The sequence below is a fragment of the Treponema sp. Marseille-Q4132 genome, assembly GCF_014334835.1.
Taxonomy (GTDB): domain Bacteria; phylum Spirochaetota; class Spirochaetia; order Treponematales; family Treponemataceae; genus Treponema_D; species Treponema_D paredis.
In genome coordinates, this window is the sequence record NZ_CP060591.1 from 2,304,376 (window position 1) to 2,419,718 (window position 115,343).

The 115,343-nt window shown below is 48.4% G+C and carries 100 protein-coding genes and 2 tRNA genes (2 of these 102 only partly in view); 71 read left to right on the forward strand and 31 right to left on the reverse strand.

The genetic code is table 11. The annotated features are described in order from the left end of the window. A protein-coding gene (locus H9I35_RS10510) for an FAD-dependent oxidoreductase (protein ID WP_187419331.1) crosses the window boundary here: on the reverse strand, positions 1–1,007 show its 5' portion. The gene continues 340 nt to the left of window position 1, outside the view; only the first 1,007 of its 1,347 coding nucleotides appear in the window; its start codon is at positions 1,005–1,007; its stop codon lies off the left edge, out of view. Positions 1,008–1,183: 176 nt separating this feature from the next. Further along, positions 1,184–1,834 carry a DUF2715 domain-containing protein gene (locus tag H9I35_RS10515; RefSeq protein ID WP_187419332.1) on the reverse strand — a complete coding sequence of 217 codons (651 nt, stop codon included), beginning with the start codon at positions 1,832–1,834 and terminating at the stop codon, positions 1,184–1,186. 358 nt (positions 1,835–2,192) lie between these two features. Here H9I35_RS10515 and H9I35_RS10520 point away from each other — a divergent pair, with 358 nt between their 5' ends. Both H9I35_RS10520 and mnmE read left to right on the forward strand, forming a co-directional pair. Further along, the gene (locus tag H9I35_RS10520) at positions 2,193–4,520 is read left to right on the forward strand and encodes a putative glycoside hydrolase (RefSeq protein WP_187419333.1); all 2,328 of its coding nucleotides are present in this window, start codon (positions 2,193–2,195) and stop codon (positions 4,518–4,520) included. A gap of 9 nt (positions 4,521–4,529) precedes the next feature. Next, a complete protein-coding gene (gene mnmE, locus H9I35_RS10525; protein ID WP_187419334.1) occupies positions 4,530–5,915 on the forward strand; it encodes a tRNA uridine-5-carboxymethylaminomethyl(34) synthesis GTPase MnmE in 1,386 nt (461 codons plus the stop codon). A 127-nt stretch (positions 5,916–6,042) separates the two neighbouring features. Here mnmE and prmC read toward each other — a convergent pair whose 3' ends face one another. Next, positions 6,043–7,032, reverse strand: coding sequence for a peptide chain release factor N(5)-glutamine methyltransferase (gene prmC, locus H9I35_RS10530; RefSeq protein ID WP_187419335.1), 990 nt, complete (start codon positions 7,030–7,032; stop codon positions 6,043–6,045). Positions 7,033–7,063: 31 nt separating this feature from the next. Then, positions 7,064–8,155, reverse strand: a complete 1,092-nt coding sequence (gene prfA, locus H9I35_RS10535) for a peptide chain release factor 1 (protein WP_187419336.1) — start codon at positions 8,153–8,155, stop codon at positions 7,064–7,066. Between the two features lie 169 nt (positions 8,156–8,324). Between prfA and H9I35_RS10540 the strand changes: the two genes are divergently transcribed. Beyond that, a complete protein-coding gene (locus H9I35_RS10540; protein ID WP_187419337.1) occupies positions 8,325–9,755 on the forward strand; it encodes a prolyl oligopeptidase family serine peptidase in 1,431 nt (476 codons plus the stop codon). Positions 9,756–9,929: 174 nt separating this feature from the next. Here the strand turns inward: H9I35_RS10540 and H9I35_RS10545 are convergent, their stop codons facing one another. Together H9I35_RS10545 and hisG are read right to left on the reverse strand one after the other, a co-directional pair. Continuing rightward, positions 9,930–10,553 carry an imidazoleglycerol-phosphate dehydratase gene (locus tag H9I35_RS10545; RefSeq protein ID WP_187419338.1) on the reverse strand — a complete coding sequence of 208 codons (624 nt, stop codon included), beginning with the start codon at positions 10,551–10,553 and terminating at the stop codon, positions 9,930–9,932. A 58-nt stretch (positions 10,554–10,611) separates the two neighbouring features. Further along, positions 10,612–11,466: an ATP phosphoribosyltransferase gene (gene hisG / locus H9I35_RS10550; protein ID WP_040770046.1), complete on the reverse strand. Its 855-nt coding sequence runs from the start codon at positions 11,464–11,466 to the stop codon at positions 10,612–10,614. A gap of 161 nt (positions 11,467–11,627) precedes the next feature. Between hisG and H9I35_RS10555 the strand changes: the two genes are divergently transcribed. Then, positions 11,628–12,281: a DUF4230 domain-containing protein gene (locus H9I35_RS10555; RefSeq protein ID WP_187419339.1), complete on the forward strand. Its 654-nt coding sequence runs from the start codon at positions 11,628–11,630 to the stop codon at positions 12,279–12,281. Positions 12,282–12,439: 158 nt separating this feature from the next. Continuing rightward, entirely contained in the window at positions 12,440–13,753 is a 1,314-nt protein-coding gene (locus tag H9I35_RS10560; RefSeq protein WP_187419340.1) for a solute carrier family 23 protein, read from the forward strand. Positions 13,754–13,887: 134 nt separating this feature from the next. On the opposite strand, the gene H9I35_RS10565 is transcribed toward H9I35_RS10560, so the two are convergent. Beyond that, positions 13,888–14,586 carry a Bax inhibitor-1/YccA family protein gene (locus H9I35_RS10565; RefSeq protein WP_187419341.1) on the reverse strand — a complete coding sequence of 233 codons (699 nt, stop codon included), beginning with the start codon at positions 14,584–14,586 and terminating at the stop codon, positions 13,888–13,890. Between the two features lie 117 nt (positions 14,587–14,703). Here H9I35_RS10565 and H9I35_RS10570 point away from each other — a divergent pair, with 117 nt between their 5' ends. The 18 genes from H9I35_RS10570 to H9I35_RS10655 all read left to right on the forward strand — a co-directional run bounded on the left by H9I35_RS10570 (position 14,704) and on the right by H9I35_RS10655 (position 29,659). Continuing rightward, positions 14,704–15,840, forward strand: a complete 1,137-nt coding sequence (locus H9I35_RS10570; RefSeq protein WP_187419342.1) for an Mbeg1-like protein — start codon at positions 14,704–14,706, stop codon at positions 15,838–15,840. Positions 15,841–15,886: 46 nt separating this feature from the next. Continuing rightward, on the forward strand, positions 15,887–18,976 hold the full coding sequence (gene lon / locus H9I35_RS10575) for an endopeptidase La (protein ID WP_187419343.1): 3,090 nt from the start codon (positions 15,887–15,889) through the stop codon (positions 18,974–18,976). Between the two features lie 94 nt (positions 18,977–19,070). After that, positions 19,071–19,676 (forward strand): hypothetical protein, encoded by a 606-nt coding sequence (locus H9I35_RS10580; protein WP_187419344.1) that lies wholly within the window; start codon positions 19,071–19,073, stop codon positions 19,674–19,676. Between the two features lie 183 nt (positions 19,677–19,859). Further along, entirely contained in the window at positions 19,860–20,126 is a 267-nt protein-coding gene (locus H9I35_RS10585) for a DUF7336 domain-containing protein (RefSeq protein ID WP_187419345.1), read from the forward strand. A gap of 113 nt (positions 20,127–20,239) precedes the next feature. Continuing rightward, positions 20,240–20,566: a hypothetical protein gene (locus H9I35_RS10590; protein WP_252722652.1), complete on the forward strand. Its 327-nt coding sequence runs from the start codon at positions 20,240–20,242 to the stop codon at positions 20,564–20,566. 439 nt (positions 20,567–21,005) lie between these two features. After that, positions 21,006–21,287, forward strand: coding sequence for a type II toxin-antitoxin system RelE/ParE family toxin (locus tag H9I35_RS10595; protein WP_187419346.1), 282 nt, complete (start codon positions 21,006–21,008; stop codon positions 21,285–21,287). Between the two features lie 12 nt (positions 21,288–21,299). Continuing rightward, positions 21,300–21,599, forward strand: a complete 300-nt coding sequence (locus H9I35_RS10600; RefSeq protein WP_187419347.1) for a HigA family addiction module antitoxin — start codon at positions 21,300–21,302, stop codon at positions 21,597–21,599. Positions 21,600–21,694: 95 nt separating this feature from the next. Continuing rightward, entirely contained in the window at positions 21,695–22,729 is a 1,035-nt protein-coding gene (locus H9I35_RS10605) for a S66 family peptidase (RefSeq protein WP_187419348.1), read from the forward strand. A gap of 40 nt (positions 22,730–22,769) precedes the next feature. Continuing rightward, the gene (locus H9I35_RS10610) at positions 22,770–23,282 is read left to right on the forward strand and encodes an HD domain-containing protein (RefSeq protein WP_187419349.1); all 513 of its coding nucleotides are present in this window, start codon (positions 22,770–22,772) and stop codon (positions 23,280–23,282) included. A 43-nt stretch (positions 23,283–23,325) separates the two neighbouring features. Beyond that, the gene (locus H9I35_RS10615; RefSeq protein ID WP_187419350.1) at positions 23,326–24,153 is read left to right on the forward strand and encodes a hypothetical protein; all 828 of its coding nucleotides are present in this window, start codon (positions 23,326–23,328) and stop codon (positions 24,151–24,153) included. Between the two features lie 230 nt (positions 24,154–24,383). After that, positions 24,384–24,740: a type II toxin-antitoxin system RelE/ParE family toxin gene (locus tag H9I35_RS10620; RefSeq protein WP_187419351.1), complete on the forward strand. Its 357-nt coding sequence runs from the start codon at positions 24,384–24,386 to the stop codon at positions 24,738–24,740. Further along, entirely contained in the window at positions 24,737–25,018 is a 282-nt protein-coding gene (locus H9I35_RS10625) for a helix-turn-helix domain-containing protein (RefSeq protein ID WP_187419352.1), read from the forward strand. The genes H9I35_RS10620 and H9I35_RS10625 overlap by 4 nt, the downstream gene beginning before the upstream one ends. A gap of 117 nt (positions 25,019–25,135) precedes the next feature. Next, positions 25,136–25,555: a WapI family immunity protein gene (locus tag H9I35_RS10630; protein WP_187419353.1), complete on the forward strand. Its 420-nt coding sequence runs from the start codon at positions 25,136–25,138 to the stop codon at positions 25,553–25,555. Between the two features lie 120 nt (positions 25,556–25,675). Further along, positions 25,676–26,209 carry a hypothetical protein gene (locus H9I35_RS10635; protein ID WP_187419354.1) on the forward strand — a complete coding sequence of 178 codons (534 nt, stop codon included), beginning with the start codon at positions 25,676–25,678 and terminating at the stop codon, positions 26,207–26,209. 97 nt (positions 26,210–26,306) lie between these two features. Continuing rightward, entirely contained in the window at positions 26,307–27,290 is a 984-nt protein-coding gene (locus tag H9I35_RS10640; protein WP_187419355.1) for an SH3 domain-containing protein, read from the forward strand. Positions 27,291–27,489: 199 nt separating this feature from the next. Then, positions 27,490–28,014, forward strand: a complete 525-nt coding sequence (locus H9I35_RS10645) for a DUF1697 domain-containing protein (protein ID WP_187419356.1) — start codon at positions 27,490–27,492, stop codon at positions 28,012–28,014. A 102-nt stretch (positions 28,015–28,116) separates the two neighbouring features. Next, a complete protein-coding gene (locus tag H9I35_RS10650; RefSeq protein ID WP_187419357.1) occupies positions 28,117–28,758 on the forward strand; it encodes a transglycosylase domain-containing protein in 642 nt (213 codons plus the stop codon). Between the two features lie 31 nt (positions 28,759–28,789). Continuing rightward, complete coding sequence (locus tag H9I35_RS10655) at positions 28,790–29,659, forward strand: hypothetical protein (RefSeq protein WP_187419358.1); 870 nt, start codon at positions 28,790–28,792, stop codon at positions 29,657–29,659. A 103-nt stretch (positions 29,660–29,762) separates the two neighbouring features. Here H9I35_RS10655 and H9I35_RS10660 read toward each other — a convergent pair whose 3' ends face one another. Then, the gene (locus H9I35_RS10660) at positions 29,763–30,668 is read right to left on the reverse strand and encodes an alpha/beta hydrolase (protein ID WP_187419359.1); all 906 of its coding nucleotides are present in this window, start codon (positions 30,666–30,668) and stop codon (positions 29,763–29,765) included. Positions 30,669–30,796: 128 nt separating this feature from the next. Between H9I35_RS10660 and H9I35_RS10665 the strand changes: the two genes are divergently transcribed. The 8 genes from H9I35_RS10665 to gpmA all read left to right on the forward strand — a co-directional run bounded on the left by H9I35_RS10665 (position 30,797) and on the right by gpmA (position 40,246). Continuing rightward, positions 30,797–31,171, forward strand: a complete 375-nt coding sequence (locus H9I35_RS10665; protein ID WP_187419360.1) for a desulfoferrodoxin family protein — start codon at positions 30,797–30,799, stop codon at positions 31,169–31,171. A gap of 24 nt (positions 31,172–31,195) precedes the next feature. Then, complete coding sequence (locus H9I35_RS10670) at positions 31,196–31,846, forward strand: HAD family hydrolase (RefSeq protein ID WP_187419361.1); 651 nt, start codon at positions 31,196–31,198, stop codon at positions 31,844–31,846. Positions 31,847–31,975: 129 nt separating this feature from the next. Continuing rightward, positions 31,976–32,380, forward strand: a complete 405-nt coding sequence (locus H9I35_RS10675; RefSeq protein WP_187419362.1) for a rhodanese-like domain-containing protein — start codon at positions 31,976–31,978, stop codon at positions 32,378–32,380. A gap of 90 nt (positions 32,381–32,470) precedes the next feature. After that, entirely contained in the window at positions 32,471–34,522 is a 2,052-nt protein-coding gene (fusA, locus tag H9I35_RS10680) for an elongation factor G (protein ID WP_187419363.1), read from the forward strand. 30 nt (positions 34,523–34,552) lie between these two features. Then, positions 34,553–35,779, forward strand: a complete 1,227-nt coding sequence (gene purA, locus H9I35_RS10685; protein WP_187419364.1) for an adenylosuccinate synthase — start codon at positions 34,553–34,555, stop codon at positions 35,777–35,779. Between the two features lie 221 nt (positions 35,780–36,000). Then, entirely contained in the window at positions 36,001–36,333 is a 333-nt protein-coding gene (locus tag H9I35_RS10690) for a metal-sensing transcriptional repressor (protein WP_187419365.1), read from the forward strand. A 13-nt stretch (positions 36,334–36,346) separates the two neighbouring features. Beyond that, positions 36,347–38,938, forward strand: a complete 2,592-nt coding sequence (locus H9I35_RS10695; RefSeq protein WP_187419366.1) for a heavy metal translocating P-type ATPase — start codon at positions 36,347–36,349, stop codon at positions 38,936–38,938. Between the two features lie 561 nt (positions 38,939–39,499). Beyond that, positions 39,500–40,246: a 2,3-diphosphoglycerate-dependent phosphoglycerate mutase gene (gene gpmA, locus H9I35_RS10700; protein ID WP_187419367.1), complete on the forward strand. Its 747-nt coding sequence runs from the start codon at positions 39,500–39,502 to the stop codon at positions 40,244–40,246. Positions 40,247–40,415: 169 nt separating this feature from the next. Here the strand turns inward: gpmA and H9I35_RS10705 are convergent, their stop codons facing one another. The 4 genes from H9I35_RS10705 to H9I35_RS10720 form a co-directional block, all read right to left on the reverse strand. Beyond that, positions 40,416–43,025: a hypothetical protein gene (locus H9I35_RS10705; RefSeq protein WP_187419368.1), complete on the reverse strand. Its 2,610-nt coding sequence runs from the start codon at positions 43,023–43,025 to the stop codon at positions 40,416–40,418. A 17-nt stretch (positions 43,026–43,042) separates the two neighbouring features. Further along, positions 43,043–43,861, reverse strand: a complete 819-nt coding sequence (locus H9I35_RS10710) for a hypothetical protein (RefSeq protein WP_187419369.1) — start codon at positions 43,859–43,861, stop codon at positions 43,043–43,045. Positions 43,862–44,005: 144 nt separating this feature from the next. Then, a tRNA-Gly gene (locus H9I35_RS10715) sits at positions 44,006–44,076 on the reverse strand. A gap of 169 nt (positions 44,077–44,245) precedes the next feature. Next, positions 44,246–45,445 (reverse strand): integrase catalytic domain-containing protein, encoded by a 1,200-nt coding sequence (locus H9I35_RS10720; protein WP_187418950.1) that lies wholly within the window; start codon positions 45,443–45,445, stop codon positions 44,246–44,248. Positions 45,446–45,586: 141 nt separating this feature from the next. Here H9I35_RS10720 and H9I35_RS10725 point away from each other — a divergent pair, with 141 nt between their 5' ends. After that, a complete protein-coding gene (locus H9I35_RS10725; RefSeq protein ID WP_187419370.1) occupies positions 45,587–46,336 on the forward strand; it encodes an RluA family pseudouridine synthase in 750 nt (249 codons plus the stop codon). A gap of 88 nt (positions 46,337–46,424) precedes the next feature. Next, complete coding sequence (locus tag H9I35_RS10730; RefSeq protein WP_187419371.1) at positions 46,425–47,273, forward strand: omptin family outer membrane protease; 849 nt, start codon at positions 46,425–46,427, stop codon at positions 47,271–47,273. On the opposite strand, the gene H9I35_RS10735 is transcribed toward H9I35_RS10730, so the two are convergent. The 7 genes from H9I35_RS10735 to hisD form a co-directional block, all read right to left on the reverse strand. Further along, positions 47,255–48,541, reverse strand: coding sequence for a hemolysin family protein (locus H9I35_RS10735; protein WP_187419372.1), 1,287 nt, complete (start codon positions 48,539–48,541; stop codon positions 47,255–47,257). The two genes, H9I35_RS10730 and H9I35_RS10735, sit on opposite strands and share 19 nt — an antisense overlap. A 1-nt stretch (position 48,542) precedes the next feature. Beyond that, positions 48,543–49,838 (reverse strand): hemolysin family protein, encoded by a 1,296-nt coding sequence (locus tag H9I35_RS10740; RefSeq protein WP_187419373.1) that lies wholly within the window; start codon positions 49,836–49,838, stop codon positions 48,543–48,545. Positions 49,839–49,841: 3 nt separating this feature from the next. After that, on the reverse strand, positions 49,842–50,843 hold the full coding sequence (locus H9I35_RS10745) for a thioredoxin family protein (RefSeq protein ID WP_187419374.1): 1,002 nt from the start codon (positions 50,841–50,843) through the stop codon (positions 49,842–49,844). Positions 50,844–50,862: 19 nt separating this feature from the next. Beyond that, the gene (locus tag H9I35_RS10750; protein WP_187419375.1) at positions 50,863–54,861 is read right to left on the reverse strand and encodes a phosphoribosylformylglycinamidine synthase; all 3,999 of its coding nucleotides are present in this window, start codon (positions 54,859–54,861) and stop codon (positions 50,863–50,865) included. Between the two features lie 59 nt (positions 54,862–54,920). After that, positions 54,921–55,889: a methionyl-tRNA formyltransferase gene (fmt, locus tag H9I35_RS10755; protein ID WP_187419376.1), complete on the reverse strand. Its 969-nt coding sequence runs from the start codon at positions 55,887–55,889 to the stop codon at positions 54,921–54,923. Positions 55,890–55,987: 98 nt separating this feature from the next. Further along, on the reverse strand, positions 55,988–56,563 hold the full coding sequence (gene def, locus H9I35_RS10760; RefSeq protein WP_187420777.1) for a peptide deformylase: 576 nt from the start codon (positions 56,561–56,563) through the stop codon (positions 55,988–55,990). 159 nt (positions 56,564–56,722) lie between these two features. Continuing rightward, positions 56,723–58,090, reverse strand: coding sequence for a histidinol dehydrogenase (gene hisD, locus H9I35_RS10765; protein WP_187419377.1), 1,368 nt, complete (start codon positions 58,088–58,090; stop codon positions 56,723–56,725). Positions 58,091–58,414: 324 nt separating this feature from the next. On the opposite strand from hisD, the gene H9I35_RS12475 reads away from it, so the two are divergent. Next, a complete protein-coding gene (locus tag H9I35_RS12475; protein WP_252722653.1) occupies positions 58,415–59,551 on the forward strand; it encodes a hypothetical protein in 1,137 nt (378 codons plus the stop codon). Between the two features lie 143 nt (positions 59,552–59,694). Then, entirely contained in the window at positions 59,695–60,522 is an 828-nt protein-coding gene (locus H9I35_RS12480) for a formylglycine-generating enzyme family protein (protein ID WP_252722654.1), read from the forward strand. 131 nt (positions 60,523–60,653) lie between these two features. Here the strand turns inward: H9I35_RS12480 and H9I35_RS10775 are convergent, their stop codons facing one another. The 3 genes from H9I35_RS10775 to H9I35_RS10785 all read right to left on the reverse strand — a co-directional run bounded on the left by H9I35_RS10775 (position 60,654) and on the right by H9I35_RS10785 (position 64,954). Next, positions 60,654–63,125 (reverse strand): AAA family ATPase, encoded by a 2,472-nt coding sequence (locus H9I35_RS10775; RefSeq protein ID WP_187419378.1) that lies wholly within the window; start codon positions 63,123–63,125, stop codon positions 60,654–60,656. 116 nt (positions 63,126–63,241) lie between these two features. Further along, positions 63,242–64,357, reverse strand: a complete 1,116-nt coding sequence (locus H9I35_RS10780; protein WP_187419379.1) for a hypothetical protein — start codon at positions 64,355–64,357, stop codon at positions 63,242–63,244. A 9-nt stretch (positions 64,358–64,366) separates the two neighbouring features. Further along, positions 64,367–64,954 (reverse strand): TP0733 family outer membrane beta-barrel protein, encoded by a 588-nt coding sequence (locus tag H9I35_RS10785; RefSeq protein ID WP_187419380.1) that lies wholly within the window; start codon positions 64,952–64,954, stop codon positions 64,367–64,369. Positions 64,955–65,066: 112 nt separating this feature from the next. Here H9I35_RS10785 and folD point away from each other — a divergent pair, with 112 nt between their 5' ends. The 3 genes from folD (at position 65,067) to miaB (ending at position 68,251) form a co-directional block, all read left to right on the forward strand. Next, positions 65,067–65,945 carry a bifunctional methylenetetrahydrofolate dehydrogenase/methenyltetrahydrofolate cyclohydrolase FolD gene (gene folD / locus H9I35_RS10790; protein WP_187419381.1) on the forward strand — a complete coding sequence of 293 codons (879 nt, stop codon included), beginning with the start codon at positions 65,067–65,069 and terminating at the stop codon, positions 65,943–65,945. Positions 65,946–65,967: 22 nt separating this feature from the next. After that, complete coding sequence (gene folE2 / locus H9I35_RS10795; protein ID WP_187420778.1) at positions 65,968–66,756, forward strand: GTP cyclohydrolase FolE2; 789 nt, start codon at positions 65,968–65,970, stop codon at positions 66,754–66,756. A gap of 118 nt (positions 66,757–66,874) precedes the next feature. Beyond that, positions 66,875–68,251 (forward strand): tRNA (N6-isopentenyl adenosine(37)-C2)-methylthiotransferase MiaB, encoded by a 1,377-nt coding sequence (gene miaB / locus H9I35_RS10800; RefSeq protein WP_187419382.1) that lies wholly within the window; start codon positions 66,875–66,877, stop codon positions 68,249–68,251. Between the two features lie 111 nt (positions 68,252–68,362). Here miaB and H9I35_RS10805 read toward each other — a convergent pair whose 3' ends face one another. Genes H9I35_RS10805 through radC form a run of 3 tightly spaced genes read right to left on the reverse strand, consistent with a single transcriptional unit; the run spans position 68,363 to position 71,949 of the window. Further along, a complete protein-coding gene (locus H9I35_RS10805) occupies positions 68,363–69,613 on the reverse strand; it encodes a S1C family serine protease (RefSeq protein ID WP_187419383.1) in 1,251 nt (416 codons plus the stop codon). An 18-nt stretch (positions 69,614–69,631) separates the two neighbouring features. Beyond that, on the reverse strand, positions 69,632–71,266 hold the full coding sequence (locus H9I35_RS10810; protein WP_187419384.1) for a PEGA domain-containing protein: 1,635 nt from the start codon (positions 71,264–71,266) through the stop codon (positions 69,632–69,634). A 14-nt stretch (positions 71,267–71,280) separates the two neighbouring features. Further along, positions 71,281–71,949 carry a RadC family protein gene (radC, locus tag H9I35_RS10815; protein WP_187419385.1) on the reverse strand — a complete coding sequence of 223 codons (669 nt, stop codon included), beginning with the start codon at positions 71,947–71,949 and terminating at the stop codon, positions 71,281–71,283. A gap of 74 nt (positions 71,950–72,023) precedes the next feature. On the opposite strand from radC, the gene H9I35_RS10820 reads away from it, so the two are divergent. The 7 genes from H9I35_RS10820 (at position 72,024) to H9I35_RS10850 (ending at position 80,313) form a co-directional block, all read left to right on the forward strand. Next, the gene (locus H9I35_RS10820) at positions 72,024–72,806 is read left to right on the forward strand and encodes a glucosaminidase domain-containing protein (protein ID WP_252722655.1); all 783 of its coding nucleotides are present in this window, start codon (positions 72,024–72,026) and stop codon (positions 72,804–72,806) included. 103 nt (positions 72,807–72,909) lie between these two features. Further along, on the forward strand, positions 72,910–75,675 hold the full coding sequence (locus tag H9I35_RS10825; RefSeq protein ID WP_187419386.1) for a valine--tRNA ligase: 2,766 nt from the start codon (positions 72,910–72,912) through the stop codon (positions 75,673–75,675). Positions 75,676–75,708: 33 nt separating this feature from the next. After that, complete coding sequence (locus tag H9I35_RS10830; protein WP_187420780.1) at positions 75,709–76,323, forward strand: hypothetical protein; 615 nt, start codon at positions 75,709–75,711, stop codon at positions 76,321–76,323. An 83-nt stretch (positions 76,324–76,406) separates the two neighbouring features. Further along, positions 76,407–76,478 (forward strand) — tRNA-Glu (locus H9I35_RS10835). Positions 76,479–76,482: 4 nt separating this feature from the next. After that, entirely contained in the window at positions 76,483–77,067 is a 585-nt protein-coding gene (locus H9I35_RS10840) for an HAD family hydrolase (protein WP_187419387.1), read from the forward strand. A 6-nt stretch (positions 77,068–77,073) separates the two neighbouring features. After that, positions 77,074–79,530 carry an ATP-dependent DNA helicase gene (locus H9I35_RS10845; RefSeq protein ID WP_187419388.1) on the forward strand — a complete coding sequence of 819 codons (2,457 nt, stop codon included), beginning with the start codon at positions 77,074–77,076 and terminating at the stop codon, positions 79,528–79,530. Positions 79,531–79,554: 24 nt separating this feature from the next. After that, the gene (locus tag H9I35_RS10850) at positions 79,555–80,313 is read left to right on the forward strand and encodes a lysophospholipid acyltransferase family protein (RefSeq protein WP_187419389.1); all 759 of its coding nucleotides are present in this window, start codon (positions 79,555–79,557) and stop codon (positions 80,311–80,313) included. 112 nt (positions 80,314–80,425) lie between these two features. Here the strand turns inward: H9I35_RS10850 and H9I35_RS10855 are convergent, their stop codons facing one another. Together H9I35_RS10855 and H9I35_RS10860 are read right to left on the reverse strand one after the other, a co-directional pair. Further along, entirely contained in the window at positions 80,426–81,058 is a 633-nt protein-coding gene (locus H9I35_RS10855; protein ID WP_187419390.1) for a DMP19 family protein, read from the reverse strand. Between the two features lie 79 nt (positions 81,059–81,137). Then, positions 81,138–81,311: a hypothetical protein gene (locus tag H9I35_RS10860; RefSeq protein WP_187419391.1), complete on the reverse strand. Its 174-nt coding sequence runs from the start codon at positions 81,309–81,311 to the stop codon at positions 81,138–81,140. 133 nt (positions 81,312–81,444) lie between these two features. On the opposite strand from H9I35_RS10860, the gene rpsT reads away from it, so the two are divergent. From rpsT to H9I35_RS10880, 4 genes are all read left to right on the forward strand, one after another. Continuing rightward, the gene (gene rpsT, locus H9I35_RS10865) at positions 81,445–81,738 is read left to right on the forward strand and encodes a 30S ribosomal protein S20 (protein WP_016520541.1); all 294 of its coding nucleotides are present in this window, start codon (positions 81,445–81,447) and stop codon (positions 81,736–81,738) included. A gap of 81 nt (positions 81,739–81,819) precedes the next feature. Beyond that, entirely contained in the window at positions 81,820–82,137 is a 318-nt protein-coding gene (locus H9I35_RS10870; protein ID WP_187419392.1) for an HU family DNA-binding protein, read from the forward strand. Next, complete coding sequence (gene lnt / locus H9I35_RS10875; protein ID WP_187419393.1) at positions 82,104–83,744, forward strand: apolipoprotein N-acyltransferase; 1,641 nt, start codon at positions 82,104–82,106, stop codon at positions 83,742–83,744. The genes H9I35_RS10870 and lnt overlap by 34 nt, the downstream gene beginning before the upstream one ends. A 6-nt stretch (positions 83,745–83,750) precedes the next feature. Then, positions 83,751–84,176, forward strand: a complete 426-nt coding sequence (locus tag H9I35_RS10880; protein ID WP_180486729.1) for a bactofilin family protein — start codon at positions 83,751–83,753, stop codon at positions 84,174–84,176. 35 nt (positions 84,177–84,211) lie between these two features. On the opposite strand, the gene H9I35_RS10885 is transcribed toward H9I35_RS10880, so the two are convergent. Then, a complete protein-coding gene (locus H9I35_RS10885; RefSeq protein ID WP_187419394.1) occupies positions 84,212–85,225 on the reverse strand; it encodes a LacI family DNA-binding transcriptional regulator in 1,014 nt (337 codons plus the stop codon). A gap of 566 nt (positions 85,226–85,791) precedes the next feature. On the opposite strand from H9I35_RS10885, the gene H9I35_RS10890 reads away from it, so the two are divergent. From H9I35_RS10890 to rpmE, 9 genes are all read left to right on the forward strand, one after another. Further along, a complete protein-coding gene (locus H9I35_RS10890; RefSeq protein ID WP_187419395.1) occupies positions 85,792–86,733 on the forward strand; it encodes an ABC transporter substrate-binding protein in 942 nt (313 codons plus the stop codon). A 101-nt stretch (positions 86,734–86,834) separates the two neighbouring features. Continuing rightward, the gene (locus H9I35_RS10895; RefSeq protein ID WP_187419396.1) at positions 86,835–88,337 is read left to right on the forward strand and encodes a sugar ABC transporter ATP-binding protein; all 1,503 of its coding nucleotides are present in this window, start codon (positions 86,835–86,837) and stop codon (positions 88,335–88,337) included. Further along, complete coding sequence (locus H9I35_RS10900) at positions 88,334–89,374, forward strand: ABC transporter permease (RefSeq protein WP_187419397.1); 1,041 nt, start codon at positions 88,334–88,336, stop codon at positions 89,372–89,374. The genes H9I35_RS10895 and H9I35_RS10900 overlap by 4 nt, the downstream gene beginning before the upstream one ends. 118 nt (positions 89,375–89,492) lie before the next feature. Then, positions 89,493–90,542 carry a Gfo/Idh/MocA family protein gene (locus H9I35_RS10905; protein WP_187419398.1) on the forward strand — a complete coding sequence of 350 codons (1,050 nt, stop codon included), beginning with the start codon at positions 89,493–89,495 and terminating at the stop codon, positions 90,540–90,542. A gap of 94 nt (positions 90,543–90,636) precedes the next feature. Then, on the forward strand, positions 90,637–91,551 hold the full coding sequence (locus H9I35_RS10910; RefSeq protein ID WP_187419399.1) for a sugar phosphate isomerase/epimerase family protein: 915 nt from the start codon (positions 90,637–90,639) through the stop codon (positions 91,549–91,551). Positions 91,552–91,553: 2 nt separating this feature from the next. Continuing rightward, positions 91,554–92,369: a sugar phosphate isomerase/epimerase family protein gene (locus tag H9I35_RS10915; RefSeq protein WP_187419400.1), complete on the forward strand. Its 816-nt coding sequence runs from the start codon at positions 91,554–91,556 to the stop codon at positions 92,367–92,369. Beyond that, positions 92,366–93,340 carry a Gfo/Idh/MocA family protein gene (locus H9I35_RS10920; protein ID WP_187419401.1) on the forward strand — a complete coding sequence of 325 codons (975 nt, stop codon included), beginning with the start codon at positions 92,366–92,368 and terminating at the stop codon, positions 93,338–93,340. Before H9I35_RS10915 ends, H9I35_RS10920 begins: the two co-directional genes overlap by 4 nt. Before the next feature lie 229 nt (positions 93,341–93,569). Further along, positions 93,570–95,327 carry a transcription termination factor Rho gene (gene rho / locus H9I35_RS10925; protein ID WP_187419402.1) on the forward strand — a complete coding sequence of 586 codons (1,758 nt, stop codon included), beginning with the start codon at positions 93,570–93,572 and terminating at the stop codon, positions 95,325–95,327. A gap of 104 nt (positions 95,328–95,431) precedes the next feature. Next, positions 95,432–95,650 (forward strand): 50S ribosomal protein L31, encoded by a 219-nt coding sequence (rpmE, locus tag H9I35_RS10930; protein WP_187419403.1) that lies wholly within the window; start codon positions 95,432–95,434, stop codon positions 95,648–95,650. A 110-nt stretch (positions 95,651–95,760) separates the two neighbouring features. Here rpmE and H9I35_RS10935 read toward each other — a convergent pair whose 3' ends face one another. Further along, entirely contained in the window at positions 95,761–96,969 is a 1,209-nt protein-coding gene (locus H9I35_RS10935; RefSeq protein ID WP_187419404.1) for a class I SAM-dependent methyltransferase, read from the reverse strand. A gap of 30 nt (positions 96,970–96,999) precedes the next feature. Between H9I35_RS10935 and H9I35_RS10940 the strand changes: the two genes are divergently transcribed. From H9I35_RS10940 to H9I35_RS10950, 3 genes are all read left to right on the forward strand, one after another. Next, on the forward strand, positions 97,000–98,694 hold the full coding sequence (locus H9I35_RS10940; protein WP_187419405.1) for a DEAD/DEAH box helicase: 1,695 nt from the start codon (positions 97,000–97,002) through the stop codon (positions 98,692–98,694). A gap of 61 nt (positions 98,695–98,755) precedes the next feature. Continuing rightward, entirely contained in the window at positions 98,756–100,399 is a 1,644-nt protein-coding gene (locus H9I35_RS10945) for an ABC-F family ATP-binding cassette domain-containing protein (RefSeq protein ID WP_187419406.1), read from the forward strand. 11 nt (positions 100,400–100,410) lie between these two features. Beyond that, positions 100,411–101,457, forward strand: a complete 1,047-nt coding sequence (locus tag H9I35_RS10950; protein WP_187419407.1) for a YncE family protein — start codon at positions 100,411–100,413, stop codon at positions 101,455–101,457. Between the two features lie 212 nt (positions 101,458–101,669). On the opposite strand, the gene H9I35_RS10955 is transcribed toward H9I35_RS10950, so the two are convergent. Further along, positions 101,670–103,685 carry an ATP-dependent helicase gene (locus tag H9I35_RS10955; RefSeq protein ID WP_187419408.1) on the reverse strand — a complete coding sequence of 672 codons (2,016 nt, stop codon included), beginning with the start codon at positions 103,683–103,685 and terminating at the stop codon, positions 101,670–101,672. 143 nt (positions 103,686–103,828) lie between these two features. On the opposite strand from H9I35_RS10955, the gene H9I35_RS10960 reads away from it, so the two are divergent. From H9I35_RS10960 to flgE, 7 genes are all read left to right on the forward strand, one after another. Continuing rightward, entirely contained in the window at positions 103,829–104,860 is a 1,032-nt protein-coding gene (locus tag H9I35_RS10960) for a uroporphyrinogen decarboxylase family protein (RefSeq protein WP_187419409.1), read from the forward strand. 18 nt (positions 104,861–104,878) lie between these two features. Then, positions 104,879–106,120: an SLC13 family permease gene (locus H9I35_RS10965; protein WP_187419410.1), complete on the forward strand. Its 1,242-nt coding sequence runs from the start codon at positions 104,879–104,881 to the stop codon at positions 106,118–106,120. 136 nt (positions 106,121–106,256) lie between these two features. After that, a complete protein-coding gene (locus tag H9I35_RS10970) occupies positions 106,257–107,552 on the forward strand; it encodes a hexokinase family protein (protein ID WP_187419411.1) in 1,296 nt (431 codons plus the stop codon). Positions 107,553–107,850: 298 nt separating this feature from the next. Continuing rightward, a complete protein-coding gene (locus H9I35_RS10975) occupies positions 107,851–108,474 on the forward strand; it encodes a periplasmic-type flagellar collar protein FlbB (protein WP_016520518.1) in 624 nt (207 codons plus the stop codon). Between the two features lie 44 nt (positions 108,475–108,518). Beyond that, positions 108,519–110,075 carry a flagellar hook-length control protein FliK gene (locus H9I35_RS10980; RefSeq protein WP_187419412.1) on the forward strand — a complete coding sequence of 519 codons (1,557 nt, stop codon included), beginning with the start codon at positions 108,519–108,521 and terminating at the stop codon, positions 110,073–110,075. Between the two features lie 51 nt (positions 110,076–110,126). Continuing rightward, positions 110,127–110,573 carry a flagellar hook assembly protein FlgD gene (gene flgD / locus H9I35_RS10985; protein WP_016520516.1) on the forward strand — a complete coding sequence of 149 codons (447 nt, stop codon included), beginning with the start codon at positions 110,127–110,129 and terminating at the stop codon, positions 110,571–110,573. Positions 110,574–110,587: 14 nt separating this feature from the next. After that, positions 110,588–111,979 (forward strand): flagellar hook protein FlgE, encoded by a 1,392-nt coding sequence (gene flgE, locus H9I35_RS10990; protein WP_187419413.1) that lies wholly within the window; start codon positions 110,588–110,590, stop codon positions 111,977–111,979. Between the two features lie 131 nt (positions 111,980–112,110). Here the strand turns inward: flgE and H9I35_RS10995 are convergent, their stop codons facing one another. After that, positions 112,111–113,142, reverse strand: coding sequence for a DUF6588 family protein (locus tag H9I35_RS10995; RefSeq protein ID WP_187419414.1), 1,032 nt, complete (start codon positions 113,140–113,142; stop codon positions 112,111–112,113). A 381-nt stretch (positions 113,143–113,523) separates the two neighbouring features. Between H9I35_RS10995 and H9I35_RS11000 the strand changes: the two genes are divergently transcribed. From H9I35_RS11000 to H9I35_RS11010, 3 genes are all read left to right on the forward strand, one after another. After that, entirely contained in the window at positions 113,524–113,718 is a 195-nt protein-coding gene (locus tag H9I35_RS11000; RefSeq protein ID WP_016520513.1) for a DUF2281 domain-containing protein, read from the forward strand. After that, a complete protein-coding gene (locus tag H9I35_RS11005) occupies positions 113,715–114,014 on the forward strand; it encodes a type II toxin-antitoxin system YafQ family toxin (protein WP_187419415.1) in 300 nt (99 codons plus the stop codon). Before H9I35_RS11000 ends, H9I35_RS11005 begins: the two co-directional genes overlap by 4 nt. Positions 114,015–114,223: 209 nt before the next feature. Next, on the forward strand, positions 114,224–115,343 hold the 5' portion of the coding sequence (locus tag H9I35_RS11010) for a hypothetical protein (RefSeq protein WP_187419416.1). Its footprint extends 1,436 nt past the window's final position; 1,120 of the gene's 2,556 nt are visible here — the first part of the coding sequence; its start codon is at positions 114,224–114,226; its stop codon lies off the right edge, out of view.

The following is a 115,343-nucleotide window of genomic DNA, read 5'->3' on the forward strand; positions in this document are numbered from 1 at the left end:
GCACCTCTGTTTTCAGTCGTGCGCTCCTTCGTTTCATTCATATCGGACAAAATAATCCTCGAATCGTCGAGCGAAATATACGTAAACTGCAAATTGCCGCATACGTCTCCGGCCGCCCATATATTCGGTACGGAAGTCCGCAAATGCTCATCCGTCGCGATCGCACCTCTTTCGGTAAGCGCAATACCCGCCTTTTCGACGTGCAGTGCGGCAAGGTTCGGCCGGCGTCCGAGCGCCAAAAGCACGGCGTCTCCAGCAAGGGTAAGATCTTGCGCATTTTTCGTATATGAAAGATTCGCGCCCTCGATGCTTTTTATATGCGCACCCGTTATAAGCGAAATCCCTTTGCTTGCCAGTACGCCTTTAATCGCTTCGGCAATGTCTCGGTCTTCTTTGGGAAGAAATTCTTCTTCACGCTGGACGATCGTAACGTTCGATCCGAAGTTCGCGTACATCGAAGAAAATTCCAGTCCGATGTACCCGCCGCCGACGACGGTCAGCCGTTCCGGAAGCTCGGTTAAGTTCATAATCGTTTCGGAAACGAAAACGCGCGTATTGTTTTCCGTTATTAAATTTTCCGGAATAAACGGAAGCGAGCCCGTGTTGATGACGATTTTTTTCGCTTCGAGCGTTTGGGTGTTTCCGTTTGCATCCTTTACTTCGACGGATGAAGAATTCAAAAACGAAGCCGTACCGTTTATCACGTCGACGCCCGCTTCAATCAATTTATTGTAATTGGCGGCTCGGAGCGCTGCCGTCAGCGCGTTTTTATTTTCGATTGCCGCTTTATAATGGATCTTTTGCAGCTCGAAGTCGTCTTCGGGAGCAAAAGCCGCTTCCGTTATGAGACGTTTTGACGGAATACAGCCGACGTTGATGCAGGTGCCTCCGTACATTGCCGGATCTTTTTCGATAAGCGCGACCTTTTCGCCCTTTTTTGCCGACTTTGCCGCAAGCGTTTTTCCCGCTTTGCCGAATCCGATAAGGATCATGTCGTATGTTTTCATAATAACCTTCCTATGTTTATAAAAAAATACCGGTAAATCGAACGATTTGAACCGGTATCGTTCTGCGGCGAATAAAATCGATCAACAAACTCCGACGCAGTTCAATCGGGGTATTGAACCCTCCGGACGGATAAAATAATTAAATGCTGCAATATCCGGAGAGCGTTTTCAAATTATTAAAATTTGAATACCGGTCCCAATTTTACGTAGTACAAGTTGGTAAAATTGAGAAAAAATATAGCCAAACGCATATTCTCATCGAAAGCAAAAGATAAATCAAAAGAAGGTATTTCGTTCATCGTCAGATTTATGCCGATGTTTTTTGTGAAAAAGAATTGTACTCCTGCCTGCAAAGGAATTCCTGTATTTGTTGTCCACAGCGGAAGTAATTTATCGAAAACATTGACATTGTCTGTTTTTCCCGATCCGCTCGCGAAGCCCACGCCGAGGTTGATAAAAAGTCTGTCGTTTGCAAGTTTGAACGAGTGTCCGAAAATAAAGCTCTGTTCGAAAAAGAAGCCGTTTTTAAGCGTTATGGAAAACGTTTTGTTCGTTGACTGATCAGCGTAGTGCATTTTGCCTTCGCCGAAAAGCGACAAATCGTTGTTTACCATAAAAGTAAAACCGTTGTCGGCGACAAGTCCGAGTGCAACACCGATCGACATAGAGTTCATATACGAATTTTCGGATCCCCCAAATGCTTTCCTGTTGAGGTCTGTTGATGTCGTATTCGAAAACCCTACCGTAGGCGCCAAAATAAATTCCGTCGCAAAACAATGTACGGAAACCAAGGCCGCCGCCAAAAATACCGTAATCTTCTTTTTCATAGCAATCTCCTGTGAAAATGTATATGCGGATTATAAATGTCCGGTTGTCTGCTGTCAAGGTACGGCGTATCGTCTGCACGGAAATCAAGTTTTGAATCATATCTGTCTATTATCTGTTTATTGAACTCAATTTTAATCACTTTACAGGTTTTAAAATCGAGAATATCCATAAAACACTCAAAAAAAATTGTTCTTTTTTCTAAAAATACCATAACTCATTCAATGACAACAGCAATTTCCCAAAATTGATTTCCGTGTATCGTCTGTCGGTTTGCGTGCCGTATCGTCCGCTTTTGCACGGGAATCGCTCCGTCCGCGCTATTTAAACATTTGCGAAGGGCTTGCCGATAATCGATATATGGTTCTCTTACTTTTTTTTATCGCATCGATTTTTTTTATCGCTCCGACAAAAGGTTTTGCCCAGGATGCAAAGCCGCTTTACGAATTGCCGTCTTCCGCAGACTCCGGGCGGGAAGGGGTCTTTCTTGCAGGTTCGGATAAGGGTTTATATAGAATTGCGCCGTCGAATACCGCTATCCCTTTATGGACGGACGGAAAGATCGAGCAGATCGTGCGCATTGAAGCGGGAGAAAATTTGGGCGAACGCTGGTATTTCCGCACGTCAAAGGGAATCGTGTACAGCGAAAATCTTGCCGATTTCGAATTGCGCAACAAGGGCATCGCTCCGCTTATTATTAAAAAATACGACGGACAAACCGTGACGCTTACGGAGCAGGTTCCGATTCTCAAGGATTTGGCTTTCGATCCGTTAAATCCGCTGAACATGGCGACGGCTACCGAAAACGAAGTGTACATAACGAGCGACGGCGGAAAGGAATGGAAATCGATCGGCTCGACGAGCAGGATAACGCCGGGCGTCAAAGCGGTAGCGATTGCGACGATGGAAGGAGGGGCGCTCGCCGTTTTCGAATCGCACCCGATATTCGGACTTTCGTATATATTTCCGTATGCGAAAAACGCCGCGTGGCAGGATGTTCCCAAGGGTATAAAAATGCCGGCGTCGCTCACGTCGCCCGACGAAATTTCGGATATCTATCCGCTGGTCAGAACGAAAGATGACGGAACGAAGTACGCCGAAATTTATTTTGCGCAGTCGTATTTGCCGAACCTCTATCGATTCGATTGGAGCACAAAAACGTCCGCGTGCATCTATCAAGGGACTGAACCCGCCGACAGCATCGAAAGCATTGCGAGCGTCGGAAGCGTCCTCGTTTTTACGCGCATAGAATCGCTCGGTTCGATCGATGTCGCATCTTTGCAAAGTCCCGGCATCCCTGCAAACTTTGAAAGCTGGAAGCGAAATTTTTCATGCGTTCCGGGCATCGTCAACGCGGCGTGGGTGCCGAAAACCAAAAGCGGTCTCGCCGAAGGTCTTTTGCTCGGTGAATTGTGGATGCTCTACCCCGGTACGATCAATACGCCGTATGCGGAAAAAGCGAACCGGAAAAAAGGCGTATACATGCCGCCGAACCGCGGCAGCGAACAGACGGGAATCGACAATTTCAGAAAATTAATAAATAATAATAATTTGAACGCGCTCGTCATCGATATGAAAGACGATTACGGTCTTTTGCGCTATAAGCCGCGCGATCCGTTCGTGGCGGAAAAGGGACGCGTATCGCAGTACGCCGTCGACGTCGATCATTTCGTCTCCGAGTTTAAAAAGGATAAGGTATACCTCATCGCGCGTATCGTCGTATTTAAAGACCGGAACCTCGCCAAATATTCGGGCGGCAAGTACGCCGTATGGGATGCCGCGTCGAAAAGTCCGTGGGTCGGCATAAAGTCCTATGATACCGGATCCGATTCGGCCGGGAAAAAGACGGTATCGTATTACGATGAAAATTGGGTCGATCCGTATTCCGAAGAAGTGTGGGAATACAACGTCGCCGTCGCAAAAGAGCTTATCGCGCGTGGCTTCGATGAAATCCAATTCGATTACATCCGCTTTCCGACGGACGGCTTGAATTTGAAGAGCGCGTCGTACCGCTGGCAAAGCAAGGGCATGACGAAAGAGAGCGCGCTCATTTCATTTCTTTCGTATGCGCGCGAAAACATCGATGCGCCGATCGGGATCGATATTTACGGTGCCAACGGATGGTACCGCAGCGGTACGCGCACGGGGCAGGATGCGGAAATGCTCGGAGAATATGTCGATGTCATTTCTCCGATGTTTTATCCCAATCACTTCGAACACGAGTTTATGAACCGCGCGCCCTATGCGGACAGGACATATCGAATTTATTATTACGGAACGTTCCGCGCGTCGGTGATGACGCGAAACAGAACGATTATCCGCCCGTGGGTGCAGGCGTTCCGATTGAACGTCAGCTATGACCGGCAATATTACGGTACCGAATACGTTCAAAAGCAGATTTTCGGCGTACGCGATTCCGTCGACCGCGGTTATCTGTATTGGAACAATCTCGGCGCCTACGATTATATTCTTCCCGACGTAACGGCCGAATCGAAGTATATCGGTACGGCACCCGAAGCGGATGAAAAATTCAGAAAGCCCGCGTTCGGAAGCGCGGTAAAGCCGCCCTTTGCCGATGAAACGGTTTCCGTACTCGACAGCGTACTCCATCAGGAGAAAACTCGCAAAAATCCCGAAGCGTCAGGTTATACGCCGTTTCTCTATATTCCGTTTATGCGCTTGCGCTGAGGAGCATGCATGTCGGGAACCTATACGCCTGATGAACCTATAGCCGCTATAGCGACGGCTCTCGCTCCGAGTGCGCTCGGCATCGTGCGCACTTCGGGAAAAGGCTGCATCGAACTCGTTGCAAAACTGTTTTCGCGTCCCGCCTCATTGTTAAATGCCGGCGGCAACACGATCGTGTACGGCTGGATTCGGGACGGAGATAAAAAAATAGACGAAGTGCTCGTGTCGGTTTTTCGCGCTCCGAAAAGTTTTACCGGCGAAGATATGGCGGAAATATCGTGCCACGGCGGGCCTGCGGTCGTGAGCGCAATTAATAAATTGCTGCTTGCAAACGGATTTCGCGAAGCCGAACGCGGAGAGTTTACGTTCCGCGCTTACGTTAACGGAAAAACCGATTTGACAAAGGCGGAAGCGGTGAGGGAAATCATCGAAAGCCGCACCGACGCATCGAGAGGCCGAGCTGCCGGAAGGCTTTCGGGTTCTCTCTTCGGCGAAATCGATTCGATAAAAAAGCTGCTCGTCGATACGCTTGCGTCTATCGAAGTCGCCGTCGAATATCCCGAAGACGAAGAGACGATAGCGGATTCTTTCGACCGCACGGACATCGAGCGGGCGGCGTTTTTTTTGCAGTCTCTCGTCGATTCATGGAAAAGCGAAAAGCTCTATCAGGACGGAGCACGCGTCGTTTTGTGCGGAAGGACGAATGCCGGCAAATCGAGTTTATTCAATACGCTTTTAAAAGAAGAACGCGCGATCGTTTCCGACATCGAAGGCACGACGCGCGACTGGCTTGAAAGCTGGGCGGATTTCGGCGGTATACCGGTGCGCCTCTTCGACACGGCGGGCTTACGCGCGACGGCGGACATCGTCGAAAAGCAGGGCGTCGAATCCGCTCGGTCTCTTACAAAAGATGCGGACATCGTACTCTACCTTGTCGACGGTACGGCGGGTTTTACCTCCGACGATGAAGCGTTTTTACGAGACTGTACCGAACCTGTCGTGTTCGTATGGAACAAAAGCGATGCCGATGGCACAAGGCGGCTTTCCGATGAGCAGAAAAAAATAATTGCGGATCTCCGCGCGGAAATCGCCGTGAGTGCAAAAAAGGGCGACGGGATCGGAAAGCTCGTCGAAGAAGTAAAGCGCTCTCTCGTTTCGGGGACGGATACGGATCGGAAGCAGGCGGGACTCGGTTCGGCCAGACAAAAAAAATCGGTCGAAGAAGCGCTTTCAAGCGTGCGCCATGCGCTTACGAGTGCTGACGAAGACTACGCGCTCGATGCCGTCGTGCAGGATTTGGAAGACGCGCTCGCTTTTCTCGGTGAAGTGACCGGAGAAGTTACGCCCGAAGACATACTCGAAAGCGTATTCGCCAATTTTTGCGTCGGAAAATAGATGCATTCCGCTGTACGGCAAATCATCCTCCGTACGCGCTTTTGCATATATGTCCGATTCGGACGGAGCTGGGCTGTGCCGATTAATAATTTTTAATAACAGGAAAAAGTTGCCTTTTATTAATTTTTTATCGCACTCCCGTTGTGACGCGCGGTCTGCCCGACAGATCGCAGTGTGTTTCGACACGGATAAAGCCGGTCTTTTTCATTAATAGGGCGGCTCCCTTTGCATTGTATTCGCCGCTTTCGAGAAACAACATGCCGCCTTGTGCGAGGTGCTCATACGCTTGCGCTGCGAGGCGCCTCGTGATTGCAAGTCCGTCCGAGCTTTCACGCGTGCCGAGCGCGCTGTCTGCATCTCCGTCGAGAGCGAGAGCCGGTTCGCCTCTTCCGTCTTTTAATAATTCCGTCACTTCATCGGACGGCACGTACGGCGGATTTGCGAGTATTGCGTCGAAGAGGGCGCATGGCGAAAGCGCATTCAGCAGATCTCCCGATATGAATGCCGTGCGTTCGAACTGCGCTTTTGTTAAAAGCCGAGATGCGTTTTGCTTTGCGACTTCAAGAGCGCGGGAAGAAATGTCGGTAAGCGTAAGATCGCAAAAAATTCCGCACTCGTTCAACTCACGAGCTGCCGCGATACCGACACAGCCGCTTCCCGTGCATATATCGGCTATGCGGAGCGTATCGTCGGTTTGCATACCTTCGTTTTGTTCCGTTGTTTGGGCGTTCTTTTTCGCCGCTTCGGCAGTCCGTTCCGCTTTAGCGGTACTCGACGTTTTGTTTCGTACAATCTCTTTGATGCTTTCGACCGCTTTTTCAACGAGCGTTTCGGTGTCCGGCTTCGGAACGAGTACGTCTTGTGTGACGATAAAATCGAGTTTATAGAATTCTTTGTGTCCCGTGATATAGGCGACTGCGAGCCCCGTTTTGCGCTTCTCAATCGCGGACATAAATGCGCCGTACTGAGCGGCGGTCAAATCATCGTTCCGGTGTGCGAGCAAAAAAGATTTCGAACACTTGATCGTGTGCGATAAAAGAAGGTCCGCATCGAGCGGAGCCGTCGGAGAATTTGTTAATTTTTTTATCGCTTCGTCTCTTGCGCTTTTGATGGTCACGTTTTGTTCCGCCGCTGTGCGCTCTTATCCGCTAATCGTGTTCTAATTCGCTTACGTCCGCTTTCAGCTGTTCTTCTTTTGCGTACACGTTGAGCGCGTCGAGCATTTCGTCCATATAGCCGAGCATAAACTGGTCGAGTTTGTACAGCGTCAAATTGATGCGGTGATCGGTCACTCTGTTTTGCGGAAAATTGTAAGTGCGGATACGTTCGCTTCTGTCGCCGCTCCCGACCATCGATTTACGCGCCGCATCCCGTTCCGCCCGTTTTTTGCTCTCTTCCAAATCGAACAGGCGCGCGCGCAAAACGCGGAACGCTTTCGCTTTGTTTTTGATTTGGCTTTTTTCGTCCTGCTGGATGACGACGAGCCCCGTCGGAATATGCGTGAGGCGTACTGCGGAATCCGTCGTATTGACGCACTGTCCGCCGGGGCCGCCTGCCCGCATCACGTCGATGCGCACGTCTTCGGGCTTTATGACGATATCGGTTTCGCTCGCTTCGGGGAGAACTGCGACCGTCACCGTACTCGTGTGGATTCTCCCTTGAGCTTCCGTTGCGGGAACGCGCTGTACGCGGTGTACGCCTCCTTCCCACCTCAGCGTGCCGTATACGAATTTTCCGGAAAGCGAAAACGAAATCTCTTTATAGCCGCCTACTTCCGTATGAGTCGCATTCATGATTTCGTATTTCCATCCTTTCATCTCCGCAAAGCGAGCGTACATTTCGTAGAGGTCGGCGACGAACAGCGACGCTTCGTCGCCGCCGACGCCGTTTCGTATTTCGACGATGATGTTTTTTTCGTCGAGAGGATCGGGCGGAATGAGTTTTAATTTTATTTTTTCTTCGAGCAGCGGCTTTTGTTCTTCAAGCGATTTCAGCTCTTCCCTCGCCATCTCTTTCAGATCGTGATCGTCTTCATTCGTAATCAGTTCGGTATCGCTTTCGATGCCGTCGAGCATTTTTTTATATTCAGCGTATAATTCCATGAGCTCGGAGAGATGACCGTGTTCGCGCATGACGTCTTTGTATTTTTCGACGTCTTTAACAAGATCGCCGTCCATAACGAGCGCGCTTAATTCGTCGAAGCGTTTTTTGCAGTCTTCGAGTTTTTTCAGTAAATCCATAGCGTTTTATTCTATAGTTTCCGAGCGATTTTTGCAATGAAACGGAAAAGGAAAAACTGTTGATTGACTAAAGATGTTCTCCGCCCCTTTATTGTTTTGCGAATACATCTTCATCTCCGTCGCGGCGTTCACTGTAGCGATACACATAACAATAGTATATACTTGTTGTATGAGCAAAACGAATAAGATTTTTTTTGCGATATGTTTATTGCATTTTTGTCTCTTGCCGTTTGCTGCGGAAGAAGCGGACACGGTTACGGTTCTTGTAGAAGCTGCGGAGCCTGCAAAAAATCGATATGTGCTTGTCGTCGGCGCCTACGATTGGGGGCCCGTCGCCGATACGGTGATAATGAATACCGGCAAAACTTTTTCCGCCGATGCCGTCAAAGCAAAAGATTTTGAAGTTACGAGAATTTTCGCGCCGGAAGAGCAGGCGCGGCTCGGATTCGGTTTTTCGAAAGGTGAGCGCGATGTTGTCGACGCGTACCTTTCAGATTCGCGAGGCAATAAAATTGACGGAAAAGGAAATCATATAACGCTGAAACTTTCGGTTGAACCGGAGGAACCTTCCGGAAATCCTTTTATAAAAGCCGTCTTTTATACGGGTACGCTCTACGGTTTAAAGATCGAAAACGATAAACTCGGTTTTACGATAAAAAAGCGAAGTGCCGCCGTTTGTCCTGAGGCTGCGCGCTTTACGATATCGGGTTTTACATCGGGCGATACGGATCTCCGTTATGCGTTTTGGACTCCGGCAAGTTCCGATCAAAGCGATAAAAAAATTCCGCTGATCGTTTGGTTTCACGGTATAGCCGAAGGCGGCAATAATCCGTATATGCCGATTTTGGGCACGAAGGCGGTAAACCTCGCGGGACAAAAAATACAGTCGTATTTCGAAAACGGCGCGGCAGTCCTCGTTCCGCAAGCACCGACGGCGTGGCTCGAATCGACGAGTGCGGGTGCGGGAGGAACGCGGCTTTGGGTTCCCGTCGACATTGAAGGAACGGCAAAAAATATATTGAAGCCCTTTCTCAAAACAGCCAATGCTCTTTTTAAAACCGATTTGAATGTCAAATCCGATAAAGAAAATCCCGCAGCAAGCGTTTCGTATTACAGTACGGCGGTAAAAGAATTGATCGACGAATGTATCGCAAAGCATCCGTACATCGACACGGATCGCATATATGTCGGCGGCTGTTCGGCCGGCGGCTATATGACGCTCAATATGCTTTTGCAATATCCCGATTTTTTTGCGGCGGCTTTTCCCGTGTGCGAAGCGTATCCCGATAGAAAAATTACGGACAGTCAGCTCGGCGAACTTGCGAAAGTTCCGCTGTGGTTTACGCGCGCAAAAGACGACGAAACGATTAAGATGGAAAAACACGACGGTGCAACCGTATCGCGTCTTCGAAAGCTGCATCATAAAGATTTGCATTACGTCGTTTACGACGACGTCCGCGATCTAAGCGGCGTCTATAAAGACAAAGAAGGCAATCCTTATCGATTTGACGGACATGCGTCGTGGATATACGTTTTGAACGACGATGTCGAAGATGGGGGCATAAAGCTGTTCGCGTGGCTCGCTTCACAGCGCCGTTGATACGGACCTGCGCGGTGCATACTTACGCACTTGGCGCGGAACGATACTTTCCCCTTATATGCCGAGCATCGATTCGGTAATGCCGAACATCGACTCGGCAGTCTGAAATAATATGGAAGCTTTTCGATATCGACGATCGATGCGCCAGTTTTTTATCGCAAGGCAAACAAATCGTCAGACGATGACGCCTTTCGTCGAAGGGATTTCCCCGCACCTTCGAACGTCGAGTTCGACGGCGTTCCGTATGGCGCGGGAAGCGGCTTTAAACATCGCTTCGATTTTGTGGTGATCGCTTCTGCCGCGGAGCGTGTCCAAATGCAGATTGCATTTTGCGCCTCCGACAAAGCCTTGCCAAAAATCTTCAACGCAGTCCGTTTGAAAGCTCGCTTCTTTTCCGTCGTCGCCGAGCGACACGAGGGGAATGCCCGAAATTTTTCCGTCGAAGACGAGGTATGAACGTCCGCCGAAATCGACTGCGGCGCGCGAAAGCGTTTCGTCCATCGGGTAGATAAAAAATCCCGAACGGGAAATACCCGCACAATCGCCGAGCGCTTTCGCAAAGCAGCTTCCGAGTACGATACCCGTATCTTCGATGAGGTGATGCTGGTCGACGTTCAAATCGCCTGAAAGCGTGCCGCTCAAATCGAAGAGACCGTGTTTGCAAAAAGAGCGCAGCATGTGATCGAAAAATCCTATCGGATTTTCTACCGTATATTTTCCGCTTCCGTCGAGATCGAGGGTAAGCGATATCCGCGTTTCGCCCGTGTTCCGTTCTATCGATGCGATTCGTCCCGCCATAACACGCTCCGTGATTTATTAATTATTATTTTCAGAACCCGCCGTTCGGACTGTTGATTTATGCCAATACCTTTCGAAGTTCGTATTCGAGGATATCGGCCGCTCCGAGTTTTTTCAGCTTCGGCAAAAGGAGCGGTACTTCGGATTTATCGACTGCAATTTTGACCGCATAGCCGTCGTCTCCGTACAGCGGAGAAACGGTCGGACTTTTCATCGCGGGGATCTCTTTGATAAGCGTGTCGAATATGTCTTTCGGACAGTTCATTTCGAGCATCACTTTATTGCGCGCATTGAGTACCGCTTCGAAGAGCATTTTCAGTTCGGCGATCTTTTGTTTTTTTTGCGGATCTGCGAGCGCCGCCTTCGATGCGAAAAAACACGTCGAACTTTTCAAAATCGTGTCGACGATGCGGAGCCCGTTTTCCTGCAGCGTGCGTCCCGTCGCCGTATTGTCGATGATCATGTCGGCATCGTCGGGCGGGAACACTTCGGTTGCACCGTAAGTCCGCACGATGATGCTGTCGATTTTTTTGCTTTCAAGCCACTTGCGCGCTATCTGCTCGTATTCGGTTGCGACGACGACGCGCTTCGTTTGAAGCGTGTGATCGTCGAGCGCATTCGGTACTGCCGCGACGATGCGCACTTTGTCGAAACCCAAATCCATGATTTCTTCGACATCGGCTTTCGTCTCTTCGATCCAGTCGCGGCCGGTAAAGCCCGCGTCGTGAGAACCCAGTTCGAGCAGTTTGCCGATATTCTGCGGTTTCATCACTTTCGCTTCCAAATCGCTTTGATTGACGATGGGGCGGTACGCGCGTTCAGGCAAATCCACTTTGATACCCGCGCCGTTTAAGAGGCCGACAACGCTTTCGTAAATTCTTCCTTTGGGAAGGAGCAGTTTTAATTTTTCCATATATTTAAAACTATAGCCGAAAGGCCGGGATAAATCAATCGTGTGCAGGTTCACAATCGGAATAAGAGCACCGAAAAATATATTTTCCAAAACAATAACCGATGGTATAATCGAAGATACGGTGAGGCGAGTTCGTGTAGACGTTTTTATGGGAGATTGTTATGGAAAAAAAGAACTTATCGGTCGAAGCGGAAAAGACGAATGCGGACGAAGCGGGTAAAAAAAATATTAACGCGGCTCGTTTTCCCCTACGTTGCCTTTTGCTGAAAATCGTCCTTGCCGCGCTTTTTTTGTGCGCACTCGGAGCGGGCGTGTATTTCGGCAGGAAAAAGATCACTGAGATAAAACTTGCAAAAAAATATATGAGGATCGAACGGCAGCTCGTGCTGTGCCGCGAACTGGTTACGGTAAAACTGCGCTACAGCGAAATCGTGAGCATAAAAAAAAGCGGTGCGCTCGGTGTTGCAAAAAGCTACAGCATCGTCAAATATTCGGGTATAGCGCGGGCGGGTATTGCCGACGTTTCAAAGATCGCTTCGACCGTTTCGAAAGACGGAAAATCCGTTTCGCTCACGCTTCCGAAATCGGAGCTGCTCGGAAACGAAATCGCGTCGCAGGAGATCTTCGATGAAAAGCGCAGCATTTTCGTGCCGATCACGATGAAAGAAATCTTCGACGGGATCGAAGAGAGCAGAGCATCTGCCGCGGAACGTCTTGTCGCCGAAGGCCTTTTGGACGACGCGGATGCGCAGGCACAGGCCGTCCTTCGCGCATCGATGACCGCGCTCGGCTTTGAAAACGTTGCGATACGCTGACGGAAGGGACAGCCACGAAGGGAAGGCTTCTTCCTTTTAATTAATAAAGAACATCTGCGAAAATATCACATGTCCTCGATAAAGATCATCCGCGTTCTTTTCAAAAAAAAACGCTTATGCTATACTGTGCCGATTCGTATCATTATGGGAGCTTTTTTATGAATTCATCGAAAATTTTAGGACCTCACGACAAACCGCCGCTCGCGCAGTGGATCCCGTTGAGTTTTCAGCACGTGTTCGCCATGTTCGGCGCGACCATACTCGTGCCGCTTTTGACGGGCTTGAGTCCGTCGACTGCGCTTTTTACCGCGGGTACCGGAACGCTCATCTATATCCTCATTACGGGAGCGAAAGTGCCGGCGTTTTTGGGTTCGTCGTTCGCTTTTATTCCGGCGCTCATCGGAATCGGCGAGCAGTACGGCGCGGCCTATGCGATGGGAGGTGCGATCTGCGCGGGTGTCTTTTACTGCGTCGTCGCATTGATTATTAAATTTACGGGCAAAGGCTGGATCGATAAAGCGCTTCCTCCGGTCGTTATCGGCTCGGTTATCGTCGTCATCGGTATGAACCTTGCACCGACGGCGATCAAAGAAGCGATGTACGTCGGATCGAGCGGTGCGATGCAGGATTATTCGCTTGCGTATTTGAGTATCGCCGTCGTAACGCTCGGCATCGCGATCGTTGCGACGATTTTTTTGAAGGGCTTTTTCAATACGATTTCTATATTGATCGGTCTTGTCGGCGGATATCTCTTTGCTCTCGTTATGGGAGCCGTTTTCCCCGCATACCGCGTCATCGATTTTTCCGTCGTGCGCGAAGCGAAATGGTTCGCGCTTCCGTTTTTACAAACCGACGCGGTGGGTAAGTATTTTTGGCTCGCGCCGAAATTCAACTTTGTCGCCTCACTCACCTTTGTGATCGTTTCGCTTGCTACGATCTGCGAACACTTGGGTGACACGCTGACGACTTCGCGCGTCGTCGGAAAGGATTTTTTGAAAGACCCCGGCTTGCACCGGACGCTTGTCGGAGACGGACTGGCGACCGCGTGGGCTGCCGTGTGGGGCGGGCCGCCGAATACGACGTACGGAGAAAACATCGGCGTTATGGCGATCACGAAAGTGTACAGCGTGTGGGTTATCGGAGGAGCTGCGGTCATCGCCTTCGTGCTGTCTTTTTGTCAAAAATTCGGCGCCGTCATCCAAACGATTCCCGGTCCCGTACTCGGCGGCGTTTCGATGCTTTTGTACGGACTTATCGCATCCAGCGGTTTGCGTACGCTCGTCGAAGAAGGCGTCGATTACAAAGATAAACGCAATCTGACCATTTCATCGGTCGTCATGGTTATCGGTATCGGCGGCGGCGTTTTGCAGTTTACCGTCGGAAGCGATTTCGTGTTCAGTTTGGGCGGAGTCGCGCTTGCAACCGTCGTCGGTATTGTCTTAAATTTAATAATTCCGAAAACGGTGGAATAAGCACTGTCTGTAAGATAAAACGCCCGCACATCGGCTGTCCGATTGCGGGCGTTTTTTGCGTTTGGTATCCGGCATAATCCGCACGGACGGTTTATCATCCGCCGTGGGTACCGGACACGTTTCGTTTTTGTGTCTTACCGTCTGCGTCCGAAGAGGCGCAGGAGGGCGAGGAAGATATTGATGAAATCGAGGTAGAGTTCGAGTGCGCCGATGATCGACGCTTTTTTGAACGTATCCGATCCGTCCGAATATTCGGCCGCCTTTAAAATCTTTTGCGAATCGTATGCGGTAAGTCCGACGAACACGCCGACGGTGATGAGCGAAATAAGCCACGAAAATCCCGACGAGCGCAAAAATAAATTGATAAGTGAAGCGATGATGATGCCCCACAGCGCCATGATGAGATAGCGGCCGAAAGAATTGAGGTTTTGCTTCGTCACCGCGCCGTAGAAGCACATACCGCCGAACATTCCCGCAGCCGCAAGGAATGTTTGGCTTATCACCGTACCGGTGTAGTAGAGAAAGATCGATGAAAGTGTCAGTCCGTTCAGCGCCGAATAGACGATAAACGCGACCGATGCCGCAGCGGGAGAGATTTTTCGGATGGACGCCGAAAGCCACCACACGAGCGCCACCTCTCCGATCGCGACGACCCAAAAGCCGATGCCGCTTCCGCCGAACAGGAGCTTCAACAGCGCCGTGTTTTCCGACGTAATATATGCGCTCACTGCGCTGATGACGAGCGCGAGCGCCATCCATCCGTATGTGCGTGTAAGAAATTTGCGTTTTTCGCTTTCTACAGCACGTGTGCCGATCGAATCGTATTGTTCCATATCTCTATGCTCCTCTGTGCAATTTCGATTTTCCCCGACGGGAATCTGTTATAAATATAACAACCGAATTGTATCATAAGATATAATTTTCTGCTATATTATAATCAGCGAGGTTGTATGGCAAATATTATCGACTACATTGCGTGGCGCGGCGACTTGCCGTTTTCCGTCGTTCCGTTCAACGATATCGATTCCCTCATCCTGTGTCAGATTTCATATCTCGATTTCGGCGGCATTGTAAGTGAAAGTTTTAAAGAATGCGTAACGCTGAAGGATGCAGCCGAACGGTTTCGAAGCGCGAAAGATTTTTCGGCGCGGCGCAAAGTCGGCGCCATGATCAATTCGCTCACGGCGGATCTTTTGTTCGCCGCCGCTTTTTCGCGGCGTTTCGGGGATGTAAAAGTTTGCGGCTATACGACGCGCTTTGATCCGAAAAAAGAAGAGCAGTTTTCCGCCATGACTTTTTTGACCGGCGATAAACACGCCTTTGCCGTATTCCGCGGCACCGACGATACTATAATCGGCTGGAAAGAGGATTTCAATATGGGCGTACTCGAAACGGTGCCTTCGCAAATCGATGCCCTTCGCTATTTGACCGAAGCGATGAAATCGATACGCACTCGCTTTCGTACAGGCGGGCACTCGAAAGGCGGAAATCTTTCAATCTATGCCGCGGCAAACATCGATCCTAAATTCAAAAAACGCATTTCCTGCGTGTACAATAACGACGGCCCCGGCTTCCGCGAAGAGACCGTCGCGTCTCCCTGCTTCCGCGAACTCGCTCCGAAAATCCGTTCGTTTTATCCGCAGCTTTCCATCGTCGGCATGCTCTTTTCGCACGCAGGCTCGTACTCCGTCGTCGAAAGCGAGCAGTCGGGCATTATGCAGCATGATCCGTTTTCGTGGCATTTGACGAAAGACGGCTTCGTTTCGCTTTCGGGATTCGATCCTGCAAGTAAATGGTTTCACGATACGTTCAACGCGTGGTTCCTCGAATTGACCGATGCCGAGCGCTCGCGTTTTGTCACTACGCTTTTTAAAGTGCTTGAGGCGACCGATGCAAAGACGAATTCGGAACTCGAAAAAAATTGGTGGCAGAATTCGGCAAAGATCGTCGGTGCATTTGCAAAGCTCGACGGCCCGTCGCGCGACAACGTCATCAAAGCGGTGCAGCTGCTTTTCCAAATCGGACACAGGCATTGGACGCAGGTACAATTTTTACCCTCAGGCGATTCGAAGAAAAATCGCAGGTAAAATCTCTGACGTAGACTATTTCATATTTAGGGAGTATATTTATTCTATGGCAAAGAAAGATATTGACAATAACGATTTAAACGTATCGATTTCACAAGCTGAACTGGATAAGGCGCTTAACAAGGCGAAAGCGGCTTCCGAAACGGATAAAGCTGCCGACAAAAAAATTGCAAAAAAGCCGTCGTCGACAAAGGAGATCCTTCCTGCCGATCAGGCGCTTCCGGTAAAGCTTTTGCTCATTCCGCTGCAGGGGCGTCCGATTTTCCCGGGCATTTTTACGCCTCTTATGATAAGCTCTTCCGACGATACGAAAGTGATCGAAGAAGTGTGCTCTGGCGACGGCTATATCGGTATCGTCATGCTGAAAAACGAAACGGAAAATCCGTCGGTGTCCGATCTGTACGAAGTCGGTACGATCGCGCGGATTATTAAAAAAATCAATTTACCCGACGGCGGGCTCAACGTATTTATTTCGACGCTCAAACGCTTCCGCATTCGAAAAGCGCTGCACGCCACGACGCCGATGGCGGCTGCAGTCGATTACCTCGACGACGAAGAAGACGATACGTTTGAAGTGAAAGCGCTCACGCGCGCGCTGTTGAGTGAAATGAAAGAAGTGTCCGAAAACAATCCGCTCTTTTCCGAAGAGATGCGATTGAACATGGTGAACATCGATCATCCCGGAAAGATTGCGGATTTTATCGCGTCCATTCTCAATATCGATAAAGCCGATCAGCAAAAAGTGCTCGAAACGGTAAACGTGCGCCGGCGCATGGAGCAAGTGCTCATCTATATTAAAAAAGAGCAGGAGCTTTTGCGCGTTCAGAAAAAAATTCAAAACGAACTCAACGAACGGGTCGAAAAAAATCAGCGCGAATATTTTCTCCGTGAAGAACTGAAATCGATTCAGGAAGAGCTCGGCACAGACGCCGAAGGCAATGCGACCGATTATCAAAAATTTAAAAAGAAAGCCGAGGAATTCCATTTCGAAGGCGAAATCAAAGAAACCGTCGAAAACGAACTTGAAAAATTCAATCTCATGGATCCGAATTCCGCCGAATATATCGGTACGCGGAATTTTCTTGAACTTGTCACGCAGCTTCCGTGGAACGATAAGCCTGAAGAAAATTACAGTCTCGACGAAGCGAAAAAAATTCTCGAGCGCGATCACTTCGGTCTCGACGACGTAAAAAAACGCATCATGGAATTTTTGTCGGTGCGAAAACTCAAGCAGGATGCGAAGGGCAGTATAGTGCTGCTCGTCGGTCCCCCCGGTGTCGGCAAAACGAGTATCGGGCATTCGGTTGCGGATGCGATGCATAAACCCTTCTATCGATTTTCCGTCGGCGGTCTTCGCGATGAAGCTGAGATCAAAGGACACCGCAGAACTTATATCGGCGCGCTGCCCGGAAAAATCATCCAGGGCTTGCGTACGACGAAAACCCGCGCTCCCGTTTTTATGATCGACGAAATCGACAAAATGGGGCAAAGCTATCAGGGTGATCCCGCGAGTGCACTGCTTGAAGTGCTCGATCCCGAACAGAATGTCGGCTTCCGCGACAACTATCTCGATTTGCCGTTCGATATCTCCGACATATTTTTTATCCTCACCGCGAACACGCTCGATTCGATCCCCGAACCGCTGCTCGACCGTGCCGAAGTCATTCAGTTGCCGGGCTACATCGATCAGGAAAAAATCGAAATTGCAAAGCGCTATCTTATTCCGAAAAATCTTAATAAAAACGGACTTGAAAAAAATCAAGTGCAGTATACGAAAGAAGCTCTTTTGATGATTGCCGAAGAGTATGCGCGTGAAGCCGGAGTGCGCAATTACGAAAAGAGCGTCGATAAAATCCACCGCAAAATCGTCACCGAGCTCATGAACGAAGCGGAGAAAAAAGCGGAAGAAGCTGCGGCAAAAAAGAAAAAAGAAAAAGACGCCGAACTCGCTGCAAAAAAAGCGCAGGGCGAGCGCGTACTCTCGCAGTCGGAAATAGACAAACTCGTCAAAGCGAACCGCGATTTGACGCAGCGGGAAATCGATTCGCTTGTGGAATCCCGCTGGAAGCTTTCGCAGGATGACATCGATCTGCTCGTAAAGAAAAATAAAAACCTCACGCAGACCGAAGTCGATAAGCTTGTTTCGGCAAAGCGCGAAAGCGAAAAAGTTTCCGCCGCCGATTTTGTCGATAAAACGAAAAAGTATACGATCGATGCGAAAGCTCTCGACAAATACCTCGGTAAACCCGTCTTCGACGAAAGCGAAATCAAAAAAGCGGATGTCGCGGGTACGGCCATCGGTTTGGCGTGGACGAGTATGGGTGGCGACACGCTGCTCATCGAAAGCATCGCGTATCCGAGTGCAAAGGGCGGACTGCAGCTTACCGGACGGATGGGCGATGTGATGAAAGAGAGTGCGCAGATCGCGATTAACTGGGTAAAAGAGCAAGTGCTTTCGAAAAAGATAAAAGACGAAGAATGGTTTGAAAAGAATTTGATACACTTGCATATTCCCGAAGGCGCGGTCAAAAAAGACGGACCGTCTGCCGGCATTACGATGGCGACGGCGTTTATGTCGCTGCTCACCGGAAACGTTATAAAGGCACGACTTGCAATGACGGGAGAACTTTCGCTTACGGGGCAGGTTTTGCCGATCGGCGGGCTTCGTGAAAAAACGGTCGCGGCGCGTCGAAACGGAATCAAAACGATTTTGATTCCGAAAGCGAACGTGCGCGATCTCTCCGATATTCCCGATCACGTAAAAGCGGGCATTACGTTTATACCCGTAACTCGCGCCGAAGAAGTCATGCAGCATGCATTTGCGGAAAACGGGAAAACGGCATCGCTTTCCGAGACGAAGAGCGTCAAAAAGATCGCGGTGAAAAAAAGCGCGACGAAAGAGAGCGCTCAGGTGAGACGCGCGGCAAAAAGCGGTCCGATCAAAACGGCAGAGAAAAAATCCGCGAGAGACGCTGACGGTGGAAAATCGTCGGCGGCAAAAAAGGAAACCGCGCGACACGAAAAATCCGTTGCTAAAAAGAGCGGGGTGAAATCGTCCGCTTCGAAAAAGAGCGAGGTGAAAGCGAAAAAGCCCGCCGTAAAAAAAGACACGGGAAAATCGCGCAAAGGAAAATAAAGCTTGCCGTTCGTGCGGGTGTTCGAACGACACCCGTCGCGGCGTGCGGCGCACGCGGTACTTGCGGAGTGCGGTGCCGCAAGGGCGATAGAAAATGGTTTATAAAATCAATCTTGAAAAAAAGAAAGAATTTGAAAGTTTTTATTTTCGCCAAGGGGTGAAACTGTTTTTTCCCATCCTTATTTCCGTAGCAATTTTTATGGGGGTAAGGATGGGATTTATATTAACAGACGGATTTGAAACGATACGACCTTTCGATATTTACATAGTTCTTTTTTCATGTTTATTTCTTTTTATTATATTTTTCATTTCTGCATTTATTGGAACTAAAATAGCTTCATCGAAGCTGGAAATATGGGAATTATCCATACGGGAAAATTATGCCATTTTAAAAAATTCAATAGCTGTCGTTGCGATAAATTTCGCGGATTTAAAAAAATATAAAGAAAACGCTGATTCTATAACTTTTTATTTCAGGGGGATAAGACGTTTTTATATAAATTGGAATTGTTTTCATGATTCTGAAAATTTGAAAGCGGAATTGGAAAACATTGCACATAGAATCGGAACTTTTAAGCGAGAGACGGTCTCTGTTGAAACACCGAAAACGAGCGTAAAGTTCAAATCAAAATTTAAGTGGATTTTTTATATTATTTTAGCAATGGGTTTAATTATCAAAATTGTTGTTAAATTCTTATAAAAATGAATTGACCTTAGAAGTGATAAAGAGGCGCTTATATGCGGCGTTTGAACCGCTTCGAGTGCAGCCCTTTTTTTGAGAATGTATTTCCGTGACTTTTACCTGATTTTGCATATACGTCAGCTATACGGATGCCTGCACCGGTGAGCAAGAATGAAGAATAGAATTTATTAAAGAGCCAAAATGATATTATATATAGTTGGACATTTGCATATCCTTTACGATGATGTTGAAGATATAAAATTCTTAGGGATTTTCTCTACAAAAGAAAAAGCGAAAAAAGCAATACAGATGTTGTCAAAACAACCGGGCTTCAAAGATTTTCCTAAAATAATTGATGACAATGATATTGAAACCGATGTTATTCAAGGATTTTATATTACTAAAGTTGTTGTTGATGAAATTGCTGAGTGGAAAGAAGGTTTTACTACTGTCAAGTGGAAAGAATAAAAAGCGTTAATTCAGCAGGTCGCGCTTACTGAATTAATGAACTTGATAATAAAACTTTTAGAGCATATCTTGAATATGTTGACAGATTCAAGCGCTTGTTTTATATTAGCGTTATGAAGTTCACTGTAGAAAAACTTCCCCAAGCAAAAGCTGAGATGGAATATGTATATGTAAAAGATTCGGAAGGATATGTTTTTAAGAAACGGAAAGCAGAAGTCACTTCTGATGAAAAAATTATTTCTGCAAAGGAATATATGAAAACATCCGGGCTTGCTGCTTATGAAAAAGAATTTGGACATGGCGGTGCAAGAGAAAATGCCGGAAGAAAACAGAAATTCGGCTCTCCGCTAAAGTTTCAAATCCGTGTAACGCAGGAAGAAAAAGATTTTATCACTTATGCAAGAAAACATCATATAAACTATACTGCAATGATGAAATAAATAACACTTGACACAGCTTGCAAAGCAGACATTTTTGCCTGCACAAAAAGGCGGTTTAAAACGATGTTATGCTCACACGCCGATGGCGTGGTAATTTTAAGAAGTTATGAATAAAAAATATCTAGCAATGAATATATTATTGATACTTTCACTTTGTATACCAATAGTTTCATTGTTTTTAGTTTATGAAGTTTTTGATTTTCAAGGAATATATACAGGCTTTTATGTATATGTATGTATTAGTATCTTATATATTCTATTTTTACTTATTTCAGGATTTTCAATTTTAAAAAGTAAATATCAATTAATGAATAAGATTATTTATACGATTATTATAGTTGGATATATTATATTTACGTTTTATTTAATTGATATACAAATTCCTTAATAAGGATGTATAGCTACTTGACAGATATATCTTAACAGCAGATAATATATTATGATTAAATCATTTGCAGATCCAGAAACAGAAAAAATCTGGAAAGGCAGTAAATCACCCAAGCTCCCGCCTGAAATACATAAGAGAGCATTTACCAAATTATTGATAATTAATTCAGCGGAAAAAGAAGATGATTTAAGGATACCGCCAGGAAATAAATTCGAGCATCTTCTCGGAGATTTAAAAGATTATTGTTCTATAAAAATAAATAATCAAAGGAGAATACAGTTTAAGTTTTTAAATAACGAAGCTTATGAAGTACAGATTGTGGATTACCACTAAATGGAGGGTGTTATGGATAAAAGATTTAAATTACCAACAGTTGGTGAAATTTTAGTAAAAGAGTTTCTTGAACCTTTACATATTACTCCGTATAGACTTTCAAAAGATTTAGGTGTTTCTTCCAGTTCAATTTTGGATTTAGTTCACGGAAAAAGAAAAATAACGGTCGAAATGTCTTTAAGATTTTCTAAATATTTTGGAACGACTTCTAAGTTCTGGCTTAATATGCAGAATGAATTGGATTTAAGAGAAGCAGAGGTAAAACTCGTAAATGATTTAGAGAAAATTCAAAAGTGTAAGCAGATAGCATAACACAGTTTTCAAAGCCGACAACGTAAGTCTTTGCTTGCGTTGCGGTTTAAAACAATGTTATGCAATCGTCCCCACTAGGACGCCAGAGGTAAAAATTGATAAAAAAGATAGCAATAATAAGTCTTTCAAGCGGAATTCTCGGAGAATCGTTTGTTCAACATGAAGTAAAGATTGGAATGAAAAGGCTCCATGATTACGGTCTTGAAGTCATTACTACTGAAAATGCTTTAAAAGGAATGACATATTTGTCCGAGCACCCTGAATCAAGGGCTGCCGATTTATTAACGGCCTTGAGAGATAAATCCGTAGATATGATTTTATGTGCGATAGGCGGAGATGATACATACCGCCTTTTACCCTATCTTTTTGAAAACGATGAGCTGAAAAAGGCTGTCAAAGATAATAAAAAAATATTTTTAGGCTATTCGGATACGACCGTAAATCATTTTATGCTGCATAAAGCGGGCTTACATACTTTTTACGGTCAGGCCTTTCTTCCCGATATTTGTGAGCTTGATAATGAGATGCTTCCGTATACGCGTAAGTATTTTGAAGAATTGATTCGCACCGGAACGATAAGGGAAATACGGCCGAGTGAATATTGGTATGAAGAAAGAAAATCATTCGATGAATCTCAAATCGGTGTTCCCAAAAACAAACATAAAAATTCGGGCTTTGAACTTTTACAAGGCAGTGCTGCATTTAACGGGCAAATCTTAGGCGGCTGCATAGAATCCGTTTATGATATGCTTGATAATTCCCGATATTCCGACACTGTGGATTTGTGTACAAAATATAATTTATTTCCGACCCTCGACGATTGGACGAATAAAATTCTGCTTCTTGAATCGAGTGAAGAGAAAGCTCCTCCTGAGCTATATAAAAAAATGCTGATAAAACTGAAAGAAACAGGTATCTTTTCCGTAATAAAGGGAATTATCGTCGGAAAACCTATGGATGAAGTTTATTATAACGATTATAAAAAAATGCTGATTGAAACAGCAGAAGATTCAAATCTGCCGATTGTGTACAATGTGAACATAGGACATTCGTCTCCCAAATGTATTATTCCTTTTGGCGTAACGGCTTTCGTCGATACACGAGGGCAGGTAATCAGATTTGAGGAATAGTATATAACATGCTGAAAAACAGCAAGGGGAAAATCATAGAATGAATTCATCCGAAAAACGGAAATTAATTATTAATAAAATCAATTACTGTGAAAAGAACGGCAGATTTTCACTTGAAAAAGAATTTATTCAGCATGGTAATTTTTCAGTTTATAGGCACAGCATTAGTGTTGCAATTTTGAGTTTGAATATTGCAAGTAAATTTAATCTCCGAGTTGACTATGATAGTTTAGTTCGGGGCGCACTGCTGCATGATTATTTTCTATATGATTGGCATACACATAAAAGTTTTCCTTGTGCTCATGGATTTGCACATCCGTTTATTGCCTTGAAAAATGCGAAAGAAGATTTTTCCCTTACCGATTGTGAAAAAGATATAATAGTGCATCATATGTTTCCTTTGGTTCCGTTGCCGCCGCTCACACCGGAAGGTTGGATAGTGTGTATTTCAGACAAGATTTGTGCCTGCTATGAAACTGTCTATGCAATAGGAATAGCTTTGAAAAGAATGGTATATTTGATTTATTTACAAACAAAAAGGCTGGCGGTTTAGACCGATCTTGAACGGATTCGCCGACGAGGCACTTGAGGGAAATATGAAAAAATATTTATTAATAATATTTGCATTCTCGTTATTATTGATCGGTTGCAGTAAAAATACGGAACAACTATATGAAAAAATGATGAGTGTTTCCAAAGACAGTAAACAAAAGATTTATTTGTCATTTTCCGAAGTAAATGGAAGTTCCGGAAATAAGTATTATGATAAGATTATTAATTTAAAGGAAATAAATATCGATTATCTATATAAGCAGGCCATGACATGCGAGAAAACAAATTTTGTTTTTGAACTTATGAATTATGAATTGGCAACAGGCGATATTGCTTTAAGCATATTATGGGATAAGTATCAATTTGACAATGAGGATATAAACAAATTATTTCCGGAAAATATTGCAACGGAATATAAAAAGAACGGCAGCATCATATTATATAAATGGATACAAAAAGAGAAAAAAAACAGAATATATATAGTAAATAAGACTTTTGAATTATTGCAAGAAAAAGAAATGATTAATAAAGAAGTGGATATTGAATCAATAAAAAAACTTGTAAATTATAAATATACAAAGGCCGGAAATTATATAGTAACATGTGAATTTCTAAGGAACGGACCTACGGTAGCGGGAATTGCCTGGCCGAAATATTATTTATGGATAAGCATTTTTAATCCGGATACCTATGATTTAGCGGCAGACGGTGCAATAAGACTTGCACTTCTTGGATATGAAGAAGCGACTCGAAAAGTGGATATAACCGATTATGTATGCTTTAATAATGAAAAACAAAACAAGGAAGATTTTACACGGGTATTTCCGCAAGCTGTTTGTGAAAAAATTTTTTATAGAAATAATATAAAATAGAAAAGTATAACAAAGATTTGTAATCGATATGCGGAAAAGCCGGCTCGTGGTACAACCGGTTGTTATGTGATGACGCACTGCGCCTCTTATTTATTAATAAGGTAAATCTTTCGACATATTTTCGTTAACCATTTTTTATCAGCTCATGTGCCGTAATAGAAATCCCGTCAATTCAATCTTAGCTGTTTTTTTTACTTGACTTAGTGTATCAAATATGGTACATTTCGTGTGTGGAAATACAAAAGAAATTACAGGCAGATTTCTTCAAAACAGAAAATGGAAATGAACCTGTAAGGAATTTTCTGAAAGTATTATCTTCCGAAGATAAAAAATCTGTTGGTGCTGATATTATGGCTATAGAAATGTCTTGGCCTGTAGGTTATCCGAAAGTAAGAAAAATGGATACGGATTTATGGGAATTAAGAACATCTATTTCAGACAAGAGAATTTGCAGAATTTTTTTTACAGTAAGCGGAAAAAAGATGGTTTTACTTCATGCAATAATTAAAAAGAGTCAAAAGACTCCACTGGAAGATTTAGAATTGGCAAAGACCCGAAAGAAGTTAGTTTTAGGAGGAAAAAAATGAATAAGAAATATGTCGGAAGTTCTTTTGACAGTTTTCTTGAAGAAGAAAATATAGCAGTAGAAGTAAAGAATGAAGCCGTCAAACGATTGATTTCATATAATCTCCTCGATGAAATGAAGAAACAGAATATTAATAAAACAGAAATGGCAAATAAAATGAATACATCCAGAGCTGCTCTGGACAGACTTTTGAATCCATATAATGATTCAGTAACTCTTTCTACTTTGACAAAAGCAGCAAATATTCTTGGAAAGAAATTAGTGCTGCAATTGCAATAAAATATTATCACATAACACGGTTTTCAAAGCTGATATGCGGGCAAGCCGGTTTGCGGTTTAGAACGATCTTGAACGGACGCGCCGACGGCGCACTGGGCTGGTTGGAAAGGATAAAAAATGACTTCAAATAAAGAAGCAACAATTTCAACGATGGAAAATCGATTATCTTTATCTTCTTTCGTACGTTATCCTGATGATTCATCTGTAAAATTTTGTATAAATGCACGTTCTCATTTTTTTGAAATAAAGGATTTCGAATTCTATTCAGATATAAGTTTATTTAATAATTTTCTTAACGGAGTTAAAAAAGTATATAAAAATGAAGAAAAATCTATAGAGCTATCTCCGAGTTTTGAAGATGGATTAATAAAAATAATTGCAGACGACTTAGGACATATAAGAATTGTTTGCGAGGTATACGATTATAATATTTATAAAGAAACCTGTAGAATAAGTTTTGAAGTTGACCAAACATTTCTTCCGAATTTTATCAAAGAATTAGAAGAAATATATTTGGAACTGGGATTCCGGATATAGATATTTAAGAAACATAAGGAATATTAATTCGGTAGGCCAAGGTTGCTGAAAAAATGAATTGAACTTTAGGACTAGGACGAAGAAGCAATTGTATATATACTTTAGCAGATAAGGAAATAAATGAAAGTAATCAGCGATATAAGAATTTATAAAAGTAAAGTTGAAAATATTGAAGGCAATTCATTACCATCGGAGTTTAAGGCAACCAAAATACTTAATGCTAAAATCAAAAGAATTGTAATGGCTCTTCGTGAAAATAATTTTTCATTTGGAGATTTTGATCATTTATATATTAATTTCACGATCTGTAATGTCGAAAATGAGATTTCTCGGGCAAAACGAAAGATAGATAAATATCATCCATGGTTCAGATATTATGATGTCCGGGTTTCTGAAGAGATGTATAAAAATACCGATGAAGATTTTGTAATATCAATAATTCAAAAAATATTAACCGAAAATTTTTCTTCAAACGCTTTTCCAAAAGTGAAAATATATGATTCAGATAATAAAGTAATTCTGGAAAAAGAATTACCGGAAACAAATAATTTAGATAGTTTCGATTCTTTGATTTTATCAAATAGAAAACTAACTATAAAGCCTAAAAAGAATAGTTGTGAAAATATTAAAGATAACTATATAATAATTACATGATACGGTTTTCAAAGCCGACAACACGGGCAAACCGGTTTGCGATTCAAATGCAAGTTATACGGACATCCGTACAGGGGCGTTTAGGAGGAAATTAAAAATGAAACGATTTTTTTCAATATGTCTATTGGTATTTTTTACTTTTCGGTTTTATGCCGATGATTTTCAATTGGAATTGGATAACAGACAATATTTTGGAACCGTCGCCAAAACAACAATTAATGATGACAATCTAAACATAAGATTAAAACCCTCTGTAGCATCATTAAAAATCGGAAAATTAAAAAAAGGTGATACGGTTACGGTAAAAGGCTATTCAGATAAGAGAGAGAGAATCGATAATTTCGATGGGTATTGGTTGAAAATCCAAGTTGAAAAAAATGATATTATAAAAGATTATGCTTCCGATAATTTTGGATGGTATGGCTGGGTTTTTTCAAAATATGTCAATATCGATCCGAAAATCGATGTAAGTACTTTTCGTGTTCTCAAAGTAAATTCGGCAACTAAATCAACAACTTTATCACTGGATTTGGAAATCGATAGAAACGGTCAAAAAACAATAGTGAAAGTATATCCGCGTAAATTTCCAAAGCAGGAATCATACTGTTTCGTTTGGTCTGATGATATTGAAGATTTTCAATATTCGGATCCTGTCGGAACTTTTAAATGGAATCCCAAAACGAATGAAATTACACATATTACCGATATGGGATATGATTGCGAATCGGCATGGTGTATTATTTCCGATGATGAAAAATACTTGTTCCAAGATTACGGCACAAGTCCGGGTGTTAGAGCCTTTGCCGTTTATGATATAAAAACAAATAAGGATTTGTACAGCGGCTCATATTTGGACGATTTGGAGTATGACGGAAAAACTGTCATCATCGTTGAAGAATGTGCTTGGTGGAATATTAACGAAAATAGAGTAACGGATGAATCTTTAAAAAGAAGCGAAGAATATAAAAAAACTTTAAACCCAAAAGATTTGGAATCTAAAACTATTGTCGTACGATATAAATTAGACTTGGATAATTTTAAAAGAGAATATTTAGATTGTACGACAGTGTATGAGCAATAATTTCGTATAATATGAGTTTCATAGCGGCAAGACGGTTAAGCCGGTTTGCGCTACTTATGTACGCGCCTTCGGCGGGCGAGGAAAAAAAATGAAAGTGATTAATGCTATGAGTAACTACGATTTTAATACGGATTTTCTGCAGATAAAAATCACTGAAAAAAACTATAGTATTTAGTAAGTATAATTAATAAGGGATATTATGGATTATATAGCATTGCTCAGGGGTATCAATGTCGGAAACTCGGTAAAAATCAACATGAAAGAATTAAAAACATTGTTTGAGCAATGCGGTTTTTCAAACGTTTCAACATATATCAACTCCGGAAATGTCATTTTTAAATCAAAAGACAAGAAAAACAGTATCACCGAAAATATTCAAAAAGCATTACATATAACGACCGGGAATGAAGTAAAAGTTTTGGTAAAGACAAAAAGTGAAATGGTAAAAATAGCAAACAGCATCCCCGGTGATTGGCAAAATAATGATGATCAAAAGACCGATGTAGCGTATTTATTTGAATCGATAGATAATGAAAACATAATAAATGAATTGCCGATAAAAAAGGAATATATACAATTACTATATGTTAAGGGGGCGTTAATCTGGAATGTTCGACGGGAATATTATAATAAAAGCCATTTAAATAAAATAATATCGCATAAAGTATATAAAGATATGACAATACGAAATGTTAATACGGCTCGATATCTTGCAAAGTGCTGATAAAAAAATTACCTAATACCCGCTTCAACCTGACATTGCTTTGCAATGCAGGTTAAGCGAGTGCTGGATTGACACGCACTGCGGTGCAAGGGAAGAAAAAGAATGAAGTTGGCCGTAAGTAAAAAAAACATAAAATCTTTAATTATAAAAATATTTCTTTCTTTACTTTTATTTATGTTATTGTGTTCTTTGTGTGCATATATTTTTTTAAATATATATATTAATAAGAAAGGTATAAAAATAAAGTATGAAAATATAAAAAACGAAACTGCAATTGAACTGACTGAAAAGCAAATGGAGATCGTAAGTTATATTTACACGAATAATAAAAATCCGAAATTAAAAAGACTTCCTTTAATTACGGATTTTGTTTTTTCAAAAAATAAAATGGCATATATAATGGCAACATTTTATTTTGAAAAGCATGATGAAAGAAATAAAAAAATTAGAACAACGGATCGGAGAATGGTAATTCTCGGAACTATGAGAGATATTGAAAAAAATATTAACTATAAAGATTGCTATAATTATGTAATTTCAAACAGCTATTTCGGAAACGGAATAATCGGACTTGCTGATGCATCTGAATTTTATTTTGATAAAGATTATAATTGTTTAAGTAATGAAGAATTTATAAAATTAATACTGACTGCAATAAATCCAAGCAGGTATAATATAAAACTTGGAAATAAAAGGATTATAGAAGAAAAAGTTAATGAGATTTCCAAGTATATAAATGAATGATACTGTACGGTGCACTATGGAGGATAAAAAAATGAAAGTAACGATAAATGAAAAAGTTGAAAAAAATAATTCGCTGGAAAAAATTTTATTAAAAATAAGTGAAATAAAAGATGATAAATATTTTGATTTGGTTTTTGAAAAAGATGAAAATAATTGGTTTCAAATTTTCAAAGAAAACGGATATATTTCAATATCACAACAAGAAAATTTTCAAAATAAGATTTTATATAAATTACCGGAATCAATTGGAATTGAAAATTTAATTCAAAATTACTACGAAGCAGATAAAAAAATTGATTTAAATTGGGACGAAATAAAGAAACTAAATCAAAGTAAAACTGAAAAAATTAAATGGTATTATCAATCTAAAGATTATAAAATACATACTCTAAAAGATATTTCTAACTTCGAAGATAAATTCCATTCCGAAAGCGAATTAAAACAATTTTTCCAAGATAATATAATTTTAGGCTGTCGGAAAAAGAGCAATTTTATTGAAGTGATTTATGATGAGAAAAAACTTCGCGTAAGTATAAATAAAAAAGAAAAGTTTATCAGTTTTGAAAATTATAATGAACTGATAACATTGTTTAATAAGAATTATTCAAGTTTGCTGAAAATAAGAAATGACAAAAAAATATTAATATGGCCGTTTTACTTTTTACTTTTAATAATAATTTTCGTAAGTTTATTTTTGAATAAATATGAAATAGCTCTTTCATGTTTGCTATTGGTTTTTATAACTAATATTACTGATAATATAATAAATAAAAAGATCGATTTCAGATATCTCGAAACGATATATTACAAAGATAAGCCGTGTGAATATTTAATAATTTTATTTGGAAAAATCGTTCTTTGTATAATTATAGGTTATTTTACAATTAAAGGTATGATATAAATGAATACCTGACGCGATTTTCAAATCCGATAAACGCTTCAAGTTTACAGTGTGCGCATCGCGTTCTTGCGCGGGCGAGAAAGGCTTTTATTCGGCATATGTGCTAGTTCTGCAGCATGCCGTTTTCTTTTAACCACGACTCTATGTCTTCGTTCCAGCGTGTCTCTTTCATAAAAGCGCCCTCGAGCATGCCGAAGCCGTGTCCGCCCGTTTCGTATTGCACAAAGCGGCACGGTATGTTTTTAGCTTTGAGAGAGGCGTACAGGAGGCGGCTGTTTTCGAATTTTACGACGGGATCGTCGCGGCAGGCGAGGATGTATGTCGGCGGCATTGTCGGAGGGATTTGCTTTTCCATGGAAAAGCGTTCTTTTCGTTCTTCGCTCATATTTTTTCCGAGCAGACTTTTCCGCGACCACTTGTTTGCGATATCGTCGCGCATCGAAACGACGGGATAGATTGCCATAACGAAGTCGGGTCGCAGGCTTACTTTCACATCGATACCGAGCTTTGCAAGTTCGTTGCCGCGTTCGGCAAAGGCGCCCGCCATTGTCACTAAGTGTCCGCCTGCGGAAAAACCGATTGCGCCGACTCTGCCGGGATCGATGCCGTAGTCGCGTGCGTTTTCGCGCACGAGCTGGATCGCGCGCTGTATGTCTTCGAGCTGAGCGGGGTGATGAGAGCCGCCCTGTGCCACTCGGTAGCGCAGTACGAAAGTCGTAACGCCGAGCGCGTTGAAACGCTTTGCAGTACAGTGCCCTTCGTTATACATACCCAAGTGATGATAGCTTCCGCCGGGGCAAATGATGAGCGCGCTTCCGTTTGCGTTTTCGGGCTTGCTCATAAACATAACCGAATTGCAGCTTTTCATACTCCGTACGCCCTGCCATAAAAAAACGGCGCGGCGGGAAGCGGAGAGGGGAAGGGCGGCACAGACGATAAAGAGCGCTGCGAATACATATCGGCGCGAAACGGAAAAAAATCGGGTTGGGAACGCTGGTTTTTTATACATGGTAAAAACTTACCCTAATCCGGCGCTTCCGTCAATGATTGAAAAATGAAATAAAAACAAAAATAAAATTATTGCTTTTTTTTGTTTTTTCAGTATATTATATGTAATACTATGTCTTGGAGGACACTATGCAATTTTATATATGCAGACATTGCGGCACAATCGTCAGCATGATTCACAAGGGCGGCTGCCTTCCGTCCTGCTGCGGAGAAGAGATGCAGGAGCTGAAAGCGAACACAACCGATGCGGCGCAGGAAAAGCACGTGCCGGTTGTCACGGTAAAAGGCAGCGAAGTTCACGTTGCAGTCGGTTCCGTAGTTCACCCGATGGAAGCCGAGCACTACATTCAGTGGATCGCGATAGAAACCGAACAGGGCGCTCAGCGTAAAGTTCTCAAACCCGGAGAAAAGCCCGAAGCGTCTTTTGCGCTCGCCTCAGGCGACAAATTGATTGCGGCGTACGAGTACTGCAATAAGCACGGACTCTGGACTGCGAAAGCGTAAGTGCCGGAAAACGGAAAATCGATCATGATGAAAACTTTTGCCGCAGTGATTTTTGATATGGACGGGGTTTTGCTCGACAGCGAATCCGTCTGCGATCTTGTGTGGCGTAAAGCGGCAAAAGAGTGCGGCATCGACGATATCGATAAAATTATCGAAAAAAACCGAGGGTGCAATTATACAGATACCCGTGCCTCACTCGAACATGATTTGCAAAGCGTATCCGCGGCCGATAAATTTATGAATCGTACCGCGGAGCTTTTTAATAAAATCGAAACCGAAGAGGGGATTCCTTCAATGAAGGGAGCGCGCGAGGCGCTTGAATATTTGACAAAAAAAGGCTACCGCATCGCGCTTGCCTCTTCGACCGACGGAAACGCCGTGCGCCGTCAGATGAAAAACGCAGGCTTTATCGATTTTTTCGAAACGCTTACGACGGGCGATACGGTCGCTCGCGGCAAACCCGATCCCGAAATCTACGCACGCGCTTGCGCATCGCTAGGTCTTTCGCCTGATGTCTGCTGTGCGATCGAAGATTCGCCGAACGGTATGAGGAGCGCATACAGAGCGGGACTTTCGTGCATCATGGTGCCCGATAAAATTGCGCCCGACGATGAAATGAAAAAAATTGCGATGTGCATATTGCCGTCGCTCAATGCGATCGCTACGGTTCTGTAATCGCAGCAAAGAACGCACGGGCTTCTGCCGGAAGTGCAGCCGATTTTTATATTATATGCCGTTTTTGGAAAATACGGTTTCCGGTGTTGTTGACACGGATCATATACTATTTTGATAAGGATTGAAAATATGAATACACGAACGATAGGAATTATTATTTTTATGGGGGCGGTAATGTTTTTTTCATGCTTTGCAAAAGAAAATGAAAAAAAGGCGGCAGAGCAATTCACATCGATTTCGATGGATGAAGCTGCAAAACTTATGGAAACGGAAAAGGATTTTATTCTCGTCGACGTGCGCCGTCCCGATGAGTACAAGGCGGGTCACATTCCCGGCGCCGTCCTCTTAACGAACGAAACGATCACCGAAGAGAGCGCCTCGCGCATTTTGAAAAATAAAAATCAAAAAATTCTCGTTTACTGCAGGAGCGGACAAAGAAGTCGCGACGCTGCCGGAAAACTTTCAGCGATGGGATATACGAACGTCGTGAATATCGGCGGCATTATGAGCTGGAAAGGTAAAATCGAAAAATAGCGCGCAGGATATTCCGATTCGCACGATAATAAAACACTGTCCGCTCTTCGTTCGCTTGCTCCTTCTTTCTCTTTTCTATATACTCGCGTTATGCAGCTGAATAAAATACGGAATATCGGAATCATGGCGCACATCGACGCGGGCAAAACGACGACGACGGAGCGCATCCTCTATTATACGAAAAAAATTCACAAAATCGGCGAAATCGACGACGGACAGGCGACGATGGATTTTTTGCCGCAGGAACAGGCGCGCGGTATTACGATTGCGAGTGCGGCGACGACGACCGAATGGAAAGGCTTTCAAATCAATATCATCGATACGCCGGGGCATGTCGATTTTACCGCCGAAGTCGAACGGTCTCTGCGCGTGCTTGACGGCGCGGTCGCCGTCATCTGCGCGGTCGACGGCGTGCAGCCGCAGACGGAAACGGTGTGGCGTCAGGCGGACACGTTTAAAGTACCGCGTCTGTGTTTTATGAATAAGATGGATCGCATCGGCGCGGACTTTTTCGGTTCGATGGAAGACGTACACGAAAAGTTCGGAGTCGAATGCGTCGCTCTCCAGATACCGATCGGCGAAGGAAGCGATTTCGAAGGCGTCATCGATCTTTTGTCGATGAAGGAGATCCGCTGGAACGAAGACGATGACGGAGAAACTTTTTCATTTTCCGATATCGCTCCCGAACGCAAAGAAAAAGCGGACGAATGGCGGGTGAAGCTCGTCGATCAGGTCGCATCGGCTGACGATTTTCTTGCGGAATTATACCTCGAAGGAAAAGAGATAACGACGGAACAGCTGAAAGATGCGATCCGCAAAGAGACGATAGCGCGTGCAATCGTTCCTTTTGTGATGGGAAGCGCCCGCCGCAATCAGGGCGTACAGCCGCTCATCGATGCGCTTATCGATTATCTTCCGGCACCCGACGAAGTGCCTCCCGCCGTCGGTTTGCACATAAAGCGCGACAAAGAAGAAAAGATCGAAGTGCCGTGTAAAGAAAACGGAGCCGCCGTCGGTTTGGTGTTTAAAATTCAGCACGATCCGAATATGGGTCTTTTGTGTTTTGTGCGTATGTATTCGGGAAAAATTGCGAGCGGCACGCAAGTGTACAACGTCAATAAAAAAAAGCGCGAGAGAGTCAACAGAATTTTCAGAATCAACGCGGATAAAGAAGAGCCGATAGACAGTATCGCTGCAGGCGATATCGCAGCGTTTATCGGATTGAAACTCGCACAGACGGGCGATACGCTCGGCAGCGAGGGAATGCCGGTGCTCCTCGAAAAACCGCAGTTTCCCGAACCGGTCATATCCGTTTCTCTCGAACCCGAATCGCTTGCCGAACGCGACAGGATGAACGATACGCTTGCGATCCTTTCGCGGGAAGATCCGACTTTTACGTATCACGAAGATGCGGAAACGGGTCAGCTTATAATCAGCGGCATGGGCGAGCTGCACCTTGATGTGCTCGTCACGCGTATGCAGGACGATTTTAAAGTGAAGTGCCGTGTCGGCTCTCCGCAAGTGACTTACCGCGAAGCGGTGACCGAAAGCGCGGACGCAAGCGAAAGCTACAGCAAAGTGCTCGGCGGAAAAGAAAATACGGCGGGCATAAAGGTGCACGTCGAACCGCGTCCTCAAGGAGCCGGAAACTCTTACGCGTGTACCGTAAAACGAAACGATATTCCAGACGAAATTTTCGAAGCGATGGAAAGCGCGTTCGAAAGCTCTCTCCAATCGGGAATCAAATTCGGTTATCCCTGTACCGATACCGCCGTTACCGTAACCGATGTCGATTACAGCGAATTGACGTCGACGACTTTCGCATTCGAAGCGTGCGCCGCCGCGGTTTTCGATAAAGCCTGTTCGGCTGCAAAGCCGGAATTGCTCGAGCCCGTTATGGACGTCGATATTTCCTGTCCGAAAGAATTCATCGGAGACGCGATGAATCAGATGACGAGCAGAGGCGGTATTATCCTCGGACAGGATTCGAAGCAGACGGGTGAAATCGTCCATGCGCAGGCGCCGATGGCGAAGATGTTCGGTTTTTCGACGAGTCTCCGTTCGGCGACGCAGGGCAGGGCGTCGTTTTCGATGGAGTTCAGTCATTTTCAAGTAAAGCCCGGCGGACTGAACGCATTTTAAGTCAACCGGCCGATCATAGAGGAGGAAGCGATGAACATTGTCGTTATAGGCGCTCAATGGGGCGATGAAGGAAAAGGGAAAATTGTCGATTTTCTCGCGCTGGACGCGAAGTACATCGTGCGCTTTGCAGGCGGCGCGAATGCCGGACACACGATCGTCGTCGGCGGAAAAAAATATGCGCTGCATCAAGTACCCTCGGGTATTTTGTATCCCGATAAAGCGGTATTCCTCGGTTCGGGTATGGTCATCGATCCGGAAGCGCTTTTTGCCGAACTGCAGATGCTCACCGATAACGGCATTTCTTGGGAAGGCCGCGTATTCATCTCCGACCGCGCGCACATCGTTTTGCCCGCGTACCGCAGGATTGACAAAGAACGCGATGCGTCCCGCAAGCGGCCTATCGGCACGACGGGGCGCGGTATCGGAAGCGCGTATTCGCAAAAATCCGAACGCGACGGAATCAGACTCGCCGATTTGGATTGGAAAGAAAAGACGGCGGATCTCGACGCCGAAGACAGAAAATTCATCGACACTTACGCTTCAAGGCTCATTGCCATGCGTGTCGATATCGCTTCGAAGCTGTGGGAGTACCGCAGTGAAAATATTTTATTTGAAGGAGCGCAGGGCGCGCTGCTCGATTTGGACAGCGGAACGTATCCGTATGTGAGTTCGGGCGCATCGTGTTCGGCAGGCGCGGCTTCGGGCTCGGGTATCGGACCGCGTGCAATCGACAAAGTGTACGGCGTTTTTAAAGCTTATCAAACGCGCGTCGGAAACGGCCCGATGCCGACCGAGTTCAATAACGATACCGAAAGCGAGCTTTGCAATTACGTGCGCACGACCGGAAACGAATTCGGTGTAACGACGGGAAGGCCGCGGAGATGCGGTTATCTCGATTTGGTTGCGCTCCGCTACGCGTGCCGCGTCAATTCCATCGACTCGCTGGTTTTGACGCATCTCGATATCTATGACGAAATGGAATCGATTGAAGCCTGCGTCGCATACGATATCGGCGGAAAGATCGTCACGGATTTTCCGGCAGGCATTCCCGCTTTGAATGCGGCGCGTCCGGTTCTCAAAAAATTCGACGGATGGAAAAGCGATCTGCGTTCTTGCGCTTCATACGAAAAGATGCCGGCAAACGCAAAAGCGTATGTGGAATTTATCGAAGCGTTTACCGAAACGCCTGTCGGGATCGTATCCGTCGGAGCGGACCGAAACGATACCTATCTTCGCATACATCCGTGGGCAAAATAAAGGTTCCTCGCGAACAGAGGTGAAAACCCGTCTCTGAATCGTGCATAAGTTTATTTGACTTTTATTAAAATATCGACAGGCGGTGTTACAACCTCCGAAAACGGACTTGAGTTTTCGGAGGTTTTTTTATTTTAGCGCAAAGCTTGCTCCCCGATGTTTTTGATTATTGACATATACCCCTTGGGGGTATTATATTGGAAATGAACTTTTACGGGGGAATTATGCCAAAGGACGGCAAAAAAAAAGCGGCGCCGCAAAAGACGTGTATGCGCTGCAAATACAAACATACGCCGCGAAAAGATGCGTCGGTGCGCGCGCTTCATTCTCGCTTGAACCGGATCATCGGACAGCTGAACGGTATCAAATCGATGCTCGATGAAAACCGTTACTGCGGAGACGTGCTCATTCAAGTTTCCGCCGCCGAAAGCGCGCTCCGCACTTTCGGCTATATGATTTTGCGCGATCACATGGAAAGCTGCATTACGGAAGAGATAAAAAAAGGCAATACGGAAATCATCGATGAAACGATGTTTTTAATAAAAGGACTCAAATGACGAGGCGATATATATGACAAAATTTTCGGTAAGCGGTATGACGTGCGCTGCGTGCAGCGCCCATGTCGAAAAAGCGGTCGCTGCAGTTCCCGGCGTCGAAAGCGTTTCGGTAAGTCTTTTGACGAATTCGATGAACGTCGATTTCGTATCCCCTGCGAGTGCCGAGGCGATCTGTGCCGCAGTCGATAAAGCGGGTTACAATGCGTCCCCCGATACGAAAGATGTGCGCTCGGCGGATGCGGCGTCCAAACGCGCGTCGCTCGAAGACACGGAAACGCCGCAGCTCGTAAAGCGCCTTATCGCATCTCTCGTTTTGCTCGTGCCGCTCATGTATGTGTCCATGGGACACATGATGTGGAAGTGGCCGGTTCCGCTCGCCGTACACGGTAATCCTGCATCGATCGCGCTCTATGAAATGCTGCTTGCGCTTTCCGTCATGCTTATCAACAGGCGATTTTTTACGAGCGGTTTTAAAAGCTTTGTACACGGAGCTCCGAATATGGACACACTCGTCGCGCTCGGAAGCGGAGCTTCATTCGCATACAGCACTGCCGTTTTATTTTCGATGACCTTCGCAATGGCTTCGGGCGATATGAAGAGCGCACATGCATATCTGCATGATCTGTATTTCGAATCGTCCGCGATGATCCTTTCGCTCATCACCGTCGGCAAAACGCTTGAGTCTTACAGCAAAGGAAAAACGACGAACGCGATCAAATCGCTTATGGATTTGGCGCCGGAAAAAGCGCATGTCGTGCGTGACGGAAAGGAAGTAACGATTCCCGCGTCCGAAGTAAAAGTCGGCGACGTGTTTATCGTGCGGCCGGGAGAGCGCATTCCCGTTGACGGAAGGGTGAGCGAAGGGGCGAGCGCGGTAAACGAGTCCGCTCTTACCGGAGAAAGTCTTCCCGTCGATAAAGCTCGCGGCAGTGAGGTGAGCGCTGCGACATTGAATCAAAACGGATTTCTCACGTGCCGGGCGACCCGCGTCGGAAGCGACACTTCTTTAAGCAAAATTATCGATATGGTGGAAAACGCCGCCGCTACAAAAGCGCCCGCGGCAAAGCTCGCGGATAAAGTGTCGGGCATCTTCGTTCCCGCCGTCATCGTTTTGGCCTTCGGTACGGGGATCGTGTGGCTCGGTACGGGAGCGGAATTCGGTTTTGCGCTTGCGCGTGCGGTGAGCGTGCTTGTTATAAGCTGTCCTTGTGCGTTAGGCCTTGCAACTCCCGTCGCTATCATGGTCGGAAGCGGACTCGGTGCAAAGCACGGCATTTTGTTTAAAACGGCCGCCGCCCTCGAAGCGTGCGGGAAGACGGATGTCGTCGTGCTCGATAAAACGGGGACGCTGACGGAGGGGAAGCCGCGCGTCACCGACATATACGCGGACGAGAGCGAAGAAAAATTATTAAAAATTGCCGCAAGCCTCGAAGCGAAAAGCGAACATCCGCTTTCGCGCGCGGTCATGGAAGCCGTCGTCGAAAGGCGCATTTCGTACGAAAGCTCGGACGATTTTACCGCTCTTCCGGGATTCGGAGTGCGCGGAACGGTCAGAGGCAAAAGCGCATTCGGCGGAAACGCTGCGCTTATGGAAGAGCATCATGTACTTTCGGCAAGCTTAAAAGAAAGGGGTGAAGCCTTTGCCGAAGAGGGGAAGACGCCGCTCTATTTTGCCGAAGACGGAAAAGCGCTCGGCATCATAGCCGTAGCCGATGTTGCAAAATCCGACAGTGCCGAAGCGGTCCGCGCTCTGCACGATGAAGGCATCGCCGTCGTCATGCTCACGGGCGACAACCGCCGTACCGCGCGGGCGGTCGCAAAGACGGTCGGCATCCGCTCGGTCGTGTCGGATGTGCTTCCCGACGGAAAGGACGAAGTCGTTTCGCGTCTTCAAACATACGGGCGCGTTGCGATGGTCGGCGACGGTATAAACGACGCACCCGCTTTGACGCGGGCGGATATCGGTATCGCGATCGGAGCCGGTACGGATGTCGCTCTCGATGCAGCCGACGTCGTGCTTATGAAGTCGACGCTTTCGGACGTAAGAGCTGCGGTAAATCTGTCGCGCGGCGTTTTGACGAATATCAAAGAAAATCTTTTTTGGGCGTTTTGCTACAACGTCATCGGCATCCCCGTTGCGGCGGGAGCGCTCTTTCCCGCGTTCGGGATCGCGTTGAATCCGATGCTCGGAGCGGCGGCGATGAGTTTGTCGAGCTTTTGCGTCGTTACGAACGCGCTGCGCTTGAATCTCTTCGACATATACAAAAAGCGAAAAATAAAAAAGCGTCCGGTCGAACTGCCGGACGAAGCGTTTACGGCGGACGGCAAAGCGGCAAATACGTCTTCACTTACAGCCGACGGTGTTGCAAACAAGGATATAACGGAGGAACCGAAAATGACAAAGACGATTACAATCGACGGAATGATGTGCGACCACTGCCGCCAACACGTCGAAAAAGCGCTTTCGTCGATCGACGGCGTGACGAAAGCGGACGTAAGTTTAAAAGATAAAAACGCGGTCGTTACGCTTTCAAAAGATGTGGATGAAAAAACGCTTTCCGATGCGGTAAGCGAAGCAGGCTATACGCCGCTCGGCGTCCGCTGATGAGCAGGCGATCGGCATTGAACTGCGGTCGTCGACGATATGCTCTCATCGGTGCGGACGCGCGGTAAAATGGGGCAGGGTATTGTCTCGAAAAATATATTTTCTAAAAAACGTATACGCTCCGGTTGCCCGACACGGCGCAATGCGCTATGATAGCGTAAAGTCGTGCGCCACTTGAATTTTACGCTCGTCGCGCAGGTGTGTGCAAGATTGATTTTTTTTATGAGAGTTGTATAAAAAGCGCCGCCTAAAATAGCGGCGGCACTACAGTCCGGAGACGAAAAACGCCGAGCGTTTTTCTTTTATGGGAGACACTCGCGATTTCTGCGCATTGCTCGAAATCGCAACGTTCTTATCTCAAGTTTGCGTTGTAAACTCGACTATTGAGCGTGTGCGCCACTTGAAACTTCCCGCCGACGTGCTTGTTGCGAGGCACGCGCACGGCTTAAAATTTTTTCGGAAGTTGATTCGAAGTCCGCAAGAGCGGACATGTGGAATCAATTCTTTGCAGAACGAGCCGCAGGCTCTTATTTCCTGCAAAATTTTTTATAGGAGTTGTATATGAAATTGGTACTTATTCGGCACGGTGAAAGCGAATGGAACAAATTGAACCTTTTTACCGGCTGGACGGATGTGGAATTGTCCGAAAAGGGACAGGAAGAAGCGAAACAAGCCGGAATCACCTTAAAGAAAGAAGGCTTTGATTTCGACATTTGCTACACGTCATTTTTAAAGCGCGCGATACATACGCTGAATTTTGCGCTCGCTTCCATGGATCGCGAATGGCTGCCCGTCATAAAAACGTGGAAGCTGAACGAACGGCACTACGGCGCACTGCAGGGAATGAACAAAGCCGAAACTGCGGAAAAATACGGCGAAGATCAGGTAAAAATCTGGCGCCGCTCTTTCGATATAACGCCGCCGGCTTTAACGGAAAACGACGAACGCAGCCCCCGCTTGCAGGAAGCTTACCGCACGGTAAAAGACAAGTCGGTGCTGCCCTTGACTGAAAGCCTTGCGACGACAATCGAACGCGCCGTTCCTTATTTTGAAAGCGAAATCAAACCGCGCATGCAAAAAGGCGAGCGCGTGCTCATCGTCGCACACGGTAATTCGCTTCGAGCCCTCGTAAAATATTTTGAAAATCTGACGAAAGAAGAGATTTTGGAAGTGAACATCCCGACCGGCGTTCCCCTCGTATACGAATTCGACGACAACTTCAAAGTGCGCGGGAAAAAATACCTCGGCGACGAAAAAGCGATTGCCGAAAAAATGGCAGGCGTCGCAAACCAGGGTAAAAAGAAATAACCGCACATTACAATCGCGGAAACATCCGAAAGCTTAAGACAGCCCGGCCTCCGGCGCTCTTACAGCCGTTGACGCACGGCGGCGCGAAGCGCCGCCTATAAAAAAGCCCGCAACACGTGCGGGCTTTTTTATAGTAAATGATGAATTAAACCTTCAGCGAACGGTGTGCTTACTTCCACTCGACGTCGAAAGAAAGCTCCATATCGCCCCATTCGGCTGTTTTAATAGACGGCAACCATGTATTACTTTTATTTACCAAATCCCATATATAAGCGGAAATCGCGATCGTCAATGTCTTTTTTTCTCCGCGCTTCAGTTCGTCCATAGTTACGGATTTTACTTCCCATTTACCGGCGCTGTCTTCAAAATATGCGGGCAATGTTACATCCGCTTTCCATGAATCCGTCAGCGGATCATAGCCGAGCCGTACCGCAGGTTGTTCGTGTTTGACAATCACATCGGATGAGCCGGTAGAGTCTTTTTCCCATATTTCGGCGCTGAAGAGAACGGTATGCGTTCCGTTGTGCGGCTTTGCCACCGTATAATCCGACACTCCGCCCAAATTTCCGGTTTCTTCCCAAGCAATGGATTTTTTTCCTCCGTTGTTCGTCGAAAATATCTTCCACTCTTTGTCGTTATACCGTGTTTTAAGTTCATACGAAAACTCCGCCTGTTTATAACCGCCTTTCGGGCCGTCTCCTCCGAGATCCCATATTGAAATATTTTTAAGACTGGGATTCGATATCGATAATTGAGCCGCAGGAATGATTTTATAAGCGCGCCGTATAACGGTTATCTCGATTTTATCGGGAGAATTCGGCATATCATAGGCAGCGTTTTCGTCTTTGAACGAAAATACGATTTTGCCGGTTTGCTCAAATCCGACTTTCGACGGTAGCGTCAGCGAAACATCTATGACGGAGTCTTCGGTTGTAAATACGGGTTCCGTAAGCACGGTATCGCCCGATTTAAAAACTGGATTTACCGGAAAATCGGCATTGTCCGCTTTGTATATCGCTTTAAGAGGAATACCGGGTTTTAAATTAAAAACATTGAGTGCAAACGAAACGGTTTTTGCTTCCGGAGCCGATTCATCGCTTGTATCGCGGTATTCAACGGTATAAACGCCGTTATCACCGCTAAAACCGTATTGAGCATCATCGCCATTTTTTTGCGCTCTGACGCCGAATACGGGCTTTTCGGAAGATCCCCCTGAAGTGCTCCAAGACAGCTCGTAACACAGCTGCATTTGCTCGCCTTCGGGTGCTCTCAGCGTAATCACAAAGTTCTTAGTCTGTCCTACCGCAAGTTCGAAATTTTTATCATAGCCGACAGGTCCGTTAGGCGACGGTCCGTTTGTCCCCGTAGGTTTCCACGATTGACTGAAGCTATCGTATTTTAAATAGACAATCGGCTCTTCATATTCGGTAATTACATCGTTTGAACCTTTGGTGATGTCTATTTCGATGATTCGGGCATCGAGCTCCAATGTGCGCGCAACCTTTGATCCTTCAAATTTATATTCTTTGCTGCCGCCGAGAGGCAACTCGGTGCCGATTTTTATGTGTTTCGCTTTGTTTGGCATAATCTTCTGCTCGTTTGCCCTATATGAAGACAGTACATCCCATTGCGAAACGGCTGTACCCTCATATGAGCGGGAACGTATGCCGTAGATGAATTCCGGCCAATCGGTTCCGTCCGCATTGCCGTGATCGCCCCATGCCCATTTCTCATCCGTTACGGAAACGTTTTTCAGGTATTGTGCTTTTACCGTCAGCGTTCCGCTTATGACATAGCCGTTATTTTCTCCGGAAGCGTTGCCCACATAGCCTACATACGGAGATTTTCCGGTGAAAGCGGGGTCATAGTTGCCGCTTGCCAAATTATTTTTATATGCGGTACTCATGTGAAACGCGCCGTCTTCACTTACATAACCGGCAGGGTCGTATTGATAGAAGCGGTATTTTTTTCCGCCGGGACCTGTAGAGTGAGTATCGACTGAAGCCCACTTTGTCGGTACTTGATTGCCGAATACAGTTGTAAATCCAATGGGTTTTGCAAAAGCAAATACCAATTTTGTATACGTGTCGACGGCAACAAGATAATTATCCAAGCCGACGACTCCGCCGCCTTTTCCCGTAAAGCGATAAAATATAAAGCGTTTCATAAGCGCTTCTTTTTGACCGGTCGGTTTGCCGTCTTCTCCGTATACGTCGTATGTTTCGGATGTATACAAATTAAAGGGATTTTTACCGCAATAGCGGTAATATGTCATGGAAGATATGGAGTTTCCGCCGGCGGAAGCACTTTCGTTACCGCCGTATTTTTCACGTTCGGGATTTTTGTTTTCGGGGGCGCTTTCCCATGTTACGGTACCGCTGTATTTCGGTTCGGGCACATTGCTTGCCGAAAAATTGCTGCTGAATTTCCAATTGCCGAATTTTGATGTCTCAAATGTACCGAACGGAAAGCCGTCCGAAACATTCAACTTTCCCGCCAATTGATCGTGAACGGTCGTATCGTTATTCGGTTCGGAAAGTTTACCGTCGGGCAGTATAACCGAAAACATACTGATCTTTCCCGGTTCAAGCGGCTCCTCGGAAGGAATAGGCGTATCGCCGTTTCCCGGATCTTCCTGTTCGCTTTCGCCCTCATTTCCTGCGGAACGGTTTTGCTGTTGTATATAATAGCTTTGCAAAAAAGGCGAGGGGCAGGATGTAATTACCAAGCAGGCGAAGACAAGCGCCGCACCCAATTTGTATACTTTGATGGATTTCATAAACACTCCGATAAATATTATAATTTAAATGCAAAGCCGAGTTTTACGCCGAAGTCGAGCGAATTGAGCCAATAATCCGGAAACGGCTGTGAAATATCGCCGCCGTTGTCCCGGGCGAGTTTTGCAAGCGATGGCGGCGCGGTCAGATATTTCGGCTGATAGAGATTGAATTTCGTATACCAGCCGAACACGATATCCGTTGTTTCCATAAGCGAAATACCGTATTCGATTACGGTTGCAGCGGAAAACATAAACGGATTCATCTTTTTCATCATATCTTCGGTGACGATGATCTGTCCGACTTCGGTTTTTATAATATTCGGATCCGTAGAATACACCAGATAATCCGGACTGAAATCGGTTATGATGCGGCCTCCGAGCGAAGCTCCGAGTGCAAGTTTATTATGGAAAAAATACGCTTTTGCAATTACGCCGAAATTGACGACCGGAGTAAAATCGACGATCATAAAAGTATCGAACGTGTTTCCGGATACGACTGCCGATACTTTTTGCGAAGTGTTCCCTTGCCCCATGCCTATATATGCGAAGACGCCGAGTGCGCTGAACGGATGTCCTTTCGAAAGTCCGAAAAAACGGTTCGAATCGAAAACGTAACCGCCTTCAACTTCGCCGCCTATAAGCAAACTGCTTGTCATGCCTGTCATTTTTACGGCATCTTTATTGAATTGCTTTAGACTTGCATCGGAAATACTCGGAAGCGATAAAGAGCCTCCGAAACCGGCGTGAAGATAAAGCAACGGTCCGCCTTGAAATGCCGCAGCCGGAAAAAAGGAAAAACCCAGTATGAGTATATATAGTAATGTTATCTTTTTCATAACTTTTAATAATACAATATGGTGTATATATCTGCAAGTGTCTTTTCGATTTGTCGCACTTGCGCTGCGCGCGCTCCGCGGTTCAACTCCCAATTATGTTGTTGCTACATATTGTTTTGCTAATGAGGATTGTATTGAAATTTCAGCGGCTGGGGGGAGTTGAACCCCTACACCAAGCTTGGGAAGCTCGTATACTACCGCTATATTACAGCCGCGTCGGTAAAGCCATCATAGCTGAAAAACGAAGGGAATGCAAGGCACGCCTGCCGCTTGTACTTTCGGCGGTGCGGTAAGCAGGTATATCGTTTGCAACCCTTCCGTATTTCCTCACGTAAAAATCTAACCGAAACGATTTCGGTTCCTCAAGTAAAAATCTAACCGTAGCTATGACCGTTGCACCGCCATAGCGATAAGCTTACGCTGCAAGAGTTGTGTCTTGTCAAGCAGCTGTTGTAAATCCAATCTGTTCTTTCTCCTGAAAAGCTCAGCTTTTACCGCCTTGCTTACCTCCTTACTTTCCATAAGCCTTCGGTAGGGAGTCTTAGCCGCATCATATTTCTTTATGACCTTTGCGTCTATTCGTTGCTTTGCAATAATCTTCATCGAGGGAAAAAAGAAATTAACGAGCTTATTATAACTTTCATACAGTTCTGCTAAGACAACACAGGCAGCTTCTCCCTCAAATCGATAGTAGCCGACAATACGCCTTACCACGCTGTCGTTTTTCTGTTCAACAAAACAGTTGTCATTTTTTTTGTACGACCGGCTTCGGGTGAACGTAATATGATTTAGTTCACACCACTGCAAAAGCTGTATATTTTTGAACTCACGTCCGTTATCGCTGTCAATGCCTTTCATAGCAAAGGGTAAGTGTATTTTCACGTCCTCTGTCGCTTCTTTGACCCACCGATGAGCTTTATTCAAAAGCGCACGATTTTCCGTCCATCCTGAATGAACGTCGGTGAGTGTCAGGGTACAAATATACTGTCCTTCCGTAGTTGTACCGCAATGAGCGACCGTATCGGCTTCGAAAAAGCCCGGTTTTCGTTCGTCCCAATCGAAGAAGGTGCGGATCGGAATGAGTTTATTGAGATTCTTTGCCGGTCGTGTCGTTGCAATACCGCGGATGGAATGCTTGGGGATTTCCGGCTTGAGTATCCTTGAGACCGTTGCGCTTGATATGTGAGCAAGTTTTGTTTTCAGTTGTTCAGTATAGCCGAACTTGAGGGCAAGGTAATCGATATTGTCGCGGATAAAGGGTACGAGCCGTTTTGCACACAGGTACATCGAAAATAGCCACAGTCGAATAACTTCACGCTGCACATCTTGACCGTAGTATTTTTCATAGTGCCGCTTTTTACGAGGCTTTTTGATGATCTGTACACTCTTTCTTTCGACGTTGTTGAAGTGTGTTATTTTTATGCGTGCGCTGTTTTTGAGGATGTGGATGGCGTATTTTCGGTTGTAGCCGGTGGTTGCGGTGAACTCGTCGATGATTTTCGTCTTGCGCTTCTTGTTTGCCGTACAGTAGCGTTTTGCCGTTTCTTCGGTCAATTTCTTTTTCGTTTTCATATCTAACCCCATGGTGCCCTTCCTTCGGGCTTCTATTGTGACTCAGATTTGGGTTAGATTTTTACGTGAGGAACGGCTTTTTTTTCGGTTAGATTTAACGTGATGCAATGCGCCTTCTTTCATACACGCGGGTATTCTGTTATACTGTTTTTTATGAAAGCAATACCGCCTTATACGGTGCTCTATGCGGACGAGGATATCGTCGTGCTGAATAAAAAAAGCGGCCTGCTCATCGCTGCGGACAGGTACGATGAAACGGCTCCGCGGCTCGATATCGAAGCGGAAGGCGAATTCGGAAAGCTTTTCGCCGTACACCGTATCGACAAAGATACTTCGGGCGCGATTGCCTATGCGCGCAATGAAAAATCGCACCGTTCTCTTTCGCTTCAGTTCGAACACAGAGAAGTTGAAAAAATCTATCACTGCCTCGTGTACGGACGGCCGTTGTGGGAAACGTTGCACGCCGATGAAGCGCTTCTTCCCGACGGAGACGCAAAGCATCGCACCGTCGTAAATAAAAAAAGCGGTAAATATTCCGTTACCGATTTTCGTCTTATCGGCGTCTGCGGTCAATACGCATGGATTGAAGCTGTTCCGAAAACGGGGCGCACGCATCAGATCCGAGCGCATTTGGCGGCACACGGATTATACATTGTCTGCGATCCGCTGTACGGAGGCAACCGAAAGCCGGTACGCCTAAGCGATTTCAAAAAAAAATGGAACGGCGATGCCTTTGAAGAGCGGCCGCTTTTGGCCCGTCTCGCGCTCCACGCGTACAAATTAACGATTGCGCATCCGGCAACGGACGAACGCATGACGTTTTGCGCACCCTATCCGAAAGATATGGATGCAACGCGCAAACAGCTTGCAAAATTGTATAAGGTCGATCCCCTTGCCGTTTAATCGCCGTACAATAAAATTATTAATTATCGTTTTTCTGTTTGTACGGATCACGAAAAATCTTGCCGCAAAAGATTGGAGTATTTCCGTTATGCCGATTTTTTCGGTAGGTTTGGGTACGCTCGGAGAATATGTGTACATCAAAGATGTTTCCGGCACAGACAAAAAAATAAGCGAACTCGATTGGGATATAAAGCCTTCTTTGCAGTACGGAGGTCGCGTCGGTGTTTCATGGAAAGCGCTTGCAGTCAGCGGATTCGCTTTCGGCGCCGTTCCCATGCGATCGGGTGCTATGAAAGATTCCGATTGGGATGAAAACGGTATAAAAAATATTTTTTCGGTACATGAAAATGCCATCGCGTCTTCATATTCGTTCGGCGGCCGTATCGCATATACGTTTAAGCCGCTCGATTTTTTTTCGATCAGCCCCTTTATCGGAACGGATTATGTATATATTTCGCTGGAGGCTCGAAACGGCCGCGCGTGGGACGGAAGAGATGCGGGCGTTTCGTGGGATCATCCTGCCGCAAAGCAATACAAGACGAAAGGTATCGATTACATGAGAGAAGAAGTATGTACGCATACCGGCATTTCTTTCGATATTAAAATTAATAAATTTCTATTCGCGCTTTCGATCGCCCTATCGCCTTATACGTATATGCAATCGCTCGACCGGCATCACGGCAGAGGTTATTATATTGATATTATGCACGGATGGTTTTCCGTGTATCGATTCGGTACCGAAGCCGCTTATATTTTTAATAAAAATATTTCGCTTTCGATCGCTCTCTCATGGACATTCACACGGATTATAAAGGGTGCGACATATCATTCGACTCGCATAACCGGGCCTTGGTACAAAATAGACGATACCGAAGGAGGCGCATCGCGCAATACGGCGGAGATTTCGATCGGCTGCACTTATCGATTCCTATTTTGAATTCGGCCTGCGCCTTTTTTTATACGTACCGATAAAATGCGGCGTCTCGCCTGGTCTTCCACGATGTACGCCGTCGTCCCGTCGATATACGCTTCGCTTACCGCCGGCAGGTAGCCGAACTTTTCGAGCAGCCAGCCTCCGAGCGTATTGAAATCTTCCGATTCCAAAGCGAGTTTGAGGACGGCATTTACGTCGTCGAGTTTCATATCGCCGGGCACGATGTATTCCGATTTTCCGACAAGCGCAATCCTCGATTCGGGCGCGATATCGGACGTCGGGTTTTCATCGGTCATGCGTCCGAACACGACGCGCATTACATCGTCCGTTGTGACGATGCCTGCGGTGCAGCCCTGCTCGTCGAGTACGACGGCAAAATCGGTATGCGCTTTTTTGAAATCTTCGAGCATTTCGAGGGCGGTAAAGGTTTCGGGAACGAAAAGTGCGCGCGACATTTTCCGGCGGATAAAATCGCTCCGTTTGGTTTCTTTTTCGGAACTGAAGAGTACCGATTTGTATCCGAGCACGCCGACGATCGCATCGGGTGTGTGTTCGAAAACGGGAATGCGCGAACAGCCTGTCGTCAAAAAAATATCCGAAACGTGCGCATAATCGCTGTCGGCGGAAACGGCGTTTACGAGCGAGCGGTGCTTCATGATATCGTGGACGCGCAGATCGCTGAATTGAAATACTTTTGTCAGCATTTTGCTTTCGCCCGCTTCGAGCGTTCCTTCGCGCGCGGCGACCGCGATCATCATTTTGATGTCTTCTTCCGTTACGTCTTCTCCGTCGTCCTTCCAAAATTTTCCGACGATAAACGATGTGCCGCGCGAAATCCGCGAAAAAAACCATACGATCGGAAAAAATATTTTTTCAAGCGCGAGTAAAATCGGTGCAAAGCGCAGCGCCGTGTCGTCGGGATGTAAAACGGCGGCCGTCTTCGGAATGATCTCTCCGAAAATCGTTACGAGGGAAGTAATGACGATCGTCGCTATGCCGACGCCGCTTGAGCCGACGATAGAAACGGCGAGTGCGGTTGCAAGGGAGGCTGCGAAGGTATTGAAAAAATTGATTCCGACGAGCACGAGCGTCAACAGCCTGTCCATATCGTTTCGGAGAGCGAGCGCGGTTTTCGCATATCGTTTTTTACTCTGTATGAGTTCACGCAGTTTGATTTTCGAAAGGGAAAGGTATGCCGTTTCCGATGCCGCAAAAAATCCGATAAGCGAGACCAGTACGATTAAAATTATTAATATGACGACGGTATTCATATCATTCGTCTCCGTCGTCGCCTGAAAGACGCTTTATATGAATTTTATTAATTCTCCGGTCTTTTATCGAAAGTACGGTAAAGCGCAGACCCTCGTATTCGATGCCGTCTCCCGCGCCCGGCATTTCGCCCAGTCTCTCGGTAATCCAGCCGCCGAGCGTTTCGTTAATGTCCGACGAAAACGGAATATGCAGCAGCTCCTGCGCTTCGCTAAGAAGCATATCGCCGCCGGTTACGAAGTCGGACGTGTCTTCGATTTTTACCAGCGGCAAATGTCCGCGTCCCGGCGTATTCGAATCGGTTATACCGAAAATTTCACGGGCGATGTCGCTCTGTGTGATGATACCGTCGGTGCCCGAATATTCGTCGATGACGATCGCAAGGGACTGGCGGTTTTCGCGGAGCACTTGCTGTACGGACGACATCTTTTTCGTACCGAGGATAAAAATCGGTTCGTGCATGACGGTTCGCACGGAAAACATATTCGCCTTTTCTTTGTACGCGAGCAAATCCTTTATGTAGAGTACGCCGACGATATCGTCGATGTCTTTGCGATAGACGGGAAAGCGCGAAAAGCGCGTTCGTTCGGCTTTTTCGATGATGTCGCGCCAGCTTGCGCTATCGGATACGGCGACGATTTTCGTGCGGGGGATCATGACGGCACGCGCTTCCAAATCGGTGAATTTGAAAACGCGGTTCATGATGGCGTTTTCGTCTTTTTCGAGCGCACCGCTTTCCGCTCCGACGGCGATAAAGGTTTTGATTTCTTCCTCGGTATACGACCGGTCGGGCTTTTTCGTACTGACGCCTGCCGCATGCAGGATCGCATGAGCGACGGCGGTAAAGGCGAGCGAAATCGGTTTGAAGATAAAGACAGTGACGGAAACGAATTTCGAAAGCGCGTACGCGAATACATCGGGGTGCCGCGTCGAAACCGCTTTCGGCGTTATCTCTCCGAAAATCAATAAAAGAATCGTTGTCGTAAACGTTGCGATCCCGACACCTTTTTTCCCGAACAGTGCGATTGCGGCGGCGGTGAGGATCGCGGAAAGGAGTATGTTGACGAGATCGTTTGCGACGAGCAGGGAATTGATAAGTACGTCTTTTTTTTCGAGCAGCTTTGCCGCCCGAAGCGCGCTCCTGTCTCCGCTTTTGCGTTTTATGCGGAGACGGAGTTTGTTCATCCCGAGGAACGAACTTTCGGAAATCGAAAAGAGCGCGGACAGCGTTATTAAAACGGCAGCCGCGGCGATCAGTAAAACGACGGTTGCAGGATTATCGGGAGGTTCGGTTTCCATAATTTATCGCTGCTTGCCGTCGCCGGAAATCCGCTCGATCTCTTCCTTTAAGCTTCTAAGCATTTCCGCCAGCCGCGGCGCATATTCGCTTTCGGGATCGGCGTCGTAGGATTTTTGAAAATAATCGAAGACGGCTTTATAATCGGTACTGCCGGTCGTTGTTAATAATTCGCCTGCGTAATAATACGCCTGCTGCCGTTCGCGTCCGCCGAGCCGCTTGTCTTCTGCGGCCGAAGCGAGCGCTTGAATCGCGGAAGCGAAATCGCGCTGTGCATAAAATGTCGACGCATCGGAGACGGACGTGAGTAAAATATATTTTCCGACAAGCCCCGTTTCATTTTCGGGGTCGAGAGAAGAAACCGTGCGGAAAAGATCGGCCAAAAGAAGCCGCCGCGTATCGTCCGTCGCTTCCGAGAGCGCATCGATCGCACGCACTTTTTCAACTCCGGACGCCGCGCGCACCGCATCAGCCAATGTATTGATTTTATCGAGATCGGCCGATTTGCTTTCGATGAGCTTTATATACGCTTCGGGGGCGGCATCTTCATCGGAAGTTTCGATCTTCGCCGCATAATAGCCTTCTTTTGTCGCAAGGAAAACGGAAGGAATGGAATCTACGTTATAGAGAGACGCGATGTGCCCCATGTATTCGATTTTCCGCTGCCGCTCTTCCGCCTTTTTTTTCTCTTTTTCGCTTTGATCTTCGGTATCCTCGGAGAGTGAGGCTGAAAAATCCAAATTGACGAGGATAAAACGCTTCGAAAGGGCGGAAACGAATTCTTTTGTATCGAACACTTTTTCTTTGAGCGCTTGGCTTTCCCCGTCATTGTCGACCACGGAAAAAAAGATGAGGAGATTTTTATTTTTTTTCTGCGCTTCTTTTTTTGCCGCATCGTAATCGACGTACCAGCCGTTTTTGCCTGCTTTTGCGGAAGCGGAGCAGCCGGTAAAAAACACTGCGATCGCCAAAGCGCCGATTATCGGTTTTATAATTTTGTTAAACATAATACGCTCCATAATATTATTAATTATTAAAATATCTCACTCCCGCCGCGAAAATGTTTTGGCAGGAAGTTTCATATTCGTTTGCGAGAGGATCACCTGCGACGTTTTTAATAAGGTCGCGAGAAGCTCCTCCTCCGTCGATGCCGATCGTGCGCTCGCTGTGTCCCATTTTGCCGAGCACGCGGCCGTCTGGACTCGTAAGCCCTTCGATCGCAAAGAGAGAGCCGTTCGGATTGTCAGGCTCGATTACGGCGGGCACGCCGAGGGCATCGACATATTGCGAAAACACTTGTCCCGAAGCGAAGAGTTGTTGGGCAAGCGATGATGCGACGACGATGCGGCCTTCCCCGTGCGAAACGGGAATCAAATGCACCCTCTCGTCGATAACCGATGCATCGAGCGCCCACGGACTCAATGCGCTCACCGTGCGCGTGCGGGCGATGCGAGAGATGTGGCGGCCGACGGTATTGAACGTGAGGGTGGGCATATCGGCGGTCATCGTGCGGATTTCACCGAAAGGCACGAGCCCCGTTTTGATGAGGGCTTGAAAACCGTTGCAGATACCGAGGATGAGACCGTCCCGCTTTTTAATAAGCTGCATCACTTGCTCTGCGATGCGCCCTTCGCGCAAAACGTTCGCGATGAATTTACCCGAACCGTCGGGTTCGTCTCCTCCGGAAAATCCTCCGGCAAGCGCTAAAATCTGTGCGGATTTCAATTCCCGCTCAAGCGTTTCGAGCGACTCTTCGAGGACTTCGGGAGTATTGTTTGCAAAGACTGCGATCTTCGTTTCGGCTCCTGCGATGGCGAACGCGCGCGCCATATCGTATTCGCAGTTCGTTCCCGGAAAAACGGGGATGAGCACGCGCACTTTTTTTGTCGGAGCGGCAAAAGTTTTTTTGCCGAGCGAAACGCGGCTTCTCAAATCGGCAAGGGAAGGATGTGCGGCAAGCGCAAAGGAGGGAAGTGCGGGCAGAGCAGGGTTTTCGGATACCGAAGGAAATACTTCGGAGAGTTTGGATTCCCACGCTTTTTCCGCATCCGAAAGCGAAATCTTCGTGTGCGGAATACCCGCATTTTTATCTTCGACGACGATTTCACTTTCATGTATCGTTTTGCCGATTTTAACAATCGTACCGGAAACAAAACCCGCCTTATCGATTTCGCTTTCCGCTTCGGGTGCGGCTTCTAAGATGATCGAACCGTACTGCGGCGTAAAGAGATCGAGCGAAGAAGCTTTTGCGCCCGGTATGTGCGCCCTCGTAAACGAAAGCGGCACGGCATCGATACGTCCTCCGATAGCGTTTCCCATCATCATTTTCGTAAGAGCTTCCGCGATGCCGCCCGAACCGACGGGATACATCGCGCGTATGGCGCCGCGAGCGTTCAATCGATAGAGGCTCTCGGCATTTTGCATAAATGCGGTGAAATCGGGAGCAAGGAGCGGCGAATAGGGAGTTCCGACGAGATAAATCGCGCTTCCCGCTTTTTTAAACGAACCGCTCGTCACTCGCCCAGCTTCATCGTGCGTTACGGCAAACGACACGAGCGTGTGCGGAACGTTTATGTTTTCGAAAGTGCCGCTCATACTGTCTTTTCCGCCGATCGATGCACAGCCCGTCTTCTTTTGCGCGTCAAGTGCGCCGAGCAAAGCCGCCGCAGGATAGCCCCACTTCTTTTCATCGACGGCGCGGCCGAAGTACTCTTGAAACGACAGGCGGCACGACGCGGCGTTTCCGCCGATACACACAATCTTTGCAAGAGAGGAAAGGACCGCCGTTTGGGCGCCGTGCCACGCGCTCCATTCGCCGACGAAGGGGTCGAAGCCGAATGACATCATGCTCGCTGTCGAGGTTTCACGCGGAGAGGCGACGGGAATCTTTGCCGCCATAGCCGCTTCGGGCGTACGCTGATATTTTCCGCCGAAGGGAAACAAAACGGTTGCGGATCCGATGGAGCCGTCGAAGCGTTCTGAAAGCCCTCGTTCGGAACAGCATGCCAAATCGTTTATATTTGCAAGCCATGCATCCGAAAGCGATGAGGGCAATTTTTTTGCAGCGCTTTCGAGCGGCCGAACGAGCGGTGAAGTTTCGGGCAGCGCGGGGTTTTCAATATACGCACGCGCTTTGTGAGGAGCGCCGGCGGCGTCGAGAAAATCGCGGGAAAGATCGACGATCGTTTTGCCCCGCCATTTCATGACGAGGCGATTCGAGTCAGTCACTTTTGCGACGACGACCGCACGGAGATTTTCCTTTGCCGCAAGATCGATAAAAGCGCGCGCATCTTTTTCGCGTACGACGACCGCCATGCGTTCCTGCGATTCGGAAATCGCAAGCTCGGTGCCGTTCAAACCCTCGTATTTTTTCGGCACCGCATCGAGATCGATATCGAGTCCCGCCGCCAATTCTCCGACCGCGACTGACACACCGCCCGCGCCGAAGTCGTTCGAACGGCGTATCATCAAGCTCACCTTTTTATCGCGGAAAAGGCGTTGTATCTTTCGTTCCTCGACGGCGTTGCCTTTTTGCACTTCCGCACCCGCGCTCGTCACCGATTCTTTTGTGTGTACTTTCGACGAACCCGTTGCGCCTCCGATGCCGTCGCGTCCCGTACCGCCGCCGAGCAAAATGACGAGGTCGCCCGCTTCCGGTCTTTCGCGGACAACGGAATCCGCGGGAGAAGCCGCTATGACCGCCCCGCATTCCATGCGCTTTGCCCCATAGCCCGGATGATACAATTCCGCGACTTGTCCCGTCGCAAGTCCTATTTGATTACCGTACGAAGAAAATCCCTGAGCCGCCTCCCTGCACAGCTTCATCTGCGGAAGTTTTCCGGGAATTGTTTCGGAAATCGGCACGGTCGGATCGGCAGCCCCCGTCACGCGGAGCGCTTGATATACCCACGCTCTTCCCGAAAGCGGATCGCGGATCGCCCCGCCGATACACGTCGCAGCTCCTCCGAAAGGTTCGATCTCCGTCGGATGATTGTGCGTTTCGTTTTTAAATAAAAGCAGCCACTTTTCCGTTTCGCCCGGCGAATCGGGAGAGAGCGGTTTGCCGTCTTTGTCCGTCGTATAATGCACGTCGATAAACAGCGAACACGCATTGTTTTCTTCGGACGCTTCCAGATCGTCGAGTTTGCCGTGCTTCCGTAAATACTTTGCACCGATGATCGCCATATCCATGAGCGTCACGGGTTTTTCCGCTTTTCCGTACACGTCGGCGCGCATATCGGTATAGGTTTTAAGCGATGAAGTAAAAAGCGGAGCATAGGCGCCGTCTTCGATATTAATGTCCGTCAATTCCGTAAGGAAAGTCGTATGCCGGCAGTGATCCGACCAATACGTATCGAGCACGCGGATTTCCGTTTCCGTCGGATCGCGTCCTTCCTTTTTAAAATAATCCTGCATGAACGCGACGTCGGCCGCGTCCATTGCAAGCGCCATGCGATTTCGAAGAGAGGCGAGTTCGTTTTTATCCATGCCGATAAATCCCTCAACGGACGGAATGTCTGAGGGAGGAGAGGCTTTCAATTCGAGCGTGTCGGGGACGGCGTCTCCTGCAAGACGGGAATCGACGGGATTGATAAGATAGCTTTGAATGCGCTCCATGTCGCGCGCGCTTACCGCGCCTGAAAGGAGGACGACCTTTGCGCACCGCACGCGGGGTTCTTGCTTACCGCGGCTTTTTTCGGGAAGACTTGCGCGCAAGAGCAAAAGACACTGTTCTGCGGAATCGGAACGTTGATCGTATTGACCGGGGAGGTATTCCCACGCGATCGCCGTTTCGCCCGGACGCAGAGGCAGCGTATCGAAAATACATTCGTCGCTCTGCGGTTCGGAAAAAATTCTATGCGCTGCGGCTTTCGCTTCTTCATCGGAAATATTTTCGACGTCGTAGCGATTCAAGTACCGCACGCCCGTAACGGACGGAATCCTCAAAAAATGAACGATGTCCGATTTGATTCTTTCGGCTTCATTTTGAAAACCGCACTTTCTTTCCACATACAAACGGAACATTGGTACAGTATAAACGATTTGCGTGGTTTCGAACAGAGCGCGATGCAAAGTTCAAAAGATCAGCGCAGCACCGTACCGATAAAATTTCTCGCGCCGTTTATAAAAGACGGAGCGTCGAGCACTTTTTTTCCCTGCCGCTGCAGTTCCGTTACGGCGAGGATGCCGCTTCCGGTTTGAACGAGGATCCCCCGTTTTTTATCGAAGGAAAGCACGGTGCCCGGAACTTCGGACGAAGCTGCAGCATCCGTCATAGGCGGCCTTCCGTCTTCGACGACGCGGGCGGAAAGAATTTTAAGCGGAAAGCCGTTTTCTTCCGTCCACGCCCCCGGTTCCGGAAAATACGCGCGGATTTTCGCATCGATTTCCGCCGCGCTTTTCAACCAGTCGATACGGCAATCCTCTTTTGTAATGATTTTCGTATACGACGCTTCCCCCGTCTGCTTTTTTCCTTCGGGAAGCTCGCCGTTCGAAGCGCATTCGTCGAGCAGTTTTTTAATAATTTCGGCTCCGCGAAATGCACAGTGATCGAGCAAAGAGAAAGAAGTTTCGCTGCCGTCGAGTTCGACTATCTCTTGGGCGAGGATATCGCCTTCGTCCATTGCAAGCGAAATCGTCTGTACGGTGACGGCCGTTTGGGTATCGCGGTTCAGGATGGCGGCGTTTACGGGAGCAGGCCCCCGGTATTTCGGAAGCAGTGACGGATGCAGATTGATGGCGCCGAGCGGAAAGAGCGAAAGAAATTTCGGACCGAATATGTGGCCGTAAGCAAAGCACACGAGGATGTCGGGACGGATACCGGTGATTTCTTCGCGCGAAGCGGCATTCAAATGTTCGGGTGTAAAAATCGGAATACCGCGCTCTTCGGCAAAACGCGCAACCGGAGTCGGCACGGGCGTTTTATGCCTTCCTTGCGCGCTCGGAGGATTCGTCAAAACGCCTGCAATTTCATAACCGTCCGCACCGTCAAAAAGCAGCGAAAGCGTTTTTGCGGACGCTTCGGGACTTCCCGCATACAGCACTCGAATCATCGCTCGTTCCTTTTAAAAATTATTAATTAATCGACAATCCCGACGCAGCCGTGCGCGAACGCGCACACGTCAACCGTGAGTTTTACAGCCGCCGATTGTCAATGAAGTACGGATTTTTTCGATTCTTTTGCGGCTATCTTCGCGGCAATGCGGTTCTTTTTCAATTCTTTTTCCGCGCGCCGCTTTGCAGCCTTTTCTTCGCGCTGCTTAAACTGCTCTTTTGTCTTTTCGGCAAATTCGGGATCACCCCTGTCGATAAACAAAATGCCGTCCAAGTGATCCGTTTCGTGCTGAATGATCCGCGCGAGCAGACCGTCAGCTTCAAGCGTAAACGGCTTTCCGTTTTCATCGAGCGCCTGCACCGTAACGCGCACGGGGCGGCGTATGGTTTCATATACGCCGGGGATCGACAGACAGCCCTCTTCGTAATCGCCGACCTCTTCCGACGTCGAAACGATCTGCGGATTGATAAAAACGCGCTTTACGTCGTCGTCTGCAACGGCGACAAAGAGACGCAGCTTTTTTCCGACTTGAGGAGCCGCAAGTCCGACGCCGTTCGCTTCGACCATCGTTTCAAACATATCGCCGATGAGCGTTCTTATCTCATCCGTCACTTTTTCGATCGGCACCGCTTTTTCGCGCAGCACTTCTTCTCCGAGTTTATAAATCCGTATCACATCGCACTCCGGATAATCGATTTATCTTCGAGCTCGCCGTAAGCACAGCTTCATTCGCTGCCGCTTCCGAACTCACTATTCGATCAATTAAGCTTAATTTCGAATTTTCGAAAACTCGAAATTTTCCATCCGCTTTGCTCACCGTTCGACAAATTATTAATTTTTCAAACGCAGCCGAGCGGCTCTCGCGTGAGCGGCAAGCCCTTCCGCATCTCCCAAACAGGCGGCAGCTTCGGCGCTCCTTTTCATACCGGTCTTCCCTTTTTCACACCGCAGCGTCGTCACCGTTTTTAAAAAAGTGCGCACGCTCAAGCCGCCGGTAAAGCGCGCCGAGCCCGACGTCGGCAGCGTGTGATTCAGCCCGGCGGCATAATCGCCGAACACTTCTGCCGCATAGTGACCGATAAAAAGCGAGCCGTAATTGTGAACGAGGGAGACGAGCTTATCGCATTCGCCCCCTTCGGAAAGGGCAAGCTCCAAGTGCTCGGGCGCTTTCCGGTTTGCAAGTTCCGCCGCTTCTTCGAGCGAGCCGGTGATGATGATCCTTCCGCACGAGGAGATGCTTTCTTCGGCCGTTGCCCTCGTCGGAAGGGAAGCAAGCTGCACTTCGATTTCGGCTGCGACACGTTCGGCAAGTTTTCCGTCAGGCGTCGCGAGGACGGGCTGCGCAACCGGATCGTGTTCCGCCTGTGCAAGCAAATCCGCAGCAAGCCACGCGGGATCCGCCGAGCCGTCGGCGATGATAAACACTTCCGTAGGACCTGCAAGCATATCGATGCCGACCGTACCATAGACTTCTTTTTTTGCGGCCGCGACGAATTTATTGCCCGGGCCGACGATGACGTCGACAGCCGGAATCGATTCCGTACCGAAAGCCATTGCGGCGACCGCTTGAGCACCGCCGCATGCGAACACCGTTTTTACGCCGCAGATAAAAGCCGCCGCCATAATGCCCTCGTCCGCATAAGGCGCTCCTCCGACAAAAGGCTTCCCTGCCTGTCCCGTACCCGACCGTTCGGCTTCACGCGTATCGTTCGGATGAACGCGGGGAGGCGTGCAGATCACAAGATTTTTTACACCCGCCGCAAGAGCGGGAGAAGTTGTCATAACGACCGTCGAAATAAGCGGAAATCTTCCTGCCGGAATATATGCGCCCGCACTCTCTACGGGGATCGTCTTTTGTCCCGTAAACACACCCGGCTCGAGTTCGACTTCAAAATCCGAAAACGATTCTTTTTGCTTTTTTGCAAAGCGCAGCGCCGCATCGTAAGAATACGAAAGCGCATCGTAGAGTACAACTCGTTCGCGCTTGAGCTTTTCCGCAGCCGAGCGCAATTCGTCTTCCGGCAATAAAAAAGATGCGGGAGAAGCCGCGTCGAATTTTTTCGCGTAATCGCGGAGCGCCGCATCGCCCCGCTTTTTTACATCCTCGATAACCGCCCTCACCGTTTCAGCCGAACTGGAAAAACTGCGCGGCGCAAAAAATTCTTTTTCGACTTCAGATGCGTATTGAATCCTGATCATGACAAAATCAGTATAGCAAAAAAAATAATATTATGCACGCTCATTCGCTTTCGATTTTATCAAAGGGGGAAGTCTCCCCCTCGCGCGCACTTTGTTGCGCGCTGCCCCTTCTAGCGGGGACACCCCGCAACGCCCCGTCTGCAGCATGAGCGCGAAAAACAAAACGCAATGCACGGAAATAGCCGCTCGCACGATGCGCGCCGAATAATTTTGCGTATCGAACGGCGGATCGACTATGACCGTTAGAAAAATTATGCGATATATGTTATACTATATAACGACATCTAAAATTATTTAATTAAAAATCATTTTTTAATAATATGCATGGAGGATACGATTATGTCTACTGTAAACAAAATACGGCTCGCTATAGCGCTTGCAACCGCAGTAATGCTTGCAGGATGCAGCGGCCCCGACGAATCCGGTTCCGCGCCGTCTTCACCGCAACAAGGCGGATCAACGCCCGCACAAATAACGATAACCGTTGACGGGGATGAGCACGTTACGCTTAAAGCGGAAAAAACGTTTACGGAGGACAAGGGAAAAACCTGGCATCAATTGAAAGCATTGGCAGAAGATAAAATTGACCATTACGAGGCGGGGCACGGACTCGACAAATGGACGCTTACAAATGCCGACGGTCAACCTTTAACTGGTGATTATACTTTTAATGCAAATGAAACGGTTTTTATTGTAACCAAAACGACTGTAACGCCTCCTCCGGCGAAGATTACGATAACGGTTGCGGGAGATACAGGAGTTGTATTAAAAGCTGCTTCTTCATTTGAAGTGGATCCGGGTAAAAGATGGGATGAAATCGAAGTCCTTGCAAAGAAAAAAATACAAAACTATAAGCCTCATTATGAGCTTAAAAATTGGCATCTTAACAGTGCTTCGGGACAGGTTTTGGATGACAGCTATATAACTCCGTTTAATGCCAATGCTACAGTCTTTATTGAAACGAAACCGGTAGATATAAAGCTTACCATTAAAGGAGAACATATCGATATAACTTCTCCTGCCGAGATGTATGTACCCAAGGGAACAAAATGGACAGAAATAAAAGTCGAAGTTACGGGTAAAGTCAGTCCGAAATCCGGTTTTGTCATACTTGCATGGAAAAAAGGCAGTAAAACCGGTATCGAATTTTACGATGACTTTCAATTTAGAGGCAAAACGGATATATACGTCGAAACAAGACCGATAAACGTTACCGTCACGATTAAAGACGACGGTCATGTTCAGCTCGGTGCGTCTCCTACAATCACAAAGCCGTACGGTGTAACGTGGGGTGAAATAAAAGACGAGGCAAAAACTAAGATAACATGTAATCCCGGCTATGTATTTGCCGCATGGAAAAAAGGCAGTATAACAGGAAAAGAATTGTTTGATATGACGAGTTTGAAGAAGACACCGATGTCTATGCGACAACACAACAAGTTCCCGTTTCTATCGGCGTAAAAGTAACGCCGCCTGCAGGAGGTATTATCGGACATACCGTTTCGTATACTTTGCCGACCGCCGATGCTTCATGGAAAGGTGTATTTATCAGCGGACGCACGGTCAATTTAAATGCCTATACTATAGGTAAACACGAAGTTAGTGTGAAAATATGGAATGAAGTGTGCGAATGGGCTCAAAAGAACGGTTATTTGTTTGAATTTGATCCGAAGGATGACGATACCCCTGCCGAACTCAATCAGCCGATGGCAAACATAAGCTGGACTGACTGCATAGCGTGGTGCAACGCGTATACCGAGATGACATTCGGAAACACGGAACACTGCGTATATCGCGCAGGATCGGCATCGGGGGCGGTCATAAAACAGGCTTTCCACGGTGATAAGGCATATTGCGATTTTTCAAAAAAAGGCTACCGCTTGCCGACTGAAGCAGAATGGGAGTACGCCGCCCGATGGCAGGGTAACGACAGCACCAATGCCGAACAATACGGCAGTATTTATTTAACCAATTTGAATTCCGCAAGCGGTGCAACAAAACCCGTCGGCTTTGAAAATATGATAATGCCGTCCGGTGAAAGTTATGAAACCTTACGCGATGAAACCGCCCTCTTTGCGGTTTTTAATAAATGGTGGAACGGCACGGCATTTGCAACACAAAGTCCACCCGTAACCGGTAGAGCAAATGTCGAAGACAAAATTGCCAACAAACTGGGACTTCACAATATGAGCGGCAACGTCGCTGAGTGGTGCTGGGACTTGTATACTGCAACCGTAAATGCAAGTACGAATGCCTATCCCACAGGACCTTTCCCCGACTATGATACAAAACGGGTAGTCCGCGGCGGCAACTGGTCTGAAAGTACCGGACAAGCCGTGTATGACTGCATGACCGGCAAGCGCAAAATGAATTATTCCGGCAAAGCCGATCCTATCAGAGGCTTCCGCTTAGTGTGGAAAGACGAGCCGTGACCGTAAGGGGCAGCTTGTCTCTCTAAGGCGAGCTGCCCTTGTGTTTTGAGCGCTTTATAAGCCTTGAGTTTTTTTCAGCGGGTATGCGAAGCAGGGCGTAAAAAACCGTGTTTTCGGAAAATTGCGAAGTTTTACCGATTCCGTGTTCCGTCCGCTATCGTAAAAAATGCGGTTTCGCTTTCCCAATCGAAGACCGTGTTTTCGCGCGCGCTTTCGAGGAGACGCAGGATTTTTTCAAGCTCTTTCGAAGAAAGCGAACGTGCTATCCGCGCGCCGTATGCGGACGATTTCGCATCGAACCACTTTGCAAGTTCTTCTTCCGTAATCCGCCGTTTTTCGACGAAGCGGCGCGATAAGCTTCGTACGGTAAAGCCTTTTTTTTCGAATGTGCGGACGACGGACGACGCATCCCAGTTGAAAAGCGGGTTTTCCGTATCGCCGAAAAATTCGTCTTCCGCCTTTTTCATTTTTGCAAGAGTGTCTTCGTATGCGCCGATCGTTGCGGGGGTGAGTATCTGCGTTTCGACGATGCGGCTCAGGTATTGAGCGCTTTTGGGGATGCGCTGTGCGATGACGGCAAGCCATCCTTCGGCGAAAATCGCTTCTCCCGCCTGTTCGCTTTCGGCAGGGGAGGGCGCTTCTTTTTTTAGTCCCGTACGCGACAGAGAAGAGGCAAGGGATTCGATCGATGCGGGTGAGATAAAAGGATTTCTGAAAAAGAGACGGTCGAATTCGGCGCCCCGATATGCGAACTGGAGGACGATATCGGAAAAGATTTCGCTTGTAATGCCGTCTCCGCCCGCTCCTTCGGGGAGCACTTGCAGGACGGGTTTATCCAAATCGCCGAGCGTCCTTCCGTACTGTTCGAGGATTTCTTTTCCTTTTTCGGTACGGCAGAGTCCGCACGTCATCCCTTCGGGCGTTTTCCGCGCGACGTCCCACAGTAAAAGACCGTCGTCCGCGTTCCACACGAGCGAGCGGTGATGGCGGAGGAGACCTGCGAGTTCGGTCATCGTATCGCGCACGGCCAGCAGCACTTCCGCTCGGTTCGAGTCAAGCCGCGCCCGCCACGATTTATCGGCTCTGTCGAGCGCCGTCTCCTTTGCCGCGTCTGCGGGGCTGAAGGTGAGGTGTTCACCTTTTTTATTATTAATAAAATGTACGGCGTCGAGCTTCGTAGCGGCCGCCGTTTTATGCTGCGAGCTTTCATCGGCATTGCCTGAGCCTGCTTCCCGTTCGAGGAGCGAAGCGATTTGAATTTCGCGCCTTGAAAGCACGTCTCCTCGTATCGTTTTTTCGTAGCCCTGCGTACCCGGCGTATAAAAAACGCGGCCGACGAGAGCGTCGGGTAAATACTGTTGTGCGACCCAGTGGTCGCGGTATGCGTGCGGGTAGAGGTAGCCTTCTCCGTGCCCGAAACCTTCGGCATCGCGGTTTCCGTCGCGCAAGTGATTGGGCACTTCCGCGTCTTCTTTTTCCACCGATGCGAGCGCATCGAAAAATGCCATACTGCTGTTCGATTTCGGCGCCGTCGAAAGATAGAGCGCCGCGTGTGCGAGAAAGTAGCGCCCCTCCGGCATGCCGACACGGTCGAATGCGTCGGCACAGCTTGCGACGATGCTCACTGCGTTCGGATCTGCAAGTCCCGTGTCTTCGCAGGCCGATATGAGCATTCTCCGGAAGATAAAAGAAGCGTCTTCTCCTGCGGCGACCATGCGCGCGAGCCAATACATCGCGGCGTCGGGATCGCGCCCTCTCAGGCTTTTAATAAACGCGCTGATGATATCGTAGTGATAATCGCCGTCGCGGTCGTAGAGCACGACTTTTTTTTGAATCGATTCTTCGGCGGTTTCGCGGCTTATGTAGATCGTAGAGCCCCACGCGGGAACGGGAGGCGAGGCTGTGGCATCCCATTTTTCGGGTGTCGTTTCTACTGCGAGTTCGAGCGCGTTCAGCAAACTGCGTGCGTCTCCGTTCGCCGTTTCGATCAAGTGTTCGAGGGCGCCTTTTTCGAATTCGACTTTCCAATGACCGTAGCCGCGCTCTTTGTCGCCGAGCGCCTGTTCCGCCGCTTTTCGCAAATCGCCGTTTTCCAGCGGTTTCAGTTGAAACACGCGGCTTCTGCTTACGAGCGCTTTATTGACTTCGAAAAACGGATTTTCGGTCGTCGCTCCGATTAAAATGATCGTACCGTTTTCGACCCACGGCAGGAGGGCGTCCTGCTGCGCTTTGTTCCAGCGGTGCACTTCGTCGACGAATAAAATCGTACGGCGGCTGTAGAGACTGTAAAAGTCTTCGGCCTGTTTGATCGCCGTTCTGATGTCGGCGACTCCCGTGAGCACGGCGTTCAGCGTGATAAAATTGCTTTTCGTGTGGTTTGCGATGACGCGGGCGAGCGTCGTTTTTCCGCTTCCCGGCGGCCCGTAAAAGATAACCGACGAAAGCTGATCGGCTGCGATCGCGCGCCTCAAAAGCCTGCCCTTGCCGACGATGTGATCCTGCCCGATGTATTCGTCGAGCGTGCGCGGCCTCATCCGTGCGGCCAGCGGTTCGCGGAGCGCGTGTGCGTTTTTAAAAAGATCGGCATCGTTCGATTCGGACATAGTATCAGTATACTGCGTCTCCGTCCCTTTGACTATCGGAAGGTATTTGCCGATCGGTCGGAATCGATATTTGACCTTCGGCGGTCATCTTTGAAAATTGACTGTTTTTTTTAAGGCTATTCCCTGTTCCAATTGCCGCGTGACGGATAGTACGACCAAAGACCGACGTCTTTGTAGTTGCCGCCGCTCGAACTCGATTTCCGTTTAAAGTCCGCTGTCGCGTAGAGCATCGCGCCTGTTTCCGGTGCGGCGGAGTCGATGCAGAGCATCGCGGGGATCATGTACGGAGCGTCGAGGGCGGCATCCGCGTTCGTGGAAAAGCTCGAAAGCGAAGAGCCAGGCACTCCGCTTGCATTCGTTGTCTTTTGAAGGCCGCGTCCGTTTGTTCCCAAAAGGATCGCGTCGCTCGTCGCGGCTATGGACGTGATGTTTGCAGAACAGCTTACCGCATTCGTTCCCGATGAAGCGGGGGTTCCTGCCGCTACGTATTTTAGCGTGGAGTCGCTCGCCCAATAGACGTGCGTTACGGGACTCGACGTTTCATTTGTCGCCGAACATGAATTGAAAAAATAAACGCCGCTTGCAGTGTAGACGGCAGAGACCGTGGATGCACCGGGCGCATCTCCCAATGCGGATGACGCGGCACCTTGTATAAATGAAGTGCTCGAAGGATTGTTTTTCAATTCGCTCACCGTACCGTTCATGCGGATATAGGCCGTCCGCTTTGTCGCATCGATCGTATTTGTGCAGAATATCGTCGTCGTACCCGAAGTCCCGGTAACCTCTCCGTCGCATTGCGTCCACGAACTTCCGCTGAAATAATACAGGTAACGGCTTCCCGTAGTATTTTCGCCGTCGTCGTTTTCGCGTATGGAAGTGCCGAGTGCATAGAGCGTGTTTTCCGTTGCGGCAAGCCGGTAGATGTAGATGCCGTTGAATTTTTTATCGTAATAACTGTATTCGAGTTTCGGAAGTCCGTCCGATTTTTCTACCCAATCGCCGTGCGACTGCGAAGAGGCGGGTTTGCAGTACACTCTTCCGTTTTGGATAAAAACGTATTCGGTTCCCGACATTGTATAGCGGACAATCGAATTGATGCGTCCGCTTATCGTCGCATCTTCGAGTGCGACTTCGCCCATAATTTTGGCAAATATGACATCCTGACAGCCGGTAAAAAAAACGGTGCAAGCGAGTGCGAAAAAAATCATTAAAACGGAGAATGTGCGCTTCATGTAAAATCCTTAAAAATGATAGCGTGCCGAAAGGGATGCGGTCAAAAAGAGACCGTCGAAATTATATGAGGGATCGCGGTACCACTGCGGCATCCATAAAAAGACGCTTCCGATTCCGAACGACCAGCTTTCCGACATACGGTAAAATATGCCGAGTTCGGGTCTTACCACGAGTCCCGGAAAATATCGTCTGCTCTGATAGGTTTCGAATGCGATGCCCGCGCCGACGGAAATCGGAAATTCGAAGCGCCACAGAGTCGGCTGAAACGTGATGCTTGCCGTTACGGGCCAAAAATTGAATATATTGCTGCCTATAGTCGGATGGTAGCCGACCATGATATTGCCGCCGACTGCAAACAATCCGTTGATAAAGCGGCGGTAGCCCAAATCCGCAGCACCTCCGACATACATTTTGCCTTTGAAGTTGAGCGGAAAGCTCGGCATAACCGAAATTTGAATATATTGGTCGCCGGCTCCGTTCATCGCATAGCGGAATTCCGTACCGTCATCGTATTCGTCGCCTCGAGATTTGCCGGCGGCAAAAAGAGCGGCGGCGTAAAAAAACAATATGCAGCACAGCGGTACAATCCGTTTCATCTTTCCTCACATAGATAGCATATTTTTATAAAAAAAGATATAGTGTCGAGTATATCTTTTTCAAGCGGTTTTATCAATGATAAAACGATGCGGAAGCGGGGCAGGTTACAGGATGAGCGCAGTGATTATCGACGGAAAAAAAACGGCGGCGGAAATTCGGGTGCGTATCGCCTCTCGGACAGCCGAACTCAAAGCCGGAGGCATCGTTCCCTGTCTCGCCGTTATCCTTGTCGGAAACGATCCTGCAAGTCTTTCGTATGTAAGCGCCAAGCGGAACGCTCTTTCGGAAGCGGGCATGAACGACCGTTCCGTGCAGCTTCCCGAAAATACAAGCGAAGCCGAACTTCTTTCGCTTATCGGAGAACTCAACCGCGACGAGAGCGTTCACGGCATTCTCGTGCAGCTGCCGCTTCCCAAACATATCGACGAACGTAAAATACTCTTTGCAATTTCGCCCGAAAAAGACGTCGACGGTTTTCATCCGGTTAATATCGGAAAACTCGTCATAGGCTGTGATGCGCCGCTTCCGTGTACGCCGCACGGCATCGTCGTACTGCTCAAATCGATGCACATTGAAACGTCGGGTGCGCGCGCGGTCGTCGTCGGACGATCGAATATCGTCGGAAAACCGCTCGCCCTCCTTTTGTCGCGCAAAGACTGCAACGCTACCGTGACGCTCTGTCATACGGGAACGAAAGATTTGAAATCGATCACAAAGGATGCCGATATCGTCGTTTCGGCGGCGGGCATGCCGCATACGATCCGTGCGGATATGGTAAAAAAAGGAGCGGCCGTCATCGATGTCGGCGTGAACCGCATTCCCGATGCTTCGAAAAAGAGCGGCTTCCGTTTGACGGGCGACGTCGATTTTGATGCGGTAAAAGAAGTCGCATCGTATATCACTCCCGTGCCGGGAGGGGTCGGCCCCATGACGATTGCGATGCTCCTGCAAAATACACTTGAAGCTGCGGAGAGAGAGCGTGAGTACTGACGTAAAAAAAACCTGCAATCCGATGCACGATACACAAAACGAAAAAGATACGCGGGGCGTGCCGCTGCAAAAAGCCGGTGTAAAAGGTCTCGAGTATCCCGTGACCGTACTCGATAAAATCAATAAAACGCAAAATACGACGGCGACCGTCGATCTCTTTGTCGATTTGCCTGCCGGCTGTAAAGGTACGCACATGAGCCGCTTTATCGAAATCTTTCACAAATATCGATTCGATATTTCGATGCATCGCTTTTTCGATATGCTCGATGAGATCCGCTCAAAACTTTTCGCCGCCCGCGCTTACGGAACCGTTTCGTTTCCGTTTTTTATCGAAAAGAGCGCACCCGTTACCGGTACGAAAAGCATGATGCGCTATACCTGCGCGTACGAAGGGAGCGTCGGAAAAGACGAGCGCGATTTTTTCGTTTCGATTTCGGTGCCGGTTGCGACCCTGTGTCCGTGCTCGAAAGCGATCAGCGATTACGGAGCGCATAACCAGCGCGGTACGGTGCGCGTAAAATTGCTGTATTCGGATTTTTTTTGGATAGAAGACGTCATCGCCGCCGTCGAAAACGCTTCGTCGGGAGGTCTCTATGCCGCGCTTAAACGGAGAGACGAAAAATGGGTGACCGAACACGCGTATGACAATCCGCGCTTTGCCGAAGACGTCGTACGCGAAACCTATCTTGCGCTGCGCTCGTTTCCGATTGCAAAACCCTTTGCATGGTTTTCCGTCGAAGCGGAAAATTACGAAAGTATCCACAATCACAATGCCTATGCGTATGCCGAATACGGAGCGCAAACGGAATGAAATATGACATATTTTTTGAAACCTATGGATGTCAAATGATGAGGCGAAGCAGGTGCGTACGCCGATTCCCGCGTCAGCGGCCGCAGGCAGGGCAAAAAAATTGTAAGTGGAATGCGATATGACGTATTATTTTGAAACCTATGGATGTCAAATGAATATCGCCGAGTCGGCGTCGATCGAACGGCTGTTTATCGCGCGCGGATGGCAAAAAGCCGAAGACGCGCAAGTCGCCGACGTCGCGGTTATCAATACCTGTTCGGTGCGCGCGACTGCCGAAAACCGTGTCTTCGGCAGGCTCGGCTGGTACGCGGGTTTGAAAGCCCTGCGGCAAAAGATGCCCGGCGCAAAATCGAAGACGCTCGAAAAGGCTGAGGCTTTTGTTCGCGACGGTGCAAAGCCGCTCACGCTTGTGGTTACCGGCTGCATGGCCGAACGCCTTCTTACATCGCTCAAAGAAGAATATCCGTGCATCGATTACGTTGTCGGAACTTTTGCAAAAAAATATTTCGGCGATATCATCGAAGCTGTGGAAAAAGGAGTGAGTGCGGCGCCTCTCGACGATTCGCCGTCGTATACCTTTGCTCCGATTTCCGCCGAGCCGGGATCTTTTTCGACCTTTGTGCCCATTATGCACGGCTGCAATAATTTTTGTACGTACTGCATCGTGCCCCATGTGCGGGGGAGGGAAGTGTCGCGTCCCGTCGAAGAAGTGCTTTCGGAACTCGACGCGCTTTCATCGTACGGCGTAAAAGAAGTGACGCTGCTCGGACAAAACGTCAATTCGTATTGCGACGAGGATGCCGACTTTGCAAAATTATTAATTAATATTTCCGATCATCTTAAAAAAAACAATTCGCCGATAGAGTGGGTGCGTTTCGTTTCGAGTCATCCGAAAGATTTGAGCGATGCCCTTATCGATGCGATCAAGCACAACGATGTGCTGTGCCGCCACATCCATCTGCCGGTGCAGCACGGTTCGACGAAGATATTGCAGGCGATGAACAGGTGCTATACGCGCGAGCATTATCTTTCGCTTGTCGGCCGCATAAGGGCCGCGCTTCCCGACGTATCGCTTACGACGGATGTCATGCTCGGCTTTCCGGGAGAGACGGACGAAGATTTTGAAGAAACGCTCGATCTTATGAAGACGGTGCGCTACGAAAACGCGTTTATGTACTATTATAATCCGAGAGAAGGAACGCCTGCGGCAAAGATGCAAAATCAGATCCCGCTCGAAGTAAAAAAAGCGCGCCTCCAAAAGATCATCGATATGCAGCTTAAAATTACGGCGGAAGAAATGCAAAAGAGGGTCGGCTCGACGGTAAAAGCTCTCGTCGAATCGGTGAGCCGCGACGACGAAGCGGAACTCCTTGCAAAGACGGAACGGGACGAGAGAGTCGCATTTAAAGCCGAAAAATCGCTCATCGGAAAATTCGTCGAGCTTCGTTTAACCGAGCTTTCGGGGCAGACGTTTAAAGGCGAGCTTTCGAAATAGTTTTTTGAAAGCGCACGGGCGGTCGTTTTGCGGCAGCCCTGCGGTATGATCGGCGCGAACGAAGTTCTCTTCTAAAGCCCGGTATTATCGATATTTTCAAAATTCGGTTTGTTAATTTGACGCTTGAGGCGGAGCGAGCGTCACTTTTACGGTCAAGTCTCTGCCCTTTCGTCTGATCGTCATCGAAACCGTATCTCCGGGGCGCTTGTCTTCGAGCGCGGAAAAATAATCGGCCAGAGAGGCGACAGCGATGTCGTCTATCTTCGTCACGATATCGCCGCCGAGGAAAATTATTGAGCGTCCGTAGTTTGCCCGCTGCGTGCCGCCTCGTATACCGGCTTTGTCCGCGTTTCCGTTTTTCGTCACTTCCGAAACGAGTACGCCCGCCGATACGTCGAGTCCCGCGTACTGTACGATCGTCCGATTCAGCTGTACGATCGACATTTGAACGACGCCGCGGTTTACGCGCCCGTAGCGTATCAAATCGGAAACGACACGCACGGCGGTTTCCGCGGGGATCGCAAAGCCGACTCCTGCGGAGCTTCCCGAAGACGATACGATCATCGTGTTGATGCCGACCATGCGCCCTGCCGTATCCAAAAGCGGGCCGCCGGAATTTCCCGGATTGATTGCGGCATCGGTTTGGATCATATTGCGGATGATTCTGTTGTTGCTGTTGCGCACGGGACGAGCAAGACCCGAAACGATTCCCGTCGTCATCGTCCGGTCGAGGCCGAACGGATTTCCGATCGCGATGACTTTTTGTCCGACTTTGAGTTTGCTCGAATCGCCGAATGAAATCGTTTTTAAAACCGTGCCCGCAGGCGGTGTGAATTTAATAACGGCCAAATCGCTTTCGCTGTCCTGTCCGACGATTTCCGCTTCGTACTGCGTGCCGTCGGAAAGCGATACGTAGATTTCCGACGCGTTTTGGATAACGTGTACGTTCGTGACGATGTATCCGCGCTTGTCGATGATAGAGCCGCTTCCCGTTCCTCCGTCTTCGACCGTCGGTTCGAGAAACCAGTTTATGCCGGCGATCTTCGTGCTTATGTTTACGACCGATTCCGCACACTTGTCGTATACGCCGATGTTCTGCTGTTCGCTTTCGGTAAAGCGCGATGCGTCGGCGATCGGCCGCACAGGCAGGACGCCGGTTTCTTCAAAGAGCGACGGCGTTTCTTCTTCCGTCCGATTGTTAAAATCGATTTTTTCGGAAGAAGGATTTTCTTCATGCGTGCGGAAAACGGCAAGAGAAGCGAAAGAAGAAAAATTTCTGTCTATAAAAACCGCAAGGGCTGCGGCGAAAACGGCCGCTCCGGCTGCCGCGCATAAAAGCTGTGTCTTCGAATATAACTTCATACTGTAAATGATAACAATTTAAAAGAGATACGTCAAACCGATGCCGCTTGAAAAATACGTTTTATCCTGCATGTAGATGAGCGCCGATCCCCTTAAATTGAAAAAGGCTGAAGATGAGCCGAGCTTCCACGTGATGCCGCCTCCCGTATCGATTGCGCGGAACCAGTCTGTGCCGGCATTTCCTCCGAATGAACTGTGGAGCGCGCACCACGCTTTGAACGTCATAAAGGATACGGGGCGGAACTCGAATGCCGTTCCGTTTTTCCAAACGCTGTCATTCCCGTTCGGGTTTTTCCGGAAAAAATCGTAAACGTATTCGCTCGACATACCGGCGTATGTTTTTTTACCGTCGATGCCGAAAGCAAAGCCCGTGCCGAAACCGTTGCCCGTATCGGCGCCGAAGGGTTCATAGAGAGCACTGTTTGTCGTGTAGCCGAAGCGCATAAATCCCGCAAAGCATGCGCGGCCGTTTTGTCCGATTTTCGTCGACGAACCGAATTTCATCGATGCGTTGAGCGAAATCGGAACTTCTTCCATGCCTGCGTGGATGCCGAAAGAAAACATACATTCGAACCACGGTACCGGCGTTATGCCGAAAAATATATTGATCGGAATGGCATAGAGCGAAGTTCCGCCGCTCCGGCCGGACGTAAAAGTCGAAAATGCTTCTATGCCGATAACGGATGCGTGTTCTCCCGTCGTATACGCGGCTGCAAGCGTACCGATGCCTCCTCCGGATTTCGAAGCGTCCGGTATACGGTAGACGAGCGAGGAATCGATTTTAGTGCGCGCCGTCTGTACGTACGAAGCCGCGCTGATTGTCGCCGTATATACGCCGTCTGCTGCGATTTCACCCGCATCGTCGGTGCCGTCCCATGTAAATCGCTGATCCCATGTCGTAAACTGCGGAAAGCGATACGTACGCACGGCTTTTCCCGATACGTCGGTTATGACGAGTATTGCATTTTCAGGCGCGGTTACTCTGAACGAAAAAGTGCACGAACCCAATTGTCCGCCGTACGACGGATTGAAACGCTCTTTCGATACTGCAAATCCTGAAAGCGAAAACTGCGCCTTTGTCATACGCACTTCGAGGGGAGCGACAAGACGGCGCATAACGTAGACGCGCGATGTAAAATCGTTATAGCCGAATTTTCTCACCGAAACCGTATGATATCCTTCATCCGCTTCGAATGGCATTTGCGTTATAAGAGTGCGCGATGAAAACGAAAGCGCCTCCCCGTCGATATATACGGCACTGCCGTCCGGCACGCCCGACAGTAAAATAAAGCCGGATGTTTTTTCAAGTTCGATGTAAAACGATGTGTTTTGTCCCGCATTTAGATTAATAAAAAACGATTTCGATTCATATCCTCGTTTTACGATTTTGAGCGAGTGTACGCCCGGCGCAATGTTCGTAAAAGAGCACGGCGTCTGTCCTCTATACGTTCCGTCGATGTATACCGCCGCGTCCTGTGTATTCGTGCGGATCGAAAGAGAGGTTTTATATTCTTCAATAATAACAATACGTTCGGCCGAAAGATATATTTGCGGAGAAGGATTGTTCGGCATATCGTTTTCGGAAAGCGCTTTTCCTTCGGCGGCGGCGAAAACGAGCCATATACAGATGAGCAGATGCCTGTAAGATTTCATTCTTCAATTATAACTTATTCCGAAGGAGTGAACAACAGATCGTGTTCGAGAAAGCTGAAATACGAATCGCGGTCGAGGATGATGTGATCGAGCAGGGCGATGCCGATGATCTTCGATGCTTCTATGAGCGTCTTCGTCGTTTCGATATCTTCTTTGCTCGGCGTGCAGGAGCCCGACGGATGATTGTGGCACACGATCATCGCTGCGGCGTTTTCGACGAGCGCTTCGGAAAATATTTCACGCGGATGGACGATCGTTCGGTTGATCGTGCCGACGCTTACGACGCGTATCTTTATGATTTCGTGTCCGCCGTTGAGCGTTATACATAAAAAGTGTTCTTTCGACAGTACCGAATAATTTTTTACAAAAGGAACGACGTCTTTCGGCTGCGTGATGACCGAATGCAGATGACCGTTCCGCCTGCGTCCGAGTTCGAGCGCGGCAGCTACGGCGAGGCTTTTTCCCGTTCCCATACCTTTGATCGACAAAAGATTCGGCACGATGTTTTTATCGTCCGATTCGTACATCGCTTCGACGACGCTTCGCGCGAGGCGTCGCACGGGCGATTTTTTCGTGCCGCTTCCGAGTACGAGCATGACAAGCTCCTCATCGCTCGGATATGAAAATCCGTGTTTTAAAACCTGTTCGCGTACGTCGGGTTTTACGTTTCGGTGATACTTCATCACATAATAATCGAAAAAAAAATTCGATTTCGGAGTTTTTGCTCGAAGTTTTTACGATAAAATTGTGCATTTGTTTGTATGCACGTGCGCGGTATGTGTGCATCGGCGTTTTGCCGCCCTCATTTGCGCGGTATCCGTACATCGGACTGTCCGCAGACGTCTCTACGGCAAGGCTTACGAAAAAGGGAAGCGGCGCCGAAAATATCGATATGACGACATTTGTAAAAATACCGGCGAAAATAAAAACCGCGGCGAAAAATGCAGCGGCGTTGCTGCGCCCGTTTGCCTTTCGTTTTACCGCAGCATCGTGTATTTCCGCCGCGCTTTTCGTTTCGTGTGCTACGCTTTCGTTTGAAAGACGAGCCGCATCGCGAAGCCTTACGGGCGAGGGCGTTTTTTCCGATCGAGAGCTCGCATCGTTTTTGCGTTCTCACAACCCTGCGATACGCAAAGCGGATGCCCTCTATATTGCGCAGTGTTATATTTCGGAAGCGCATGACGAAGGGATCAATTCCGACGTCGCATTCGCGCAGATGTGTCTCGAAACGGGTTTTTTGCGATTCGGAGGTCTTGTCACCGAAGATATGCATAATTACTGCGGACTCGGAGCGACCGGAAGCGGAACGGTTCCCGACCGTTTTCCGACGGTACTGCTCGGCGTACGTGCGCACATCCAGCATTTGAATGCGTACGGAGATACCGACGAACTCGTCAATCCCGTCGTCGATAAACGCGCCAAATTCGTCTCTCCGCGCGGCAAAGCGCCGACTATTTTCGATCTTGCAGGGACGTGGGCGTCCGATAAAAAATACGGCGAAAAGCTCGACGCGCTTCTGTCCCGTATGGAGCGGAAATAGAGCTCCTTTTGTAATCGTACGATTATTTTCCGCATGAAAAACGCCGGCGCTTTGCAATGCGGCGCATTGTGTTTGTCGGATCATTTTGTTATAATGTTTTTTTATGAAAGCGATAGAGCTTGAAAAAGCGTATAACCCGAAAGATTTTGAAGACCGTATATACAAATCGTGGGAAGACGGCAATTGGTTTAAACCGGCGTCCGATCCCGCTTCTCCCGTTCATGCCGAATACGAAAAACGTATGGCCGGCAAATCTCCCGAAGAGATTAAAGCTGCGACATTTTCAGTCGTCATTCCGCCTCCGAACGTGACGGGCGTTTTGCATGTCGGGCACGGTCTCAACAATACGCTGCAGGATATCGTCGTGCGCTATCACCGCATGAAAGGCGACAATACGCTGTGGGTGACGGGCACCGATCACGCGGGTATCGCGACGCAAAACGTCGTCGAGCGCGCGCTGAAAAAAGAAGGCAAATCGCGGAACGACATAGGTCGCGAAAAATTTCTCGAGCGTACGTGGGCGGTAAAAGAAGATCACCATGCGACGATAGTCAAACAGCAGCGGAAGCTCGGCAACAGCACCGATTGGGATCGCGAGCGCTTTACGATGGACGAAGGACTTTCGCGCGCGGTGCGCGACGTGTTCGTAACGCTTTATGAACGCGGTCTTATCTATCGCGGAAATTATCTTGTCAACTGGTGTCCCCGCTGCGGTACCGCACTTGCAGACGACGAAGTCGAACACACGGATACGGCCGGTGCGATGTATCACATCTATTACGAATACGCCGACGGACCTGCGCCCGACGGTTCGACGAAAATCGAAATAGCGACGACGCGCCCCGAAACGCTGCTCGGCGATACGGCCGTCGCCGTAAATCCTTCCGACGAGCGCTATAAAGGTATCGTCGGAAAGAAATTAAAACTGCCGTGTACCGACCGCGTCATCCCGCTCATCGCCGACGCGTATGTCGATAAAGATTTCGGCACCGGTATGGTAAAGATCACGCCGGCGCACGATCCGAACGACTGGCTGGTCGGAAAGCGAAACGATCTCGATATTATCAATATATTGAATCCCGACGGAACTCTGAACGATAACTGTCCCGAACGCTACCGCGGACTTTCCTGTGCAAAAGCGCGGGATCTGATCATCGAAGATTTGAAAGCGCAAAATTTATTCAAGGGTGAAGAAAAAATCACGCACGCGGTCGGACATTGCTATCGCTGCAATACCGTCGTCGAACCGTATTTAAGCGATCAGTGGTTTGTCAAAATGCAGCCACTTGCACAAAAAGCGCTCGGTGCGTGGAAAAACGGCGATATCGAATTTTTCCCGCGCAAATGGGAAAACACGTATAAAGTATGGCTCGAAAATATCCGCGACTGGTGCATCAGCCGCCAGCTGTGGTGGGGTCACCGCATTCCGGTGTGGTACTGCAAAAAATGCGGGGAGACGATCGTTTCGCGCGAAGACGCGCACGTCTGTCCGAAGTGTTCGTCGACCGAACTCGAACAGGATCCCGACGTGCTCGACACGTGGTTTTCTTCTTGGCTGTGGCCGTTCAGCACGCTCGGCTGGCCGGAGGAAACCGACGATTCGGCAAAGTTTTACCCGACGAGCGCGCTCGTTACCGCTTACGACATCATCTTCTTTTGGGTGAGCCGTATGATTATGGCCGGTATCGAATTTACGGGCAAAGCGCCGTTTCACGACATCTATATTCACGGGCTCGTGCGCGACAGGCAGGGCAGAAAGATGAGCAAGTCGCTCGGCAACGGAATCGACCCGCTTGAGATCGTCGATATGTACGGAAGCGACGCGTTCAAATTTACGCTCGGCTTTATGTGCGCACAGGGGCAGGACGTTTTAATCGATAGGGAATCATTTAAGCTCGGAAGCCGTTTTGCGAACAAAGTGTGGAACGCGAGCCGTTATATACTCGGAAATCTCGAAGGGCGGAATCTCGTTCCGGTGCGCGACGAAGATTTGACCGAACTCGACCGGTGGATTTACACGGAACTCGACAGGTGCGTGAGAGCGGAGCGTGAAGCGCTTGAAAGTTACCGCTACAACGATGCGGCTTCTTCGCTCTACGAATATTTTTGGAACGAATACTGCGACTGGTACGTGGAAGCGACAAAGCTTTCATTTAAAAACGGAAGCGATGCGGAAAAAGACAGAGCTGTTTCGGTTTTGCTCAACGTGCTCGAAGAAAACATCCGCCTCCTCCATCCCTTTCTCCCGTTTGTAACCGAAGAGATCTATGCAAAACTTCCGCTTGCCGAAATCGTTAAAAACAGAAAACTCGCAGGCGCGAATAAAATTCTTTCGACGAGCGACTATAGCGGTATGCTCATCGCGTCTCCTTTTCCCGAAGCAAGCGATGAGCGCGTCGATGAAAGCGTGGCGCGGCGTTTCAACGTGCTTCGCGAACTCATAAAAGGCGTTCGCGCGCTCCGCGCCGAGTGCGGCATCGATCCCGCTTCGAAGATACGCCTTGCGCTCATGATCGAAAAAGGCAGCGCAGCGGAAGTCTGTGCTGAAAAATCCGACATCATCATGCTGCTTGCGGGAATCGCGCACATCGATTTTGTCGATGAAAAGCCCGCCTCTTCGATCGGTACCGTCGTACCGGGCGCCGAAGCCTTTTTGCTCATAGATGAAAGCATCGACAAAACGCAGCTCGCTTTTCGTTTTCAAAAAGAAAAAGCCGAAGCCGAAGCGATCGCCGCCCGTTCGGAAGCGAAGCTTTCGGGCAAATTCGCCGAGCACGCTGCGAAAGAGCTCGTCGAAGCGGAAAAGGCAAAGCTCGAAGAAAACAAGCGCCGCATAGAAAAACTTGCGTCGTATATGCAAAGCTTGTAAGAGGCGGGGCCGATGAAACGATTGAAGTACAAAATGCATGTCGACCGTTCGGGCAGGATGGACAACAAATCCATGCTCCAGCTGAAAAACATTTACCTCGCGCCGTACATGCAGCTTGCGACGGTACTCATCGGCAAAGCCCGCCACGCCGGCGGCAATATGTTCCGCCATCAGCTCGATACGATGAGCATACTCATCGACTACGGCTATATCGATTCGGTGCTTTTGAAAGCTTCGTGCATTCACGACGTCATCGAAGACGTACCCGGTTTCGATCCGAATTTAATAATCGATATCGATGAAGACGGACAAAAAGTGTACAAGCTCGTTCTCGAAGTGACGCGCAAAGAAGGACAGACGAAAAGCGATTACCTGCGTACCATCATCCAAAGCGGAAGTCAAAAAGCGAAAATATTGAAATGCGCAGACAGGATCAGCAATATGATAAGTCTCGGCTTCGTCACCGATCCCGCGTTTATCGAGCGGTACTGCGACGAAACCGAATTTTTCGTTTTGCCGATCGCGCTCGAAGTCGATTACAATATGTATCAGGAACTCATCGGACTCGTTATATCCCGCCGCCGCTACCTCGAAGAAAGCGGCTACATAGACCGGAAAAAGAAAAACGAATCGGCGCAAAACGATTAGCGGAAACGCGGAGAGAATGCAGCGGGACTATTGACACGGTGCTCGCCGTCATGCTATAGTTCCCCCACAGCCCTGTGCTGTATGTCTCCTTCGTCTAGTGGTTAGGACATCGGGTTTTCATCCCGACAACAGCAGTTCAATTCTGCTAGGAGATGATTCATGGATATAATCGTTTTCGATCTCGGCGGCGTTTGTATTTTCAATTTTCAAACAATCGGAAAAATCGCTTTACATTATCACCTCAACGAAGACGAAGTCTATGCCGAATATATGCGTTCGGATATTCCGCTCATGGAAGGCGCAGTGACGACAAAGGAGTGGTGGAAAACCGTATCCGAAAAATTCGGCGTTGATTCGGATGCCGATCCCCTCGTCGATTTTTTTACTCCTTATCCGAATGCAGCATCTCTTTCTCTCGTCGACGAACTTCGCTCGCGCGGAAAGAGAGTCGTGTGCGGCTCGAATACCTGCGAGGGGCATTGGCAAAAGATGAACGCGTGCGCTTCGCTTGAGTCGCATTTCGACCGCTGCTATCTTTCCCAGCGCATGGGGCTTGCAAAACCCGACGTGCGTTTTTTCGATTATATTTTGCGCGCCGAAGGCGTCGAAGCTTCTCGTGCGCTTTTTATCGACGATACGAAAGCGAATATCGAAGGCGCCGAAAAAGCGGGTATGCGCGGCTTTTTGTTCCGCGACGAGTTTTCGTGGGCGGCTCTCGATAAACTTCGAAGCATCGTTTTGTAGCCTTCGATGGACAGTCGAAAATATTTTTCAGATCCGGTTATCGATGAACTCAAACGCGCCGTCCGGGAAGCGGGCGGCAACGAAGTGTTTTTTACCGGCGATATCGATTCCGAGGGGATCGTCGTTTCGGTAAAAGTCGGCGCCCGCGGTAACGAGAGCGAAGTTCCCATAAATCAAAACGACGTGCGCGAATGCGCGGTCCTCATCCACAATCACCCGAGCGGCTACCTCGAACCTTCCGCCGCGGATATGACGGCCGCTTCCGCAGCCTCCGAGCGCGCGCAAGGTTTTTACATCATCGACAACAGCGCTTCCAGAGTCTACGTCGTCATGGAAGCGGTCAAACCCAAATCGATTAAAAAGCTCGATATCGACGCGGCTTCTCTGTATCTCGAAAACGGCGGTCCTCTTTCGGTGCAATCGGAAGGCTACGAAGAGCGTCCCGTGCAAATCGCCCTGCTTCGAAGCATCGCCCGCTCCTTCAATGAAAATTCGCTCGGCGTATTCGAAGCGGGAACCGGCGTCGGAAAATCCTACGCTTATCTCATCCCCGCGATGCTGTGGGCGGTTTCGAACGGCGATCGCGTCGTCGTTTCCACGGGCACGATCAATTTGCAGCAGCAGCTGTGCGAAAAAGACATCCCCGCGGCGGAAAAGATAATCGGAAAAAAATGCAAAGCCGTCCTCGTCAAAGGCAGACAAAACTACGTGTGTCTCCGCCGCCTGTCGGATGCGGGAAGTGAAAGAGAGCTTTTCGGTGACGATACGGAAACCTTCGATGCGATCGCCCGCTGGGCCGAAAAGAGCGCGACGGGAAGTAAAAGCGATTTGCCCTTTATGCCCGGAGAAAAGATATGGTCGCGCATAAAAAGCGAAAGCGATGCGTGCATGGGGCCGCGCTGTCCCTTTTACGCACAGTGCTTTGTCATGAGAGTGAGGAAAGAAGCTTCCGCCGCCGATCTCATCGTCGTAAACCATCATTTGCTTTTTGCCGACATCGAGTCGCGTATGAGCGGGGCGGGCTGGGACGATCAGGCGGTTTTGCCGCCGTATCGGCACATCATATTCGATGAAGCGCACGGTATCGAAAACGCGGCGACGAGTTTTTTCAGCGGTACGGCGAACCGATTTGCGCTTTTGCGTCAAATAAATCTTTTGTACCGCAGACACAAAAATTCCGAAGCGGGATATATCTGCACGCTTGCGATTTTGTCTTCGAACGAAGAGCGCGCATCCGATGCGAGCGGAATCGTGAGCCGCGTTAAGTCGGCGATTGCGGATTTGGAAACTGCGGCGGGAGATATATTGCAGGACGGCTACACGATCCGACTTTCCGATGCGACTTCTCGCGATTTCGGGCCGCTTCTTTCTCTTGCCGCTTCTCTTTCGTCTTCTCTTTCATCGCTTATCGCCCTCGTAAGAGAATTGATGGAAGGTATCGCGGACGAAGACAAAGCGGCGGGCGCGTATTGGGAAGCGAAGCTCGTCGTCCGCAGACTCGAAGCGGCTTTGCTTTTGTTCAACGACTTTACGGCGTGGGATGAAAAACGCGATTCGGTATTTTACTTACAAAAAAAATATCTTCCGAGCGATGCGCTTTCGGCAAAAGACGAAGATCGGCAGTATACGCTGTTTACGAAAACGCCGCTCGATATCGCGCCTCTTATGAACACGGGCGTATTCGAGCCGATGCAGTCGGTCGTGTGTACGTCGGCTACGCTTTCGATACACAAAGATTTTTCGTGGTGGATGCGGCGTACGGGCGCTTCTTTTGCCGACGAAGACCGCATCCTTACGGGAGATTTTCCGTCTCCGTTTCCGTATAAAACGAATCTGCTTTTTTCCGTTCCGTCCGACGCGCCGCTTCCCGAAAACACGCTCGATTTTCAGCGCTTTGTCGTGTCGGCGGTGAGCCGCCTCGTTTCGGCTTCACGGGGCAGGACGCTCGTTCTCTTTACATCCTACGATATGCTCAAAAACACTTTTACCGATGCGGCTCCCTTTCTTTCGAAGTTCCGCCTTTTAAAGCAGGGTGACGACGATGCTTCCCGCCTCCTCGATGCGTTCCGTGAAGATATCGGAAGCGTGCTCTTTGCGACCGATTCTTTTTGGCAGGGCGTCGACGTGCCCGGCTCTTCTCTTTCGCAAGTGATCATCGTAAAGCTGCCTTTTTCCGTACCGAACGATCCCGTTTTTACCGCCCGATCCGAAGCCGTCGTAAAGCGCGGCGGAAGCGCGTTTATGGAACTCAGCGTTCCCGAAGCGGTGATCAAATTCCGTCAGGGATTCGGACGCCTCATAAGGCGGAGCGACGACCGCGGCTGCGTCACGCTCCTCGACAAACGCATCTACGAAAAGCGCTACGGTACGATCTTTTTAGGCAGCATACCCGAATCGAAACGCCTTTACGAAGATCTCGATACGATCGTATCGGAAACGGAGCGCTTCCTATTTGACAGCTGAGACTTTTCATTATATTATGATGCCATGTCGAGCCTTGTCACATTATGCTGCATGTTCGGGATGGTGATCCCGCCGTCCGTTTTCAATGTAATTTTATATCCCATATCTAAAAAAGCAAGCGCCCTTTTTTCCGATTATATCGTTCGTACGGTAGCTCCGCGTCTTTTTTCGATTTTATCGTGCTATAAACATTTCCGTTTTATCGGTGACAAGCGGCGGTTCGGCGAACTTCCGCCTCAGTTTATCGTCATTTCCAATCATCAAAGCCTTTTCGACATACCCTGCTATATGAATTATTTCCGCGATAAAAGTCTGCGCTTTGTCGCAAAGGCGGAGCTCGGCCGCCACATCCCGCTCGTGTCGGAAATGCTACGTGCTCAGGAACACTGCCTTATTCCTCGGCGAGCGAGTCCCGTAACGGCGATGAAAACGCTCGAAGATTTTGCAAAGCGCGTGCTCTCTCGCGATCAGATTCCCGTGCTTTTTCCCGAAGGCTCTCGGACGCGGAACGGAAACGTCGGAAAATTTTATTCCGCGGGATTTCGAAAGCTCGCAGAAGCGACGGCTCTTCCGGTCGTCGTGTGCGCCCTCGACGGGGTTTGGGAAATCGGCAGGCTCCGCACGATTATGACAAATTTGAAAAACGGAAATTATAAAGTGACTATCGTAAAAATCTACGACGCGCCGAAAACGAAAGAAGCGCAAAACGCGATTTTGGAAGAAGCTCCGCGTCTCATCCAAGCGCAGCTCGACGCGTGGAGAAGCGCCGCCCTGACGCGGTAGAACTGAAATATCCGTTTTTACAAATTAAAAAACGGGTAATCATACAGTTCCGTAAAAAACATAGAACAAGTTTTATAGCAAAAAATATCAACTTCGGGCAAGTTTATATGAATTATCGGTTTGTTACGAGTTTTTCCCGGTTTTTATCCAAAACAGTGTTTATTATACTCTCGATTTTTTCGGGGTATTCCAGAAACAAACCGTTTAATTCATTAAATTCATCTTCCAATTCTTCTGTCGGTAATTTTCCGTCGGTAAATAATTTTTTATAATCGCTCAAGTTTATTTTTGTTTCCAGTAATTTTACGGCTTTATCTAAAATTTTCTTATTTTTTGTTAAGCCGAAAAAATCAAGAGCTTTTTGAATTTCAAATACTTCATATCCTATTGAATTGAAGAAAAACTGATCAAATCCGCCGTTATTTATTTCCGCTTCATAAGAATAAACCAAATATGAATATCTGACTATTTCAGGCAGTTTCATAAGTTTTTCGTGCATTTCTTCACCGTAAGAATTGCCGATAATCCAAAATACATAATTGTCCATTACTTTATACAATTTATCTGCCGGTATTTCTTCCGATAACGCCTTTGAAATTCCTTTATACTTTTTCCAAAAATTTTCGTTAACCGAGTAATCATCTTTTTTCATTGATTCATACTTTTTCCAATTGCCGAAATCTTTAGCGAATAACATTTCAATGCCTGCCAATAAAATCAATAATATACTTATATTCTTTTTCATTAAACTTCAATTTTCGGACAGCTCTCATAAAAAAAACCGCACCCGTGAGTGCGGTTTTCGCATTGTCGAATAAAAAAAATTATTTGAAATCTTTTGGCCGCCGCTCAGTCCGTTTGCACTTCGAGCATTCGGCGATATTTTTAATTTTTCCTTTTTCGAACATGGTCTTCATTATGATTTCTCCGCCGCAGTCGGGACACATGAATTTATGCGTTGAAACCGATGTACGGGAGTTTTTACTTACTCCGGCCATAGCTTTCCTCCAAAACGAATTTAATTAAATATAACGATAAAAAAGCGATATGTCAATTACGGGTTGACTAAAACCGAGCGCTTCGATACTATACTATCAGTAATTTTTTTTGGTTAGTAACTGGGGGTTTCCTTTGGCAAAAAAACAGACATCTGCGCAAAAACGATTTAAGCAGAGCGAAGCGCGCCGTCTTCATAATAAAGCGATCAAATCGCGCTGCAGAACGGCCGTAAAGCATTTTATTGCCGCCGTACAGAACAAAGAGCAGCAGAAAGCGGAAGAAATGTACAATCTTGTTCAAAAAGAACTCGATTCCGCGCGCAGCAAAGGCGTTTTAAAACGCAATACCGCCGCACGCAAAAAATCCCGCATGAAAAAACTTTTCAATGTGACTTTTTCCGCGCCTCAAGAAGCTGCGGCAAAATAAGTTCGGCTTATCTTTTTAAAATCCGGCGGGAGCGGCTTGCGCTTTCTGCCGGAATTTTTTTCTTCTGTATCCGGGAATTATATGCCTCAGAAAAAAATAACGAAATACGATCTTGTCGAATCGGTATATCGCGTATCCGACTGTGAACGGCGTGTCGTTCAGCAGGTTATGGAAAATTTTCTTGAGGAAATTAAAAAATCGCTTATAGAAGGCGCGACGATCGAACTGCGCGGCTTCGGAACTTTTGAACCGCGCTTACGGAAGGGAAGATCGGTCGCACGCAATCCGAAAACCGGTAAAACGCTTTCAGTCGATCCTCATTACGTCGCAGCGTTCCGTTCCGGACAGGAGCTTAAAAAATCGCTGTGGAATCTCAATCAAGAGCGGACGGAGCGATGACGCAAAATAATTCCGCCCGGAATCGTTTTTTTATTAATATACTTCTTACGTTTTCGGGTGCGGTTTTGTTTGCGCTCGCAAATCCCGGTTTTGTTTTTTCGAAAGGCGTTCCGCTTGCCGCGTGGGTAATGTATTTTCCCGCCTTTATGCTCGTCCGCCGTTCGTCCTTTAAAACGGTGTGGCTGTGGGGCGGCGTATACGGAGCGCTTTCGTATTGTTTGTATGTTTCCTGGCTCGTCACCTTTCATGCCGTTGCCGCCGCGGCGATAAGCGTCGAATATTTTATATCGTACGCGCTGCTCTTTTTATGTTTGAAGATCGCAGACAGGTTTTGCGGCCGTCGCGCGTGGATCGTTCAGTGGCTCATCCTCTGTTCTCACGAATATCTTAAAACGACTGGCTTCGCGGGATTTTCGTACGGTGTTGCAGGCTACACTCAGTGGCAAAATCTTATCCTCATTCAAAGCGCTTCCCTTTTCGGCGTGTGGGCGCTTACTTTTCTCATCGATTTTACATCCGCATGGCTGTACGCCGTTTATATCGGTGCGGAAACAAAAAACGCTCGGGGCTTTAGAGTTTCGGCTTTTCGCCGCGCGCGAGGCATTGCACTCTGGGCGTGCGCGCTCGCCGCGTTTATCGTGTACGGTATTTTTCTTCTTTCGCAAAAAAACGAAAACGGAAAATTTATTAAAGTATGTGCGGTACAGCACAACACCGATCCGTGGCAGGGCGATATAGCGTCGTACGAAAAAGACGTTAAAACGCTTATGAAGCTTACGGAGCGCGCGCTTTCGGAAGATCCCGATATAGCGCTTGTCGTGTGGCCCGAAACGGCCGTCGTTCCGTCCATTTTGACGCACTATACCAAGCGGCTCGACAGGAGACGCTTCGATCTTGTCGATTCCGTGCTGCACTTTATCGACGGAAAAAAAGCCGTGTTCGTAATCGGAAACTTTCATTCCGTCGACACGGGCGGCACCCGCACCGACGATTACAACAGCGCTTTCGTTTTTACGCCCGGAAAAAACGTCGTGCCGCCCGAACCCGAAATCTATCGGAAAATTCACTTGGTGCCGTTTACGGAAACGGTGCCCTTTGCAAAGCGGCTTCCTTGGCTCTACGATGCGCTTGAAAAAGCGGACACTCATTTATGGGCAAAAGGAAAAGAGCGTACCGTTTTTCACGCTGCGGGAATTTCGTTTTCTGTGCCGATCTGCTTTGAAGATACGTTCGGCGACGACTGCCGCCGCTTTGTTGCAGACGGCGCGCGCGCTTTTGTCAATATGTCGAACGATGCGTGGTCGAAAAGCCTGAGCTGCCAAAATCAGCACCTTGCGATGGCGGTTTTCAGATGCGCCGAAAATCGGGTACCTGCCGTTCGGAGCACTGCGTCCGGGCAAACGTGCATCGTCGACCGCACCGGAAAGATTTTACTCGAAGCGGAGCCCTTTACCGAAACCTATGTAACTGGCATGATGCCCGCCGCGGATGACAGTGCGGGAAAAACGCTGTATAATAAAACCGGCGATGCGCTTGCGCTTTTTTTTGTCGCGGCGGCTTTGCTTGTGAGCATCGTTTGTATCGTTCGGAATCGAAAACGGAAGTAGGATAATATGGCGGAAAAACACGACGACGAAAAAATCAATGTGACGGTATTCGGACCGGAAACGGAGTTCGACGGTGAACTCGAATTCTCGGACAAGCTCATCATCACCGGAAAGTTCAACGGAAAGATAAAAGCGAGCGGAGACTTGGAAATCGCAAAGGACGCGGTGTGTACCGGAGAAGCGATTACGGCGCGGTCGATCATCGTGTCGGGGAGCGTTACCGGAAATCTCGAAGCATCCGAGCGTGTTGAAATATGCAGCGGCAGCAGCGTTACCGGCGACATAACGACATCCCGTCTTCGCATTGCAAGCGACGTCAACTTTGAAGGGCAGGTTACGATGCTCGACAAAGAGCCGGACATCGATCTGTTTTCCGTCGCATCTTCCGAATACAAAGACGCGCTCGTTCTGAAATCCGATGCGATCCGCTGAACTGTCCGTTCCGTAAAGCTCACATTATACGAATATTACACGGGGCGGCGCGTTGACGATTCGCGCACGATAAGCTCGGTTTCCAAATACATACCGCGCACGGGCAGGGTTTTGTCGTTGATGCGCTCCGTCAGCATATCGCAGCCGACCAAGCCCATTTGGTAGCGCGGCTGATTTACCGTCGTGATGGACGGCGTACACATCGATGAGATTTCGGTGTTGTCGAAACCAATGACGGCGATATCGTTGGGTACGGAAAGATTTACTTTTTTCGCAGCTTTTATGACTGCCGCAGCATAGACGTCGGAACTGCAAAAAAAAGCGTCGGGTCTGTTAGAGGAATTGAGCAGCTGGTAAGCTGCGGACAGAGCCATATCGTAATTGATTTCTCCGAGCTGCACCGTCAGTTCGGTTTCCGCTTTGCGCCCGGCGCTTTCGAGCGCGTTCGTGTAGCCGGCGAGTCTATTGCGCGCGTATTTGTAAGACAGCGGTCCGTTTAAAAATGCGATCCGTTTGCAGCCGAGCGAGATGAGGTGTTCGACCGCATATTTTGCGGCTTCCGCGTCGTCGATCGTGACAAAGGGTATCGAAAGGTTTTCATTGCATTCGCAGCATTGGACGATCGGAACGAGAGTGTCGAGCCTATTTAAAATCACCGGTGAGACGGAATTGGTTATAATCAAACCCGCAGGCTTTATCTTTTTGATCATCATAAGATAGGCTTCGATAGTCGCCTCGTCTATCGCATCTTCGTTTATTAAAAGCGTATAGCCGCTTCTCTTTGCCGCATCGCGCGCACCCTGAATAATCAAACTGTAAAACGGATTTGCGAGATTCGGTATATTGAACAGGATAAAATTGCCTTCGGCTGCAGGACGGGGCAGAATGCTTTCCGGATCGTATCCGAGCGATGTCAGCGCCTGCACGATTTTACGCTGCGCTTTTTCCGAAACTCTGCTGCTGCCGCTCATCATTCGGCTTATCGTAGCGACCGAAATACCGCTCGCCGCCGCCAATTGTGCGTATGTCGGTTGTGTCTTTTTTCCCATAATTGCATTTCCTATGAAAAATATATGAAAAAATTACATATATTTGATAATATTATATGTAATTTAATCAAATAAATCAATATCAAAAAAAAATATAATATTTTTGTAATTTTTTCATTGACAAGAGGATGGATTCGCACTAAACTGCATAAGATCGGTATCGCTGTAACAAGGTACCGGATAAAAATTGTGTTCGTACTTAGCGTACGGCTGTAATACTTTCGAAAGCGCAAGCTTTCTGCAAAAGTTTTTACGGGAGGTATGATAAAAAGCACCGTCTGAAATATCGTCGTCGCTGGAGTCTAGAGCCGAAAAACGCTGAAGCGTTTTTCTTTTATCGGAGACACTCGCGATTTCTGCGCATTGCTCGAAATCGCAGCGTTCTTATCTCGTGTTTGCGCGGATGTTTGCGGAAGATATGTATACATATCGTTTTTATGAAAATAGAATAAATACGATACAGTGTATTTTCGCAAACTCGATTATTGAACGTGTGCGCTCTCGCGCACGGCTAAAAACTTTTTCGGAAGTTGCAACTTCCTACAAAAGTTTTTACGGGAGGTAGTATGAAAAAGATTGGTGCCGTTTTTCTTGCTTTGATGATCGTTTCCGGTTCATTGTTTGCCGCGCCGAAAGCGGCTTCCGGCAAGAAGTACAAAATCGGTATTCTCGCGCCGGCTGTTACGCACGGTTGGGTTGCTGCGGTAGCCTATGAAGCGGAAGCTCGCTGTAAAGCGCTGTCCGATAAAGTCGTGTATAAACTCTACACGAGTACCAACGGCGAAGAGATGACGACGCAGCTTGACGATTTGCTTTTGTGGGGCGCTCAGGCGATCGTCGCGTTTCCGCAGTGGACGGGTATGGAAGTGCCGATCAAACGAGCGGTAGCAAAGGGCGTTGTTGTCGTAAACTTCGATATCGTGATCAATGTCGACGGCGTATACCGCGTTACCGGCGATAACGAGGGGATGGGTGCCGAAGGTGCAAAGTACATCGTCAGCAAAATCGGGAAGACGGGCAACGTCGTTATTCTCGATGTGCCGACATCCGGTTCGGTAGCTCAGCTCCGCAAAAAAGGCTTTTTGGATACTGTCGCCAAAATCGCTCCGAATCTGAGCATTCAAACCTATGCGACTCAGTTTACGCGCGAAGCCGGTTTGAAAGATATGACCGACATCCTTACAAAAAATAAAAAGATCGATGCGGTATTTTCGATGGACGATGAAACGTCGATCGGCGCGATCCAGGCCATTCGCGAAGCGAAACGCACGGACGTAAAAGTAATCACCGGAGGCGGCGGCTGTCAGGAATATTTCAATATGATGCCGAAAAATACGGATATCTGGATCGAGTCGGCGCTGTACAGCCCTGCGATGGTACGCGATGCCGTCGATGTGGCGCTTGCCGTACTCAGCGGTTCTTCTGCGGCAAAAGAAAAAATCATTCCGACGTCGATCGTCGACCGTACGAATTATAAAAAATTCCTCGATGCGGGTTCTCCGTATTGATATTTCGTATCGAAAGGAGCTGTCTCAAAAGTCGGTTATTTTTAGGACAGCCCCTTTTCAGCTCTCGAAAAAAATTAATAATCAATAAAACAGGGTAGTGCATGAAAGTTGAAATGCGGGATATCTGCAAATCGTTCGGTAAAGCCGCCGTTCTCGACGGCGTGTCTTTATCCGTACAAGCAGGTGAAATACACGCGCTGCTCGGAGAAAACGGCGCCGGAAAATCGACGCTGATGAATATCCTCGGCGGCGTCATCCAAGCCGATTCGGGATGCATCGCCGTCGACGGAAAAGAAGTGAAATTCTTTTCGCCCGTCGATTCTTTACATACGGGTATCGCATTTATCCATCAAGAATTGAATTTAATAAACGATTTGGCGATCTATGAAAATATGTTTATCGGCCGCGAGCTGAAAAAGAAAAACGGTTTTCTCGACAGCAAAGCGATGATAGAAAAGACGAAGCAAACATTTGACAGGATCGGGATCTCGCTTGATCCCTGCCTTCCGGTGCGGAGTCTCGATGCGTCGTACAAACAGATCGTGGAGATTTCGCGCGCGATGATGATGAACGCATCTTGTATCATCATGGATGAACCGACGACGTCTCTGACGGAACCGGAAATTCGGCGTGTCTTTTCGTTGATGCGCGATCTTTCGGCTCAGGGCGTCGGCATCATTTTTATTTCGCATAAGCTCGGCGAAGTGCTCGATATCTGTTCGAGCTATACGGTGCTGCGTGACGGTAAAGTCGTCGCGTCTGGAAAAACGCAGGACGTGACGAACGCGGAGCTTGCATTTTATATGGTCGGTCATAAAATCGCAGATGGCGGGTCGAAAAAGGCTTGCGTACGCGGAAAAGAAATGCTCCGTGTCGAAGGCTACGGCGATCATAAATATTTTAACGATATTTCCTTTTCGGCTCACGCTTCCGAAGTGCTCGGCATAACGGGATTGCTCGGTGACGGCAGAAGCGAATTGTTTTTATCGATTTTTAAAGCGGGACTGCCTGCGGACGGAAAACTTTTTATTGCCGGAAAAGAAGCGACCTTTTCCTCCACGTCAGATGCGGTACAAAAAGGTGTCGCTTACCTGCCGCGCAACAGAAAGGAAAACGCCATCGTCAAAGATATGACGATTCTTGAAAACGCTTCGCTCGCATCGCTTGCAAAATATCGAAAGCTGTGTTTTATAGACCGGAAACGGGAAAGACGCGATTTTGAAAATCATGCGCGCAATCTGCATATCAAAATGGAAAGCGGAGACGATTTGATTACGAATCTGTCCGGCGGCAACCAGCAAAAAGTCGTACTTTCGAAATGGCTCAATACGGAGCCGAAAGTCCTCGTGCTCGATAATCCGACGCAGGGTGTTGATGTCGGTGCGAAGGAAGAAATCTATGAAATTATCGAAAAGCTTGCGGCTTCCGGTGTCGCCGTCATCGTGCTTTCGAGCGAAGCGCAGGAAATCGTCAGAGTGTGCGACAGGGCAATCGTCATGTTTCACGGTTCCGTCGTCGGCGAAGTGTCAGGGACGGATATGAACGAACACATGATCATGCGCCTTGCAACGGGTGAAAAAATCGAAAGAGGAGCTTCAGTATGAGTATCGATAAAAAGCCGTCGCTGCGACGAGGCGTACAATGGTTTAAAAAAAATTGGACGGAAAAGCCGCTGTTCAGTACCGGTTTTGCGCTGCTTGTGATGATCGTGTTTCAAACGCTTGCGCTCGGTTTTAATTTCGATTCGTTCGGCGAATGGTTTTTGACGTGGTGTCAAAACTGGATCAATATTTTGCGCAACAATGCGACGATAGGCATCATCTCGCTCGGCATGGCCTTTGTGATCATCTCCGGCGGCATAGACCTCGCCGTCGGTTCGACGCTCGTCGCAATCGGGGCGATCGTCATGGTACTCATCGATTCGAGCGGGCGCGGTCTGCTTGCCGCCTTCGGTATCAGCGGCGGAAGCGCATATTGCATTGCGATCGTCCTCGGGCTTATCGCAGGTTTGCTGCTCGGAGAATTCACGGGCGTCATCGTGACGGCGGGAAAGATACCTCCGTTTATCGCAACGCTCGGCACGATGAAGATATGCCGTTCGGTTACTCAGCAGTTTATGCAGGGATACAATCCCGCAGTGCCTTCTCCGTTTCTCGAAATCGCAAACGCGCAGATTGCGGGGCAGATGATTATGCCCATCGTGTACTGGCTCGTCTTTGCATACGCGCTGTACGTCGTTTCAAAGAAGACTGCGTTCGGGAGGCACGTATACGCGGTCGGCTCAAACGAGCGGGCGGCGAAGCTTTCCGGCATAAACGTATATACCGTAAAGCGGCGCGTATATGCGCTCATGGGCTTGCTCGTCGCGGTCGCATCGGTTTTGCAGGTATCGCGCATCGGTGCGATGGACTTCGCAAATGCGGGAAGCGGATATGAAATGGATGCGATCGCATCCGTCATCGTCGGCGGTACGAGTATGTCGGGCGGCAGAGGATCCGTCGGCGGCACCGTGCTCGGCGTTCTCATTATCGCGGTGATGAATAATTTATTGAATTTGCTCGGCGTCCCTCCGTTTCTCCGCGAAGCGTGCAAGGGCGTCATCGTGATAGGTGCGGTATTGCTGCAAAAAAAAGAAGCGTAACGGCAGGATGTGGGTATTCGGCTGAAATGCGGCATTGCGGAGAATATCAATTTTTAGAAGCGGTCGCCGGAGAAGCAACGTGCGCCGGCGTCTTGCAAATCGAATCACAGGAGACGGTATGGTACATGTCGGAATTATCGGCTGCGGGAAAATCGCGCAAGTGCGGCACTTGCCCGAATATTTCAGCAACGGCAATGCAAAGATAATCGGTATTACGGATATAAACGAAGAGCGTGCGAAAGCGCTTGCGGAAAAGTACGCTTGCAAAGTTTATAAAACGCGAGAAGAGATGCTTGCCGATACGGCGATCGATGCGGTGAGCGTGTGTACGGCGAATCACACGCATGCCGAGATCGCGATCGAAGCGCTCAGAGCGGGAAAGCACGTACTCTGTGAAAAACCCATGGCGGTGACGCTCGAAGAATGCGAACGCATGGTGTCGGAAGCGAAAGCGCACGATAGATTTTTGATGATCGGGCAAAATCAGCGTCTTGCAAAAGCGCACGTCAAAGCGAGAGAACTCGTTAAAAACGGAACGCTCGGAAAAATCATTTCGTTTCGAACGGTTTTCGGACACGGAGGACCGGAAACGTGGAGCGTCGATCCCGGAAAGGACGTATGGTTTTTTGACCGTACAAAAGCGGCGATGGGCGCGATGGCGGATTTGGGAATTCATAAAACCGATTTGATACAGTTTTTGCTCGGCGATACGATCGTCGAAACGACGGCGCGTCTTGCAACGCTGGATAAAAAAGATGCGCACAACAATATGATCGGTGTCGACGACAACGCAATCTGCATATACCGGACGAAGGGCGGCGTTATCGGGACGATGACTGCGAGCTGGACCTATTACGGGCAGGAAGACAATTCGACGGTGCTGTACGGTACCAAAGGAATTCTCCGCATCTACGATGATCCCGGATATTCGATGAAATTTATTTCTTCCGGCGGTGAAGAAATCGTATATAAACTCGATGCGATTCAGACAAACGACAGTCAAACGAAGAGCGGCATCATCGACGAATTTGTCGAATGTATTGCTGCGGGTAAACAGCCCGAAATCTGCGGGGAGTCGGTTTTAAGTGCGATGCGCGCGGTGTTTGCGAGTATTGAATCGTCGGAGACGGGCCGAACGGTGCATATCAAGGAAAACGAAAATCTCTGAAGACCGGTCGGATTTTTGGAAGTTTTCAAATTATTAAAAAGAGGGTGTCGAATTTTATTCAAAATTGCATTTCGCGATCGAGGAGGTATGGCGTATGAAATTGGGTTTTGTATCGTCGATATTGGCTGATTGGGATTTTAAGGGGACGATCGATGTCGCATCCGAACTGGGGTTTTCGTGCGTTGAGCTTGCGTGCTGGCCGCAGGGAAAAGCGGAACGGCGTTACGGAGGCGTGAGCCACATCGACACGGAAGGGCTGACGAAAGAGCGTGCGGCGGAGATCCTCGATTACTGCCGGCAAAAAAACGTATCGTTGTCGTCGCTCGCGTACTATCCGAATACGATGGACGGCGACGCGGCAAAGCGCGAAAAGGCGATCGAACACTTGTACAGCGTCATCGAAGCGAGTAGTTCTCTTTCTGTCGGTATGGTGACGACTTTCGTCGGGCGCGATTCGCAAAAGCCGGTCGAAGCCAATCTCGAACTTTTTGCAAAGATCTGGCCGCCTATCGTTAAATTTGCAAAAGAGCGCAACGTTAAAATAGCGATTGAAAATTGTCCGATGCTGTTCGGAATCGATCAATGGCCGGGCGGTCAAAATCTTTTTACTTCGCCCGTGTTGTGGCGCGAAATGTTCAAAATAATTCCCGACGAAAATTTCGGCATCAATTTCGATCCGAGTCATTTTGTATGGCAGCAGATGGATTATATCCGGCCGATATACGAATTTCGCGATCGTCTGCTTCACGTTCATTTTAAAGATATCAAACTGCTTCGCGACAAGCTTGCCGAATGCGGCGTGCTCGCGTATCCGCTTGCGTTTATGCTGCCGAAAATACCGGGCCTCGGAGATGTCGATTGGAGTAAATTCGTGAGCGCACTCACCGATATAGGCTATGACGGAGCGGCGTGTATCGAAGTCGAAGATCGCTCGTTCGAAGGTTCGCGCGATATGATCGTAAAAAGTCTCGTGCAGTCGAAACGCTATCTCGAGCAGTTTGTCGTATAATTATGAAACAGCGTATCATTGCGGTCAATTCCAATACGTATCACGGTTTTTCACTCGACGAAGCCATCGAAGGCATCGCTCAGGCGGGTTTTCACTACATCGAACTGACGGCGACGAAGGGGTGGACGGAACACGTGTGCGCGGACATGACCTTTTCGAAACTCTGCCGCATTAAAGAAAAACTTTCGAATGCGGGGCTCGGCGTTATCGGCATGAGCGGGCACTGCAATCTTTCGGACGGTGAGCGCCTGAAAGATTTTGCCGACAATATCCTCCTCGCTCATTTTTTCGAAGCTCCGTTTATCGTCTCGTCCGCAGGAGAAGCGCACTTAAAGGATAAAGTGCAGTCGGCGAACGCCGTCGTTGCAAAGAATATACGAACGCTCGTCCCTCTGCTTAGGCGCTGCGATATGCGTCTCGTCATCGAAGTACACGGAGAGCACGGAAGCGGAAAAGCCGTCGATGCGTTAGTCACGGAAATCGATTTGCCCGACGTAAAGATCAACTACGATACGGCGAATGCGATATTTTACGGCGGTGTCGATCCCGCAGCAGATCTGGCCGCCGTCGTTTCGAACGTCGCATATCTGCACATAAAAGATAAAGCGGGCGAAAAAAACGAATGGAATTTTCCCGCACTCGGCAAGGGCTTTGTCGATTTTCCGAAACTGTTTTCGATCCTCGACTTACATGACAATGCGTCGCCGCTCAGCATCGAAATCGAATTTACAAAAGACGGTGCAAAAGATATAGACGAAGTAAACCGCGCAGTGCGCGATTCCGCCGATTATTTGATGCGGTTGGGATATACGCTATGAAGCCGATTTCCGTTGCGATCGTCGGTGCGGGCGGCATGGGGAACGTCCATTTTCAAAATTACAAACATATCGAAGGAGTTTCGATTGCCGCCGTCGTCGATAAAAACGCCGCCGCCCGTTCCCGTGCGGACGAGTGGGGTGTACCGTATTTTTCATCGCTCGATGCCGTGACGGTTCCTTTTGATGTTGTCGATATCTGCGCACCGACGTTTTTACATAAAGAGCTCGTCATGCGCGCTCTTTCACTCGGTAAAAACGTCATCTGCGAAAAACCGCTTGCGCTTTCCGAAACCGACGGAGCCGAACTCTTTTCCGAAGCGGAAAAGCGCGGCCTCCGTTTGTACACCGCACTCGTATTGCAGTTTACAAAAGCGGTCGAATACTTGCATAAAATCGTCGATAAAAAGACGTACGGTGCGCCGTGTTCCGCATATTTTTTTAGGCTTTCCGAGTGTCCTTCGTGGTCGAAAGATTCGTGGCTTTTTGAAAAAGAAAAGAGCGGCTTTATTCCCTACGATCTGCACATTCACGATTTGGATATCATCGTCAGCTTGTTCGGCGAGCCCGAAAACGCGCGCTGTTATGCGAACGGCAGAGCGTCGGTACCGTATCCCGAACACGCAACCTTCATATACGAATATAAAAATCTCACCGTTACCGCCGAAGCTGCGTGGTACAACGCGCCGTTCCCGTTCACTGCGGGCTGGCGAGTCGAATTCGAAAACGCCGTCATCGTATGCAGCGGAAACGATTTAACCGTTTATCCTGCCGGCGGCGAAGCGTTTCGCGTAAACATCGAAGACGAGGTTACCGTTGCGACGGGTATAAACGTACCGGCGGTCGGCTGGTATTACAACGAGCTGTCCGCATTTACGGAATGCTTGAGACGGGGCGAAGATTGTCAACGCGTTTCAAAGCGTCAAGTGCTTACCGTTTTGAAAATCCTAGACAAATTGACAAAAAGAAATTGAGGAGAATGCGATGATATTCGAAATGGGTATGAGCGCCTTTCTCATATCGATTAATTGACCTTTTTCAAAGTGTTTCGAAAAAGCGCTTGACAGTATTCTGCAAATTCGCTAATAATAAATTACTGCATAATCGTTCCCACAGATAGACTATCCGTTTCCGAAGGAACAATTTTCATCCTAAATCGAGTATGTCGTTTTTTATAAATCATAAAGCAATGGAGAATTATTAATGGCACCAATACGAAAGCGCCGCACTGCCGGCGCATCAGGTGATGTTGAAAAGACGGAAAAAGTACAGAGCGAATCCGAAGCTCAACCGGATTCTTATGCGTCGGCGGAACCCGCTTCCGGTGAAGACGGAGAAAAAATTTCCGATGAAGCGCCTGCCGAAGACAGTGGTGGAAAAGCGCGTCCGGTACGCACCGTCAAAACGAAACGCCGTGCCGTAATCAAAGTCGATAAGGCTGCTGCCGAAGAAGAAGCGAACGAAGCCGATACGGCTCAGGAAGCGGAGACCGAAGAAGGAAAGGAGGGATTTGCGGATCGCCGCGCCCGTCCGCGCTGGAACGCAAGCGCAAATCAAACCTATCGAAAGCCTGCGCGTTACGGTGCGAACCGCACCTATTCCAGCCCTGCAGTCGATGCGGCTCTACAAAATCAGACATCCGTTTCTATGGAGAGCGACGGAGACGAAGAATCAAAACCGAAACTTGTTATAAACGATTTGACCGTCATGGGCATGACGCAGCTTCGAGAGCTTGCGATGAAATACGGTTTTTCGAGCGACGATTTGGCACCGATGAAAAAGCAGGAGCTCATCTTCGTCATCTTAAAAGCGCACACCGAACACGGCGGAACGATTTTTGCCTCAGGTGCACTCGAAATCCTGCCCGACGGCTACGGTTTTTTGCGCTCTCCGCAAAACAGCTATCTTCCCGGCCCGGACGATATCTATATTTCGCCGAGCCAAATCAGGCTTTTCAATTTAAAGACGGGCGACACCGTGTACGGACAGACGCGTTCTCCGAAAGAAGGCGAGCGTTTTTTTGCGCTGCTCCGCATCGAGTCGGTGAACTTCGACGAACCGCGCGTCGCTCAGACGAGGATCCCCTTTGAAAATCTGACGCCTCTCTATCCGAACAATAAACTGCATCTCGAAACGGTTTCGACCGAAGTTTCGACGCGCATCCTCGATCTTTTCAATCCGATCGGTAAGGGACAGCGCCTTTTGATCGTCGCTCCGCCGAAAGCCGGTAAAACGATCCTCATGCAAAAGATCGCAAACGCGATCACGAACAATCATCCCGAAGTGTACCTCATCGTTTTGCTTATCGACGAACGTCCCGAAGAAGTAACCGAAATGGAGCGATCGATTCAAGCGGAAGTCATCTCATCGACTTTCGACGAACAGGCGACGCGCCATGTACAGGTTGCGGAGATGGTGCTCGAAAAAGCGAAGCGTCTCGTCGAACACAAACGCGACGTCGTCATCTTCCTCGATTCGATTACGCGTCTTGCGCGCGCATACAACCAAACGGTACCGACGTCGGGCAAAGTGCTTTCAGGCGGCGTCGATTCGAACGCCCTTCACAAGCCCAAACGCTTTTTCGGCGCGGCGCGCAACGTGGAAGAGGGCGGAAGCCTTACGATCATTTCGACGGCGCTCATCGAAACGGGAAGCCGCATGGATGAAGTCATCTTCGAAGAATTCAAAGGTACCGGCAACAGCGAAATCGACCTTGACAGAAAGCTTGCCGAACGCAGGCTTTTCCCGGCGATCAATATCAAAAAATCGGGGACGCGCAAAGAAGAACTGCTTTTGTCCGAAAACGAACTGCAAAAGATGTGGGTGCTGCGTAAAGTGCTCAATCCTATGGAAGACGCGGACATTCTCGAACTTTTGCTCGACCGCATGAGAAAGACGAAGACGAACGAAGCCTTCCTCGCGTCCATGAACACCGGTACGGCAGCCGTTTCGGATAATTGACAAGCGCGTATTTTTTTACTATACTGATAGAACATCGTCATTTTGTGGCTGCGCTCAGCGCGTAAACTCGTGCCGTGCAGCCGGGCAAAATGAAAGGAGCAGTTATGAAAAAAGGAATTCATCCCGAATACAAATTGACAAAGATCACTTGCGCATGCGGAAACATCATCGAAACGCGATCGACGGCTCAAAACATCCGTGTGGAAATCTGTTCGGCATGCCATCCGTTCTATACGGGTAAGCAAAAGCTTGTCGATACCGCAGGCCGCATCGACCGCTTCAACAAGCGCTACGGCATCAAATCCGAAGAATCGGCAAATTGACCGCCGTATAAAAACTCCGCTCCTTAGGGGGCGGTTTTTTTATTCGTGCGGAGGGTTATCTCACATGCCGTTTGAAGCTTCGCTGCGAGGCTGTGTCGAGTTTGTTGATTTCAATTCCTGCGGATTTCCCACGCGCGGTGCGGCTTTTTTTGCAAAAAGTCTTCGGGGATCGTCGAAACGGTGATGTCGCGCACCGTGATTGCGTTTTCACTCGCACCGCTTCCGTGCGGACTGTTTCCGTCGGGCACATCTTTTTTTCCCGCATTGCTTTTATATACATCGTTTCCGTTTGCCGGCATTTCGATAAGGCTTTCATCGAAGCGTAAGTGTTTGGCGTTCGTCGAAAAATAAAGCACGCCGCCTTTTGCCAAGAGGGCGATGCAGCCGTTTACGAAGCGCGGCCAATCTTTTACGAGATCGAGTACGGTATCCGTCATCTTCGAATTGCTGAATGTCGGGGGATCGAGAATGATGATATCGTATCGCTCGCCGGATGCTTTTTTTTGAAAGATGAATTCTGCGGCGTCCGCGCGGATAAAGCGGTATTTTTTTTCGTCGGAAAAACCGTTTAAGCGCATATTTTCTTTTGCGCGCTCGAGATAGGTGTTCGATAAATCGACCGAATCGACGAGGCGCGCGTTTCCTTCGGCGGCGTAGACGGAAAAAGAGCCCGTATAGCAAAAGAGATTCAATACCGATTTTCCGCCCGCGTTTTCGCGGACTCGGGCACGGAGGGGGCGGTGATCGAAAAAAAGTCCGCTGTCGATACGGGAGCTTATAGAGATGCGGAAAAGAGATGCGCACTCCTGTATGAGTCCTTCAATGTGATCCGCGCTTTGTATGTCGTTTACGTCTTCCGCATATTGGCTTCCGCCCTTATCGCGTTTTCTCGTTTTGACGACGATGCGATTTTCCGCCGTGCCGACGACGGCGCTTGCCGCCAGTGCGATTTTTGAAAGCCATGCTCTCTCTTCGGCTTCCGCTTTTTCATACGGGCGTTCGTACAGGCAGATTACGAGGGCGCTCCTCGAAGCGATTTCCGCCTGCACCCCGGCATCGTTTTCGGCGAGGCGTGCGAATTCGTCTGCGGTAAAACGGACGGCACTTTTTTTGTCTCCGATTCCGTCCGGCAAAAATTCGTAGAGATCGACCGAAATCGGGATTTCCGGTATATCGCGGTCGTACACGCGATAGCAAGTAACGCCGTTTTTACGCGCCCATTTTCGAAGGTGTCTCAAGCGCTTTGCGAGGCGGTTTGAAAACAGCCGGGCTTGATAATCGTCTTTACATTCCGTCGGCATAAGCGCAATACTATACATAATGAAGGAAAAAGTATATAGTAAAAAGATATGGATTTTACCGAATTTAATTTGCACGAAGACCTGCTCAAAGGCATAGAAGCGGCAGGCTATGTGACGTGCACGCCGGTTCAGGAAGCGGTGCTCAAAACGGCGCTCGACGGATCCGATTTATATGTTCAGTCTCAAACGGGAACAGGAAAAACGGCGGCGTATCTCGTTTCCATTTTACAGGAACTCCTTGCCTCTCCGGACAATGCCGGCAAAAAAGTGCTCATCCTGCTTCCGACACGCGAGCTTGCGGTGCAGGTTGAAGAAGAAGCGAAAAAATTGACGAGCGGAACGCAGCTGAAAGCGTTCAGTTTTTACGGCGGCGTTGGCTATGAGCGGCAGATCGCTTCTCTTAAAAAAGGAGTGGATATCATCGTCGGAACTCCCGGCCGCATGATCGATCTTCAGCAAAGCCGCCAGCTCGACTTGTCGAACGTCGGTTTTCTCGTCGTCGATGAAGCCGACCGTATGTTCGATATGGGTTTTTACCCCGACTTGCGCACTCTGCTCAAAGTGCTGCCGAAAGCGGAAGACCGCCAAACGATGCTTTTTTCCGCGACGCTCAATTCATACGTAAAAAATCTCGCATGGGAATACACGCGGGATGCGAAAGAGATTACGATCGAATCGGATAATATCACCGTCGAACAAATCGATCAGGAATTGCTGCACGTTTCGAGCGATGAAAAGATGAAACTGCTCGTCGGCATCCTTTCTAAAGAAAAACCCGAAAGCGTACTCATCTTCTGCAATACGAAACGTTCATGCGAAGTCGTTTCAAAGCGGCTCGGCAAAAACGGTTTTAAAAGCGAATTCATCATCGGCGATTTGCCGCAGTCGAAACGGCTGCAAGTGCTGAACCGATTTAAAGAAGGAAGCGTTTCGATCCTCGTCGCAACCGACGTCGCCGCGCGCGGCATCGACGTGCATGATTTGGCGATGGTCGTCAATTACGATTTGCCGAACGAATCGGAAAACTACGTGCACCGTATCGGACGCACCGCCCGCGCAGGAAAGACGGGTAAAGCGTACACGTTTTGCAGCGAACAGGACGTATACAATCTTCCGGCTATCGAGCGTTATATAGAAATGCAGATTCCTTCGCGCGTCGCCGACGCATCGATGCTCGGAGTCGACAAAAGCGAAGGCGTGTATATCAGAACGGAAAATTGGCGCGAAGATTACGAAGGCGGACGATCTTCTTCTCGGAGAGGCGGAACGGGCGGCGGAAAGTTTTCCGGAAGACGCGATTCGAAAAAAAGCGATGCGCGAAGCGGACTTCGTGACAAGCGGAAAACGGGAAGCGCATCCGAAAGATCGGCGTTTCGAAAAGAGCGCTTTACCGAAGACGACACGGAAAAGCTTCAGAACATGTCTTTCGAAGAGCGCATGAAGCTGTATAAAGAAAAATACGCAAAGTCCGCTTCGGCGCTCACGGAGGCCAAAGGCGGCTCTTCTTCCAAATCGAAGAGCGCGAAGCCCTTTCCGCAAAAGACTCGCGCAAAAACCGAACGCAAAAACGGCGGAGGGCAGGGCGCTTCCCTTTCTTCTTTCGAGAGGGGCGGCAAGCAGAACGCGAAAAAGTACTCGGATGCGAAAAAGAAAACAGGCGTACAGCGCTACGACGAAAGCAAAAAAGGTTTGCAGTCGCAGAGCTTGTGGCATAAAATCAAATCGCTGTTCGGGAAAAAATAACGCACGAGCTTGTGTATTATCATTTTAATAATTATTAATAAATTTACTGTGGGAGCTGTGAGTGATAACCGTATCCGATGTCAGTGTCAAATTCGGCGACAAGCCGCTGTTTAAAGACGTCAATGTGAAATTTACGCCGGGCAACTGCTACGGCATTATCGGCGCGAACGGAGCCGGAAAATCGACTTTTTTGAAAGTACTTTCGGGAGAACTCGAACACGATACCGGCACCATAGCCATGGCGCAGGGAAAGCGCATGGCCGTTTTGCAGCAAAACCACTTTGCGTTCGACGATTATTCCGTAAAAGAAACGGTGATGATGGGTTATCCGAAACTCTACGAATGCACGAAGGCGCGGGACGAAATCTACGCGAAAGCGGATTTTTCCGAAGAAGACGGCATCAAAGCGTCGGAACTCGAAGCGGAGTTCGGCGAACTCGGCGGCTACGAAGCGGAAAATCAAATCGAACAGATGCTTTCCGGCCTCGGTCTCGAAGAAGAATATCACGACAAAGCGATGAGCGATTTGGACGAAAGTCAAAAAGTGCGCGTTCTCCTCGCGCAGGCGATTTTCGGAAATCCCGACATACTGTTGCTCGACGAGCCGACGAACGGTCTCGATATCGAATCGATCACGTGGCTCGAAAATTTTTTGCTCGATTTTGAAAACATCGTCATCGTCGTCAGCCACGACCGTCACTTTCTCAATACGGTGTGTACGGTCGTCTGCGATATCGATTACGGAAAGATCACGCAGTTTTCCGGCAATTACGATTTTTGGTATCAGATGAGCCAAATGCTGCAAAAGCAGGCGAAAGATCAGGCGAGACGGCGTGAAGACAAGATGGCCGACTTGAAAGAATTTATCCAGCGCTTTGCGTCGAACGCGGCGAAAAGCAGGCAGGCGACGAGCCGCAAAAAAGTGCTCGATAAGCTTGCCCTCGAAGAGCTTCCCGTCACGAGCAGAAAATTTCCGTACATCCACTTTGCCCAAGAACGCGCCATCGGCAACAATACGCTCGAAGTAAAAAAAATCAATTATGCTGCCGACGGTGTCGAGCTTTTAAAAGATTTTTCGCTCATCGTAAACCGTACCGATAAAGTAGCCTTCGTCGGCATCGAACACAATTCCATTTCGGCGTTTTTCGATATCATCGCGGGCGAAAAAAAGGCTGATTCCGGTGAAGTGTTTTGGGGGCAGACGACGAGTTATTCCTATTTGCCGCGCGACACGAACAAGTATTTTGAAAACGATTTGACGATTACCGAGTGGCTCAAACAGTATTCGAAAGAACAGGACGATTCTTACGTGCGCGGATTTTTAGGCAGGATGCTCTTCAGCGGAGATGAATCACTGAAGCCTGTCAAAGTGCTTTCCGGCGGTGAAAAAGTGAGATGTATGCTTTCGAAGATGATGCTGCAAAATGCTAACGTACTCATATTCGACGATCCGACAAATCATTTGGATTTGGAAGCGATCGAAAGTCTCAACAACGCGCTTGAAGATTTTCCGGGCGTCGTGCTGTTCAACAGCCACGATCACGAATTCATTTCGTCGATCGCAAACCGCATCGTCGAGATCACACCGAACGGCGTCATCGACCGCAGGATGAACTTCGACGACTATATCGCAGACGATACGGTGACGGAACTTCGAAAACAGTATTACGAAGGCACCGGTAAAAAAATCAAATACCGCGTGTGAGAGACGTGCGCATGGCGGGCATAAAAAAGCGGACGATTTTTTCGCTTTCGGTTTTATTGTGCGCCCTGTCTTTCGCTGCCGGAGAAAACGCCGAGTCTCAAGATTTTCCGATCCTCACAAAGCTTCGTACCGTTCCGTGCGGAAAGCAGCCGAAGCAGGTCGTCTTTTCTCCCGACGGAAGCTGCATAGCCCTGCCGCTCCTCGACGACACAGGCTTCCAAATTGTACGGACAGGCGATCAAAAGGTACGTACGATTTATCCTCCGCGTTCGGCGCAAAAAGGTTTTGCCGAAGCTCTGTTCGTCGCCGAAAAAAACGCGTTTTTTATTTCGCAGATGACGACCGGTTATATCTACGAATACGCGTGGCCGGAATTTACGTACCGAAGGGAAATCAAAACGCACGGCGTCTGGCCGAAATTCATTTCATGGTCGAGGGAAAAAAATATGCTCGCCGTTTCGAATTGGGTGTCGAATACCGTAAGCCTCATCGATTACGAAACCGGAAACCTCTTGCGCACGCTCAAGACGGGAAGAGAGCCTCGCGGAACGGCGTTTACTTCAGGCGACGCTACTCTCATCGTTTTGTGTTTCGGCGGCGGCACTATTCAAAAATTCGATACCGAATCGGGCTGGCTCATACAAACGATCGAAAAAGAAAAAGGGGCGATGCGCCATATCGTTATAAATGCCGATGAAACGAAAGCTTATGTAAGCGATATGTATCATCGTTCGGTGTATGAAATCGATTTAATAAAATTTACGCTTACGCGTTCGATACGCGTTTTTTCCAATCCGAATACGATAGCCCTTTACGGCAGCTGTCTTTTCGTTTCTTCCCGAGGTCCGAACAATCCCGAAGATTATACGAAGCGCAGCCCTGTCAACGGCAGGCTTTCCGTTATCGATATAGACTCGTGGAAAATCGTGCAGGAGACGGAAGGCGGCAATCAGCCGACGGGACTCGGCATTTCAAATGACGGCGCATATTTGTGTTCTTCGAATTTTCAAGATGCGAACATCGAAGTCTACCGCATAAGGCCTCCGTCCCGATTTTAAAAGCCGCGTGCGATTTGCGCCGCTGCGAGCGACGGAGTTTCCGCCGGTGAGCGACCGTTTCGCACATGGGACTCCCGTTTATGCGAATCGTGTGCTTTCGTATATGCCGCACTCGCGCGGGCGTACTCATTTTCGTCGGTTTGTGCGAGCCTACGCGCCGCGCAGCTCCCGGCTCGCTCCCGCGCATTGTACACGCTGCACCGCCGGCAATATCAGCTTTTGAGCTTTTTCAGCATGTCGGCAAAATAATCGTGCGCTTTTTCTTCGCTGACCGGCTCCGTTTTTTTTACTTCGTGATATTCGACGAGGTTTTCCGGTATCTCTTCGAGAAAACGCGAAGGCGTACATTCGACCGTCGCCTGCATGCGCCGCCTCTTTTGGCACGACGTAATCAATAATTTGTCCCGTGCGCGCGTGATCGCGACGTAAAAAAGGCGTCTCTCTTCTTCGACGTCTCCGTCCGTTTCTTCGACGGAACGCGCGTGCGGCATAAGCCCTTCTTCCGCACCCGCGATAAACACGACGGGAAATTCGAGCCCCTTCGACGCGTGGATCGTCATCAAATTGACTTTGCCTTTGCCGCCGTCGTCTTCGATGTCGTCGCGGCTCAAAAGCGTAATGCGGTTCAAATAATTGAACAGACTCGGATCGAAATTGTCGGGATTGTTTTCCCACGTTTCGATCGACATGAGCAAGGTTTCGATATTCTGCAATTTAAATCGCACCGCTTTTTCGTTTTTTTGAAATTCGCCGATGATGTAGTCGCGGTACTGCACGTCGTCGATGAGTTCGCGCACTTTGTTTGCAAGCCCCCGTCCTCCGAAAAGCTTCGCCCTCGCGCCTTCGATCGTATCGATAAATTCGCCAAGCGATTTTTTTGCCGAATCGGAAAGCGCTCCTGCGGGGTCTTTTTGAAGATAGCGGATCGCCTCCCACAGCGTGCTCGAATTCTGCTTTGCCGTTTCGTTTATCGCCGAAATCGTACTCCGTCCGATACCCCGCCGCGGCGTGTTGATTATTCTTAATAAATTTATGTCGTCGCTTTGATTTGCCGCGACGCGCAGATAGCTTACGATGTCTTTTATTTCGAGCCGTTCGAAAAAACTCGTACCGCCGCTCATCGTATAGGGGATGTTCGCTTGGAGCAAAGCTTCTTCGAGCGCACGGCTTTGCGAGTTTGCGCGCATGAGTATGCCGAAATCGTCGTATGTGCGCCTTTCTTCCATAGCGATGCCCTGAATGCTTTCTGCGATAAAATCCGCTTCGGCGCTTTCGTTTTCCGGCATAAAGAGTTCGATAGGCTTTCCCGAACCGTTACCGCTCCACAGCTTTTTGTCTTTGCGGTTCGTGTTGTGCGATATGACGCCGTTCGCCGCGCTTAAAATCGTTTCGGTCGAACGGTAGTTTTGCTCGAGGCGGATTTCCTTGACACCCGGAAAATCTTTTTCGAACTGCACGATGTTTTGATAATCGGCGCCCCTCCAGCTGTAGATCGACTGATCGTCGTCTCCGACGACCGCGATGTTTTTATCGGCAAGAAGACGCATGAGCTCATACTGCTGATGACTCGTGTCCTGAAATTCGTCGACCATGATGTAGGTGTAGCGCGTTCTGTATTTTGCAAGTACGTCGGGGTGTTCATGGAACAGGCGGATCGGCAGCATGATGAGATCGTCGAAGTCGACCGCATTGTACAGTTTCAATCCCTGTTCGTACGATTCGTAGAGCGCACGGTACATATCGTTTGCCGTTTCCCAATTTTTGCGCCCGGTTTTTATGTTTGAAAAAAGATTTGCGATTTTGTATAAGTCGAGCGCGTCGGATGTGAACTGCAGTTCCCGCGCGCTTTCTTTGATGAGGGAGGCTTTGTCGGTTTCGTCGTAAATTGAAAAGTTTTCCCGCCAGCCCAGTTTGTCGATATCCTGTCTGAGAATGCGCACGCCGAACGCATGAAACGTGGATACCGTGAGGTTTTGCAGTTTTTTACCCGTCAGCGATTTGACACGCTCTTCCATTTCGCGCGCGGCTTTATTCGTAAAGGTCAGCGCAAGGATCGCGCTTTGCGGAATGCCTTCATCGAGCATGTGCGCGATGCGGTACGTGATGACTCTCGTTTTACCGCTTCCCGCTCCGGCGATAATCAAAATAGGACCTGCTATCGTCGTGACGGCGCGCAGCTGTTCGGGATTGAGTTCCGTTTTCAATGCATGTATGTCGAGCTCGGGCATGGCGCACAGTGTATCACTCGAAACGCTCTTTGTGCAAGTAATTTTTTTTAAATCGTTTGACAACACGGACAAGTGCTGTTAGAATGGGCGGCAATATCTAACGGGTTTTTCGGTGAGTTTTAAAAATCGAGGGGTAGAAAATTATGGGACTTACAAAACGACAAAGACTTGAATGCGTATTGAAGGGAGAGCTGCCGGACAGACCTCCTGTTACCGCATACAGACATTTTCCCGCAATGGAAAGAAAGCCTGCGGAATTGGCCGACATTATGTTGGATTGGCAAAAAAAATACGACTGGGATATTATGAAGATCCATCCCTCGGCGGTTTTTATGCAGGAAGTATGGGGCGATGTTTTCGACTACGAAAATTACGTGCAGGAAATATTTCCTAAAAAAATTGCAAGAGCGACGAACTTTGACGATCTGTCCATTTTCGATAAAAAAGATATGAACAATCAAACACTCAAAGATCATGTCGAAGCCGCCAGGCTCATTAAAGAAAAGTCGGAAGAAGATATTCCGACCGTGCATACGCTTTTTACGCCGCTGACGGTCGTAACGAATGTGTTCGAATGTCCCTTCGTCCGAAGACATTTTCCCGCCGACAGAAAAGATAATAAAATTTTCGACATCATAAAAAACAGAGGCGCAGAATTGGAAGCCGCCTTGGAAAATATCACCGATACGTATATCGCCTATTGGAAAGAATTGAAAAAGACGGGCATAGACGGTTTTTTCTATGCGGGAATTTCATGGGCAAGAACGGGATATATGGCCGAAGACGAATGGAAAACGTATGTAAAAAAATACGATTTGAAATTCTTAAACGAGGTAAAAAGAGACGGAGGATTGATCATATATCATACGTGCGGCATCAAAAGCAATCCCCAAAGATTTTCCGATTATCCGATCGATATTTTGCATTGGGATCAGGGCGGCGAAGATAACCCGTCCATAAAAGAGTCGCAAAAGTTTTTGAAAAAAATCGTGCCGATGGGCGGCGTCAATGAAATGATTTTCGGAACCGGTGCCGAAAAAAAGATCGGAGAGCTTGCCCGAGAAGAAATAAAAAACAATAAAGACATTCCGTATATCTTAGCGCCCTATTGTTCCGTTTCAATACATACAAGCGATGCGGAACTGAAGGCGTTCAGAAATAGTGTTAATTTGTAAAAAAGGAGGAAAATTAACATGACAATACCGGCAATAATAACATGCATCATTTTTGTTGTTGTTATCATTCTGCTCGTATGGCAACCCGTGCATCCGATTTTGGTCGGAGCCGCAATTCCGGCCGTTTTAGCCGCCTTTAAGATAATAGACGGCGGTACGGCGTATGCCGAATTCGGAAATACGACGGTCGTATTTTTTATGGGACTCGTCGTGGTCGGGGAGGCGTTCTTTAAAACGGGCCTTGCCGATTACATAGGCGGGAAAATAATCGGACTCATCGGTAAAACCGAAAGGGGTTTGATCCTCGGAACGTCGATCGTCGGCGGAGGGCTTTCCGCGTTTTTGAACGACACGGGTACGACCGCCTGCTTAATGCCGATCGTCGGATCGATGGCGGAAAAAGCGAATATACCTAAATCGAAATTGCTCATGGCTTTGGCTTATGCGGCTTCGCTCGGCGGTACGATAACCCTTATCGGAACGACTCCGCACATCGTCGCGAACGGCATGCTCAAAGATATGGGGTTGCGCGAATTCGGCTTTTTCGAATATACGAAGATCGGTCTGCCGCTCCTCGTAGTCGGCATGATTTACATGGCGCTTGTCGGAACCAAACTGCTGCCGGTAAAAGATATAGAATCGAAAGAAGGCGAAAGAAAGAGCGAAAAAAATCCGGTTAAAATGGCAACCGTCGCCCTCATCTTTTTGGCGGTCATTGTAGCGATGGCCACAAAGATCGTGCCCATGCACATTGCCGGCGTTTTCGGAGCGCTGCTCGTCGTACTTACAGGCTGCCTGTCCGCAAAAGATGCGATCAAATCGTTCAGCGTAACGACCGTCTTTTTGGTCGGAGGTATTTTCCCGCTCAGCAAAGCTTTGGTTAAAACAGGGGCTGCAAAATACATCGTCGATCTGCTGAGCCCGGCTCTGCACGGTTTGCCGCCGGTACTTTTACTGGCCGCCATATCGCTCATCATGCTCGTCGTCACGCAGTTTTTGCTGAACTCGTCGGCAACGGTATTGATGCTGCCGATCGCCATATTGGTGTGTCAGGCTGCGAACATCAATCCCTTGTCGGGAGCTATGGCCGTTTCCGTTTGCGCTTCGGGCGCGTTTGCGACTCCGTTCGGGACGGGACCGAACCTTTTGGTTTGGGAAGCAGGCGGATATACGATGAAAGATTATTTGAAATGCGGTGCGCCGCTTTTGATTTTATTCTGGATCGTTACGACCCTGTTGTGCTACGTCATTTATGTCTGAAGCCGAATAGCAAGCTTTAGATAAATAAGGGAGCGCCGATTACTGCGACTGTCGTATGTAATCGGCGTTTTTTTATCCGTGCGCCGGTCGGGCGCGTCATTCACATTTTCTCCGCGTTGTGTTATACTTAAATCCTATGAATCGGGCAGTCAGCGCGTTTTTGGCAAAGCATAATTTTATCCGTCACGTCGATATCGATTCTGCAATCGACGCGCTTTTGTACGATATGAACGCAGGTCTCCGCGGGCAAAAATCCTATCAGGATATGATACGTACGTACAGCAATCCGCCGGAACAGCCCGCTTCGGGTAAAAGCGTCATCGTTATCGATGCGGGGGGAACCAATTTCCGCTCATGTCTCGTGTCGTTCAACGAGCAGGGAAAAGCGTCGATCGATTTTCTCGAAAAGACGAAAATGCCGGGTGTTGCAAAAGCGCTTTCACGTTCGGATTTTTTCGATGAAATCGCGTTGAACATAGAACATTTAAAAGACAAAGCCGAATCGATCGGTTTTTGTTTTTCATATCCGATGGAGATCACCGACGACGGAGACGGCATCCTCATCAGGTTTACGAAGGAAGTAAATGCGCCCGAAGTCGTCGGCTGCCGCATCGGGGAAACGCTCAAAAAAACGCTCGAAGCGCGCGGATGGAAAAAGATACGGCGCGTCACGCTCTTAAACGATACGGTGGCGGCGCTTCTTGCCGGTGCTGCGACGCCGGATGCGGGAAAAAACTATTCGTCTTACATAGGTCTTATACTCGGCACGGGATTGAATGCCGCGTATATTCAGCCGGAGATGCCGGATGTAAAAGATTTTACAAAGCAGATCGTCGTGTGCGAATCGGGAAAATTCGGCGCTATAGTCTGCTCCGATTTCGATAACGCCCTCGACGCGAAAACGCTGAGTCCCGGAAAATACCGTGCGGAAAAACAGTGTTCGGGCGCCTATCTCGGAGATGTCGCATTTGAAGCGCTGAAAGCGGCGGCGGAAGAAGGGCTTTTCGGCAAAGCGTGTGCAAAGCGCATCCTCTCGTTGCAATCTCTTTCGCTCGTCGAAGCCGACGCATTTTTGCACGCGCCCTACAACACGAACGCTTTACTCGGCGCCCTTGCCGCCGAAAGCGCTTCCGGCGAAGATTACGACCGTATGTTTCAGCTCCTCGATGCCGTTATGGAACGCTCCGCCCGCTATGCCGCCGCCATCCTTGCAGCCTGCGTCATTCAAAGCTGTGAGGGGAAAAACGCTTCGCGCCCCGTGTGCATACTCTGTAACGGGAGCACGTATTTTAAAACGCACATGCTTTCCGAGCGCGTGCACGGCTATCTCGAAGAAGCGCTCACGAAAGGGCGCGGCCTCTATTGGGAAATAATTTCGCGGGAAAACGATATAACGCTCGGAGCGGCGATCGCGGGGCTTATAACAAAATAATGCTCAATATCGGCCCGATTGGTGCCGATGTAGGAAGTAGGTAAAATGTCGAGTTTGGAAAGTATCAATCCATAACGCTGTGTTTTCGGCAAGAACCCGTCCGCTTAGCCGCGGTTGAGCTTTTGGGGCAGGCTTCCGTAAGCTTAACGCTCAAAGCGGCACGCAGCCGGAACCTCGCCGAAAGCATGATTTTATCGGTTTTCCAAACTTGCCATTTTGGCGATGCGTGAAACGGTTGGAAAATTTCGAGTTTTAGAAAACTCGAAATTGAACCAAATATACAAACGGGTGGGTTACGATGGCAAAAGGAAAAAACTTAGGCAAATCGATCGTCCTTCTTTTTCTGATTATCATTCTCTGTCTCGGCGGCTTATTGTGGTTCGATTATTTGGGAATCATTCACGCGAAGACGCTGTTTACGCCGCTGTATCGTATGCTGGGCAGGGAGCCGCAGACATCGACGACGGCCGTTCGCCCGCTAAATAATGATATCGATCAGGATCGCATAGACAAACAGCGTGAAGCGCTCAGGCTTTATAAGGAAGAACTTGACCAAAAAGAGAGCGAATTGACCGCGTCCGGTCAACAAAACGAGCGGATTGCGGCCGAACTTGCCGAACGCGAAAAAACGCTCGAAGAACGCGAAAAAACATTTAACAATTTGCAAAAAAAGTACGATGATAAAGAAGTAAACATAGAACAGATCGCAACGCGTCTGTACAATATGCCGCCCGCCGCGGCCGTTCAGGAACTTGTGGCGATGGACGATCAGCTCGTGATCGACGTTTTGCGCAAAGAAGAAGAAATGGCGACGGTGAAAAAGCAGTATTCGATGACATCGTACTGGCTTTCACTTATGCCGGCGGAGCGGGCTGCGGCAGTCCAACGGAAGATGGTGAGCAAGCCGAAATCGCTTGACTGAACTTCCCTGCGGTCATTCTTTGTTTGCACAAATGGAGGATGACGATGCAGGGAATCCCTGTTGCAAAAGTAAGTGCGGTTCCGAAAGTAAACGCAATCGATAAAATCGACTCACTTCCATCGCAGCTTTCAAAAAAAATTCTTTTATCGCGTACAAAAAACGAAGAGCATTCGTTTGCAAAACTCCTCGCTCGCGCACAGGGTAAAAAAATCGACGCTCAAGTCTCCGATGCGTTTTCGGGTGCGGGGCTTTCAGCGCGCGGAAAATCCGAATCTCTTTCGCATTTAGGCCGAAAGGCTGCGCATGGGGGAACTTTCGAAAAGATCCGTGCGGGAAGTGCGGAACATGCTTCTGCGGGAAATGCGAAAACGGATATGCTTTCAGGAGCGAATGGGCTTCGCGAAAGCAAACGTGCTTCTGCGGATCTCAGACGGGAGGACGTATCGAAGACGAATCCGGTACGGAATGACGCCGTCGATACGAAAAAAGAAAGCAAAACGGATGCCGTAAAAGATGGTGTAAAAAAACAGGCGGACGACAGCGCATCTTCGGATTTCAATGAAAAAAAATCTTTTGAGTATACGCAGGACGAAAACCGCGGACTGACGGGCGATGCCGAAGCGCTTGAAAAAGCGGAAGTTCTCGATGCCGCCGACGAAGCGCGCGCCGCGCTGCTTGAAGATTTCGCATATCTCGTCGACGGTTCAGCCGATTCCGAAATCGTGCGCAAAGGAAAGGGCGAAGTTGCCGAAAGCGATGCGGATGATTTTTTTGCCGAAAGCGTATCCCTTTCCGAAGATGCCGCCCCGTTTCAAATAGGAGCCCTTCCCGTATACGCCGCTGAACAGGCGGAAAGCGGAAGCGAGAGCGGCGGATTTTCGGACGACAAAGCGTTTTCATTTGAAATAAATGATGAAGGCGCTCTCTCAAAGCGGGAGCGCGCATTCGATGCCGACGGCAAGATACTCGTCACCGATCTTCGAACGGAAACGGCGGAAAATCTTTCCGAAGTGAAACCCGAATCGGAAAAGTTGATAAAACTCGATGCGGCAAACGGCGCTTCGTCCGAAATGACTATGTTCGTTTCGGAAAACGTTCGACAAAACGTTTCCCCTGCAAACGGTCAAAGCGCGCAGGCGGCAAGTTCGAACTTTCAAACGATGCTCGCAAATCAAATACGGCAAAACGCATCCGATTTCGTAAAAGCGGGTTCGATCGTTTTGCGCGACAACAACGCGGGAACGATCAACCTCGTGCTGCGCCCGGAATCTCTCGGAAATGTAAAGATCAGCTTGCAGCTTTCCGATAAGGTAGTGAGCGGACAAATTACGGTGCATTCCGAAGAAGCGTACAACGCGTTTAAGGAAAGCGCCGATGCGCTTAAAACTGCGTTCGCGCAAAGCGGTTTTGAAGCCGGCGGTTTTACCGTAGCCTATTCGTCCGCCGGAACGGGCGGAAGCTTTTCAGGAAACGGGGCGGGCGGCGGCTTTGCCGATGCGCAGCATGCGGGACGATACGAAGACGTGTTCGTGCCGGAAGGAAGCGCGGCTTCGGGCGGAAGTTATATTGCAGGCGAACACGCGGTAAATGTCGTCGTGTAGATTGTTAATCGCATAATAATTGTTAATTATTAATTGATAAGACAGGGGTAGATGATGGACGGAATCAACACCACCATGAGCGCAGCCGACAAAGCGGCGGTCGATTTTGCCGTAAGCGGCTACAACAAAGAACTTGGCGTAAAAGGACGTACGGTCAATCATTCGTTGGGCAAGGATGACTTTTTAAAACTTTTGATAGCGCAGCTGTCGAACCAGGATCCGACAAGTCCGATCGAAAACACCGAGTTTATCGCTCAGATGGCGCAGTTTTCATCGCTTGAACAGATGACGAACATGAGCGCGGAGTTTACAAAGCTTGCGGGCGTGTTCAGAGTTTCCGAAGCGTCTTCGATGCTCGGAAAGACGGTTGAGCTCAACGTCGGCGATACGACGACGACGGGCGTCGTGCAGGCTGCAACGCGCGAAGAAAAACCGCGCGTCATGGTAGGCGGCAGATACTACACGATGGATCAGATCAGCGCGATTTACGGAAATTAAACGGGGGCAGCTCTATGATGAGATCACTGTATTCGGGCGTTTCGGGATTACAAAATCACCAAACGCGCATGGACGTCATCGGCAACAACATCGCGAACGTAAATACGTTCGGTTTTAAACGTGCCCGCGTCAATTTTCAAGATATGATTTCGCAGCAGCTTTCGGGGCCTGCGCGTCCGAACGACGAACTCGGCGGCGTAAACCCGAAAGAAGTGGGACTCGGCATGATGGTTGCATCCGTCGACAATATTTTTACGCAGGGCAATTTGCAGTCGACCGGAGTTACGACCGACATCGCAATCGAGGGCAACGGTTTTTTTATCTTAAAAGACGGCGAGCAGTCCTACTATACGCGGAACGGAGATTTTTCGCTTGACCGCGACGGCACCTTTGTCAATCCTGCAAACGGAATGCGCGTACAGGGCTGGATGGCGCAGGAAGTGAACGGCATCGAAATCGTTTCGACGGCCGCCACGCCGACGGATATCGTTATTCCCGTCGGATCGAAGGATCCGCCGCGCGCGACGCAAAACGTTTTATTCCGCTGCAACCTCGATAAAAATACGCCGCTCATTCCCGAACAGGCAAATGCGGAAGACATCATCCGCGGTACGTGGGGAACGGAACAGGAAATCTACGACAGCTTCGGCAACAAACACCTTTTGTCCGTGTCTTTTGCGAGAGTTCCCGGTACGATCAATCAGTGGCAGGCGACGGTAAACGTCGATGCGGACAACGCCGAATTTACTCAGACTCGCGTCGGACTCAATACGACCGACGGCATGGGAAACACGTTCATCGTCGCGTTCGATAATATGGGACGTCTGCTTTCCGTCGAAGATTCTGCCGGCGTCGCATCGAACGAAGACGGACAGATTTTACTGCGGACATCGTTTACCGTTCCCGAATCGAATCCCGATGCGGACGGTAATCCGTACCGCCAAACGCTCAACATCAACATCGGAACGATCGGCAGCATGACCGACACGATCACGCAGGACGCATCCCGTTCGACGACAAAAGCGTTTTCACAGGACGGCTACACGCTCGGCTATCTCGATAATTTCAAAATCGATTCGAGCGGCGTCATAACGGGCGTGTATTCCAACGGCAGCGTCCGCACTCTCGGGCAGATCGCAATGGCGTCATTTACGAACGACCGCGGATTGGAAAAGGCGGGCGACAATACGTATACCGAATCGAACAATTCGGGGCAAGCGATGATCGGCGAAAGCGGAGTGGCGGGAAAGGGCAAACTGCTTTCCGGCGCGCTCGAAATGTCGAACGTCGATTTGGCCGAACAGCTTACCGATATGATCGTTACGCAGCGCGGCTTCGAATCGAACGCAAAGACGATTCAAACGACCGACTCGATGCTTGAAACGATTTTATCGCTCAAGCGCTGATAATTCATGGGCGGAGTTTCCGCCGACAGGCTGTCGAGAAAGTAACCGACTTTTGAGACAGCCCCCTTTTTTTATAAATTATTAATTAATAAATCGAAAACAGCGAAACGGTAGAAGACGAGCGGCGTTCGCTATATTTTAATACATACGTTTACGTTCGCGCTCAGCAGATTGTTCCGCATATTCCACGAGCCGCCTACGGTACAGTTGATAAAGAGCAGATTCAAACCGAGACCCGCGTAGAGCTGAGGACGGATATTGTTCCAGTCGAAATTGAAATCGTCCGTGCCGTAATCGCGCGAAGAAGAGCTGCTTGCGTCCGGATGCGGGACGAGATGCAGCGTCCCGCCGTGTTCATAAGCCGTCGAGTACGAATAATCGTAATGACTTTTCGACGAGGTGACGTAGGCGCGCACTCCGGCGTAAGGGGTCAAAATTAAAAACTTTTTCGAAATCTGCGCTTGCACGAAAATCGTATTCAAATCAAAGCTCGTGTTCGTATCCGCGTTCGCCGTAATCGGTACGGTGGTGATACCGTGAATACCGTAGGAAGTTAAGTCCGCGTTATACTTCGATGCGCCGGTCATGGAGAGCGCCAAGTGTGTGCGGATATAGCCCGCGCCGACCGACAGTTTCGGAAGCGTCGTACTTCCTTTCATGATAGCATAGCGGATATCCGCACCTATCGTATAGTAGTTTACGGTTCCGGTAAAATCTTCGAATTTCAACGTATTTAAATCGAGGTAAGCTCCGTATATACCTATGTCGAAGGGGAGAACGAAGCCTCCGATGCGGGCATGCACCGAAGCGGAGGGCAGGGGGATTTGATCCGGAACCGTAAAATTGAAATCGCCTGTTGCACCGGCAGCATGGCTGTTGATTTCGGTGATAATCGTTCCGATCGCGTTTGACAACGGTTTCGTTTCGATAAAGGTTCCCCCCGCGCTGACGCCCGCTCCGAAGTGCGGCGGCAAAGACGGAAAAAGTTTTCCGATATAAGCGTCCGACCAAACGCCGAGCTGGATCGTTGATTCGGGTACTACTTCCGTTAATGTACCGGTAAGAGATTCGAACGCTTTATCGATATCGGCAGTTGATGCGAAAACGGAAGCGGCGGATAAAAGCATGGCCGCTGTAAAAGCGGGAACGGAACGTACTCTCATAAAAACCTTCCTATAAATGCGGCATTACAGGAAGTATCAACTTCCGAAAATGCCGCATTGGTGCGCGGGCTTCGCAACGAGCGCGTAAGCGCGAAGTTCCGAACGGCGCACAGGTATATCCGCGAGTTTTCTGAAAGAAAACTCGATATTAAACGAGCCGCGCCATTTCAGCGGCTCGTTTAAATGTTCGATTTTGAAACGCATTTTTTATAAAGGCAATATGTGCGGTTTGAGTATATACGGATTCGAAAATGTTGACAAGCAAAAATATGTACAGCCGCGGTCGAACTTTTTTCAGCCGGAGCACATTGTTCGGTTAACAGCTTGTTTTGCTTGAAAAAATCGGGAAATAGGGGTAAATTTATTACAGGAGGCAGCGATATGCCGTTAACGATCCTGGAAGAAAAATTAAAAACATTGCCGGAATCATGTTTTCAAGAATTATATGAGTTTATGGAGTTTCTCGAATACAAATCGCAAAAAAACGGGCTTGATACGGCAATTGCGGAACTTGAACACGGGGACTATGAAACGTATGATTCCTTTGGCGCGTTTAAGGCGGCAATGACGGAATGACGTACAAATTAAAGATTACGAAAAGTTTTAAATCCGATTATAAAAAATTAAACAAGCAAGAAATCGAAGCAACCGACGGCATTATTAAGCGGCTTTTAGCAGGTGAAAGACCGGAAGCAAAATACTGTGATCATGCGCTGCAGGGAAATTATATCGGATACAGAGAGTGTCATGTAAGGCCGGATCTTCTTTTAGTATACAAAATAACAATTGATGGAACAGTGTCTGTTTTGACATGTTTTAGAATAAATTCACATACGAATATTTTCGATGTAAAAAAAAGCCTCAAATCATAATCTTACTGCCGCGCCGAAAATACGGGCGCGGTTTTTTGTGAAGATTGATGCGTTTCTCCCTGCGGATTGCGGTAAAAATAATTGTTATTTTTGCTGTTTTACGCTATAATGTAAAGAGCGTGTTTTGCGCGCGGATAAAAAAATCTTCGGATTTTTTTGATTGAATTTTTGCTGTATGCTTTTGCAAAAGTTTTAAGCGGGGGAAGCTTATGAAAGGAATCGGTTTTAAAATAATCATCGTTTCGGCAGTGTTCTGTGCCGTATTTACCGCCTGTAATTTCAATATAAACGGGGGAAAAGAACTTGCCGAAGTTCGTGTCGGCAGTGCCGGCCCTCAGCGTGCCGCCGACCCTTTAACGGGCTTACCGATATTCGACGGCAGCAATACGACGATCACGATCAGCGACGCTTCGGGGCGCTTGATCGCGGAGGGACCGCTCCCTCTTTCTGCGGAAGTCGTCGTCGGCGTCGAGATCGTCGTAAAGGCGACCGTTCAAACCGCATCGGGTACGTGGAGCAGGACGAAAACGCACACTGTAAAAGCCGGCATAAACGATATCGATTTGGAACTGTCGAAAACACCGAACGTTGTGGGAAATTTCTTTTTCGATGTTGCGGAAACGATAAGCGCAAATGAAGTTAAGCTTCGCCTGAAATTCCGAAACGGCAAAACTTTCGGTAAAGATATCTTTATGGGCGGAACCCCTGCCAAACCGAAACCGGTTACCGCGCGCGACAGCCTGGGCAGGTTATATCTTTTATATAACGGCGGTAGCGGACAAAAGCTCACGCGTTTCGACGTTGACGGCAATGAAGATACGGGTTTTCAAACGGCCGTTGCCGCTCAGCTGAACACACTGCCTCCGCCTGTTCCTCAGATCAGCGATATTGATAACATAGCGGTCGATGCCGAAAACAACTATATCTTTTTGTTCAAGGGCGTAAATGTCTATTGCCTGAAAGAAAACGCGCACAATCATTTTACCTGTTCAAACGGAAGCAGCCTGACTGCGCTTGACCCTTCGATAAGCACTGTTTCTGCCGTTGCGGTATATAACGGTACCTTGTTTTTTACCGTACCTCTCTCTGCTTCTCTCCCTCAGGTGAATAAGCTGTTTGCCTGTAAAGCCGAACTGTCGGGGACTACGCCTCCGGCTTTAACGCTGTCGAATAAAAGGGACACACAGCTTCCTAAAGTTCGCCAAAACAGTGCTTTCGACAATAATCACACCACCTGTACCGATCTTTTTGCCGACGAGGACGGCGTGTATTGCTTGCTGAACGAGCAAAAACTGGATAGCGGAATGCTGTATGCGCTGGGGCAGCTTG

Excerpts from the sequence above, each read along its gene's own strand:
- H9I35_RS10515 (WP_187419332.1), bottom strand. The coding sequence starts at position 1,834 with ATGAAAAAGAAGATTACGGTATTTTTGGCGGCGGCCTTGGTTTCCGTA.
- H9I35_RS10520 (WP_187419333.1), top strand. The coding sequence starts at position 2,193 with ATGGTTCTCTTACTTTTTTTTATCGCATCGATTTTTTTTATCGCTCCG.
- mnmE (WP_187419334.1), top strand. The coding sequence starts at position 4,530 with ATGTCGGGAACCTATACGCCTGATGAACCTATAGCCGCTATAGCGACG.
- prfA (WP_187419336.1), bottom strand. The coding sequence starts at position 8,155 with ATGGATTTACTGAAAAAACTCGAAGACTGCAAAAAACGCTTCGACGAA.
- H9I35_RS10540 (WP_187419337.1), top strand. The coding sequence starts at position 8,325 with ATGAGCAAAACGAATAAGATTTTTTTTGCGATATGTTTATTGCATTTT.
- H9I35_RS10545 (WP_187419338.1), bottom strand. The coding sequence starts at position 10,553 with ATGGCGGGACGAATCGCATCGATAGAACGGAACACGGGCGAAACGCGG.
- hisG (WP_040770046.1), bottom strand. The coding sequence starts at position 11,466 with ATGGAAAAATTAAAACTGCTCCTTCCCAAAGGAAGAATTTACGAAAGC.
- H9I35_RS10555 (WP_187419339.1), top strand. The coding sequence starts at position 11,628 with ATGGAAAAAAAGAACTTATCGGTCGAAGCGGAAAAGACGAATGCGGAC.
- H9I35_RS10560 (WP_187419340.1), top strand. The coding sequence starts at position 12,440 with ATGAATTCATCGAAAATTTTAGGACCTCACGACAAACCGCCGCTCGCG.
- H9I35_RS10565 (WP_187419341.1), bottom strand. The coding sequence starts at position 14,586 with ATGGAACAATACGATTCGATCGGCACACGTGCTGTAGAAAGCGAAAAA.
- H9I35_RS10570 (WP_187419342.1), top strand. The coding sequence starts at position 14,704 with ATGGCAAATATTATCGACTACATTGCGTGGCGCGGCGACTTGCCGTTT.
- lon (WP_187419343.1), top strand. The coding sequence starts at position 15,887 with ATGGCAAAGAAAGATATTGACAATAACGATTTAAACGTATCGATTTCA.
- H9I35_RS10580 (WP_187419344.1), top strand. The coding sequence starts at position 19,071 with ATGGTTTATAAAATCAATCTTGAAAAAAAGAAAGAATTTGAAAGTTTT.
- H9I35_RS10585 (WP_187419345.1), top strand. The coding sequence starts at position 19,860 with ATGATATTATATATAGTTGGACATTTGCATATCCTTTACGATGATGTT.
- H9I35_RS10590 (WP_252722652.1), top strand. The coding sequence starts at position 20,240 with ATGAAGTTCACTGTAGAAAAACTTCCCCAAGCAAAAGCTGAGATGGAA.
- H9I35_RS10595 (WP_187419346.1), top strand. The coding sequence starts at position 21,006 with ATGATTAAATCATTTGCAGATCCAGAAACAGAAAAAATCTGGAAAGGC.
- H9I35_RS10600 (WP_187419347.1), top strand. The coding sequence starts at position 21,300 with ATGGATAAAAGATTTAAATTACCAACAGTTGGTGAAATTTTAGTAAAA.
- H9I35_RS10610 (WP_187419349.1), top strand. The coding sequence starts at position 22,770 with ATGAATTCATCCGAAAAACGGAAATTAATTATTAATAAAATCAATTAC.
- H9I35_RS10615 (WP_187419350.1), top strand. The coding sequence starts at position 23,326 with ATGAAAAAATATTTATTAATAATATTTGCATTCTCGTTATTATTGATC.
- H9I35_RS10625 (WP_187419352.1), top strand. The coding sequence starts at position 24,737 with ATGAATAAGAAATATGTCGGAAGTTCTTTTGACAGTTTTCTTGAAGAA.
- H9I35_RS10630 (WP_187419353.1), top strand. The coding sequence starts at position 25,136 with ATGACTTCAAATAAAGAAGCAACAATTTCAACGATGGAAAATCGATTA.
- H9I35_RS10635 (WP_187419354.1), top strand. The coding sequence starts at position 25,676 with ATGAAAGTAATCAGCGATATAAGAATTTATAAAAGTAAAGTTGAAAAT.
- H9I35_RS10640 (WP_187419355.1), top strand. The coding sequence starts at position 26,307 with ATGAAACGATTTTTTTCAATATGTCTATTGGTATTTTTTACTTTTCGG.
- H9I35_RS10645 (WP_187419356.1), top strand. The coding sequence starts at position 27,490 with ATGGATTATATAGCATTGCTCAGGGGTATCAATGTCGGAAACTCGGTA.
- H9I35_RS10650 (WP_187419357.1), top strand. The coding sequence starts at position 28,117 with ATGAAGTTGGCCGTAAGTAAAAAAAACATAAAATCTTTAATTATAAAA.
- H9I35_RS10655 (WP_187419358.1), top strand. The coding sequence starts at position 28,790 with ATGAAAGTAACGATAAATGAAAAAGTTGAAAAAAATAATTCGCTGGAA.
- H9I35_RS10660 (WP_187419359.1), bottom strand. The coding sequence starts at position 30,668 with ATGTATAAAAAACCAGCGTTCCCAACCCGATTTTTTTCCGTTTCGCGC.
- H9I35_RS10665 (WP_187419360.1), top strand. The coding sequence starts at position 30,797 with ATGCAATTTTATATATGCAGACATTGCGGCACAATCGTCAGCATGATT.
- H9I35_RS10670 (WP_187419361.1), top strand. The coding sequence starts at position 31,196 with ATGATGAAAACTTTTGCCGCAGTGATTTTTGATATGGACGGGGTTTTG.
- H9I35_RS10675 (WP_187419362.1), top strand. The coding sequence starts at position 31,976 with ATGAATACACGAACGATAGGAATTATTATTTTTATGGGGGCGGTAATG.
- fusA (WP_187419363.1), top strand. The coding sequence starts at position 32,471 with ATGCAGCTGAATAAAATACGGAATATCGGAATCATGGCGCACATCGAC.
- purA (WP_187419364.1), top strand. The coding sequence starts at position 34,553 with ATGAACATTGTCGTTATAGGCGCTCAATGGGGCGATGAAGGAAAAGGG.
- H9I35_RS10690 (WP_187419365.1), top strand. The coding sequence starts at position 36,001 with ATGCCAAAGGACGGCAAAAAAAAAGCGGCGCCGCAAAAGACGTGTATG.
- H9I35_RS10695 (WP_187419366.1), top strand. The coding sequence starts at position 36,347 with ATGACAAAATTTTCGGTAAGCGGTATGACGTGCGCTGCGTGCAGCGCC.
- gpmA (WP_187419367.1), top strand. The coding sequence starts at position 39,500 with ATGAAATTGGTACTTATTCGGCACGGTGAAAGCGAATGGAACAAATTG.
- H9I35_RS10705 (WP_187419368.1), bottom strand. The coding sequence starts at position 43,025 with ATGAAATCCATCAAAGTATACAAATTGGGTGCGGCGCTTGTCTTCGCC.
- H9I35_RS10710 (WP_187419369.1), bottom strand. The coding sequence starts at position 43,861 with ATGAAAAAGATAACATTACTATATATACTCATACTGGGTTTTTCCTTT.
- H9I35_RS10720 (WP_187418950.1), bottom strand. The coding sequence starts at position 45,445 with ATGGGGTTAGATATGAAAACGAAAAAGAAATTGACCGAAGAAACGGCA.
- H9I35_RS10725 (WP_187419370.1), top strand. The coding sequence starts at position 45,587 with ATGAAAGCAATACCGCCTTATACGGTGCTCTATGCGGACGAGGATATC.
- H9I35_RS10730 (WP_187419371.1), top strand. The coding sequence starts at position 46,425 with ATGCCGATTTTTTCGGTAGGTTTGGGTACGCTCGGAGAATATGTGTAC.
- H9I35_RS10735 (WP_187419372.1), bottom strand. The coding sequence starts at position 48,541 with ATGAATACCGTCGTCATATTAATAATTTTAATCGTACTGGTCTCGCTT.
- H9I35_RS10740 (WP_187419373.1), bottom strand. The coding sequence starts at position 49,838 with ATGGAAACCGAACCTCCCGATAATCCTGCAACCGTCGTTTTACTGATC.
- H9I35_RS10745 (WP_187419374.1), bottom strand. The coding sequence starts at position 50,843 with ATGTTTAACAAAATTATAAAACCGATAATCGGCGCTTTGGCGATCGCA.
- H9I35_RS10750 (WP_187419375.1), bottom strand. The coding sequence starts at position 54,861 with ATGTTCCGTTTGTATGTGGAAAGAAAGTGCGGTTTTCAAAATGAAGCC.
- fmt (WP_187419376.1), bottom strand. The coding sequence starts at position 55,889 with ATGATTCGAGTGCTGTATGCGGGAAGTCCCGAAGCGTCCGCAAAAACG.
- hisD (WP_187419377.1), bottom strand. The coding sequence starts at position 58,090 with ATGATCAGGATTCAATACGCATCTGAAGTCGAAAAAGAATTTTTTGCG.
- H9I35_RS12475 (WP_252722653.1), top strand. The coding sequence starts at position 58,415 with ATGGAGGATACGATTATGTCTACTGTAAACAAAATACGGCTCGCTATA.
- H9I35_RS10775 (WP_187419378.1), bottom strand. The coding sequence starts at position 63,125 with ATGTCCGAATCGAACGATGCCGATCTTTTTAAAAACGCACACGCGCTC.
- H9I35_RS10780 (WP_187419379.1), bottom strand. The coding sequence starts at position 64,357 with ATGAAGCGCACATTCTCCGTTTTAATGATTTTTTTCGCACTCGCTTGC.
- H9I35_RS10785 (WP_187419380.1), bottom strand. The coding sequence starts at position 64,954 with ATGAAACGGATTGTACCGCTGTGCTGCATATTGTTTTTTTACGCCGCC.
- folD (WP_187419381.1), top strand. The coding sequence starts at position 65,067 with ATGAGCGCAGTGATTATCGACGGAAAAAAAACGGCGGCGGAAATTCGG.
- folE2 (WP_187420778.1), top strand. The coding sequence starts at position 65,968 with ATGCACGATACACAAAACGAAAAAGATACGCGGGGCGTGCCGCTGCAA.
- miaB (WP_187419382.1), top strand. The coding sequence starts at position 66,875 with ATGACGTATTATTTTGAAACCTATGGATGTCAAATGAATATCGCCGAG.
- H9I35_RS10805 (WP_187419383.1), bottom strand. The coding sequence starts at position 69,613 with ATGAAGTTATATTCGAAGACACAGCTTTTATGCGCGGCAGCCGGAGCG.
- H9I35_RS10810 (WP_187419384.1), bottom strand. The coding sequence starts at position 71,266 with ATGAAATCTTACAGGCATCTGCTCATCTGTATATGGCTCGTTTTCGCC.
- radC (WP_187419385.1), bottom strand. The coding sequence starts at position 71,949 with ATGAAGTATCACCGAAACGTAAAACCCGACGTACGCGAACAGGTTTTA.
- H9I35_RS10825 (WP_187419386.1), top strand. The coding sequence starts at position 72,910 with ATGAAAGCGATAGAGCTTGAAAAAGCGTATAACCCGAAAGATTTTGAA.
- H9I35_RS10830 (WP_187420780.1), top strand. The coding sequence starts at position 75,709 with ATGCATGTCGACCGTTCGGGCAGGATGGACAACAAATCCATGCTCCAG.
- H9I35_RS10840 (WP_187419387.1), top strand. The coding sequence starts at position 76,483 with ATGGATATAATCGTTTTCGATCTCGGCGGCGTTTGTATTTTCAATTTT.
- H9I35_RS10845 (WP_187419388.1), top strand. The coding sequence starts at position 77,074 with ATGGACAGTCGAAAATATTTTTCAGATCCGGTTATCGATGAACTCAAA.
- H9I35_RS10850 (WP_187419389.1), top strand. The coding sequence starts at position 79,555 with ATGTCGAGCCTTGTCACATTATGCTGCATGTTCGGGATGGTGATCCCG.
- H9I35_RS10855 (WP_187419390.1), bottom strand. The coding sequence starts at position 81,058 with ATGAAAAAGAATATAAGTATATTATTGATTTTATTGGCAGGCATTGAA.
- H9I35_RS10860 (WP_187419391.1), bottom strand. The coding sequence starts at position 81,311 with ATGGCCGGAGTAAGTAAAAACTCCCGTACATCGGTTTCAACGCATAAA.
- H9I35_RS10870 (WP_187419392.1), top strand. The coding sequence starts at position 81,820 with ATGCCTCAGAAAAAAATAACGAAATACGATCTTGTCGAATCGGTATAT.
- H9I35_RS10880 (WP_180486729.1), top strand. The coding sequence starts at position 83,751 with ATGGCGGAAAAACACGACGACGAAAAAATCAATGTGACGGTATTCGGA.
- H9I35_RS10885 (WP_187419394.1), bottom strand. The coding sequence starts at position 85,225 with ATGGGAAAAAAGACACAACCGACATACGCACAATTGGCGGCGGCGAGC.
- H9I35_RS10890 (WP_187419395.1), top strand. The coding sequence starts at position 85,792 with ATGAAAAAGATTGGTGCCGTTTTTCTTGCTTTGATGATCGTTTCCGGT.
- H9I35_RS10895 (WP_187419396.1), top strand. The coding sequence starts at position 86,835 with ATGAAAGTTGAAATGCGGGATATCTGCAAATCGTTCGGTAAAGCCGCC.
- H9I35_RS10900 (WP_187419397.1), top strand. The coding sequence starts at position 88,334 with ATGAGTATCGATAAAAAGCCGTCGCTGCGACGAGGCGTACAATGGTTT.
- H9I35_RS10905 (WP_187419398.1), top strand. The coding sequence starts at position 89,493 with ATGGTACATGTCGGAATTATCGGCTGCGGGAAAATCGCGCAAGTGCGG.
- H9I35_RS10910 (WP_187419399.1), top strand. The coding sequence starts at position 90,637 with ATGAAATTGGGTTTTGTATCGTCGATATTGGCTGATTGGGATTTTAAG.
- H9I35_RS10915 (WP_187419400.1), top strand. The coding sequence starts at position 91,554 with ATGAAACAGCGTATCATTGCGGTCAATTCCAATACGTATCACGGTTTT.
- H9I35_RS10920 (WP_187419401.1), top strand. The coding sequence starts at position 92,366 with ATGAAGCCGATTTCCGTTGCGATCGTCGGTGCGGGCGGCATGGGGAAC.
- rho (WP_187419402.1), top strand. The coding sequence starts at position 93,570 with ATGGCACCAATACGAAAGCGCCGCACTGCCGGCGCATCAGGTGATGTT.
- rpmE (WP_187419403.1), top strand. The coding sequence starts at position 95,432 with ATGAAAAAAGGAATTCATCCCGAATACAAATTGACAAAGATCACTTGC.
- H9I35_RS10935 (WP_187419404.1), bottom strand. The coding sequence starts at position 96,969 with ATGTATAGTATTGCGCTTATGCCGACGGAATGTAAAGACGATTATCAA.
- H9I35_RS10940 (WP_187419405.1), top strand. The coding sequence starts at position 97,000 with ATGGATTTTACCGAATTTAATTTGCACGAAGACCTGCTCAAAGGCATA.
- H9I35_RS10950 (WP_187419407.1), top strand. The coding sequence starts at position 100,411 with ATGGCGGGCATAAAAAAGCGGACGATTTTTTCGCTTTCGGTTTTATTG.
- H9I35_RS10955 (WP_187419408.1), bottom strand. The coding sequence starts at position 103,685 with ATGCCCGAGCTCGACATACATGCATTGAAAACGGAACTCAATCCCGAA.
- H9I35_RS10960 (WP_187419409.1), top strand. The coding sequence starts at position 103,829 with ATGGGACTTACAAAACGACAAAGACTTGAATGCGTATTGAAGGGAGAG.
- H9I35_RS10965 (WP_187419410.1), top strand. The coding sequence starts at position 104,879 with ATGACAATACCGGCAATAATAACATGCATCATTTTTGTTGTTGTTATC.
- H9I35_RS10970 (WP_187419411.1), top strand. The coding sequence starts at position 106,257 with ATGAATCGGGCAGTCAGCGCGTTTTTGGCAAAGCATAATTTTATCCGT.
- H9I35_RS10975 (WP_016520518.1), top strand. The coding sequence starts at position 107,851 with ATGGCAAAAGGAAAAAACTTAGGCAAATCGATCGTCCTTCTTTTTCTG.
- H9I35_RS10980 (WP_187419412.1), top strand. The coding sequence starts at position 108,519 with ATGCAGGGAATCCCTGTTGCAAAAGTAAGTGCGGTTCCGAAAGTAAAC.
- flgD (WP_016520516.1), top strand. The coding sequence starts at position 110,127 with ATGATGGACGGAATCAACACCACCATGAGCGCAGCCGACAAAGCGGCG.
- flgE (WP_187419413.1), top strand. The coding sequence starts at position 110,588 with ATGATGAGATCACTGTATTCGGGCGTTTCGGGATTACAAAATCACCAA.
- H9I35_RS10995 (WP_187419414.1), bottom strand. The coding sequence starts at position 113,142 with ATGAGAGTACGTTCCGTTCCCGCTTTTACAGCGGCCATGCTTTTATCC.
- H9I35_RS11000 (WP_016520513.1), top strand. The coding sequence starts at position 113,524 with ATGCCGTTAACGATCCTGGAAGAAAAATTAAAAACATTGCCGGAATCA.
- H9I35_RS11005 (WP_187419415.1), top strand. The coding sequence starts at position 113,715 with ATGACGTACAAATTAAAGATTACGAAAAGTTTTAAATCCGATTATAAA.